We start from the raw sequence: 112,822 nt of genomic DNA, 5'->3' as shown, positions 1-112,822 counted from the left end.
CTGGCGCGGTCGGCGGCACACACGGTGCTGGTGGCCGGGCGCGAGGACGGTTTCCGTTCCGCCGCGATGGCGAGCCGGATGAGCCAGCTACTGATCGTCGACGCTCTCTACATCGGAGTCCTGCAACGCACACCTTCGGCCGCGATCGCGCTGCGCCGAACCTACGACGCCGTGGCGGATCGCCGGATCTCGCGCGGCACCAGAAAGGCGCCATGACTGCCCCACTCGTTCGACCGGCACTGCCGTATGACCCAGGAGGCGATATGAGCGAGCTCAGCACTTTGACCACCGAAGAGGCGAATCCGCGGACATCCGCGCTCGACTCCATGTCGGTCGAAGAGTTGTTGCGCACCATGAACTCCGAGGACGCGGGCATAGCTTCCGCTGTCGGACAGGCGATTCCGGAGATCACCAGGGCGGTCGACCTGATCGTCGCCGCGCGCAGGCACGGCGGCCGGTTGATCTATGTCGGCGCGGGGACCAGCGGCAGGCTCGGCGTGCTCGACGCGGTCGAGTGCCCGCCCACCTTCGGCACCGCGCCCGATGAGGTCATCGGGCTCATCGCGGGCGGCTCGGTCGCGTTCGCGCACGCGGTCGAGGGCGCCGAGGACGATCCGGCGCGGGCCGTCGACGACCTGTCCGATATCGACCTGACCGCCGACGACGTGATCGTGGCGCTGGCGGCGAGCGGCCGCACCCCGTACGCGATCGGCGCATTGCGGCACGGCCGCGCCATCGGCGCCGCCACCGTGGGCGTCTCCTGCAATCGCGGCGCAGAGCTGACCGCGTACGCCGACGTCGGCATCGAAATCGAAACGGGCCCCGAGGTTTTGACCGGTTCCACCCGGCTCAAGGCGGGCACGGCGCAGAAGATGGTGTGCAACATGCTGTCGACCGCGACCATGGTGCAGTCCGGCAAGGTCTACGGCAACCTCATGGTCGACCTGAAGCCGACCAACGCCAAGCTCGTCGACCGGTCCCGCCGCATCATCGCCGACGCCACCGGCGTAGACCTCGACACCGCGGCCGCGCTGCTCGATGCGGCCGACGGGCACCCGAAGACCGCGATCGTCATGCAGCTGGCCGGCGCCGACGTGGCGACGGCCCGGCGGCTGCTCGCGGGGGCCGGTGGATTCGTCCGGACCGCCGTCGGCAACGACGGGTAGGCGCGCCAGCGGCTCCGGCGCCGCGCCCGGCGGTACCGTGCAGCTATGCCCTTCGTGATCGATGGTCCGATGACGTGCTACCTGATGCCCGACGACCACGCGGAAGCCGAGCAACGGTTCCTCGAACTGGTCGCCGGGCCCGGCGAAACCTGGCTCATCGCCTACGGTTTCACGCTGACCGGCGCCGCCGACAACCTGATCGCCGCCCACCAGAAGGGCGTGCCGCTGCACCTGTATCTCGACTACACCCAATCCTCGGGCCACACCCAGCAGCCGATCGTGCAGCGGCTCGTCGACGCGGGCGTCGAGGTCACCATCGGCACCAGCACCAGCGGCCGCAAATACATCTGCCACACCAAGGGGCTGGTGGTGGACGCGCCGAGCGGCCCGCAGTGCTGGGAGGGCTCGGTCAACTTCAGCACCAGCGGCTGGTTGCAGGTCAACACCGCGATGAACTTCGGCGCGCAGACCTGGCGCGACCATTTCGTCGCCCAGTTCAACACCCTGCGCCACTACGCCTGGACCGAGGAACGCGAACTACAACTCATGAAGGCACCGCCGGTCGACTTCGGCGACGACTCCATCCCGATGCTCCCGCTCTCCGTCTGAGCGCGACGCGGCTGAGCCGATCGCACCGATAGGAAGGGGTACCCGCGATGGGTATCAAAACCGCAGCGCGCCTGGCACTTTCCGCGCTGGCCGCGGTCGCGTTCTGCGCCGGATGCAGTTCCGGCAAGACACCCGACAACACCGAGCCCATCGCGTGGGGCCCCTGCCCATCGGAGTACGGCACCGCCGTCCAGTGTGCGACCGTCGATGTGCCGCTCGACTGGAACAGCCCGGGCGGCAAGAAGATTCAGGTCGGCGTCAACCGGCTCCCCGCGACCGACCCGGCGCGGAAGATCGGGGATCTGGTGTTCAACCCGGGCGGGCCCGGCGGCGCGGGCACCGAGCTCGTGGCCGCCGAAGGTGCCCGACCCGGCCTCTTCCCGGCGAGCATCCGGCAGCGCTTCGACCTGATCGGATTCGATCCGCGCGGAGTCGGCACCAGTCAGCCCGCCATTCATTGCGATCCGGACCTCGCCAACCGGCCGCCGAACCAATTCCCCAGCAGCCAGCAGGAATTCGACAGTCTGGTGGCCGCGAATCGCGCGTTCGGCGAGTCCTGCCAGCGCCTGACCGGCGATCTGCTCGACCATGTCGACACGGTGAACGTCGCCCGCGATCTGGAGGTGCTGCGCCAACGCCTCGGCGGCGCGCCGTTGAACTACCTCGGCCTGTCCTACGGCACCGAGATCGGCGCGGAGTACGCCCGCCTCTTCCCCGACAAGAGCCGCACCCTGGCGCTCGACGGTGCCCTCGTCCACTCGCAACCGGCCGGCACCATGAGCTACTACGAATCCATCGCCTTCGAAGACAGCTGGAACCGCTTCACTCAGTGGTGCCGTTCCGGCACCGAATGTGTGCTGCGCGACCAGGATCCGTCCAAGGTCTTGGCTGATCTGGTCGCCCGGTCCGGGCAACAGCCGCTACCCGCTCCAGGCTGCCAGACCTCCGGCGCTTGCCGCAACGGCGTCGGCACCTTCGACCTGCTGACCAGCATCCAGGCGCAGCTGATCTTCAAGGACCCCATCCCGAACATCGGCACCCCGGGCTGGCCCGGCCTCGCCGCCGCGCTCGACCAGGCCCGCAACGGTGATGCGAGCGGGTTGGCCCCGCAGGTGCAGACCGCCGAGAGCAACCACGGCGACCTCGCCGTCGGCTGCGCCGATTTCCAGGCCGACTTCCACACCTACCCGGCATTGCAAGCCCAGCAGACACTGCTCAGCACCGTCGCGCCGCACACTCGCGGCGTCAGCCAGTCCTACGGCTACGTCGCGCAGTGCCAGGGCTGGCCTGCCGAATTCTCCAATCCGCCAAGGGAATTCAGCGCCAAGCCGACCATCGCCGCGCTGATCGTCAACGCCACCCACGACCCGTCGACGTCCTACGGCTGGGCGCAGCTGATGCTGACCCAGATTCAAGGTGCCGTCCTGGTGACCCGGGATGGCGACGGACACACGTCCTTCCTCCACCCGGGCCGCACCCAGGACACCATCGCCCGCTATCTCATCGACGGCACCGCACCCGCCACGGGCCTCCTGTTGCCCGACTAGCCGTCAGTCCTTCGGCCAGTGCCGATCCAGGAAGTCGGCGATCAGCGGCGCGATATCGGGGAGCTTCTCCTCCAGGGCGAAGTGGCCGGTGTCGAACAGGTGCAGTTCGGCGTCGGGCACGTCATAGAGGTATGCGTGCGCGCCGGGTTCCGGGAAGAACGGATCGTTGCGGCCCCAGATGATCAGGGTCGGCGGGGTCGCGGTGCGCAGCCAGTCCTGCCACTGCGGATACTGCGCGACGTTGGCGTGGTAGTCGAAGGCAAGGGCCACTTGGGCTTCCTTACGTCCGGGCAAGTCGAGGAAGTGCTGGTCGAGAGTCCAGCCGTCCGGCGCGAGCAGGTCGGGATCGAAGACGCCGTGTTCGTACTGGCCGCGGGTGCCGGGCAGGGTGAGCAGGTCGCGGATCGCGGGCTCGGCCTCGGGCTGGTCCGGGCGCAATGCGACGAAATCGCGGGCCCCGTCGGAAAGGCCTTCCTCGTAAGCGTTCCCGTTCTGCACCACCAGACCGGCGACCCATTCGGGGTGCCTGGTCGCGATGCGGAAGCCGACCGGCGCACCGAAATCGAAGGCGTACAAGAAGAATCGGGTCAGTTCCAGCTGCTCCAGGAAGCCTTCGACGATGTCGGCCAGCCGCTCGAACGAGTAGGTGAACGACTCGGGTGCCTCCGTGTGCCCGAAGCCAGGATAGTCGGGCGCGATGAGCCGGTAGCTGCCACCGAGCGCGTCGATCAGCCGACGGAATTGGTGCGAGGCCGACGGGAAACCGTGCAGCAGCAACAGCACCGGCGCGTCGTCGGGCCCGGCCTGCCGGTAGAACACCCGAACCCCATCGACCTCGACGAACCTGTGCTCGACCCGAGGTAAATCATTAACCGGCATCGCTGATCCTTCTCCTGATAGCCCAATCCCGGCGCCGCAGCGCCGGGCCTTGTGAAACCACCGGGAGTACGCGGGCATTCCCCGCGGCCCCAGCCGCTCGTGGCCGGGGCCGGATCCACTACTGCGACACCGAACCCATCGCGACCCGGTTCAGGGTGAAAGTGCCCAGATCGATCTTCTTGTGATCGGTGGTCGTGTTGACCACGTCGGCGGTAAAACTGATCGGCTTGTTGTTCGCATCGCACATCACCGTCGACACGAGGGCGTCGACCGTACTGCCGTCACCGATAAGCTGCGTTCCGCTCCATTTTGTCAGCACATTCTTTGCGTCCACCGTGAATTGGCCGAGCCAGACCACCGGCTCCGACCCCGCTTTGGTGTACTTCGTCTCCCCGAAGCCGATCATGCCATTGAATCCGGTGACCAGCGTATTGTGCTCGCCCCCTTTCCATCCCCCGTCATAGGCGTTGCGATCCGACACAGCCGCACAGGTAGCCGCATGTGCGGCCGGCGCAACCCCGACCAGCATTCCCACCCCGAACACACCAGCCAACACCAGTACGAAGCCCTTCACGGACCTCAGGATATTTCCAGGTAGCACGTTTTCGAGTCCCTTCCATTTCCGGTAGCCGACATAACCGACCAGCCAGTATTGCAAGAGAATTCACGCGCACCGGCGCGGGCACGCGGAGGAATTAATCCGGCATTCCGTTTCAGGACTCCAGTTGCGGATTTTCGCGGCGGGCGCGGGCGCGGCGTTTGCCCTCGTGCATTGCCTGGACGCGCGCGACGGGAATGGTGTGCCCTTCCGCGACGAGATCGGCGGGCAGCGTTTGTGGTTCGGGCATTTCGTCGGCCCAGGGATCGCGGTCACCGAGTTGGGTCGGCGCGCTACGGACGGTGAAATCGCGGGGCGCGATGTTGTCCAGGTCGGACCAGCCGACGGGGAACGACACCGTGGTGCCCGGCCGAATCCGCGGACTGTAGGCGGCGACCACGGTCGCGCCGCCCGCGCGGGTGGAGTCGAGGAAGACGCGGCCGCCGCGGTCCTCGACGATGAAGGCGGTGGTCGCGAGGTCCGGATCGAGGCGCTCGGCGCGGGCCGCGACCGCACGCGTCGCCGCGGCGACGTCATCGATGGCGAGGCCGGGTACCAGCGGCACGAACACGTGCACGCCCTTGGCGCCGCTGGTTTTCACCGCACCGGCGAGTCCGTCGTTGGCGAGCGCCTCGCGGATCAGCTTCGCGGCGAGCACGGCCTGACGGAACGGCTGATCCGGCGGCGGGTCGAGATCGAGGATCATGTGCGTGGGGCCCTGGCTGCGATCGGCGAGCAGCAGGGTCGGGTGGTACTCGACCGCGCGCTGATTGCCGAACCACAACAGCGTGCGCACGTCGTTGCCGAGGGCGTAAGTCACCTCGCGGTGCGAACTCTCGGCCCACACCGTCACCCTGGGCAACCAGTCGGGCGTGTATTTGGGCAGGTTCTTCTGCATGAACGGTTCCTGCCCCGGCCGGACCCGTTTCACCGACAGCGGGCGGTCCCGCAGCTGCCGCACGAGCCGCTCGCCGACGGCCTCGAGATAGTCGACCAGATCGCGCTTGGTCGCCTCGGCACCGTCGAACAGTGGCTTGTCGAGATTGGTCAGCGTTACTCCGTCGCGGACCTCTTCACTGCCCATCGGCTCACCTTGCCCGCCGTGGCGGACGCGGTCAACCCGGGTGTTTTACCGGCGGCAACGCAGCGAGCGCATCGACGACCGTGCGGTGGCGCCCGTCGGCGTCGCGGCCGAGCTGCGGCCAGCCCGTGCCGTCGGGACCGCACAGCTGCGTCCAGATCGCGCGGGTTCGGTCGAGCAGTTCGCGTTGTTCGTCGTCGCCGAGCGCCCCGAGGAAGTCGTCCGGAAAGCAGGCCTCACCCAGCCAGGCCATCGGATCAATCTTGGCGCCGGGGTCGTACCCGTGCGGCATGACGCTCAGATGCAGGTGCGGGCCGGTCGATCCGCCGTTGTTGCCCACGTAGGCGATCAGTTGCCCCGCCTCGACGCGGTCACCCGCCGACAGCCCGGTCGCGCCCGCATCCCACATGTGTCCGTATTCGCTCACCCCGCCACCGTCCGCGGCCGGATGGTCGATCACGATCCACTCGCCATATCCCGCCGCGGCCCCGAGATACAGCACGGTGCCGCCCGCGCATGCGTAGATCGGGGTGCCGTCGGGTGCGGGAAAATCCTGCCCGCTGTGAAACCCGTCGTCGCGCGGGCCGAACGGCGAACCGATGGTGAGTGTTTCTCGGGCGATGGGCCAGTATCGGGTCATGGGTGCCCTCCTCTCCGATCCGGATATCGGGAGGAGGGCACTGAACGTGCGGGTCGGGTCCGCTCAGCGGGCCGTGATGGTGGTGGGCAGGGCGGCGAAGCCGCGGTTGTTGGACGCGTGGATACGGCGCACGCCGTCGGGATCGATCTCGTAGTCGGCGACCTTGGCGACGATCTCCTGGAGCGCGACGCGCAATTCCAGCTGGGCGAGATTCATGCCGAGGCAGTGGTGGCGGCCGCTGCCGAAGACCAGCGACGCGCTGGTGTCGCGGTCCAGGTCGAACGTGTCGGGATCGGTGAACACGTCGGGGTCGCGGTTGGCGGAGCCGATCAGCAGCAGCATCCGCGCGCCCGCCGGAACCGTCACCCCGTGCAGCTCGAACTCCTCGGTGGCCGTGCGCAGCGAGGTCTGGCTGGACGGTTCGTAGCGCATCGATTCGGCGATCCAGGCGTCGATCTGCCCGTCGAACGCCTTGCGGCGCTGGTCCGGGTGCAGCCACGCGGTGTGCCAGAGGTTGCCGAGGGTCAGCATGGCGGTCTCGATGCCCGCGCCGATCAGCAGGATCAGCACGCTGACGATCTCCTCCGGCGTGAGCCGGTCGTCGCCGTCGGCCGCGTCGAGCAGCCCGGAGAGCAGGTCGTCGCGCCGATCCTGGCTGCGTTCGATGGTCAGCTCGGTGTAGTAGCCGATGATCGCGCCGATCGCCTGGATCGCCTCGGGGCGCAGGTCGGTGGACTCCTCGTCGTTGTACATGATTTCCATGCCGAGCTTGCGCAGCATGTCGCGGTCGCGCTCGGGCACGCCGACCAGTTCGGCGATCACCTCGGTCGGGAACGGACCGGCGAAATCGGTCATGAAATCGAAGCTGCCGCGCGCGACCAGGGGGTCCAGCAGCCGGCGAGCGATCTCCCGCAACCGGGGTTCCAGGCCCTGTACCCGGTGCTGGGTGAAGGCCCGGGTGACCAGCCCACGCAGCCGGGTGTGTCGCGGCGGGTCCATCGCGACGAAGGAGAACATCTGTTCGGCCTGCGGCCCCCAGAACGCCGGTTCCATCCGGATGGCACCGTTCGCACTCGAGAATCGATCCGAATCGCGCAGTGCGGCAAGCACATCCGCGTGGCGGGAGAGCGCCCAGAAGTCGTCGGTATCGTTACGGTAGACCGGCGCCTCGACACGCAGCCTGGCGTAGTACGGATATGGGTCGCGGTGTACGTCAAAATCATATGGGCTGTACTGCAGTGGCATGGCGGAGCCTTCCGGGAGGTGCGACATCACCATCGCTACCGGTTCGCAACTCGAGCTGACATGATGACAATAGTCGAGAAGAATTGAGGGCGTTGTGGACTCGGAACCGGTAGCCGCGAAGATCGATGTGTCGAAACCGCATCCGGCGCGCCGGTACGACTACTGGCTGGGCGGCAAGGACAATTTCCCGGCCGATCGCGAGTCCGCCGACGTGGTGGCCGAGGCCTTCCCCACCGTTCGCCTCGCCGCGCTGGAGAATCGCAGCTTCCTGCGGCGCGCGGTGGCCTATCTGGCCGACGAGGGCGTCCGGCAGTTCCTCGATATCGGGGCGGGCCTGCCCACCGCGGGCAACGTGCACGAGATCGCGCAGAACATCGCCCCCGAGTCGCGCGTCGTCTACGTGGACAACGACCCGATCGTGCTGGTGCACGCCCGCGAGCTGCTCAACAGCTCACCCGAGGGCGCGACCGCCTATCTCGACGCGGATATCCGCGATCCCGACCGCATCCTCAACCACCCTGACCTCACCAGGGTGCTGGACCTGAACCAGCCGGTGGCGCTGATGCTGGTGGCGATCATGCACTTCATGACCGACGACGACGGCCCGTACGAATTGGTGCGCAAGCTGTGCGACGCGCTGCCCTCGGGCAGCTACCTGGTGATGACCCACGCCACCAGCGACCATCTGTCCGCCGAAGAACTCGCCGAGACGAACGCGGCCAACCTGCGCAGCGGGGTCCCGTTCCGATTACGCACCACCGAGGAATTCACCCGCTTCTTCACCGACTTCGACGTCGTCTCGCCGGGCATCGGCTCGGTGATGACATGGCGGCCGGGCGAATGGCGACCGCACCCCAGGCCGGAGGCCGTCTCCATGCTCGGCGCGGTCGCCCGCATCCCCTGATCAGCCGCGGTCGCGCCGGCCGACGCGGGTCGTCGTCACGGCCGATCCTCCTGCCTGGGCCGGGTATCGGCCGGATTGATCCGAATCGGGCGGCGCGACGACCGCCGAACGACCACGCGGGACTTCTCGGCGCGGCGCAGCGCGGTCCGCAGGCCGTTGCGGCCCAGCGGCCTACCGGCCTCGGGTGCGTCGAATACTGTGTCGCCGTTGAACTTTCGTTCCGAGGCGGTTTCCGGGGCGTCGTCGGACGTCGCGGTGAGGAAGCTGTCCGGCAGCGCCAGTTTGTGAATGGTGCGCAGGGTCAGCAGATATTGGTGCAGCAGTGACCCGCTGGTGTAAGGCAGGTCGTACTTTTCGCAGAGCGCCCGCACCCGCAGCGCGATCTCGGCGTACCGGTTGCTCGGCAGGTCCGGGAACAGATGGTGTTCGATCTGGTAGCAGAGGTTGCCGCTGAGGAAGGCCAGCATCGGGCCCGCGTCGAAATTCGCGGTGCCGAGCATCTGCCGGAGATACCACTCCCCCTTGGTCTCGTCCGCCACCACGGTCGGCTCGAATTTCTCTGCGCCGTCAGGGAAGTGGCCGCAGAAGATCACCACGTAGGCCCACAGGTTGCGCAGCACATTCGCGCTCGCGTCCGCGGCCAGCGTGCGCCGCCAGCGTCGCCCGCTCATCGCGGGGAAGAGCAGATAGTCCTTGCCCGCCTGCCTGGCGATCTTCCCGAGGAACGCCTTGGTCTGCGCGGCCTTCTCCGCCGCGCCCTCGGACCGGTCGCGTTCGGAATACAGGCCGTGCAGCGCGATGCCCCATTCGAAGGCGGCCGCTAGCAACAGGTTTCGCAGCGGCTGCAGCAGATGGCCCGGCTTCCACCGTTCGTCGCGGGTCACCCGCATGACACCGAACCCGATGTCCTCGTCCATGCCGAGCACGTTCGTATAGATGTGGTGGCGATAGTTGTGCGAATAGCGCCACTGCGCCGATACCCCGGCCATGTCCCACTCCCAGGTACTGGAGTGGATCTCCGGGTCGTTCATCCAGTCCCACTGGCCGTGGCAGACGTTGTGGCCGATCTCCATGTTCTCGATGCTCTTCGCCAGGGCCAGCCCGACGGTCCCGGCGAGCCAGCCGGTGCGGCCGCGACTGAGCCCGATGGTCAGCCTGGCCGCGGCATCGAGGGCCCGCTGGAAGGCGATGGTGCGACGGATGTAGCGCGCGTCGCGAGCACCACGCTGCTCCTGAATGTCGCGGCGGATCGCATCTAGTTCCGACCCGAGCGCCTCGACATCCGCCGCGCTCAAGTGCGCGTAGGCAGTGACTTCAGTAATTGCCATTCTTGATGTCCTCGAGTTCCGTCACAGCGTGTGTCTACAGCGTAGGCTTACGTCGTTGACAACGCACCCGAGCCGCCGAAATGATTGCCGCGCAACAACATTAAGATTCCGAGGGTGGGGCCGTCAGCCTGGACCGGGCAGGGTGGCGGCAAGCCCGTTGAGCAGGATGTCGAGCCCGCGTTCGAGTTCGACGGCGCCGTCATAGGCGGCCAGCACCGGCGCGAGCTCACGCAGCAGCGGGAACTCCCCGATCGGCAGCCGATGCAGCCCGAGCCGCAGCACCTCGTCGGTTTCCTCGGGGCGTTCGACGATTTCCTGCAACTCGTTGAGCACATGGCCGTACAGGAACCCGAACAGCGCGCGATAGATATGCAGCGCATCGGCTCCCGCGAAACCGGCGCGGGTGAGCAGGGCGAGCAGGTCTTCGAGCGGCCGGACCACCGACGTCGGGCGCAACCCGAGCGGCGTCGCCAGCGGGCGAGTCACCAACAGCGGCACCACCTTTGGATGCGCCAGCGCCAGTCCGCGGAAATCACGGGCGACCGTGCGCAATTGGGCGGCCCAGTCCGGGTCGGTGGCATCGACCGACAACTGCGCGACCACGATCTCGGCGACACCGTCGAGCACGGCGGCCTTGTTCGGCAGATGCCGGTAGATCACCATCGGATCCCGGCCGACGGCGTCGGCCAGTCGCCGCATGGACAGCCCGTCCACACCGTCGCTGTCGATGATCGCCAGCGCCGCGTCCAAGACCGCGGCCCTGGTGACCGGACTCTCGCCCCGGCCCGGCGTCGCGCCGTCGTTGCGCGCGTTTCCCGATCGAGAATTGCCGCGTTTCGCGGGAGGTTCGGTCATCTGCGCAGGCCTCATTCCCTCGGCGCTTTCAGTAGGTCTGACATGTAGACCTACGCTGTTGACACTACGCCACATCCGGTGCTTTCCGAGGCGACCCACCTCGGATTGCCGCCGCTCGGGGCCTGATCGCCGCCACGATGCGAAACGCCGGTAGCGTCCTCGGTTATGACTCCGCCACCGTCCGGACAGCAGTTCTCGATCAGCAGCGGCGACCAGCGGGCGGTGATCGTCGAGGTCGGCGGCGGCATCCGGGAGTTCCGGGTGGGTGGCCGAGACGTGCTGGAGCCCTACGACGTGCAGGCGATGGCCGACGGTGGCCGCGGTGGCGCGCTGATTCCGTGGCCGAATCGGTTGGCGGACGGCAAGTATCGCTTCGACGGCATCGACCAGCAGCTGCCGCTGACCGAACCGGCGAAGCGCACCGCGATCCACGGGCTGCTGCGCTGGCGGCCGTGGCAGGCGACCGATGCGCAGGAGAACGAGGTCACCATGCGGACCACGCTGCACCCGCGCAAGGGTTATCCGTTCTATCTCGACGTTGCCATCCGCTACGAGCTGTCCGACGACGGCCTCACCGTCACCACCACCGCATCCAACCTCGGCGATACCGCGGCACCGTACGGCTGCGGTCACCACCCGTATCTCTCGCCCGGGGAAGGCGGGATCGATACCGCGATCCTGCATTTCGACGCCGCGACCAGGATCGTGACCGACCCCGACCGGCAACTTCCGGTCGGCACCGAAGCCGTCGGCGGCACCCCGTTCGACTTCACCACACCGAAGCCGCTGGGCGCGTTGACGATCGATCATCCGTTCACCGACCTGGCCCGCAATGACGACGGGCGGGCCTGGGTTCGGTTGCGGGGCAACGACGGCGCGGTAGCCGAGCTCTGGGCGGACGACTCTTATTCGGTGATCCAGTTGTTCACCGCCGACACGCTCGCCCCGTCGCATCGCCGGACCGGACTGGCCGCCGAGCCGATGACGTGCCCGCCCAACGCTTTTCAGAGCGGCGACGGACTGATCCGGCTGACACCGGGCGCCACCGCGCAGTCCAGGTGGGGCGCACGGCTCACTCGTCCATGACGCGAGTCAGGCCGTGATCGTTCCGCGCTGGAACTGCTGCGCCACCCGGCCGTCGGCGAGGGGGTATTGGTCGCCGATCGGGTACCCGTAGGAGCCGCTCTCGTATCCGGCCTTGCTCCAGATGTCGTAGATGGTGCCCGCAACCGGGTGCGCGCCTTTGCCTTCGGTCCAATAGATCACCCCGTGCTCGAACTTGCTCCACAGGCCCGGGGTGTCGCCGAAGTAGCCGATCAACGGTACGGCGAAACCTCCGGTGGACAGCTGGTACGCATTGCTGGTCGGATATCCGAGGGGCCCCCGCTCCCAGCCGAGCTCGCCCCATTTCGCGAGGATCGGCCCGTTCACGGCATAGGCCTTGCCGCCGTTGATGTTCGGCTCGGTGTAGAAGACGCCACGTTCGAACCGCTGGAACTGTCCGCCGGCGGTGGGGCGCGCGTCGTCGAGCGGCACACCCCACGCGGCCTGCCCGCCTGTTTCGAGGAAAGCCTGCTCGATCGGCCCGGCGATCGTGAACCTACCGACGGCGGTCTCGGCGCCGGCGGGCACGGCCAGCACCGCGCCCCCCGCGGCCGCGCCGAGGGCGAGCACCGCCAGCACCCGAATCGCATTGTCCCGCATAGCCGTACCTCTCAGAGCTGCCATTGATCGGCCTCGATGTTGCGCCGGACGTTCAGGTAATTCGGGTCGCTCGGCAGCTGCCAGTCCGGACCGGCGAAGAACCGACTCGCCACCGGATCCCGCATGCCCGCGGTGAGCAGCCAGGCCAGCGCAAGGCTGTGCTCGCCGTTCAGCGCGAGAATCGCGTTCTCGACATCGTTGTGCGTCACCGCTTTACGAGTGGCCACGTAGGCGGGCGCCTCGCGTAGCCCCGGGTACTGATACCAGTCCACCCACCATCCGGCGGGTACCACCGAATCCCTGGCGTTCTGGATGATCAAGGTGGGCGTCGGCACGAAGTTGGTGGGCGCCAACGGACCTGGCTCGAGCGCCAGCGATCCGACCACCCGGAAAGTGGGGTCGAGCGCTCGGAATCGCGGCGCGATATTCGAGGCGAGCAACGCGCTGCCGCCGCCTGCGGACTGACCCGCCAACAGGATTCGACCGAAATCGACCTTCCCGGCCAGCGGCGACGCCGGATCGAGGTCGCGCTCCTTCAGCCCGCCGCGGCCGAGGAACTGCGTCTCCGACAGGGTGTTGAGGTAGTCGAAGGACACGGCGACGATGAATCCGTAGCTGGCCCACTGCGTCAGCATCGCGTCGTAGAACCCGGGTTCGGCGAAGATACCGGGGGTGAAGACGACCGCCGGTGCCTTGCCCACCCGGTCGATGTCGGCGGGATAGTAGTACTGGACCCCGATCGGCGATCCGGAGCCGTACGGGAAGGTGCCCTGGCAGCGGCGGGGAACGATCATGTTCTCACCGCTGAGCGCCCCTGGCCCCGCACAGGGCACCGTCGCGGCGGTCTGCACCACTTGGTGCGGCCCCATCCCACCGAACAGCGTGTCCAGATCTTGCCTATCGGGGTCGGCGTGCGCGACGTTCACCGCCAACACCGAAATGACGGAAACCACCACTCCCAGAACGAATCCGGACAGACGCGGCAGTGCAGCGAGTCGAACATCCGTCGTGCTGATACCTCGTCCGAGAAAGAAGATTTGGACCGCCACGCTATGGCCACAATTCAAGACACGTCAACATTGGGAGGGTCGTTCGCCCGGTAATAGTTGTCACAAGACAGCACCCTGCCAACCACCTCCCATTAACCACCCGGACACCCCGCTGCGCGGGCGGCCCGCGGATGCGCGCTGTTATCGTCGGTATTGCCCGCGCCGGGCGGAGGGACCGCGCGAAGCACACCCCCCGCCGACGAGGATGGTCTCTTGAAATACGTGCCGCGTGTTGCCCTTTTCCTGGCGATCCCCGCCATCTTGTTCCTGGTCCCCTGGTGGACCTTGGTCGGCGCGCCCACCGAGGGCACCGGCCCGCTGTTCTGGCTAGGTACCGCGGTGTTCGCGCTGACCTTCGTCGGCCTGCCCGCAGCGATGTTCCTCGGGCACGGACCCGCGCAATCGGACGCCGCGTCCATCGTCGGCGACACGTTGCTCGGTATCGCGTGGGTGGTGTTCAGCTGGTCGGTGATCGGCAACGTCGCCGGACTAGCGCTGGCCGTCGGCGGTGTGCACGATCCGGCCCGCTCGCGCATCGTGGCAGTAGGTGTACTCGCGGTGTCGGTCACCCTGGTGGTCTGGGGAATCATCGAGGCGCGCCGGGTGCCACGGGTGCGCACGGTCGATGTGTCGATCCCCGGCCTCGGCCGCGGCCTCGACGGACTGCGCCTGGTGGTCGTCACCGATACCCACTTCGCCGCACTCGATCGGCTTCGGTGGTCGGAGAAGGTGGTCACGGTCGTCAACGATCAGCGACCCGATATCGCCTGTCACGCAGGCGATCTCGCGGACGGATCGGTCGCGAAGCGGCACCCGCAGGTCGACCCGCTCGGCAAGGTCGACGCGGCACTCGGCCGCTTCTACATCACCGGCAACCACGAGTACTTCGGCGACGCCCAGGGCTGGATCGACCACATGGCCTCGATCGGCTGGCAGCCACTGCACAACCAGCACCAGACGGTGACCCGCGACGGCGACAGTCTGGTGATCGCGGGCATCGACGACCCCACCGGCGTCGGCCTGCCCGGCCACGGCCCCGACCTGCCCACCGCGCTCGCCGGTGCCGACCCGCAACTGCCGGTGGTGCTGCTCGCCCACCAGCCCAAGCAGATCACCGCCGCCGCCGAGGCGGGCGTCGCGCTGCAGATCTCCGGCCACACCCACGGCGGCCAGATCTGGCCGTTCCACTACCTGGTCCGCCTGGACCAACCCGTCGTCGCGGGCCTGAGCCGCCACGGCGAGCACACCCAGCTCTACACCAGCCGCGGCACCGGCTTCTGGGGTCCCCAACTGCGGGTTTTCGCTCCCAGCGAGGTCACCGTGCTGATCCTGCGCTCAGCCCCCGCACGCGACTAGCCCGCCGGAACCCGATAGCGGAGATGACGCGGAAACCGAGCCAAGATCGGTTCCGCGTCTTAAACTCCCACCACTACCGCACTCGCCCAGCAGGTTCGGTGAGTTGGGTTGCGGGGTATCGCGTTTCAGGAGGCAATTATGGGTAGGTGGCTGCACACCCTCACCGCTGCCGGTGTTCTGGTGCTGACCGTCGGCGCGTGCGGTAGTCCGCCGGCCGAGCAGAGCAAGGGCGGCGAGGCGGGCACCAAGGACTTCAAGGCCTGCATGGTGTCGGACTCCGGCAAGTTCGACGACAAGTCGTTCAACCAGACCTCGCTCAAGGGCGTCACCGACGCGGTCGCCGCCCTCGGCATCGCGAAGGCGCAGCTGGAGTCGAAGTCGGACAACGACTATCCGACCAACATCAACACGATGGTCCGGCAGAAATGCAACATCATCGTGACGATCGGTTTCAAGCAGGGCGATGCCACCTACGCCGCGGCGAAGGCCAACCCGGACATCAACTTCGCGATCGTCGACTACGCCTACACCGACACCAAGCAGAACCCGCCGCTGCCGAACCTGCAGGGGCTGACCTTCAATTCCGCCCAGCCGTCGTTCCTGGCCGGTTATCTTGCCGCGGCCCAGACGAAGACCGGCAAGGTCGGCACCTTCGGCGGGATCAACATCCCCACCGTCGCCATCTTCATGGACGGTTTCGCCGAGGGCGTCGCCTTTTACAACAAGGCGAAGGGCAAGCAGGTCCAGCTGCTCGGCTGGGACGAGGCCACCCAGCAGGGCGTGATCACCAATGACTTCCAGGACAAGAACATCGGCAAGACCAAGGCCAACGATCTGATCAGCCAGGGCGCCGACATCATTCTCCCGGTGGCGGGTCCGGCGGGCCTCGGCGCGCTGGAGGCCGCGCACTCCTCCGGCGGCAAGGTCACCGCGATCTGGGTGGACACCGACGGCTGTGTGAGCGCCGCCGAATACTGTTCGTCGCTGCTGTCCAGCGTGGAGAAGGCGATGGATGTCGCGGTGACGAAGACGATCACCGACGCCTACAACAAGCAGTTCAGCAATCAGGCCTACGTCGGCACCATCGCGAACAAGGGTGTCAGCCTGGCCCCCTACCACGACTTCGATGCCACCATCCCGGCTGAGCTGAAGGGCGAGATCACCGCGCTGACAGCCGATCTCGCGAGCGGCAAGATCACCCTCACGTCGAAGGCCCAGCCCGCAGCCAAGTGAGCCGCGGCCGTCACCGGGAGCGATATGCGGCTCGAACTACGCGGTCTCACCAAACGATTCGGCACTCTGCTGGCCAACGACCACATCGACCTGGTGGTCGAACCGGGCGAAATCCACTGCCTGCTCGGCGAAAACGGCGCGGGCAAGAGCACGCTGATGAACATGCTCTACGGGCTGCTGCAGCCCGACGACGGCGCGATCCTGCTGGACGGCACGCCGGTCACCTGCCTGTCGCCGAGCGATGCGATCGCTGCGGGCATCGGCATGGTGCATCAGCACTTCATGCTGGTGCCGGTGTTCACCGTCGCGGAGAACATCATCCTCGGCCGGGAACCCACCAAGGGATTCGCCGTGCTCGATCGCGCGGCGGCACGCAAGCAGGTGCGCGAGCTGTCGCAGCGCTACGGGTTTCCGGTGGACCCCGACGCGCTGGTGGCGAACCTGTCGGTGGGTGAGCAGCAGCGGGTGGAGATCCTGAAGGCGTTGGCCAACAACGTCGAGGTGCTGATCCTGGACGAGCCGACCGCCGTGCTCACCCCGCAGGAGATCGACGAACTGATCGGCGTGCTGCGCGCCATCGCCGCGAACGGCACCTCGATCATCTTCATCACGCACAAGCTGAAGGAAGTCACCAGGATCGCCGACCGGATCACCGTCATCCGGCGCGGCGCCGTGGTCGGCACCGTCGAACCGAGCACGCCCGAGGCCGAACTCGCGGAGCTGATGGTCGGCCGGTCGGTCGAGCTCGTGGTTGCCAAGACACCGGCCGAGCCCACCGGACCCACCCTGGTCGTCACCGATCTGACCGTGGTGGACGCGGCCGGAACCGTAGTGGTCGACGAGGTGTCCTTCCGCGTCGACGGCGGCGAGATCGTCGGCATCGCGGGCGTGGTCGGCAACGGGCAGTCGGAACTGGTCAGCGCGCTGCTCGGGCTGCGGACGCCGGTGGCGGGCACCGTCACGGTGGGCGGGTGGGAGGTGGTCGGCCGATCGCCGCGCCAGCACCTGGACGCGGGCATCGGCTATGTGCCCGAGGATCGTTCGCACGACGGCTGCATCGGCACGTTCAGCGTCGCCGAGAACCTCGTGCTCGATCTGATCGACCGCCCGGAGTTCTCCCGGCACGGCGTGCTGTCCCCCGCCGCGGTGAAACGCAATGCCGCGCAACGGGTCGAGGAGTTCGACATCCGCGTCCGGTCCACCGCCGATCCGGTCAGCACCCTGTCCGGCGGCAACCAGCAGAAGGTCGTCCTCGCGCGGGAGCTGTCCCGGCCGCTGGAGGTGCTGATCGCCGGTCAACCCACCCGCGGCCTGGACGTCGGGTCGATCGAGTTCGTGCACAAACGCATTGTCCGCGAACGGGATCAGGGCACCGCGGTGCTGATCGTCTCGACCGAACTCGACGAGATCTACGCGCTGTCGGACCGGATCATCGTGATGTATCGCGGGCAGATCGTCGGCATCGTCGGCCCGGACACCCCGCGTGATCAGCTCGGCCTGATGATGGCGGGCGCGGCGCCGGGGAGTGATCGATGACGGGGACATCGGATAGCGGTCCCGGCCGGGTGGCCGGTCGGCTCGACCGGCCCTGGGTGCGCGAACTGATCGTCAGCTCGCTGGCGGTACTGCTCGCGCTCGTGGTCGGCGCGCTGCTCATCATCGTCAGCGATCCGCAGGTGACAGGCGCGTTCGGCTATTTCTTCGCGCGGCCGATGGATACGGTGTCGGCGGCGTACAACGCGGTGGCGGACACATACAAAGCCCTGTTCCTGGGCGCGTTCGGCGGCAAACATCAGATCGCCGAAACATTGGTGGCGGCAACGCCGTTGATCTGCACGGGCCTGGCGGTCACGCTCGCGTTCCGCACCGGTTTGTTCAATATCGGCGCGCAGGGTCAGCTCATCGCCGGTGCGCTGTTCGCGGGCTGGGTCGGTTTCTCGGTGCATCTGCCGCCGGTGCTGCACGTGGTGGTCGCCCTGGTGGCCGGAATCGTCGGTGGCGCACTGTGGGGCGGGATCGTCGGACTGCTGAAGGCGCGCACCGGCGCGCACGAGGTGATCTCCACGATCATGGGCAACTACGTCGCGCTGTACGCGCTCACCTGGCTGCTCACCACCTCATGGTTGCAGCGGCCGGGCCGCAACGAACCGATCAGCCCGGTGGTCGACAACACCGCGCAACTGCCCCGATTCGGCGACACCCGACTGCATCTCGGGCTGCTGGTCGCCGTCGGCGCGGCGGTGTTCGTGTGGTGGCTGCTGTCCCGATCGACGCTGGGTTTCCAGCTGCGCGCGGTCGGCGCCAACCCGGACGCGGCGCGCACGGCGGGCATGAATGTCGGGCGCGCGTACGTGCTGGCGATGCTCATCGCGGGCGGCCTCGCCGGGCTCGGCGGCGCTCAGCAGGTGCTCGGCACCGATCTGCCGCTGACCAACGGAATCGCCGGATCGTTCGGCTTCGACGGCATCACCGTGGCACTGCTCGGCCGGGGCAGTCCGATCGGCACGGTCTACGCGGCGCTGCTGTTCGGTGCGTTGAACGCGGGCGGCAACGAGATGCAGGCGGCGACCGGCACCCCGCTCACCCTGGTGACCGTGCTGCAAGCGGTGATCGTCGTGTTGGTCGCGGCGCCGGCCTTGGTGCGCACCGTCTTCCGGATCCGGGCCGAGCGCGCGGACGCGGTACTCGCGAAAGGGTGGAACTGATGGTGACGACCACGACCGGTGCCACCCGGGGGCTCGAGTCACCGGAGAAGCATCAGCAGCGGCTGCGCCTCGGGATCTTGCTGTTGATCCTCGCGGTCACCGCGGTCGCTCTCGCGGTGTTCACCAAGTCGGGCGACGTCGACTTCCGTTTGGCCGCACCGGACGCCGCAGGACCGTCCGATATCAACGTGCCCGCCAAACCGGCGGCGCTGCTGCTGTCGGTGGTCGCCCTCGCGATCGCGATCGCGCACCTGGGGCGTGGGCTGACCGGGCGGTGGGCCGCGGCGCTGTTCACCGTCTTCGGTATCGCGTTCGTGGTGACGTTCGTGTGCTGGGCGGCGTCCGGCAAAATCTTCCCGCTCACCAACCAGATTCAGGGCACCCTCGCCCTGTCGACGCCGCTGATTCTCGGCGCGCTGGCGGGCGTGCTGTGCGAACGGGCCGGTGTCATCAACATCGCCATCGAGGGACAGTTGCTGGCCGGTGCGTTCGCGGCCGCGATCATCGCCACGGTGAGCGGCAGCTTCCTCGTCGGAGCGCTGGCCGCGGTGGTCGCGGGCGTGTTCATCGCCTGGCTGCTCGCGGTGTTCTCGATCCGCTATCTGGTGAATCAGATCGTGCTCGGCGTGGTGCTCGTGGTGTTCGCGACCGGCATCACCGGCTTCCTGTTCGATCAGCTCACCGGCCTGACCGACGGCCCGGCCCGGTTCAACAACCCGGGAACTATGCAGCCGCTGGCCATTCCGGTGCTGTCCTCGATCCCGATCATCGGCCCAACGGTGTTCGATCAGACCGCGCTGGTGTACGCGATGGTCGTCGCGGTCGCCGTGCTCGGCTTCGTGCTGTATCGGACGCGCTGGGGACTGCGCGTACGGGCGGTCGGCGAGCATCCGCGCGCCGCGGCCACCGTCGGCATCAAGGTGCTGCGCGTCCGCTATCAAGCCGTGCTGCTCGCGGGCGCGATAGCCGGACTCGGCGGCGCCTACTTCACCATCGGATCGACCGGCGGTTTCACCAAGGAGATGACGGCGGGCAACGGCTTCATCGCGCTGGCCGCGGTGATCATGGGCCGCTGGCACCCGCTCGGCGCGACCTGTGCCGCACTGTTTTTCGGCTTCACCAAGGCACTGCAGGGCCAGCTGCAAGTATTGGCGACGCCCATCCCGACAGAGGTACTGCAGATGACCCCCTACCTGCTCACGGTGATCGCCGTGGCCGGCGCGGTCGGGCAGGTGCGGCCACCGAAGGCCGACGGCGAACCCTACGTCCCTGGTTGATCACCCCGCGGCGTGCCAGGTGCGCGCCCGGACCCGGCTTCTCGTTTATCGACAGGATGAGCGGCGTGGCTGCCCCTAAAATGTGTCTGATCCCGGTTTTTCGATCTTGACCGCGCGCTCGGCGAAGATCGGCGCGCGAAAACCGGGACGCTCCCGCACTTCTCGTCGATAGTCGATCCGAGGCAGGGCACATGACACTCAGCGGTTCCCGAATGCTCGACGTGGTAGGTAGTCGCCGGATGGCGGTCGCGGTGCTGGCGGCGATCACCGGCTTCTACTACCTGTTCGTCGCGATCACCAATTGCACCGACACCGTCACCAACCGGCGCGGGGTGGCCGCCGTGCTGTCCATGCGCTCCACCATCCACAACTCCGGCACCGACTGGCGGGCCATCACCAGCGGCAACATCGCCCTCGTCGCCTACATCCTGATCGTGATCTGGGAGTTCCTGATCGCCTTCGTGCTGCTGGCCGCCGCGGTGGCCTGGCTGCGCGAACTGAGCGGGTGGCCGCGCCGCCTTCGGGTCGGTCCCGGCGTGGCCGCGAAACTGTCGAGCCTCGGCTGGAGCATGGTGCTGCTGCTGTTCCTCGGCGGATTCTTGACCGTGGCCGGGGAATGGTTCCGGATGTGGGCGAACAAAGAGGTCAATGCGTCGTCCGCGGCGCTGCAGAACTTCCTGATCGCCGCGGTCGGGCTGATTCTTGTGCACTTGCCCGAGCGGGACCTGTCGCGACCGGTGGAACAGGCCGTCTCCGATAGCAAGTAACCAGCATCCAAAATTCGGACAAAAGGGACAAAACGCATAAGTCGGGGCAAATGGAAATTATGTACTGACACATCATGGACAAGGCCCCTGACGGACTTTGCTAAGTTGCCACCGATTCACCACCTTAGTGGCTATACTCCTCGCACGCAGAACCCGGCTCCACCGACCGCTTCGACAACGATTCCGTGGATGACAGACTTTTCCCACGTCAGCCCGTTTCTAAATGGTTCTGCGGCACTTCTGGAATGGCGCCGCGCATGCGCCGAGAACGGTTCGCAACAGTAACCAGATGATGTCTGTAGTCAATATCAAGATCCAGTCAAGAAAGATCAAAAACCTTGCCACGCAGGGTGGTTGGCATGTGTATGCTATCGATTCATCACGTCCCCCACTATGAGGTGGGGGTATGGGCGAGGGCGGTGTCGGTGTGGACGTGAATAGGATCCAGATACGTCGCGCGGCTATTGCCGCGATCGCTCTGGGTGTGCTGGCCCTGGGGATAACGGGCCTGATAGACCGACTGTTGCTCGGTACCTTCATCTGCGCGGGACTCGCGGTCGGTTGGTTGAATGCCCAACTCACGTTGTGGGCCATCACCCGAATTGCCAGTTCCGAAGCGCCGAGCAAGCAGCGTTTGGTAGGTTCCTCCGCGCTGCGCCTGCTCGGCATTACCGCCGTCGCCATCCTGGTGGCTTTCTTCGCCCGCCCCAATGGCGTCGGCATCTTCTTCGGCTTGGCGCTCTTTCAAGTCGCCCTGGTCCTCAACACTGTCCTGCCTGAATTGAAAGGGCTTCGCCAGACGCCATGACGATCCCAGCCGTTTCATTTGCCCAGCTGGCCCCGAGCGTCACGCTGCTCGCGCAAGAGGCGCCCGCCCCCGCCGACGAACCGAAGATCAAGGTCGGCCACCACGCGGTCGCGCACGCCTTCGGTATGGCCTTCAATGTCGACACCATCGTGTCCACCTCGGTCGCCGCGCTCATCGTGCTCGGCCTGGCCTTCTTCCTGCGGCTCAAGATCACCTCCGGGGTACCGAACGGCGTGCAGCTGTTCTTCGAGACCGTGACGACCCAGGCGCGCGCCCAGGTGGAAAGCGCGATCGGCATGAAGGTCGCGCCGTTCGCGCTGCCGCTCGCGGTCACCCTGTTCGTCTATATCCTGCTGTCGAACTGGCTGTCCGTGCTGCCGGTACAGATCGGCGACGGTGAGTTGCTCGCGCCGCCCGCCTCGGACGTCAACTTCGTCTACGCGCTCGCGTTGTTCGTGTTCATCGCCTACCAGTCCGCAGGCATCGCGCGGCGCGGTCCCTTCGGCCACCTGAAGGCGACACTGAAGGGACACACCGGCTGGGGCCCGATGGTGTTCATCAATGTCATCGAAGAAATCGCCAAGCCGCTGTCGCTGTCCCTGCGATTGTTCGGAAACATGTTCGCCGGCGGCGTGATGCTCTCCGTGATCACATTGTTCCCCTTCTGGATCAGCTGGGGTCCCAATGCCATCTGGAAAATGTTCGACTTGTTCGTCGGCGCCATTCAAGCTTTCATCTTCGCGCTGCTGACACTGCTGTACTTCAGTCAGTCGATGTCGTTGGAAGACGAACACCACTGATCGGCGAATTGCCCGATCGAGCCAACATCCGAGAATAGGAAGTAGAAAATGGCAGACCCAACCACCGCGTCCATCATCCAGGGCGCCCTCATCGGCGGCGGCATCATCATGGCCGGCGGCGCCATCGGCGCGGGCATCGGCGACGGCCTGGCCGGCGCGGCGCTGATCAATGGTGTCACCCGGCAGCCCGAGGCCGAGAGCCGGTTGCGCGGCATCTTCTTCCTGACCGTCGGTCTGGTCGAGGCGGCCTACTTCATCAACCTAGCCTTCATGGCGCTTTTCGTATTCGCGACTCCCGGCAAGTAACCGGGCATGTCTCCGAGAACCGATGTAGTTGCCGCGGAGAACTTCCTTATCCCCAACGGCACCTTCTTCGTCGAGTTGCTGATCTTCCTGATCGTGCTCGGCGTCATCTGGTTCTTCGTCGTTCCACCGATCCGCAAGGTGCTGGAGGAACGCGAAGAGCGGGCCGCAGAGACCATGGCGACGACCAAAGAGGCGAGGCAGTTGTTCGCCGAGGCCGAAGCCAAGCATCAAGCGGCACTGGAGAAGGCGCGGTCGGAAGCGGCCGCGATCCGGAGCAAGGCGCGCGCCGAGGGCCGGGAAATTCTCGAGGAAATGCGCGGGCAGGCGCAGCAGGAGGCCAACGGCATTGTCGCGGAGGCCGAGGCGCAATTGCGGGCGCAAGCGGATCAGATCGCCGCGGAGTTGCGTGAGACGGTCGAGCCACTCGCTCGGTCGCTGGCCGACCGCGTGGTCGGTGTCGATGATGAGCGGCGGGCCCAAACAAGCCGAGGCCAGCAGACAGGACGGGCGTCGTCATGACTCCTAGCAGCGACATCCTTGCCGCAGGTATCTACCAGATCCATTTCGAGTGGCAGGTGTTCTTCAGCCAGCTGTTCGGCTTCGCGGTCATTATCTGGGTCTTCGGCAAATATCTTGTGCCGATTGTCAAAAGGATGATGGCCAAGGCGCAGGGCGACATTCGGAAACAGATCGAGGAGAACGAGCAGGCGGCGGTCCGGCTCAGCAAGGCCAAGCAGGTGTACGACGAGGGCCTGGCCGAGGCGAAAGCCGAACTCGCCCAACTGCTCGAGGACGCGCACGCCGACGCCGACGCCATCGTGGTGAAGATGCGGGAGACCGCCGCCGCCGAGGTCGAACGGGTCGGCAAGCAGGGCCGCGACCAGATCGAGCTGATGCGCAGGCAGCTGATCCGCGACCTCAAGGCCGATTTCACCAAGCAGGTCATGACGCACACCACCGAGAGTGTGCGCGAACAGGTCCAATCGCCGCAGATCAAGTCCGACGCCGTCGAACGGTTCCTGGACGACCTGCAGGCGATGGCGAACACCGGCTCGTCCGGCCGGACGCACACGCAGTCCCAGTGGAACTGACAACCCATCTCTGACGGACCCGAGCCCCACTCGCCGCACTCGAGCGGGGCCCTCCGGCAAGAAAATCGCTCGGCTTCTCGCGGCTGCGGTCATTATGCTGGCGCTTGTTCGAATACTGCCATGCCGTTATGGATCGGAGTTCACTAATGACGGAGGCAACGCCCACCCTTTACGAATGGGCCGGTGGCACAGCGGCTTTCGAGGCGCTCACCGAGGTTTTCTACCGCGAGGTCCTGAAGGACGAGCTGGTCGGCCCGCTGTTCGCCGGCATGGATCCGGGACATCCGAAATACGTCGCGATGTGGCTGGCCGAAGTCTTTCGCGGCCCCGAGACCTACAGCACCGAGCGCGGCGGCTACGCGCACATGGTCCGCCAGCACCTCGGCAAGGCGATCACCGAACCGCAACGCCGCCGGTGGGTGAACCTGCTCATGGACGCCGCCGACGAGGTGGGCATGCCCGACGACCCGGAGTTCCGCTCCGCCTTCTTCGCCTACATCGAGTGGGGCACCCGCCTCGCCCATTCGAACTCCCAGCCCGATGCCAAGCCACCCCTGAAAGCGCCGATGCCGCATTGGGGTTGGGGCGAGGCGCCGCCCTACCGGCCCTGAGTCAGCTGAAGTAATCCTTGAACAGGATCTCGCTGACCTTGGTGACCGTCTCCTTGCCGACCTGATAGCCGTCGGCGACCACCTGGGTGTTGTTCATGATGGCGACGGTGAATTGCTCACGCGGCCCGACGAATCCGACCGAGTTCATCAGCCACGAGCCGTCGTCGTTGTCGTCGGACCAGCCGTTCTTGTTCCCCGGCGCCGCCTTGGCGCCCGCGCCCCAGACACCCCACTGCTGGTTGGTGTCGAGCGAGTCGCCGCCGTCCACCGAACGCATCTCGCCGACGAGGTAGTCGCGGTGCCGCGCGGGCACCTTCTCCAGGATGAAGTCGATGAGTTGCTCGAGGTCGTTGGCGGTGGCCTGGATCCAGCCCCAGGTATCCGGGTGCCCGTCGGCGAACTTGATGCCCGCCATGCCGAACGACCGGAACCGCGGCGCGAACGACTTCTCGCCGCCGTAGCGCTCCCACAGAGTTGTCGCGGCATCGTTGTCGCTGGCGTGCAGCATCTGGTGCATCAGCTCGCGGTCCTCGGCGCCCAGCGTGATCGAGCCGAGGTCGTCGCGCAGCAGCAGGTCCACCGCCATCGCCAGCTTCGGCGTGGAGCAGGCCCAGATCGGGGTCGCCGCATTCGCATTGCGCCACACCGCACCGGTGCGGCGGTCGCGCACCACGATGCCGGTGAACCCGGGACGGCTTTTCACGTAGGCCTCGGCCTGGGTGATCCGCGATTTGAACGCGGCATCGAAACCGCGCGATGATCCGCTCTCCTCGCGCGCCGGACCCGTCGGCGCCGGCGCCGCGTGCTCGGCGCCGCGCGGCTCGTACATCAGCGCGGCCGCGACCAGTGACCCGGCGACCAGCAGACCGGATAGCACTAGGGGCACCCTCGATTTCCGCATGAACGTCCATCCCTCGCTGGGTCGCTAGACGGGCTGTGTCGCTAGACAGAAGATGCAGGTCACCGGTATTTCTCAACGCTCTGCATCTTTTCCCAGCAGACCACGCCGGAGCAACCCGACACTCAGGGCGGCGGCAAATCGCAACTGGCGTGTCGGTGCCCCCGACACTGGGGGCACTAGGTTTACTCCGCCTCGAATTAAGTGAAACTCAGTAACACACACCGAAATTGACCCGATGACTAATTAGTCGACGCAGGTTCGTGGATGGAGGACCGCGATCGTGTTTCGGGCGACCGGGGCAGTTGCGAAGACGCCGCACTACGGAGAACTACAGACTGACCACACCGATTCCGGGGGTTCAATGAACGTCAAGTCATGGGCTTTTGCCGCACTGGCCGCCAGCGTCGTCCTCGGCGCGAGCGGCTGCGGTTCCAGCAGCCCAGAGCCGCAGGCGACCAGGACGCCGATTCCGTCGGCCGCACCCGCATCGCCCGGCACGCCGGGTAACGCGCCAGGTCCGGCGCAGCCGGGCAACACCGATCAGCCGACCAATCCGCCGCAGGCGCAACCGAATGCACCCGAGACGAACGAGGCGCCACCGTCGGCGAGCGTGCCGGTCGATCAGAAGGAACCCGCACCCGCCCCGCCGCCGGCCTCGAACCAAGGGCCCTACGGCAGCGGACACGGGTTGTGCTTCGACCTGAACTCCGAACTCGCCCACAACGCGGTAGGCCGGTTGGCGCCGAACGCCGGCGGCTACCCGTGGACCATCGTGGAAGCGAGCACCGATCCGATCTCTGCCGGCTGCTCCGGCTTGCTGTCCTACCTGGTGGTGAACTGGGACGGCAGCCATCCCGGATACCACGTCCTGTACTTCACCGACGGCAAGTACCTGGGGACGGCGACATCCAAGTACTACAGCTACACCACGGTGCTCGGTAAGACCAGGAACACCGTTTCGCTGCAGTACCGTTGGGCCAAGCCCGAGGACGCGCTGTGCTGCCCGTCCGGCGGACCGACCAACGTGACGTTCACCTTGAACGGCACCACCGTCACGGCACAGGGACAGTTCCCGCCGAACCCGGACAAGTAACCACAACCGCACCAAGCTTCGCCTGACGTCTGGTTTGTCGTCGTAGTTCGTGGATGGAGGACCACGTTCGTACGTTGGCAGACCGGTCAGTGGCGAGGACATCGCAATACCGATCCAGCTACCGACCACACCGATTCCGGGGGTTCGAATGAACATCAAATCATGGGCTTTCGCCGCACTGGCCGCCAGCGTCGTCCTCGGCGCGACCGGCTGCGGTACCAACTCGACACCGCAGGCCAGGACGCCGATCCCGTCGGCCGCAGCGCCGGGCCAGTCCGCCGATTCAGCACCAGCCACCATCGCGCCGCCACCGGCGAGCGTGCCGGTCGACCAGAAGGAGCCCGCGACTTCCCCGCAGAACGCCGACCAGGGCCCCAACGGCAGCGGTCACGGCTTGTGCTTCGACGTGAATTCGGAGCTGGCCCACAACGCAATCCAGCGGCTGGCACCGCCCCCGGTGGGCAGCCACGCGGAATGGGAGGTCGTCGGCAGCGGCACCGAACCCATCTCCAGCGGCTGCTCCGGCGTCCTGTCCTACCTGACGGTCGAATGGCAGGGCATCCACCCCGCCACCCACATCCTGTTCTTCGCCAACGGAACCTGGCTCGGCACCGCCACCTCGAAGCCCTACAGCTACACCCAGGTCCAGGACCGAACCAGAAGCACCCTCAACGTGCAGTACCGATGGGCCACCCCCCAGGACGCCCTCTGCTGCCCCTCAGGCGGACCAAGCACCGTCACCTACACCCTGAACGGAACCACAGTCCAGGCCCATGGCCAGTTCCCACCCGACAACTGACCCCACGATCCTGACCGCCCCACCGGCGGTCAGGACATCCACCCACCAGCTCTTATCCAAAGCGCTTGGGACACAACCACAACCCGATGCTGTTCCCCGGAACGCGACTCAACGCACCTGCCCCGCCGCACGCCCACAGTGACAGCCCCACACCCCCGGCACCGGGCACCGGGCACCGGGCACCGGGCACCGGGCACTGGGTGTGAGGTGACACAACGGGTGTACGCCGGTAGCTCGACTACCGCCGGATCCCACGCAGGCCCGACCACCGCCCACTCGCCCTTGTCCAAAGCGCTTGGGACGCAACCACGGCCAGATCACCACGCGAGAACCCGTTCCGTACACCCACTGTGTCAGCCGAACACCGCCTGTACTGGGTGTGAGGCTGACACAGCGGGGGCGCGACAGTAGCTTCACCACCCCCGGGAACCGAGATTCGCTGGTTTTCGAGCTCTCGAAACGCCACCACAGCCAGGTGACCACCTCGGGAACGTGACATCGCGCACCTGACGCACACCTAAAGCCGGGTACGGCACACGACGTGCCCAGCACTACTCACAAGAAAACATGGGATCAGGTCTTCAGCTCACTGGACAGGTCATCGCCTGGAGTCCCTAAGAAGCACTTGCCCGGATAAGTGCACCTTTCCGAGGGGCTGTTTGTGTAGTGGTCCGGGTTGGTATACGCACAGAGAACTCCGGTGGTGTGCTGGCTCAGAGGTTGTCGACTGGTTCATCAGATGACCGGAGTAGTGCTGGGCACGTCAGGTGGGGTACCCGACCTGCTCTTCCGCGGCTTGTGATGGGCAACGCTTGTGTTCCAGCGTGAGGACTGGCTGTGGTCCGGTTGAAAGATGCTCGGGAAAAGCGAGGCGAGTCACGTGGGCGCTGGCGTCATCGAGCAGAGTCAAATGGTCGTTGGGCGTGATCGAGCAGAGTCATATGGTTGCTGGTGAAGATCGTTTAGCGACCATATGACTCTCGACTCGATGGTTAGCCGGTGTTCCTGATGTACAGACACTCCGTACGCCTCACAGCAACGGACGTATAGCGGGTGTGAGGCGTATGGAAAGTCTGTACGGCTGACGGAGGGGTCTGCGGATGCACGGTCAACGGGACCCGGGGTGTGCCGGCGGCGAAATCTGCACTCTGACTTGGGATCTGCACTCGGAATAGGGCCCTATTGCGAGTGCAGGTCCCGAGTGCGAGTGCAGATTTCGAGGGAGCTTGCGGATTTCGGGGGCGGGTTAGGGGCGCTCTGCGGCGGAGCGTAGTAGGGCGAGGTCTCGGCGGAAGGTGTGGGTGAATAGTGGTGCGAGTAGGCGCATTCCGGCTGCACCCGCTAGGCCGAGTGGGGGTTGTAGGCGCTCGGTCCAGTCGAGGCGAGTGCGTCCGTCGGGGCGGGTAGTCAGGTGGATGTCGCCGCGGCCTTTGACCCAACCCAGGTGCAGGATTCCGAGGTGGGCGGGGGTTGATTCGTTCGGCGGATCCCAGATGTCGACGCGGATCTGGTCGCGGGTGGGGATGCCGGCTATTCGGACGGTGGTCGCTACCGTTACGTCGAGGCCGGAACGGTGGGGGGAGGTCACTTCGAAGTCGGAGGCTTCGCGCATCCAGTCGCCCGGTTCTCCCAGTCGGTGAGTAGGTCCCAAAGGCGTTGTGGGGCAGCTGAAATGTCGGTGCTGACGGTGACTACTACGGGGCGCATGGGGATTACCGGCCGATCAAGGCTGCGACGGCTTTGGGGGCGGCTAGCCATTCGCGGATGTTGTTGCGTATCACTGTTGTTCGACGGCAGTCGCAGTAGGCGGTGACTCCGTCGGCGTCGATGCCTTCGGCGCGGCACAGCGCGACGGCTCGTGGCACGTGGCGGTATTGGGTGACGATGATTGCGCGATCGATGCCGAACAGTCGCTTGGCGCGTTCGCAGGTGGCGCGGGTCGATAGACCTTCGCCGTCGGATCGCACGAAGGCCGGATCGATTCCGTGGTCGACGAGATACTTTGTCATCGAGGCGATTTCGTCGCCCGAGGTGCCGGCCGCGTCACCGGATACCAGGATCTCGCGCGCCTTGCCTGCCGCCAGCAGCTCGATCGCGACGTCGAGCCGTCCACGCAGATACGCCATCGGTGCGCCATCCGGGCCGACCTTGGCTCCGGGCACGATCACGACCGGAACCATCGGCGCGGCGCCGAGGCCGAACCGATGACCCGACGACACCATCCACAGCCGGACATTCGAGCCGACCACGACCAGCACCAGTCCCGTCGCCACGACCGCGGTCACCCCGAGCAACCTGCGTGTCCCCGAACCACTCAGCAGCTTCCGATCCCCTACCACAGCAACCTCTTTCCGATCGGTCCAACACAGTGCACGCGTCGACGCGCTATCGCTTGTCCAGGATGGGAACAGGCAGCGGCCGTCGTGGCACCGGCTCGGATACGACGATAGAAGTGGTCGTCTGCCCGAACATGAGGAACCCGTCGAGCACCTCCTCGAGCTCGCCGATTGACGGCCCGTGCACCTTGAGCAGGAAGCAGTCCTCGCCGGTGATGCGGAAGCACTCGACCACCTGCGGCGTGTCCCGTGCCGCCGCAACGACTTTGGGAAGTTGGCCGGGTCCCGGCCGGATGCGCACCAGCGCGGTCACCGGCATGCCGAGGGCGGCCGGGTCGACCTCCATCCGGAAGCCGGTGATCACGCCGAGCCGCTCCAGGCGCTGCACCCGCTCGGTGACCGCGGGCGCCGACATGCCGACGCGGCGGGCGAGTTCGGACATGGACAGTCGCGGATCGTCGTGCAGCTCGTTGAGCAACCGCACATTCACCTCATCTAGCAGGCGCGATCGCTCGGTTAAGGAATCTTGGCCATTTGGCCTTGATTTTCCAGACAACTCACGCCAACTTCCTGGATAGTGCCATTCCGGTCGCGGGTATTTCTTTGGAAGATACTCCGCATGACAAAACCGTCCGGGATCGCGGCAGGGCGACCGGTGCCGCGGGTGCCCGCCTCGGCCTATTTCGGTGTCAGCGCGATCTTTCACTATCTCGGGCCGGCCTTGGCCGTGCTGCTGTTCGCCAGGGTGGACGTGGTCGGTGTGGCCTGGCTCCGGATCGCCAGCGCCGCAGTGGTATTCGCGGTGTGGCGGCGGCCGTGGCGGCTGGTCGGGCGCCTCACCCCGGAGCAGCGGCGGGTGCTGCTCGGCCTCGGCGTGCTGCTCGCGGCCATGAACGCGGCGTTCTACCTGGCCCTCGCGCGGCTGCCACTGGCCACCGTCGGCGCGATCGAATTCTCCGGCATCATCGTGCTGGCCGCGATCGGAATGCGCAACGGCCGCAACGTGATCGCGCTCGTGCTCGCCGTTGCCGGGGTGGTCGCGTTGACCAGCATCCAGTTCGCCGGTCAGGCGCTCGGATTCGCTTTCGCGGTGGTCGACTGCGCACTGTTCATGCTCTACGTGGTCCTCGGCCACCGGATCGCCAATACCGGCCCCGGGATCTCCGGAATCGACCAGATCGGCGTCGCGATGCTGATCGGCGCGATGGCCTCGACGCCGTTCTGCTTCGGCGCCGCCGTTCCGGCTTTCACCAGCCCGGCGTCGCTGCTGGCCGGAGTGGGCGTCGGCATCTGCTCGTCCGTCATCCCCTACGTGACCGACCAACTCGCCATGGCCCGGCTACGCCGGAGCACCTTCGCGCTGATGCTGAGCATCCTGCCCGCCGTCGCCACGGTGATCGGCGTAGTCGTGCTCACCCAGATCCCCACCCTGCGGGAATTGACCGGCATCGCGCTGATCGCCTGCGGCGTCTCGATTCATCAAGAACCACAACACAACAAGGAGAAATGATGGAATACCTCCGCTTGGGCGCCTCCGGCCTCGTCGTGTCCCGGCTCTGCCTCGGCATGATGAGCTACGGCAGTCCCGTCTCGCGAGATTGGATACTCGGCGAGGACGCTGCGGCACCGATCGTCCAGCAGGCCGTCGAGTCGGGAGTGACGTTCTTCGACACCGCGGACATGTACTCCGACGGAGTCAGCGAGCTGGCCACCGGGCGGTTGCTCGCCAAGCTGTTCCCCAGCCGCGACGACTACGTGCTGGCCACCAAGGTCTACTTCCCGATGGGCGCGGGCCCGAACGACAAGGGCTTGTCCCGCAAGCACATCATGGCCGCCATCGACGCCTCGCTCGACCGGCTCGGCGTCGACCACGTCGACCTGTACCAGATCCACCGCTGGGACTACGGAACTCCGATCGAGGAGACCATGAACGCGCTCAACGACGTGGTCGCGGCCGGAAAGGTCAGATACATCGGCGCGTCGAGCATGTACGCCTGGCAGTTCGCCAAGGCACAGCAGGTCGCCGAGGCACACGGCTGGACGAGGTTCGTCTCGATGCAGAATCACTACAACCTCGTCTATCGCGAGGAGGAACGAGAAATGATCCCACTGTGCCGCGACCAGGGCGTCGGCGTCATCCCGTGGAGCCCACTGGCCCGCGGACTGCTGGCCGGCTCGCGCGAGCGCGGCGGCGCGGCGACCACCGTGCGATCCGGCGCCGACCCGATCGCGGACGACATGTACGTCGACGACGACTTCGACGTGGTCGACGCGGTACGCACCGTCGCCGCCGACCGAGGTCTGCCGCCCGCGCAGATCGCCCTGGCCTGGCTACTCGGCCGGCCCGGGGTCACCGCGCCGATCATCGGGGCGACCGACCGGAAGCACCTGGCGGACGCGATCGCCGCGGCGCGGATTCAGCTGAGCGAGGACGAGGTGGCCACGCTGCAGGCGCCGTATCGGCCGCACGCCGTGCTCGGCCACCACTGATCCCGAACGCCGGTGTGGTTATCCGGTCTGAGTCGAGACCTCTTGTGTCACTGCGTCTTCGGGCCCGGTCGGCTTGTCCGCCCGTGACCTGGTGATCGCCACACCGGACAGGCACAGCAGACCGCCGAGCACGGCGAGCGGCCCGGGTACCTCATCGAGCGCGAGCCACGCCATCACAATCACCAAGGCGGGGACGGCATAGGTGGTCACACCCATCTTCCCCGCCGTGGTGCGGGACAGCGCGTAAGCCCAGGTGGTGAACGCCAGGGCGGTGGGGAACACACCCAGGTACACCACGCTCGAGGTCGCGGACAACGGTGCGTCGGCGACCTCGCTGAACAGCTGACCCGCGAACGGCAAGCAGGCGACGGTACCGATGACGCAGCCACCGGTCGTCACCTGCAACGCCGATGCGTGGGCCAGCGCGGGCTTCTGCGCGACAACCGCGACCGCCCAGGCCAGCGCCGCGGTCAAGCACAGGACAACACCCAGCACCGCGGCACTTCCGCCACTCGAATTCGACAGCCCGACCACGACCGCTCCGGCGAACGCCACCGCGATACCAGCGATCAGCCGCGCCGGAAATCCTTCCTTCAGCACCAGCCCGCTCAGCACCGCGATCAAGATGGGACCGATGTTGATCACCATCGCCGCGGTGCCCGCGTCGACATGCTGCTCACCCCAGTTCAACGCCACCATGTACACCCCGAACCACAGCACCCCGGACACCAGGATCCCGGGCCACGCGGCCCGGGCAGGCATGCCCTCACCCCGGATGATCAGGATCAGCACCAGCGCGATGGCCCCGGTCAGCAGCCGCCCCAACGCCAGCGCGCCCGGCGAAAAGTGCTCTCCCGCAGCACGAATGAACACGAAGGCCGAGGCCCACAGCACCACGGTGACCGCGGCCGCGACAACGGCCTTCCGATCGCCCGAGCGAACAACTTGCTCCATCTAGCGAACGCTAGATGACCTACGCCGCGAACTCACGCGGTTTTCGGACACCTCGACTGTCGTGGTCGTCACTTACGGGACCGCGATCGAATAGGCCTGTTCGGCTAGCTTGGAGCGTTGACCGTTCTTGCTGAAATAGACGTCGTAGAACCCGGCGCTGCCCGGCTTGGCGAGCTCGATGGTCGCTCCCGCCGAGGTCTGTGCACGGTCGGCGATCGGCGGATCGAGTGGTGACCAGGTGCGTTGCCTGCTCTGCCAGCGTGTTGTCTGCGCGTCGGTAGGCTTGGTGAAGGCAGGCCAGCGATCGACGGCCAGGGTTGGCCCGTCGAGTGTGTCCCAGCGGAGTTTCAGTGCGCTGGAACAGTTCTCGGGTGACGGGACGGTGGACTGCAGATCGCCCGACGACAGGTCGAGGAAGTAGACGACCGCCACGCTGCACGCCATGTCCCGCAGATAGCTGCTGGGCACCGCGTACTGGGACAGCGCGGCCGACTTGCCGTCGGGACTGAAGACCGCGCTGTAGAAGTACGCCTTCAAGTCGGACAGTGGTCCGTGCGGATGCGTGGTGCCATCGGCATCGATCGTGAAAAGCTGGCATTTGATCGAGTCGTACTGCTGCTCTATCTGATAGCGGTTCAGCAGCAGCCGATCCTCGTGAACGGCCAAGAGATCGATGTGCTCCTGGGTCTGTGGCGCGGGCGTGATCGTGCGCCATGCCGTCGGCTTCGGCTGTGCGGCACCGAGATCCATGCGCATCACGGTGCCCGGCGCTTGCAGCCACACGAGGGTGCTTCCGGTGAGCGGGAGCACCTGACGGCAACCACAGGCGACCCGGACAGGCTCCGTGTGTGCTCCGGTGGCCACCGCCGCGACGAAGGACTCGTCACCGGTGCGCGAATCCTCCTTCCAGAAGGCGAATTTCGCGTCCTTGGTGACGCCGACGTCACGCGTTGTGTCGAAAGATCCTGGCGTTCGGGACAGGGTCGTGGTGCCGTCCGCGACGACCAGTTCGGTGCTTGTCGCGTAAGCGAATACGTCCGTGCGGGGGACGGGTTCGGTCGTGCTCGTCGGCGTGCCCGCGCAACCGGTGGCAACGAGCAGCACCAGCGCCGCGAACGCGACCAGTCGATGTCCGGTCATCTCTGCCTCCTCCGACGGCGGCACAGCCCGACATACGGTCCAGATCAGGGCGCAAGGCCGTCAGACAAAGTCTGTCCGATCACCACGCATCATGGTGGTCGATTCACAGCCAAGGCACGCCCGCACGAAGCAGCACGTTGGCATACGGCCGCGCCTCACCGGTGCGAACGACGAAGCGGCACTGGCCGATCCGCCGTTTGAACTCGTCGTGGTCGAGCAACTCGGCATTCAACCTCGTCAAGATGTCGGCTGCCTCCGAGTTCGCGGCGACTACGTCCGCGCTCCCCCACGCGGCTTCGACGGCGACTTCATCGAGGATCAGCTCCAGCACCGGCGCGAATCGCGGCATGCCGTAACTGATTCCGAGATCGATCACCGGCACACCGGGCGGCACCGGCAGACCCGAGTCGCTGACGGCGAAGGTGTCGGTGTGGCGGAGGGCGACGAGGGCCGACATCAGTTCGGCGTGAATCAATCCACCGGTGCGCAAGGTGCTTCCAATCTGCTTGTGCGGAAAGTCGAGTCGGCGGGCGGCAGCGCGGTGAGCGCCGCGACCACCCGCTCCCGATTGGGATAGGCGGCGTGGGTACCTGACGACTGGACCGACAGCGACGCGGCAGCCGTGGCAAAGGCCACCGCCGCGCTCAGGTCGGCCCCGTCGGCCAGAGCGGTGGACAACGCGCCGACGTAGGCGTCGCCCGCCCCGGTCGAATCCACCGAGTCCACCTGCGGCGCAGGCTGATACGTGACGTCGACGGACTCCGCCGAGCGTCGGGCCAGGATCGACCCGGCGGCACCCAACGTGACCACCACCGACGGCGCGCCCCGCAAACACAGCGACCGCGCGGCGCGACCCGCTTGCTCCCTGGTCGCGGTCGGTGCCCCGCTGATCGTGGCCAACTCGTACTCGTTCACCACGAGCGGATCACACCGGCGCAGCAGTCCATCGTCGAGCTCCACCGCCGGAGCGGCATTGAGGACAAAACGGCGGGCAAGTCCCGCCGCCCAAGTGACCACCGCGAGGGGTATTTCGAGCTGTGCGACAACTACATCCGCCGACGCGAGCAGCTCCGCCTCGGCCAGCACCGCCAGTTCGGCATCGGACTCCCAAACGAAGTTGGCACCGGGATCAACGACGATCTGGTTCTCCCCGGCGGCGACCGTGACGTAGGCCCGACCGGTTCGCACGCCCGGAACCTCCCGCAGCCCACCAGTTTTCACCCCTGCCTCGGCCATCGAATCCAAAAGTCTGACCGCAGCCGAATCACTACCGACCCGCCCGACGAACTGCACCCTCCCGCCCGCCTTCGCCGCAGCGACCGCCTGATTGGCCCCCTTGCCACCCGGATTCGTCCGCGACCCGAGCGCCAGCACGGTCTCCCCCGGTCCGGGCAGCCTGGCCACCTCGCACACCACATCTTGGTTCATCGATCCGATGACCGTGATCCGCCCGGTCACGAGACCTGTTGTTCCACAGCGGGCTTCGCCTCCAGGTTGCCCGGCGCGGCCCCGGTGATCAGCGCGACCAACCGGTCACCGTCGATCTCGCCTACCCGATGCGCCGCCACCGAGCGCCCGCGCCGCAGCACCACCACGTTGTCGCAGATGCGCATCACCTGCGCCAGATCATGACTGATGATCAGCACGGTCACCCCGCGGTCACGCAGACCGCGCACCAGCTTCTCCACCGCCGCGGTCTCCCGCACTCCCAGCGCGGCGGTCGGCTCGTCCATGATCACCATCGACTTGCCCCAGGCGACCGCGCGGGCGATGGCGATACTCTGCCGCTGACCGCCACTCATCCGGCGCACCGTGGTGCGCACCGAGGGCACATCCACGTCGAGGTCCCGCAGGATCTCGCCACTCCTGCTGATCATCGCCTTCCGATTGACGATCTTGATCGGCCACGACGGATAGACGAGTTCCCGGTTCAGGAAAAGGTTCTGCCACACGGTCAGATCGTCGATGAGCGCGAGATCCTGATACACGGTCTCGATGCCCATCTTCCTGGCATCCTCCGGCGAGCCGAGCCGCACCGGCGCGCCGCCGAACAGGATCTCCCCGGAATCGGGTGGGTGCACGCCGGTCAGGCAGCGCACCAGGGTGGACTTGCCCGCCCCGTTGTCACCGACGAGCGCGGTGACCTCCCCTTCCGGAATGGTCAGCGAGACATCGTCGAGCGCACGGACGGAGTCGAACGACTTCGTCAGCCCGCGCGCCTCCAGCATCGGCTTGGTCATGTCATGCCCTACTTCCGGAATCGCGAAATAGCCGCTGCGAGAAGCAATACCGCGCCCACCGCGATCGGCTGGTAGTACTGCGAGATGCCAAGGATGGTGAACCCGTTGATCAGCGAGGTGAACAGGATCGCGCCACATACGGTGCCGAGCACCGACGCCTTGCCGCCGCTCAGCGACGAACCGCCGAGCACCACCGCCGCGATCGAACTCAACAGGTAGGTGGTCTGCAGGGACGGGTCGGCACCGCCGTTGCGGGCGACCAGCATCACCCCGGCGATACCGCACAGCAGCCCGCAGGCGCTGTAGGCGAGCAACCGGATCCGGCGCACCGGAATGCCGGTCTCCCTGGCCGAGTCGATATTGCCGCCGGTGGCGAGCAGGTGCGTGCCGACCCTGGTCCGGAACAGAATGCCCGCCACACCGAGCGCCGCGACCAGGGCGAGCAGCCAGAACCAGCGCAGCGGTCCGGCACCGTCGAGCGCAAGACTCTGCAGGAACGGCGAATTCACCGCCACACTGTTGCCGCTCGTGAGCAGCAGGGTGCAGCCGCTGAGCACGCTCAACGAGCCGAGCGTGACGACGAAGTCGGTCATCTGGAAATGCCCGATCAGCACACCGTTGATCACCCCGACCAGCAGGCCGCCCAGAATCGCCACCACGATGCCGGTCGTCACCGGATACCCGTGACTCGTGAAATAGCCGAGCAGCGCCGCCGACCACGGCAGCGTCGCACCGACCGACAGGTCGATGCCGCCCACCACCACGGCGAACTGCTGACCGAGCGCGAGCACCGTCAGGATCGTGGACGCGACGAGCAAGTCGTCGATGTTGCTGGCAGTCAAGAAGTTCGGCGTCGCGATGAAGAAACCGAGCCACACGATCACCAGCGCGATCGGGGCCGCGTAATCCGCCAGCTTGGCCGGAATACGCCGCTCACCGAGCCGCCCGGGTGCGGCGCGCGCGACCTCGGCGATGCTGATCATTTGTGCACCAGCCCGGCCAGCGGATTGTCGAACGTGGCGATGGGCTGGGGAAACGCGCTGATCTGCTGGTCGACGTTGTCCTGCCCGATGAACGCGATCGGCGCGACCACCCGATCCGGAATGCTCTTGCCCTGATGCTTCGCCAGGCAGGCCTGGACCGCGAGTTGGCCCTCGGCGTACGGGTATTGGGTCACGGTGCCGTAGACGGTGCCCGCCTTCACCGCGGCCAGTGCCGCCTGGATGCCGTCGACCGAGATCACTTTGATCTGTCCGGTCCGGCCCGCGTTCTTGATCGCCTGTGCTGCGCCGAGCCCCATGGTGTCGTTGGCGGCGAAGATGCCGGTGATGTCGGGGTGCGCCTTCAGGATCGCCTCGGTAACCGTGAGCCCCTTGTCCTGCTCGTAGTCGGCGGGCGCACGCTGCACAATCTCCAGCTTGCCCGCGACGGTGTCGGTGAATCCCTTGTCCCGGTTGATGCCGTTCTGCTCACCCGCGATGCCTTGCAGCACAATCACTTTGCCGCTGCCGCCGAGCGCGTCGAGCATCTTCTCGCCGGCGATCTTGCCCGCCGCGAGATTGTCGGAGCCGATGAAGCTCGCGTAGTCGACCCCGGCCTGCTTCGAGGCGTTCACGTCGATCTGGGTGTCCAGGTTGAGGATCGGAATGTTCTTGCGCGCCACCGGAACCAGCGGCGTGATCACGTTGGTCGCGTTCACCGGCACCACGCCGAAGCAGTCGTAGCCCTGCGCGGCCAGGGTGGAGATCTGGGCGTTCTCGCCGTCCGCGTCGGTCTCGGACTGCCCCGCCTGCACTGCGACGTCGACCCCGAGCCGCTTGCCCTCCGCCAGCGCGCCGTCGCGCAGCGCCGCCCAGTACGGGTTGGTGAAGTTGCGGGTGACTACAGCGATCTTGAAGTCGGACGAGGCGTCGCCGCCGCGGCCGCATCCGGCGGTGAGGGCCGCCGCGCTGACGAGGGCCAGGGCCACAAGCCCGATCCGGTATCGAGTGCTCATCTGGTTTTCGACCTATCCTGTACGAGTTCAACTCGTGTTGACAACACGAGTTGATGTGTAGTGTGTGACCCGCATCACGAGACTGTCAAGGGTTCTTCGACAGCTCGCACGAATTGCCAGCACGACAGGAGTGACCCGATGGCAGTCACCCGAGCCGACGTGGCCCGGCTCGCAGGCACCTCCCCCGCCCTGGTCAGCTACGTCCTCAACGACGGCCCGCGCAGCGTCGCGCCGGCGACCAGGGCCCGCATCGAAGCCGCCATCGAGCAGCTCGGCTACCGCCCCAACATGTCCGCGCGCAGCCTGCGGATGAATCGAGGGCATGCGCTCGGGATGGTCATCCCCGATGGCGCCAACCCGTTCTTCGCCGAGCTGTCCGCGGTCGTCGAAGCGGCCGCGTTCGCGCGCGGCTTCCCGCTGATCGTCGGGAATGCCGCGGGCGACGAGGCGCGGGAGCGCGCGTACGTGAGTGCGTTCATCGATCGCCGGGTCGAAGGGCTGCTTGCGATTTCGTCGTCCTGGGAGTCGGGTATCGCCGACGCCTGCGCGGCTGCCGACATGGCTTTGGTCGCAGTGGACCGGATCATCGATCCGGCGCGCTGCGCGCACGTGATGTGTGATTCCCTCGCCGGGGCGCGAATCGCGGTGGAGCATTTGATATCTCACGGCCATCGCGAGATCGCCTGCCTCAGTGGGCCGCACGTGTCGACCGCGGACGAACGGGTCGCGGGCTATCGGCAGGCCCTGGAAGCCGCCGGATTGCCCGAAAGTGTCGTCGTACGTGCCGAATTCGGCGGTGCCGCGGGCTATCGCGCGCTCGGCGAGCTGATGAGCGGAACGACCACGCCCACTGCGGTATTCGTGACCAGCGACCTGCAGGCAATGGGCATGCTGCGGGCGGCCTACGACGCGAACCTGCGCGTCCCTGACGACCTCGCGATCGTCGGGTTCGACGGTATCGAGTACGCCCGCTACACCAGGCCGGGTTTGACGACCATGGTCCAGCCGACCCGAAAGATGGGCGAACTCGCAGTCGAGCTGTTGTTGAAGCAGATCGACACCGGAGCAGCCGAGCCAGGAGTGGTCAGCCTCGGCGCGGAATTGAAGACCCGGGGTTCCTGCGGCTGCGCAGATGAGTTCTGAGCTATATCGCTGGAGCGCAAGGCATTACGCGATTCGAGCACTGTTGCTCAGGTCACCGTCGAGCAGCGCGCTGCCGAGCGTCGTCACCTCGTGGCGCATGGCGTTGCGATGCCGCCAGCTGTCGATCAGCCCGGCCTCGCGCAGGATCGACGCGTGCTCGCTCGCCGTGGCGGGTGAAACACTCAGTCGGCGCGCGAGTTCGGTGGTGCTGCAACCTTCCGCGATCACCTGTAGCGCGGCGGCACGGGTCCGGCCGAGCAGGGCGGTCAGCGCCTCGTTGGTCGCGCGCGGCCCCCACGCGGCGGCGAAATCACTGATATCGCGCATCACCGGAACGACCAGCATCATCGGCGCTTCCTTGTCCGCCAAGGACATCAGGGTCAGCGGTTCGGGCCAGGCGAAGAAGGAGGGCACGATGACCAAGCCACGGCCGCCGAGATTCTCGTTGTGACAGTGCAACATCCGGTGCACCTGGAGCATCGGCGCGCGCCAGGTCACATAGGGCGCCAGTCCGGCGAACAGTTGCTCGACACCTTCGGTGGCGACCGTTCGAGCCATCCGCTCGGCAGCCATTTCGAGATGGGACTGGATATGCGCCCAGCGCCCGGCGAACGCCACCGAGTGGAAGGCCTCCACGGCCACCGCGACATTGTGGCGCGCGGCGCCGTCGCGCTCCGACAGCTCCCGCGTCCACGACGGCAACGGCGGCTGTCCGACCTCCGCGCGGCGGCGGCCGACGCTGTCCAGCTCCATCCGGAGTTCGTCGCGGGACGCCAGATGCAGCGCCTCGATGCCCGCGGGCATCGAGCGGGCGCCGAGGGTGGGCGTGATCAGGTCCAGGAACGCGTCGTCGGCGGGCAGGATGTCGGCGAGCACGCCGAAGTTGTCCGGAATCGCGGGGCGCACCTGGCTCCGCCAGCCCGCGAAACCCGCGATGTTCCGGCGTTGAATCACGCGCGTGGCCAGCATGGTCTCCGCGATGGCGCCGAGCGGGGGGCCGATCCGGACGCGCATCAAATCTTCTGGCGTGCAGAGGATCTGCTTCATCCGCGGCTACCCCGCCTTCGCCCCGATGGACCGGCTACGCCCGGTCCCCCGCCCATTCGATACCGCAAGACGGCACCTCCGATCACCAAGAACCTCGCCACCGTACCGCGATGAGCGGGTCCAGCTCCATCACAAGGTCGTCGACATGCGCCGGAGTCGGCGACTCCCGCGCCGCCAGCTCGTCGCGCCGCGACCACATCGGTGCCAACCGCTGCCGCCCCCGTTTCCATTCCGCCACCACACTGTCGGCCAGTCGAACCAACGTCATCGCGGCACCGCTATGCGTGGGTGCCACTACGTTTTCCATCATCTTCCAACTCCTCGTTGTCACTGTTCAGAGCCTATGAAGGAGCGGGGTGCGCGGTCACCCTCATTCGGTTCAGGCCGAAACACCGAGCATCCGGTGCGGCCCTGGCCAAGATCTCGGTGGTGAACCGGCCCGTAATCAGCCGGTGTCGGCAACACTCGGATTCGTGACGATCGATTGCTCCACCCGGGTGCGAGCCTGGCTCGAACCCCGCGCCGATGAGATGGCCGACCTGCTGACCGCGCTGGTCGCGCACGAGACGGAGAATCCGCCCGGTCGCGGGCTGCGTGATTGCGCGCGTGCGTTGAGCGCGGCCATGGCCGGGCTCGGTCTCGACGGCGAGATCATCGGGGTGCCCGCGGTGGACGCGCAGGAGGATCCGTGCATCGTCCGCGCGACGGTCGGTGACGGCGCGAAAACCCTGTATTTCCATGGACATTTCGATGTCGTGCCGGTGCAGGATCGCGGGCAGTTCGCCGCCCGGCGGGCCGACGGCAAGATCATCGGGCGTGGCGCCGCCGACATGAAGGGCGGGATCGTCAGCATGCTGTACGGCGCCGCGGCGGCGAAGGAACTCGGGCTGCTCGGCGACGGCAAGATCGTGATCCACCTGGTGTGCGACGAGGAGACCGGCAGCGTCGCGGGGTCGGGCTTTCTGCGGCAGCACGGTCTGATCGATCCGGCGGCGGTTGCCATGGTCACCGCGGAGCCGAGCGCGGGCAAGATCTGGCACGCCGCGCGCGGGGCGGTCAGTCTGCGCGTCACCGTGCACGGGCGTGAGGCGCACGTCGGGCAGGCGAACTTCGGCATCAACTCGTTCCAGCACATGGCGCGGATCGCGGTGCCGCTGGAGAAGTACGTCCGCACAATGCTGGACCGGCACACCGCGTTCGCGATGGACGGCAAGGACGCACGCGGGTCGATGGTCGTCGTCGGCGGGCTGTCCGGCGGTGGGTCGAACTTCAATGTGGTCCCCGGCACCACCTGGTTCACCATCGACAGCCGGTTCAATCCCGAGGAAGACCTCGAGGTCGAACTGAAGAACCTGACCACGATCATCGAGAACGCCGCCGACGCCATCGGCGCCGAGGTGACGGTGGAGCTGACCCAATTCCAGCCCTCGGCGAGCACCGATCAGCACCATCCCGCCGGACAGTCTCTCGCCCAATGCATCTCGCACGTGACAGGCGCGCAACCATCCTTCGAGATGTGCGCGGGCATCCTGGACACCCGCTGGTACGCCCAACTCGACATCCCCGCCTTCGCCTATGGCGCCGGACGGCTCGATGTCTCACATGGGCCGCACGAGTACGTCGACGAGCATGAGATGCGTTCGGCCGCAGTCGTTTATGCCCTCTACGCGCGGGAACTGTTGCAGTGACACCGCATCGATCGGCCCTTTTCTGCCGAGAGCCGACACCTGGACGGTAGCGCGCCTTGTTCATCGCCGGCGGTTTCGCCGAGCTCGCCGCGACCACAGGCCGGCCTCCCGTGCGCTCGTTCCCGGAATGCCCACCCGCGACTCGGAATTTCCGCCAGTCGTTGACCTGGTCGGTGGGCGGGTAGGGCCATAGTGGACTCATGGGTAACAAGACGACGGTCGCGGCGGTGTTCGAACCTTTGGCACGGGCCGCGCTCGGGGCGCATCCGTCGGTGCGGTTCGAGTTCTGGGACGGCAGCTCGATCGAACCCGAGGGCGCGAGCGCGGGGACGATCCGGATCAACTCCAAGGACGCGCTGAGCCACATGGTCTGGGCGCCAGGCGAACTCGGCATCGGGCGGGCGTTCGTGTCCGGTCTGGTCGACCTGGACGGGGACATCTTCACGATCCTGCGATCGCTGGCCTCGACGGCGCCCGGTGATGCCAAACTCGGCCTCCCGGCGGCGTGGCAGGCCATCGGTGCGGCCAAGCAGCTCGGCGCGCTCAAGCGCCGTCCGGAGTTACCGCCGGAAGAGGCGCGGCCCCAGCGCGGGCCGCTGCACACCAAACGGCGGGACGCAGCCGCGATCAGTCATCACTACGACGTCGGGAACGACTTCTATCGGCTGGTGCTCGGCGAGAGCATGACGTACTCGTGTGCGCGGTTCGTCGCGGACAGCGACGACGGGCAGGTCGGCGCGAACGGCAGTGTGTCCCTGGTGGATGCGCAGCGGGCCAAGCACGATCTGATCTGCCGCAAGCTCGACCTGCGGCCGGGGATGCGGCTGCTCGATGTCGGGTGCGGCTGGGGATCGATGGCGATACACGCCGCCGCGACCTACGGCGTGCAGGTGGTCGGCGTGACGATCAGCAATGCGCAGGTCGAGCTGGCCCGCAAGCGGGTCGCCGACGCGGGACTGTCCGAGACCGTCGAGATCCGGCTGACCGACTATCGCGATCTGCGCGGCGAGCAGTTCGACGCGATCTCCTCGATCGGCATGTTCGAGCATGTCGGCACCAAGCGGGCGGCGGCGTACTTCGAGACCCTACGTGCGTTGCTCCGGCCCGAGGGACGACTACTCAACCACGCGATCTCCTCCGCGGGCGGGTCCGTGATGGGCAGTCGCTCGTTCGTCGGCCGCTACGTCTTTCCGGACGGCGAGCTGGTCGATGTCGGCGAGGTCGCATTGGCGATGCAGCGGGCCGGGTTCGAGGTGCGCGATGTCGAGGCGTTGCGCGAGCACTACGCGCTGACGCTGCGCGCATGGGTCGCCAATCTGGAAAGTGCCTGGGATCAAGCGGTTTCGCTCGCCAGCGAGGGACGAGCGCGGATCTGGCGGCTGTACATGGCGGCCTCGGCGCTGGGTTTCGAGGACGGTGGGCTCGGGCTGCACCAGGTACTCGGCGTAGTACCGGATCCGCAGGGGCACACCGGAATGCCCGGAACCCGGCGCGCATGGATGTGAGCGCCGGGCGCCGCGAGTTCAGGAGCGGGCGCGCACCGGTTCGCCGCGATAGCGGGACTTGCCGCCGTTGATCCGCAGCAACCGCCACGTCAGCTTCGCGGCCGGGTTCATCAGTCCGATATCGGACGCGAGCATCCGGGCCTCGCCGAAGAAGTCGCGGCGACGGGCGCGCGCTTCGGCGCTGCGCCAGAACAACTCCCGGCGAATGCGCAGCGGAATGTCGAACTCGCGGAACAGCGAACGCGGCGGCTTCACGATCAGGTCGCAGGCGATGAACATGATGATCGGGTAGGCCAGCGACAGCGTGCCGCGTTGCACGCGACCGAGTTTCGGCACCCGGTGGCGCAGGTACTCGTGCGCGAAGGCGATGTGGCGCGCCTCCTCGGCGATGTGGATTCGCATTACGTCGCGCATGATCGGGTGCACGTTCTCCCCCGCGCGCAGCACCGACTTCTGCACATGGTCGATCGGCTCCTCGCCCGCGAGCACGGCGACGAAGAAGGTGGTCGGGAAGAACCGGCCGAGCAGCGGCACCAGCGGTCCGGCCACCTTCATGAACCGGCTCATGCCCGGCACGTCCGCGCCGATCCGGTTCACCATCTCCTGGAACATCAGGGTGTGGTTGATCTCCTCGGCGACCTCGTGATTGAGGTACCGGAATTCGCCGGATCCGTTGGGCACCACGGCGAACAGATAGTTCATCACGCCGCCGATCAGCACCTCTTCGAACTGCAGTCCCACCTTCGCGACGTTGGCCTGCCGCCACATCCCGATCTCGATCTTGCGCGCCTCCGGCAGCGCCAGATACCAGGGATGCGCGCCGAGCGGATCACTGTCCGCAGGCAGAATCCACCGCGGGTCGTTCGGCACCACCGCCCACTCCGGCGCATCCCAATCGATCTCGGTATACGGATCGAAGTGCTTGTTCACCGACCCTTCGGAGAGCGTCGTCAGGATCCCCGCATACGCGCTCCGCGCCGCGGTCCCAGACGGCGCCATTGCCGACTTTGTAGCCATGACGTCTACCTCATATCCAGTCGAGGTTAATGTGACACACGTTTACAGTAACACCCTGTCTCACTCATATCCAGACCTCGACGTGGAACAGATCAGGTAGCTCGGGTGTTGCTTTTGCGGGGGTCGAGACGAGATTTGAGGGATGACGTGCGGGTCGAGATTTGGACCGATATCAACTGTCCGTTCTGCTACCTGGGGAAGGAGCGGTTCGGGCAGGCGTTGGCCGGGTTCGCGCATGCGGGCGAGGTCGAGGTGGTGCATCGGTCGTTCGAGTTGGATCCGACCCTTGCCGCCGACGAGTCGGGGCCGGTGATCACGAAGATCGCGCAGAAGTATGGGATCAGCGAGGCGCAGGCCGCGGCGAACGAGCGGGGCATCGGGGCGCAGGCTGCGGAGATCGGGCTGCCGTATGTGACCGAGGGGCGGGACTACGGGAGCTCGTTCGATATGCATCGGCTGCTGCACTTCGCGCTGGCGCAGGGTCGGCAGGAGGAGCTGCTGGACGCGCTCTACCGCGGGAACTTCGCCGAGGAGGAGTCGCTGTTCGGCGATCATGAGCGGCTGGTTCGGCTCGCGGTCGAAGCGGGACTCGACGAGTCGGGTGTGCGGGCGGTGCTCGCCGATCCGGAGGCCTATGCCGACGCAGTGCGGGCGGATGAAAAGGAAGCGGCGCAGCTCGGGGCTACCGGCGTTCCGTTTTTCGTGATCGACCGCAAGTACGGTGTGTCCGGCGCGCAGCCGGTTGCGGTGTTCGCCCAGGCCCTCGATCAAGCGTGGGGCGAGCGCGTGCCCGTTATCCAGACGATCGGCGGCGCGGACGCGTGCGGTCCGGACGGATGCGAACTGCCAGCACGCGATTGACCTGCCGGACAAGCACATCGATGACAGCACAATGCCCCTGACCGGTAGCGCTGACTACCGGTCAGGGGCAGATGTCTGACTAGGCGCAGTTACTCGGCGCAGGCTTGCCGCTGTATCGGCCGTCGAGCCAGTTCAGCATCGAGGGGAAGCCGATGACAGCGGTGGTCAGATGGTCGGGCGAGGGGAAGAGTTCGGATTCCACCCGCACGCCCGCACGGCAGTAACGGTTGACGGTGTTCGCGATGGCGTCCAGCGGGATCAGGTTGTCCTGCGGGGAATGCCATTCGAAGATCGGCGCGTCGGGCACACCGCCGTAGAGCTCGACGCTGTTCTCGTCCGCCACCGCCCAGGCCTTCGGATCATGCGCCATCACATTGTCTTTCGCGTAATCGTCGAAGCTGTGCCCGACACCGCGCGCGATCAGGTCATTGGTGCAGCTGTTGGCGATCTCCCTGGCCGCGGCGAGTCCGCGCTCGCTCAAGGCATCGGTGATCGGCAGCCGGTCCGGGTATTCCCGCTCCAGGCCGAGTACGGCGGCGAAGCCGAGGCCGAACGCCGGGTGCTGGTTGTGCCCGATGGCCCAGCCCATCGTCTGCAGGTTCATCGGGACACCGCCCTCGGCGGCGCCGACGATGTTCAGCTCCGGCGCGTACTTCGGCGCCAGCGCGGCGGCCCAAGCGGTCGCCATGCCGCCACCGGAGTAACCGGCCAACGCCACCGGGCTCTTCCCGAGGGCGAGCTGCGACAGCCGCTGCGCGGCCCGGACACCGTCGAGGGTGATCTGGCCGCCCAATTTCGCTGCGCCGTAAGCACTGTTCGGGCCGAGGTGATCGGGCAGGGCGACGGACCAGCCGCGCAGCAGCGCGACGTTCAGCGCCGGCGCGAACGGGACGATGAAGTTCGTGTCGTTGGCGTAGAGCCCGTGCGAGATCGCGCACTGGGTGCCGAGCCCGTTGATGATGTGCTGGAACGACAGCAGCGGCGCGTCCGCGCGGTGGCCGTTCGGCGTCAGCACCGTGGTGGTCGCCGCGATCGGCTTGCCCTGCGAGTTGGTCGAGCGGAACTTGATCAGGGTGACCGAGGCATTGGGGAAGTAGAACAGCGGCGGCATCGGGCGGCTGGCCAGCACGTCACCGTTGGCCTTGCTGCCGATGTCGGCGGGCGCGGCGTAGAACGGGTCCGGGTCCGGGTTCGGCCAGATCGGCTGGGCGTTTGCGGTAGCCGCGCCCGAGGTGACCATGACCGCACTGATCGTCAGCGCGCCGACCGCCGCGAGGATCGATCTCGGTTTGGTGCCACCGGTTGCCAACCGAAAAAGTCGTCTACCCACTGGGCTATACCTCCACTGCATCGCGAGAATTTCAGGTGATCCGGTGAACTGCATTTCACGTGCGCGAAACGACAATAGTCATCGACCCGCCACTTGTCGTGGGCGTGCCGGTGCGAAAGTGTCGCAGATTACATGCCGGTCTTTATACGAATTAAAGTTGCGCTTAAAACGCATGCTCAGCTGGTTGCCTGAACACGCAACAAGCTTGCTGGCCAGGGGTTTTCGTCTTCGTAACGACTACCCACGACCACGGCGAGAAAGGATTCATCGGCACTGTTTAGACCGACTTGAATCGTCTGTAGTTTTCCTTAAGAGATTTTCCTGGGATTATCGGTAATTATCCGACCGTGGCGTACTCCCGAGTTGGCTGTCCCGTTGCTGTTGTGCGGTCAGCGTAATGGCGAGGGCAGCGGCGGTCTATCCGAGTAAGTACGGATACAAAGAATTCATGTTGCTCTAACGAGGCGCTCCGGCGAAATTCACTGCGCGTGGGTCACCAACACGCTGAACGAGCCTCATCACTGACTGATAGCCGACCCCACACCCCGGTGTGGCACGCCACCCGAAGCGGGAATAATCAACACCAACCGCACGATTGGACCCGAACATGACCAGCGCTGACTTGTTGATCGACGCCTTCGGCCGGGTGCAGGAGAACGTGCACGGCGCCGTGGCCGACCTGACTACCGACGAACTGGCCGTCCAGCTGGATCCGGGCGCCAACTCCATCGCCTGGCTGATCTGGCATCTGACCCGAGTGCAGGACGACCACGTCGCCGACGTCGCGGACATCGACCAGGTATGGACGGCGGCGGGCTGGGCCGAGCGCTTCGGCCTGCCGTTCGACGACACCGCGATCGGCTACGGCGACACCCCGGACGAGGTGGCCCAACTCGGCGCGGTATCGGCGGACCTACTCCTCGGCTACTACGACGCGGTACACGCGCAGACGATCAAATACGTCTCCGGCCTCACCGACGCCGACCTCCCCCGCGTCGTCGACACCCGCTGGAATCCGCCCGTCACCCTCGCGGTCCGGCTGATCAGCGTCGTCGACGACGACATCCAGCACTCCGGCCAGGCCGCCTTCATTCGCGGAGTTCTGCTGCGCCGCAGGTAAACCCGCCCCCGATCAGGCCGGTGGCCAGTTTTTGAGGACAGCGTCCAGGGCGTCCAGCGCCCTGGACCAGGAGTCCTCCGCTTTGCGCGGGTGGCTGTCGTAGCGGCCGGTTGTCTCCAGCGTCACGTATCCGTAGAAGGTGCCGTGTAGCAGGCGGATCGCGTCGGTCTGGTCGGGCTCGGGCAGGTCGTAGCCGCGCAGGATCGCGCGGGTCATCTCCGCGTGCCGCATCGCCGCGCTCGTGGCGGCGGTCGCCGGGTCGAGGTCGAGTTGTGTTGCGGCGTAGCGGCCCGGGTGCTTCTTCGCGTAGTCGCGGTAGGCGTTGGCGAAGGCGACGAGTGCGTCCTTGCCCGCGCGGCCCGCCAGTGCGTCCGCGACTTTGTCGGCGAGTTCGGCCAGGGCCAGGACCGCCACCTTCACCCGCAGGTCACGGGCGTTCTCCAGGCGTGAGTACAGGCTCGCGTCCTTGACACCGAGCTTGCGGGCCAGTGCCGAGACGGTCACGTTGTCGAAGCCGACCTCGTCGGCCAGCTCTGCCGCCGCCTGGATCAAGCTCTCGTCAGTCATCCTCGCGCGTGCCATGCCGCCTCCTCATTGCCTACACCGCTAACTCATTTGCCTAATATCTCTAGGTAGTTTAGCGTACGTACTTGTTCAATGAGCCAGTAGGTACGACTAAGGGGAGACCCCACCATGAACGCATCGGTTTCCCATGCCGCGCGCCCGACCGAGTTCGGCCGGATCTTTCCGCCCGACGAGAGCTGGCTGGCGGGTCAGGCGCCGGAGCAGATCCTGCTGCCCGAGCTGCCGATCATCGATCCGCACCATCACCTCTGGTACCACCCTGGATTCCGTTATCTCCTAGCGGAATTCGCGGCGGACACCGGCAGTGGGCACAACGTGATCGCGACGGTGTATGCCGAGGCGATGTCGGCCTACCGCACCGACGGGCCGACGGAACTGCGGCCGGTCGGCGAGACGGAGTTCGTCGCGAAGCTGGCTGCGATCGGCGATGAGGCCGGTGGCCCGACCAAGGTGGCCGCCGGAATTATCGGGCGAGCGGACTTCGGGCTCGGCGCCGATATCGTCGACAACGTCATCGAGCACCACATCGCCGCCGGTCAGGGTCGTTTCCGAGGCCTCAGGTTCGGCGCGAGCTGGGATGCGAGCGAGGAGATCAAGCTCGGCCATCCCGGCAATCGTCCGCACATGCTCGCCGAACCCGGCATCCGGGAGTGCGCGCGGGTCGTCGCCGAGCGCGACCTGACGCTCGACCTGTGGATCCTGTCCCCGCAGCTCGCCGACGCCGCCGAGTTGGCCGACGCGATTCCCGAGCTACGGCTGGTGCTCAACCACTGCGGTGCGCCACTCGGCTTCGGGCCGTACGCCACCGACCGGGCCGAGCACTTCGCGACCTGGGCCCGTGGCATCCGTGCGGTCGCCGAGCGGCCGAACGTCGTCTGCAAGCTCGGTGGCATTGTCGCCACCGCCGCCGCCTTCGACTATCGGACCGCACCGACTCCGCCGACCTCGGAAGAGCTTGCCGCCCTGTGGTTTCCATGGTTCGACACGTGCATCGACGCGTTCGGACCGCAGCGATGCATGTTCGAGAGCAACTTCCCGGTGGACAAAATGGGAACTCGATACGCGACGCTGTGGAACACCTTCAAGCGGCTCGCCACCGGTGCGTCGAAAACCGAACTGGCCTCGATGTTTTCGGAAACCGCCCGCCGAACATATCGCCTGTGAATTTTGTGAACTTTTAAGGAAGACGTCATGACCAACTGGATCACCACCCCGATCGACTCCGCCATCCTGCGTGGCGCACTCGACCTCGAGCGCACCGCGAATGGCATACTGCCGCACCGCCTTCCCGCATGGGCGCGCAAGCAGTTCCCGGACGAGTATCTGGCGATGGTCGAAGCCCAGCCCACCGGCGTCCGGCTGTCCTTCCGGACCAGCGCGACCGCCATCGAGCTGGACGTGCTGCCGACGCGGACCGTCTACCAGGGCGCACCGCAGCCGCCGGACGGCGTGTACGAACTGCTCGTCGACGGCAGGCCGGCGGGCCGGGCCAGCATGCCAGGCGGCACCAGGCACGTCGTAGACATGGCCACCCAGTCCAGGGTCACCGAGCAGGGCGGGGTCGGCACCGTCCGATTCGCCGACCTGTCGGCCGAGCCGAAGGACATCGAGATCTGGCTGCCACACACCGAAATCACCGAACTCGTCGTCCTGCGCACCGACGCGCCGGTCGAGGTGACGCCGGATCGTGGCCGCAAATCGTGGGTGCACCATGGCAGTTCGATCAGCCACGGCGCCAACGCCGACGTTCCGACGGCAACCTGGCCCGCGGTGGCCGCCGCGCGCGGCGGTGTGCAGCTGACGAACCTCAGTCTGCGCGGCAACAGCCTGCTCGATCCGTTCGTCGCACGCACCATCCGCGACACCCCGGCGGATCTGATCAGCCTCAAGATCGGCATCAACATCGTCAACGCCGACGTGCTGCGGCTACGCGCCTTCGGCCCCGCCGTGCACGGCTTCCTCGACACCATCAGGGAAGGACACCCCACCACACCGCTACTCGTCGTCTCCCCCATTCTCTGCCCGATCCACGAGGACACCCCCGGCCCCGCCGCCCTCGAATTCGACGGCACCAGAGTGACTTTCCGCGCCACCGGCGATCCGGCCGAGCGCGCGGCCGGACGACTCACCCTCAACATCATCCGCGACGAACTGGCCCGCATCACCAAACAGCGCGCCGCCGATGATGCCAACCTGCACTACCTCGACGGCCGTTCGCTCTACGGCGAAAAGGATTTCGTCGAATTGCCGCTGCCTGACCAACTCCACCCCGACCCCGCCACCCACCGCCGCATCGGAGAACGCTTCGCCGACTTGGCCTTCGGCGAAGCGGGCCTGTTCAACGCCTGAGCACCCGCTGCAGGTTCCTCGTTGGCAATGCTGTCCGGTCGACAGCATTGCCAACGAGCCCGGGCGGAGCGGACCGTGCGTTCGGGCATACTGACCCTCGAAGTGCTCAAATATGTTGTGCCGCTTAAGCGAATTAAGTTGCGGTGATATTTGTTGTGCGGCGGTGACAAAGACAACAGGATGTCAACCGAGGTGTGTTGTCGTGGTCACTTCGCGGACAGATAGTGGGTCTGGACTAATTCGCAGAAAGGGGTCCAGTTATGCGCCGCAAGCCTGTTGTCTGGATGGCCGTTGCCGCGATTGTCGCTGGAGCCATGGCCGCACCCTCCGCTGCGGGTGTGCCGGGCGACTCGCGATCTCAGCTCCCCGTCTCCTACCTGTTCAACGATGCGGTGGACGCCGAGGCGGACAATCCTGGCGCGCCGCCGATCGGCACCAACGACTGGACGTGCAAACCCACTGAGGCACACCCGAATCCGATCGTGCTGGTACACGGCGGGCCGGAGACGGTGCGGCTGGACTGGGGTGCGCTCGCGCCGTTGCTGGCGAACAACGGGTACTGCGTGTACGCCCTGACCTACGGTTCACTCCCCGGCATGCCCGCACCGCTCGGCGCGCTCGGCGGACTGTTGCCGATCGAGCAGAGCGCGCAGCAGTTGCGCGACTTCATCATCAAGGTGCGGGCGGCGACCGGTGCGCACAGCGTCGATATCGTCGCGCATTCGGAAGGCAGCCTGGTCACCGATTATTACGCCAAGTTCCTCGGTGGTGCGAACAAGATCGATCGTTTCATCTCGATCGGTCCGGGCTGGAACGGCACCAACTCGCTCGGGTTCGCGGCCCTGTTCACCGCGCTGGCCGCCAGATTGAAGTTGACGCCCGCGCTGGGGGCGGTCGTCGACCCGATCTGCTCGGCCTGCTTACAGTTTCAGACCGGCTCGGACTTCCTGCGCAAGCTCGGCGCCAGCGGTCCGACAGTTCCCGGCGTCACCTACACCAACATCGTCACCAGTCACGACGAGTTCGTGGTGCCATACACCAGTGGGATCGTGCAGAGTCCGAGCGTCACCAACCATGTCGTCCAGGATTATTGCCCAGGCGATCTCACCGACCACCTGCTGATGCCCTACGACAAGGTAGTGGCCCAGCTCGTGCTCAACGCACTGGATCCGAGCGACACCGCGCATCCCACCTGCACGAGCACCCCGCCGAACAGCTGACTTGGTCGAACCACCTACCACGACAACATAACTCATCGCCCGCCGTACCAAATCTCTTGGTGCGGCAGGCTTTGTGCTCGATGCGAGAGTCGATCAGCACAACTGACGAAAGTCACCACAGACACAACAAATCCGCCGACCGCTGGCCACGGTCGGCGGACAAAAAGGCACCGCCGGACGCGTCGTTGAGTCCGGCGGCACCGCTAGTGAGGCGACTTACCAGCCACCCTTGCCCGCGAGTTGCCCGAGCAGGTCGTCGAATTCCTGACCCCACGCGCCCCACGGCGAATCGCCGCCGTTGCTCGAAGGCTTGTCGAAGCCATTGCTCCACGGGTCCCACGCCGTGTCGCCGTTGCCCGGCTTGGCGTTATCCCACGGATTCCAGCCACCCCACGGATCCGAGGAGTCGCCGCCATTGTTGCCATCGCCCCACGGATCCCACGGCGAATTGTCGCCGTTGTCCGAATCGCCGTCGCCCCACGGATCGCCGCCATTGTCCGAGCCATCGCCCCACGGGTTCCACGGATCCCACGGCGAACCGCCGCCGGGCTTGCCGGGCTTATTGTCGCCACCGGGCTTGCCGGGCTTATCGCCGCCGTCGCCGGGCTTGCCCGGCTTATTGTCGCCGCCATCCGTCGGCTTGCCGGGCTTACCGGGCTCGGCGGGCTTCTCGTCGCCCGACCTATTGGAGGTGCCGAAGTCCTGCGTCCAGTAGGCCGTGCCGTTGCCCGCCTTGGCGTAGCCGACACCGATGTCCTTGAGCCCGCAGTTCAGGATGTTCGCGCGGTGGCCCGCGCTGTTCATCCACGAGTTGACCACCTCGGACGCACTGCGCTGACCGGCGGCGATATTCTCCGCCCAGGTCTGCGCGTGATAGCCCGCGGCGCTGATCCGGTCGCCCGGATCGCCCTTCGAAGAGTTGTGATCCATGAAGCCGCCGGCGGCCATATCCTCCGAATGGCCTTGCGCGGCTTGGGTAAGATGGCTTTCCGCTTTCAGCGGTGCACAGCCCGCCTTGGCGCGTTCATTGTTGGTGAGGCTGACCACCTCATCGGCGGCAGACTGGGATTGCGGCGCCGCGAGGGCCGCTGGGGCCCCGGCGACGGTGCAGAGGGCAAAAGCCGAGATGCCGACTGCGGTGGAAAAGGACAGCATTGTAGCGGGAGAGAAACGCACTATTTCCTTCGAGAGTTGTCGAACTTATAGAAACCAAATACAGCTCAGCCCGCGGTACTCGGGCCGAGCGAGAGCGGGAGCCAGACAGCGTCGTCGCCGGGAACGCCGGGGTCTACGGTGTCGGCACTGTCGGCGGGGTCGCCGGCGGCACCGTAGTTGGCGACGTCGCCGGCGGCACCGAAGTTGGCGGTGTCGTCGTCGGTGGCTTCGGAGTCGTCGTCACCGAAGTCGGCCGTGTCATCGTCGGCAGCACCGGAATCATCACCGGCGGCACCGAAGTTCGCGGTGTCGTCGGCAGCGCCGGAGTCGGTCGCATCGTCCGCGGCGTCGAAGCCAGCGTCGTCAGCGGCACCGCTGTCGGCGTCGCCCTCGTCGTCGGCCACACTCGCGGCAGGCGCGGCAGGCGCGGGTGCCGCGTGCCGAGCCTTCGGGCTCGGCGGGTTGCCGTTGGCGATCAGCTCGATCAAGCCTTTCGCCAGTACCGGACCGACCTGTTTGACCAGGTCCTCCAGCACGGCGCGCAGCGGCGCGGGCAACGCCGCGCTGCCGCTGGCGAGCGCGTCGACGACGGCGGCCAGCGGTGCCCCGGTGCCGGGCTTGGCCGCGCCGCCGGGCTGAGCGCCCATGCCCGGCTTCGCATTTCCGTCCGGCCGAGCAGCCGGTCGATCAGCGCGATGCGCAGGCCGCCTGGTCGCGACGGGCGCGATGCGTTCCGGACGACTCTGCTGTTGGTAGGTGGCGGGCGCAGCCGTGAGCACCGGCTTCGGCGGCGCGACCCACACGCCGTCACCCGAGGTGGTGGTGGAGTTCGTGTCATCGGCGATGGCTTGCCCCGCAGCACCGTTGGCCGAGACCGCCAGGCCGATCAGCGTCGCCGTCGAGAGCATCGCCAATCGGGCGGGGACGACGTTATTTCGCGGCGCGCTGTGCTTGCCCATGAGTGCCTTCCTTCGAAATGACCGATCGCTGGCGAAGCCGACAGCCCACCGCTTGGTACGACCTGGTTCGAACTTGCCGGTCGGGAGCCGTTCGACCGCCGCTCTGCGGTCAAGTACGCGGCAATTCGAGCTGCCGGCTTCCATCTGGAAGCGTAGAACTCGGCGGTGTGACGAACAAGCAGAACGGACATTCTTACATCGAATCAAGATGCGATTAACTGTCGTCTGGACAACTAATCACAGCCAGATCACACGCACTACCCCAGCAGATCACCACAGCATCACAGCACGGACATGAACGGTTCAGTTCGACCGCACACACCGAATCGATGAGAATACCGATATCACAGGTCGCGAATGGTGTCGACACCCTGTTGTTAGGGCAGCTAAAGTCATGTCAGATTTCCCTTGAATCGGCACCTCGGCAAGGCCATTTGTGGTCAAAATGGTTGCGTGACGCCCATCCTGCGACCCCGAAGGAAGGTCATGCGCCCTCACTTCGCGAGTGACCGTTCTCCAATGCCGATCCCCAGGTCGGGGCCTCGGCGAGTTATTCAGTTGAAGTTACAAGGTGATCTGGGCAACAGTAAGGTTTAGCTCGGCGTAACGTTTGACGTAACGATCAACGCAGTAGATACTGCTTGCACACAATCCCGCGTAACACCCCGAAGGCAGTCCTTCAGACTCTCGCCACAATTCGCGGATGAACGCACAGTTAACGAAAGAATGTGATGTGTTTGCCGGTCCACGCCGACCGGCAGGTGCCAGGACTCGGTGACGGAATGCTCACTTAATTTTCAGTGATGGACCGAAGGTGCTGCAGATGAGCCGACGGCTCGATACAAAGGTTGCCGATGTCTGATTATCCCTTGCTAACTTCCAATACGATCACGCTCCGCCAGTTCGATTACTTTGTGAACGCGGTACAACTCGGCTCACTCTCGGCCGCCGCCAGGCGGTTCGGAATAACGCCGTCCGCGATGTCGCAACAGATCGACGCGCTGGAGACCTCGCTCGGCCGGAAGGTGTTCGATCCGCGCTCGCGCAGGTCGAGACTCACCAAGTTCGGCCGCGAGTTCTTCACCCAGGCTTCGGATGTCGTCGAGTCCGCTCGGCAGGCGATGGCCATGGGGCAGACGTTCGGTGACGGCGTGATGACGGTCGGCACCACGCCGACCATCGCGCAGAAGCTGTTGCCGCCGCTCATCTATCGGATGCGGCACGAACGAAATATCGACAGCATCGAGGTCAGGGCGTTCACCGACATCCGCGAGCTCAACGCGACGCTGGAAGAGGGCACCCTCGATGTCGCCGTCGGACCGCTGGAACAGTCCAGCTCGCGGGTGGTGCATTGCTTCGGCGAGGAAGAACTCGTCGTCGTCTGCCATCCCAGCCAGCGCAACAGCTTCGACGGATCGTGGAAACAGCTGGTCGAGGCGCCGTGGATCCGCTGCGGCGCGAATTCCGATCTCACCGATACCGTTTCGCGCGAGGCGGGCCGAGCGGGCGTGCATGTCCGATTCGCCGTCCGCGCCCCCGACGTGACCACCGCGCTGAGCCTGGTGGAGCACGGCGTCGGTGTCGCGCTGGTGCCGAAGATGGCACTGCACGGATCGGCCAGGCTGCTGTCCATCATTCGGCTGTCGCGTCCGATTCGCCGGGAATTGACGGTGCACGCGCGCGACAAGTCGCTGCACGTGGAGAAATTCCTCGAGGTCATCAGCGACTCGGAGCTGGTCCGAAAGTTCGGGGCCGCCGGCCTGCTGGAGGTCCGGCGACCGGAATCCGAAGTGGCGCAACGCACACCGGTGCCAGTTGGACCATTGCCCAGTTGATCCCTGCTGCGGCAGGTGAATTCAGGAAACGCCCGGTAAGCGCCGCGCGATAGCGGCGCTTACCGGCGACTCGGGCAGCTACGCGGCCATCTGCATTTGCATCTGCAGCAGTTCTTCGACGTGATAGATCTCGGTGATCCGACCGTCGACCACCCGGACGATGTCGGTTCCGGTGAACGACACCGGACGCCCGTTCGCGGGCAAGCCGAAAGCCTCGCCGGTGTGCACGGCCGTCATCCGCCAATGGTTCACCACCCAGCCACCCGGCAGTTCCTCTTGAAACACGATCTCGTGCCGCGTATCGGTGAACCCAGCACGCACCTCGCCGATCAGCAGGCGCATGCCGTCGATCCCCGATGTCGCACCGGGAACCGGGTTGTGATCGATCAGGTCGGGCGCGAACACCTCGTCGACGCCGGCGACATCTCCGGTGTCGTACAGCAGGTAGTTGCGCGTGGCGACCGCGAGAGCCTGGCTGATGGTCGTGGTCATGTCTTTCTCCCTTGGTTGGCGTCGTAGCTGGTACACGCCTATAGTTCCTTTAAGGAATCAGTTACCTCAAGGGAACTAATGGAGAAATGATGAGTGAGCTGCCTCACCCGCTACCGGAATGCCCGATCGCGCGGTTCCTCGTCGTCCTCGACGGCCCATGGGCAACCCTGATCGTGCGCGAACTACTCGACGGCCCCAAACGCTTCACCGCACTGCGCACCGCACTCCCCGGCATCAGCCCCAAAACCCTGACCGCACGACTGCAGCGATTCGAACTCACCGGCCTGGTCACCCGAACCGCCTACGCCGAGGTCCCGCCACGGGTCGAATATCAACTGACCCCCGCCGGCCAACGCCTCGAGTCGGTCCTCGCCAGCATGGCCCACTGGGCCGAACACGACCTCCCCCAAGCGAACTCGCCCACTCCAACGCCAGTATGAAACCGTACAAATAGGTCAGGCCCCGCCGAAAGCGGGGCCTGATTGCTATATCGAAACGGTATTACTTGGCCGGCGGGTTAAACGGCTGGTTGATTGTGGTGAAGTACTGGATTGCCGCGCCGATGGCGACGGGGGCGGTGATGAGGATCTGGCCTGCGACGGTGCCTAGGGCGCCGATGGCGATGATGCCGCCGAGGCAGCCGACTGCTGCGGCGGGGATGAACGGGCCGAACATGCCGATGATGGTGGCCGACGCGGCGACGGCGCCGACGATGCCGCCGAGGACGCAACCGACGGCCGCGCCGCCGATGCCGCCGACCAGGGTCGCGATGCTGGCACCGAGGCCGATCGTGCCGGTCATCCGGGACCAGGCGGCCTGCTCACGGTCGTACTCGGACTTCCATGGCGCCTTGTCCTCGAAGGGCAGGGCGACCGGGGTGTAGACGGCCTTGCTCATGTCGAGCTGCGGGGTCAGCGTCGCGGTGTGGCCCGCGATGTCCGCGACGATGGGGAAGGTGAAGTCATCGAGCCGGAACTGCAGCGGGGTGCCCGCGACGACATTTCCGTTGGCGGCCTTGATCTTCAGTGTGCCGTCCTCGGCGACGATGGAGCCCGAGTCGATGGAGACGATGGACTGCGAGTCGGTGGACTCGGCCGTGAAATTGATCGGGGCCTCGGTCTCGGCGGCCGGGGCCGCGTTGACCGTGCCTGCCGCGACGCCGAGCGCGGCGATCAGCAGCGTGGCCGTCGCGGCAAAGTTCCTCATCAACATTCAGATCCTTCTTAGGTGTGGTCGGGATGAGGGCAGCTTAGGGTAGCCACACCTAATCCTGTCAAGCGGTACGTTTTTGCCCCGGCGGCTAGTTCCGGACGCGCTTCTCGCCCCGGACACCTTGGCAGACAACGGTTTACGCGATTCGCCGCCGATCGGCGAGCAGCCGAGCCGAGTCCACTCGGCGCTATCTCACACCCCGAACGCCTTTACTCCCCCTAGACATGTACTTAGCCTAACCTTAATTCTCGATAGAAGTAAATCGGGGCCGTTTCGGTAAGAAGGAGCTCGACAGTGCCGTCTCAACCCGACCTAACCCCTTGGCCCGCAACAGAAGTCGAGAAATATCGAGCGTTGGGGTACTGGACCGGCGAGACCTTGGGCCAGCTGCTCAGCGCCCGCGCCACGGCGACGCCGGACGCGATTGCCGTGGTAGACGACCGACATAGTTGGACCTACGCGGAATTGGAGACGCGCGCCAGATCGCTGGCCACCGGGTTCCTCGAGCTCGGCGTGCGGCCGGGCGATCGGGTGCTGGTGCAGCTGCCCAACATCGCCGAATTCGTCGAGGTGATCTTCGGACTCTGCTACGCGGGCGCGCTACCGGTCCTCTGCCTGCCCACCCACCGGCGGTCCGAGCTGGAGCCGATCGCGCAGGTCAGCGGCGCGGTGGCGATCGTCGCCCGCCATCACCACCAGCGGTTCAACCACGCCACGCTCGGCGCGATCCTGCGGGAGCACGCCCCGGCGCTGCGGCACCTCATCATCGTTCCGGACCAGCCGGGCGCCGCGCTCCCCGGCGGCACCCGCGCCCTCGACGAGTTGCGTGCCGCACCACGGGAATTACCGCAGGTAGACGCCTCCGACATCGCGTTCCTGCAGCTGTCCGACGACAGCATCCCGAGACTCATCCCGCGCACGCACGACGACTACCTCTACAGCGTGCGCCGCAGTGCCGAACTGTGCGAACTCGACAACACCAGCGTCTACCTCGCGGCTCTGCCGGTGGCACACAACTTCGCGATGGGCTCGCCGGGCATTCTGGGCGCGCTGTTCGCGGGCGGCACGGTGGCGCTGGCCATCGATCCCTCCCCTACCACCGCGTTCAGCGCGATCGAGCGGTTCTCCGTCACCATCACTGCACTGGAGCCGCCACTGGCCAAGCGCTGGGTCGAACGCGCGGAAGCCAGTACCAAGTACGACCTTTCGAGCCTGCGCGTGCTGCTCCTCGGCGGCGCCACCTGCCCTGACGAGTTGGCCCGCCGTATCCGTTCCGCCCTCGGTGCAACCCTGCAGCAGGTGTTCGGCCTGGCCGAGGGCCTGGTCTGCCGGACCCGGCTCGACGATCCGGCGGAGGTGGTGCCGGCCACCCAGGGTCGGCCGATGTCCGCGCACGATCAGGTCGCAGTGGTCGACGAGGCGGGCCACCATGTCCCGCCCGGCACCGACGGCCTGCTGATCACCAAGGGGCCGTACACAATTCGCGGGTATTACCGCAATCCCGAGGCCAACGCGTCGTCGTTCACCGAGGACGGCTGGTACCGCACCGGCGAGGTCGTCAACCTGCGCGCGGACGGCAACCTGGTGGTCAAGGGCAGGCGCGGCGATCGGGATGGCGAGAAGATCTCGATCGAGGCGATCGAGGCGCATCTGCTGGAAGCGGCCGCAACCCGAACTGCCATCGTCACGTAGTCAGGCTCAGGCGCTGTCTCGCGTAAAGCTGAGCGGGCTAGGATCCACGATCATCGGATCATGCCCTTATCGCCTGTTGACGTGCACGTATCGTCTGTTGACGTGCACGTCATGACGAGCGAAACCGGTCAGAACGCAGGCCGCGGCGAAGACGCTTCGCCGCGGGCGCTGTTCGCGGCCAGGTTTGCGGAACTCTGGGAGGCCGCAGGTAATCCGACGCTGCAGCGGGTGGCGGCGGCGACCGAGGAACGGATGAAGGGCGCGCGCACACCGGCACAGAACCAGCGCTCATCTATGCAGCGCATCAGCGATTGGCGCAGCGGACGCAATGTGCCGTCTCGTTTCGAATCGTTGGATCCGGTACTGGTCACGTTGATCGCGTTGGCCAGGCAAACACCTGGTCCGGTTCCGTCGGTCTTGTCGAACCGGTCGGGGTGGCGACGTTTATGGAAAGCGGCAAGCACTCAACCCGTGCGCCCCACGGTGCTGACCTCTCTGCGACGCGATATCCCCACGCTCGTCGGCCGCGACCGCGAAGTGCAGCGAATCCTGGATGCCGCCGGACCGGGGCGGGTGGTGTCCATCCACACCATCGACGGCATGCCAGGCGTCGGGAAAACCGCGCTGGTCACCCGCGCGGCACATCTGCTCTCGGACCGGTTCCCCGACGGCAGATTCTTCATCGAATTGAATTCGCACACCCCAGGACAAACGCCCGCGGATCCCACCGGGGTGCTGGCCACCCTGCTCACCGGGCTCGGCATCGCACCGAGCCACATCCCGGACTCCCTCGACGCACGACGTGACCTATGGCGCGACCGCATCTCCAGCAAGCGGGTACTGCTGATACTCGACGATGCCCGCGACCACAACCAGATCGAACCCCTGCTACCCACCGGCCCCGAATGTCTCACGCTGATCACCAGCCGCCGCCGACTCATCGCCCTCGACAGCGCCCTCCCACTGCCACTGGACACCCTCGACCCCGACAGCGCCATCGACCTGTTCTGCCAACTCGCACAACGAGACCCACACCGCGACGACATCGAGGCAGTCGCCGAGATCGTCCGATTATGCGGACACCTACCACTTGCGATCGTGCTGCTCGCCGGCCGGCTCGCCCACCACCCCGCCTGGACACTCACCGGCCTCGCCGAAGAATTCCGCACCGCCCAAGACCGACTCGGCGAACTCGACGCCGGACAACGCGCGGTCCGCGCCGCGTTCACCGCCTCCTACGACAATCTGCCACTCGACAGACAACAACTGTTCCGCACGCTGGGCCTACACCCCGGCACCGACTTCGACGCCTATGCAGTGGCCGCACTCAACGACATACCGCTCACCGCGGCACGCACTGAACTCGACGCGCTCTACACCGACAACCTCATCCAAGAGACCACGCTCGGTAGATTCTGCCTGCACGACCTGGTACGCGAATACACGCGCGCCCTCGCCGCGGCGTCGTTCAGCGACGGAGCCGGCGCGCTACCGCGGCTGCTGGACTATTACCAGCGCACCGCCGCGGCGGCGGACCGCTGGCTGACGCGAAAACAGCGCCCCGCCAACGGCAACCACACCGCCGCCAGGACCGATGCCCTGGTGCGGGAATTCGACGACGCGGTGCACGCGCTGGCCTGGATGCGTACCGAACGAACCAACCTGCTCGCCTGCGTCGAATACACCACCGACCACGATCCGGCGCGAATGGTCGAGCTGACCGAGGCGCTGGCGGAATTGCTGGAACGCGAAGGACCATGGCCCGCAGCCCTGCGGCTGCACCAGCGCGCCGCCACGGCCGCGGACCGTCTCGGCAACCACCTCGGCCAGGCCAACGCCCTCACCAACCTCGGCGTCCTGCAGTGGCAGACCGGAAACTACGACCGAGCCATCGACCTGCTCTGGCAGGCACGCGCCTGGTACCGGGAAACCGGCTACCCCCTCGGCGAAGCCGACACCCTGGCCAACCTGGGCGGCTTCTACCGATACGCCGGTGACAACGGGCAGGCCGCCGACTTGCTCCGACAAGCGCGCACCCTGTATCAGGCGGCCGGCTACCCCGTCGGTGAGGCCGGCGCATTGACGAGACTCGGCGGCGTACTCCGGGACAACGGGGACTATCGGCAAGCCGCGGACCTGATCCAGCAGGCCGTGATCCTGTTCCAGGACACCGACTCTCCCCTCGGTACCGCCGACGCCCTCGGCTTCCTCGGCAGCGTGCGCCGCGAAACCGGGGACTTCGAGCAGGCCGCCGACTTGTTTGTGCGCGCCACGACTGCGTTCCAGAAGATCGGCCATCGCAGAAGCGAAGCCCGCTGGATCGGCAACCTCGGCCTGGTGCGCCGGGATACCGGCGACTATCGGCAGGCCGCCGACCTGATCCAGCAGGCGTTGGCCATGTTTCAGGACATGGGCTACCGCCTCGGCGAAGCCATCAACCTCAACAACCTTGCCACCGTCTACCAGGCGACTCGGGACTACGAGCAGGCTGCCGATCTCTCCCGCCAAGCCCTGACCATGTTCCGCGAGGTCGGTTACCGCATCGGCGAGGCCGAAGCACTCGCCAACCTGGGTGCCGTGTGCCGGGAAACCGGGAAACACGCGAAGGGCGCCGACTTCTCCAGGCAAGCCCTGGCCTTGTACCGCGAGATCGGTTATCGCATAGGCGAAGCCGACGCGCTGAACGACACCGCGAAGGTCCTGCTGGCGACCGGCAGTCCCGGCAAGGCGTTAACGACGTTCACCAACGTACTGAACATAGCCCTCGATACCGACAGCCGAATCCAGCAGGCCCGTGCCTCGGAAGGCCTCGCGCGCTGCCACGCCGCCCTCGGCGACAGCGCCACCGCGGTCACCCACCTGCGCCACGCCATCGACCTCTACGGCCACCTCGGCGCCGCCGAAACCGATACCGCGACAACATATCTCGCCACGCTCGAACCCCCACCGCACCGCGTGTGAGGGGTGTCTGCGGTACGGCACAAGGCGGCCTGCTGCGGCATTGCTCGTCGGCCGTCCGACTGAGCGATTACTACCGAACAAGTTAGCACGCTAGGCTAGGCAAACCTAAATTCAAACCTTACTCGAGGATTGTGTCCCCGCCCGGCGGCACCTTCGCCGAAGGCCTTGTTACAGCTCGGAAGTCGTGGAGAAATAACCAGATGGAAGGTACGCGCGCAGGGGCCAGACGCTGGCCGGGGTGGCTGCTGGCCGCTGCCGTCCTGATGGCTGTCTGTTTACTCAGCCTCATGGTCGGCACCAAGGCCATTCCGATCGGGCAGGTGTGGGATGCGCTGTCCGGTACCGACGGGTCGGCGGACGCGCTGGTCATCACCGAGTATCGGGTGCCGCGCACACTTCTCGGACTGCTCGCCGGACTCGCGCTCGGCGTGGCGGGCTCCCTCATGCAGGGGCTGACGCGCAATCCGCTGGCCGATCCCGGGCTGCTCGGCATCAATGCCGGAGCGGCCTTCGTCATCGCGATGGCGGTCGCTTTCCTGGGCGTCACCGAGATCACGTCGTACGTGTGGTTCGGATTCATCGGTGCCGCGGTGGCCTCGGTGGTGGTGTATCGGCTGGGCACCGCGGGCAGGCAGGGGGCCGATCCGGTCCGGCTGACGCTGGCCGGCGTCGCGATCACGGCCGTGCTGTCCGGACTCACCAAGGGGTTGATTCTGCTGAACCCCAAGGCCTTCGACCAGATGCGGAACTGGGATGCCGGCGCGTTGACCGGGCGCGGGCACGACGTCATCGCCGGCGCCACGCCGTTCATTCTCATCGGCCTGGTGGCGGCGGTGATCGCCGCGCGCTCGCTCAACGCCGTCGCCCTGGGTGACGACCTCGCGCACGCGCTCGGGGTGCACATCAGGCGAACCCGGCTGCTCACCGTCGCGGCGCTGACCCTGCTGTGCGGCACCGCGACCGCCGCGGTGGGGCCGATCACCTTCGTCGGCTTGGCGGTGCCGCATATCGCGCGCTGGATCGTCGGACCCGACCAGCGCTGGATCGTCGCCTACTCCCTGCTGCTCGCGCCGATTTTGGTGCTCGGCGCGGACATATTGGGGCGGATAATCATTCGGCCCGATGAGGTGGCGGCGGGATTGGTGACCGCCTTCCTCGGTGCACCCGTCCTGATCTGGCTGGCGCGGCGGCCTCGGGTGAGTACGCAATGACCGCCATCGATTTCGGCCGTGCGGTGCTGGTGGTCCGAACCCGCCGCGTCGCCGCCCGCGTGGGTGTGCGCACCGTGGTGGTGTGCGCGATCCTCGTCATCGCGGCATTGGCCGTGGCCGTATTGTCGCTCGGTACCGGCGATTACCCGATTCCACCGGATCGGGTGCTGCGCGCGCTGTTCGTCGGGGATCAGCGTTTCGACCGACTCGTGGTGTGGGACTGGCGCTTTCCGCGCGTGGTGCTCGCGCTGGCGCTGGGCGCGGCACTCGGCCTGAGCGGCGCGATCCTGCAGTCGGTGACCCGTAATCCACTCGGCAGTCCGGATCTGGTCGGCTTCACCACCGGCGCTTACACCGGTGCGCTCGTCGTCATGCTGGTGCTGGGCGGCGGCGGATTCCAGACCTCGGCGGGGGCGTTCGTCGGCGGATCGGCTGCGGCCGTTGCCATTCAGCTGCTGGCCTTCCGGCACAACGTCACCGGCTTCCGGCTCATCATCGTCGGCATCGGCGTCAGCGCCATGCTCGCCTCGGTCAATACCTGGCTCATCCTGCGCGCCGATCTCACCACCGCCATGTCGGCGGCCGCCTGGGGCGCGGGGTCGCTGAGCAAGGTCACCTCGGCACAGGTCGCGCCCGCGCTCATCCTGCTCGCGGTGCTGGGCGTGGCCGCGGTCGCCGCCGCGCCCCGCCTGCGGATCCTGGAATTGGGCGATGATCTGGCGCAGGCGTTCGGCATCCGGGTCGGCCGTGACCGCCTGCTGCTGATCGGGCTGAGCGTCGCGTTCTGCTCCGTCGCCACGGCCGTCGCCGGCCCCATCGCCTTCCTCGCCTTGGCCGCACCACAATTGGGCCGCCGCCTGGCCCGCACGGCCTCCACCGCCTTGGCTCCGGCCGCCGCTATGGGTGCGCTGTTGCTGGTGACCTGCGACTGGATCTCGCAGCGGATATTCGCACCGACCACGCTGCCGGTCGGCGTCGTCACCGTATCGGCGGGTGGGTTGTATCTGGCGTATGTGCTGGTCGCCGAGGCGCGACGGAACTAGGGGGGACCGACGATGACCGAGAACCACAGCGCCGGAAGCGAATTGGCTACCGACAGCGCCGATCCTGCACTGACAGAAACGGATCGGTCCAGCACACCGGCGGCACCGATCCGATTGCGCGCCGACCGGGTGCGCCTCGGCTATCGCGGCCGAATCGTGAGTGAGCAACTCTCGGTGGATATTCCGGACGGGGCCTGCACGGTGATCATCGGCCCCAATGCCTGCGGGAAATCCACCCTGCTGCGGGCGCTGGCGCGGTTGCTCGCCCCGGAGGACGGTGCCGTGCTGCTCGACGGCAAGGCCATCACCGCCTATCCGGCCAAGGAGGTGGCCCGCCGCATCGGTCTGCTCCCGCAGTCCGCCACCGCCCCGGACGGCATCCGGGTTGCGGATCTGGTTGCGCGCGGCCGATATCCGCACCAGACCCTGCTCCGCCAGTGGTCGCAGGCGGACGAGGCCGCGGTCGCCGCGGCCATGGCGGCCACCGGCGTCACCGACCTGTCGGCCCGCTCGGTGGACGAGCTGTCCGGCGGGCAGCGCCAACGGGTCTGGATCGCGATGGTGCTGGCGCAGGAGACGCCGATCGTGCTGCTCGACGAGCCGACCACCTACCTGGACATCGCGCATCAGATCCAGCTGCTGGATCTGTGCCGCACGCTGAACCGGGAATCCGGCCGGACCGTGGTCGCCGTCCTGCACGACCTGAACCACGCCTTCCGCTACGCCGATCACCTCATCGCCATGCGCGACGGCCAGGTGATCGCCGCCGGTGCGCCGCGCGAGATCGTGACCGCCGAGTTGGTGCGGGAGGTCTTCGCCCTCGGCTGCCGGATCATCGATGACCCGGAAACCGGTGCGCCACTGGTGATTCCGCTCGCCGAGAATGCGGCGGGCGTGCTCTGACGCCGTATCGGGGAGCGGCCGATGCGGTGGTGCGGGATATCTATTTCCCATTGGAATCGAAATTAGGTTAGCCTATGTTTCCCTCCACTCCCGGTGACTCGCATCGAGCCCCGGGGGACCGAGGGTGGGGTCGCAACACGGTGATTGTGAATGGGTTGGGGTGGGACTGGTGGAAGTGGTCGACGCGCGCGCAGGTCATCCCGGCTTGCCGCGCACCGGAACGCAACTCGACAGCTGGCACGCCCAGCACTTCGACCCCGCATCGCTCAGTTACCCGCAGGTCTGCCCGGCAAGACAGAAAGAACACCCAGCCATGTCGCTTCACCGCATGACGGCACGCGTCCGTGCCGCCGCCGCCCTGCTCGTCCTCGCGCTGGTCGCGCTGCTGGCAGGCTGCGGAAGCTCGGCCTCCGACGAGTCGAGCACGTCCGACACCCGCCAGGTGCAGACCGCCAAAGGCGCGGTCACCGTGCCCGCCGATCCGCAGCGGATCGTGGTCGTCAACGGCGGGCTCGCCGGATTCCTCTTCGACCTGGGCGCGAAGGTCAAGGCGGCGGATCCGCGCATCCTCGGCGTCACATTGAAGCCCGGCGAGTTCCCCACCGCCTGGGCCGCGGACGCCAAGCAGCAGGGCACCGTGACGGTGCCGTCCGGTGACAGCATCAATATGGAGTTCATCGCCGCCCAGCAGCCGGACCTGATCATCGGTGGCGGGCCGGGCTTCCCTGGCCAGCAGTCGATCAACGACTACGACAAGCTCACCGCGATCGCCCCAACCGCACTGGTGCCGTCCAACTTCAGTAATTGGCAGGACCAGCTGAAGTCGGTGGCCGACATCGTGAATCGGTCCGCCAAGGTGGACGACCTGATCGGCGCGTACAACGACAAGGTCGCGAAGGTCAAGGCCGGGCTGAAGGCGCCGAAGGGCGCGGCCTCGGTGTTCCAGTCGCGCGGCGACCTCAAACCGTCCGTCATCGCCCCCACCACGCCGCTCGCCACCCTGCTGACCACGGTCGGTATCACCGTCGACGACAAGGTCGAGGCGAAGGCAGGCAACCCGAGCCGCCCCGCGGCCGCCGACTGGGTGTCCTTCAGCCCCGAACTGCTGAGCACCGTCGTCGACGCCCCCGTGCTGTTCGTCGTGCGGCTCGACGGCGGCCGGACCATCGCCCAACTGAAGGACGATCCGATGCTTGCCAAGCTGCCCGCGTTCCAGGCAGGCCAGGTCTACGAACTGCCCGCGACCAGCCAGCGTCCCGACTACCGCAACGCCATGGCCACCCTCGACCTACTGGCCGAGCGCTTCAAGTGACAGCCGTGGGGGGCCTGCTCATCGATACCTCACCGCTGCGCGCCAGCCGGGAGTTCCGGAATGCGTTCGCGGCCAGGCACAAGGTCATTCCGGCCGCCTTACTGACCGGCACCACCGCCATGATGGTGAGCGGTCCACTGGTATTGCTGCCCGCCTTGGCCGAGAACGAACTCGGCGTGGGCGATACCGCGCTCGGGCTGCTCTACGCCGCACCTGGTGCCGGTGCGGTACTCGGCTCGCTCACCAGCGGATGGATCGGCCGCAGTCACCGTCCGGGCCGCGCACTGCTGATCTCGTTGGCGCTCATGCCGATCGGCGTCATCGTCGCCGGTGTCGTCGGCCAATTCTTCACGCCCGCAACTGCTCTCGTGGTCTACGGACTGGCCACACTGATACTTGTCGCAGTGACGTCGCTGGCCTGCGCGTCGCTGTTGGGAAAGGAAAAGCCTTGATGGATCGTGCCGCCTACGCCGAACGCATCGCGGAGGTGCTCTCGGCTGAACGCGGAGCCAAAGTCGGATATCCGATCGGATTGTGCGAGGTGGTGGTGCTCCGCACCGAAAGGCTCGGGGCCGGCCTGCTGCGCATCACCTTCGGCGGCGCGGACCTGGCCGGATTCCACAGTTATGTTCCGGATGAGCATGTGCGCCTGATTTTTCCGGACGAACAGGGTGTGCTGCTGTTGCCCCGCAAGGACGGGCTCTCCCTCGAATGGGGCTCGCCGCGACCGATATCGCGCGAATACACGGTGCGCCGCTTCACCGCCGAGGACCGTGAACTCGATATCGACTTCGCCATCCACCCCGGCGGCCTCGCCTCAGACTGGGCGGTAAAGGTGCAGCCGGGCACCAGGATTCACATCGCGGGTCCGCCCGGCGGTGTCGTGGTGCCGAAGACCTACGACAAGTATCTGCTCGTCGGTGACATCACCGCCCTGCCCGCCATCGCCCGCTGGCTGGAATGGTTGCCGCGCACGGCATCCGGGTGGGCGATCATCGAGGTACACGGACCGGAGGAGGAGATTCCCCTCGATCCGCCTGCCGCCATCGACGTGCGCTGGGTGCATCGCGGCGACGCCGAGCCCGGCACCGGGGACGCCTTCGAAAAGGCCGTCCGCAGTATCGAAGTGCCCGCCGGAGAACGGGTTTACGCGTGGCTGGCAGGCGAGTCCGGCGTGCTGAAACCACTGCGCCGCTGGGTGCGCAACGACCTCGGCATCGATCCGAAGGACTACCTGATCGCCGGGTACTGGAAACGCGGCGTCGCCGACTACGACCGCGACGAATGAGTAACGTCGACAACGAGATCGGCCTCGGGAGTTCGTTGAAGTCCGCCTGCCCCGCCTTCCAGTAGGAGGACACCTCCGCGTCGCCGGACTCGGCCCGGAGGACCCTACGCACCCAGCAAGGCGGCCGTGCTCAGCGAGCCGGTTGGTACCGGTTCTTCAGGAAGTGGTCGACGACCGTGCGGCCGAGGGTGTAGCCGTTGTCGAGGGACAGCCGGAAACCTGCGGACTGCTGCTCGAGGTGGTCGAGCACGCTCTGGCCGGGATAGGGCTGGTCGAAGTTGCTTACCGTGCGCAGCGACAGATAGCGGTCGAGGTAGCCGTGGCGGTCCAGGACGGCGGCGGTGGCGTTGTCCTCCATCTGCGTCGTGCAGTAGTTGCCCTGGCCGCTGGTGCGCACGCCCATGATGTGGCGCGCGGTGTCGGAGAGTTCCTTGCCGGAGTACCAGTCGTCGCCGGTCATGCTGTCGCACTTGACAACCGACGGTTTGCGGTCGCCCTGCCCGAACTGGGCGCGTTCGGCGGCGGCCGCGGGGCTGTCGGCCAGGGTGGCGTGTTCGGTCAGGCCGAACGCGGTGTCCACCAGCTGCTCGTTCAGGTGGTAGGCGGCGGTGTTGTAGTTCTCGACCGGGCGGTAGCCGTGCGGCAGGCTCGGCGCCTCGGCCGGGACGAGGTGGTTGCCGAGGTCGAAGTCGACGATCCAGCGGGCCCAGGTCGCGGAGCCGAGGGTGGCCTGGTCCGGCGGTGCGCCCGCGGTGCCGACGGTGAGGAAGTGGGCGTTGCTGAAGTCGAGTTTCGGGCTGTCGAGCACGGCCATCATGGTGGCCGCGGCGTTGGTCTTGCCCTGCCCGGTCTCCGCGACGCACAGTCCGTCGGCGTTGCAGTGCACCGACTTGTACGAGGTGGGCACGTCTACGGTGATCGGCAGCGATTCACGCTGCAACCACGGCTCGACCTCCGGATCGAACATCGTGATGACCAGCACACCGACCTTGACCGGTGCCGCGCTCGACTCGCCCCCGCCGCCGCAACCGGCCGCCATGGCGACCGTCGTGAACACCGTCAGTGCGACTATCCAGCGACGTAGAGGCATCGGATGATCCTATGACAAGCCCCCTTACCACCGTCTAGCGGACCACGACCTGGACGAACGCCCGGTCGCGCCAACCGAGGCCGACCCGACAGACGCGAAACACCACCCATGTAGGTTGGACGGCAGGTTCTCTTGCGGCACAAGCGGAACCATCGGACCGTCGCCACCTGCGGTTTCGGTGGGCTCGCTTGATCGAGCGGTCAGCTGCACGCTCGTATGTCGAACAGTCGGTGGAGCGCGGCGAGGTCCGCGCCGAGTGAAAGGCCCATCAGCATGACGTCATCGGCGGGATCGAACGCACGCGCCCACATCGGGGTCACCGGCCTCGCAGTGATGGGGAGCAATATCGCGCGCAACTTCGCCCGGCACGGACACACTGTCGCGCTGCACAATCGCAGCATCGCCAAGACCGACGCGCTGCTCGCGGCGCACGGCGACGAGGGTGACTTCGTCCGCACCGAGACGATCGAGGAGTTCGTCGGCGCGCTGCAGAAGCCGCGCCGGGTGCTGATCATGGTCAAGGCCGGCGACCCGACCGACGCCGTGATCGAGGAACTCGCCGCCGCGATGGACGAGGGCGACATCATCATCGACGGCGGCAACGCGCTGTTCACCGACACCATCCGCCGGGAGAAGTCGCTGCGCGAGCGCGGCCTGCACTTCGTCGGCGCGGGCATCTCCGGTGGTGAGGAGGGCGCGCTCAACGGTCCGGCCATCATGCCGGGCGGGCCCAAGGAGTCCTATGAGGTGCTCGGTCCGCTGCTCGAGTCGATCGCCGCGCAGGTCGACGGCACCCCGTGCTGCACGCACATCGGGCCGGACGGCTCGGGCCACTTCGTGAAGATGGTGCACAACGGCATCGAGTACGCCGACATGCAGCTCATCGGCGAGGCCTACCACCTGTTGCGCGACGCACTCGGCTTCGACGCCAAGCAGATCGCCGACGTGTTCACCGGCTGGAACCAGGGCGAGCTGGAAAGCTACCTGGTCGAGATCACCGCCGAGGTGCTCAACCAGACCGACGCCAAGACCGGCAAGCCGCTGGTCGACGTCATCCTCGACGCCGCCGAGCAGAAGGGCACCGGCCGCTGGACCGTCAAGGCGGCGCTCGATCTCGGTGTCCCGGTGACCGGCATCGCCGAGGCCGTGTTCGCCCGCGCGTTGTCCGGCGCCACCGACCAGCGTCGCGCCGCCGCCGGCCTCGCCTCGGGACAGCTCGCCGAAAAGCCCACCGACGCCGAGCAATTCACCAAGGACATCGAGCGCGCGCTGTACGCGTCCAAGGTGGTCGCCTACGCCCAGGGCTTCGACCAGATCGCCGCCGCCAGCACCGAATACGACTGGGACCTGCACCCCGGCGACCTCGCCACCATTTGGCGCGGCGGCTGCATCATCCGCGCCCAGTTCCTCAACCGCATCAAAGACGCCTACGACACCAACGCCCAGCTGCCGAGCCTCATCCTCGACCCCTTCTTCCAGGAGGCCATCGAGAACGCCATCGACAGCTGGCGCCGCGTCGTAGCCGCCGCCGTCCAACTCGGCATCCCCGTCCCCGCCTTCGCCTCCTCTCTCGCCTACTACGACGGCCTGCGCGCCAAGCGCCTCCCCGCCGCCCTCACCCAGGCCCAACGCGACTACTTCGGCGCCCACACCTACGAGCGCATCGACCTCCCCGGCAAATACCACACCCTCTGGAGCGGCGACCGCACCGAAATCCAAGCCGACTGACCAAGCCCGAACCGAGTGCCCGGCCAACCCACCGGCCGGGCACTCGTCATTTCTCGTCCAAGGCTCACGCCGCGCACAACTTCGTCTGCCGCATTCGATTTAGCCACTGATTTCGCGCGCGGCCCGAAAAACTTGCGCGACAGCGAGTCTCGACTATGCGTCGATGGTGGCGCAGTGCGCGGCCACGGTATCGACGAGCCGCGCACGCAATGCCGCCAATAGGGGATCACTGCTGCTGCGATCGGCTTCTGCCAGTGCCCCGGGCAACCCGGCGGCGATCTCGCGAGTCCGTGCGACGAGTCGATCAGGATCGGTCCCCGCCTTCTGCGCGAACTTCTCGATGTGATGCAAGGTGACTTCGCCGAACTTCGACCGACCACCGATCGGCATCGCCACTCGACCCAGATCCGATCCGCGTTCTGGATCGTAGGGCAGCGAACTCGCTACGTCGTAGATAGGCGCGAGGGTGATGTCGAGACCGTTGAGGATCACCGAGTAGTTCTTGGCATGGGCATCCGGTGCGCCCAGCAAGTATTGGGCGACAACGATATCGGTGAATCGGTCGACATCGCGCTGACCGGCCTCACCGGCAAGTAGTCCCGCGATCGCAGTGGCCGACGGCCCACCTTCGGAGGCATATTTGCGCTCGGGCGGCACCGACAGCGCTTGGCACATGTCCTCCTGATGCAGCCGGAGCACCTGGCCGTCAGCACCGCGTAGCCGGTCGTATCGCTCGACAACAATCGCCGCGACGCCATCGAATTCGATGAATTCAGATGCCGCAGCGACGATCCCGAGCGCCTCCAGTGCGCGCAGGCACAGATGCTCATTGAACGCTTGCCCCGCAAAGCGTTCGATTCCCGGCTTGATGATGTGCGTGCTGGCCGCGTTGCCATGCGCATATCCCCACCCGCCTGCGGTGCGCACGGCAGCGAACTTGGACTGTGCTCCCGCCAAACTCCAGCGCTCATCGGAGCGGGTCCACTGCGCCGGCGCACTCCGCAGACCACGCAACCGCGCACCGATCTGCACGTCGGTGACTTCTTCCACGCTGCCCGGCCGAGTCAGCACATCCTCGACGTCCTCGGGTGCCGCCAATTGCACAGCGCCGGCACAGTCGCGACCGATGTGTTCGAGCAGCGCGGTCGCACTGCGCGATGGCACATCGAACTCGCGAGCCAACCGCTCGCGCACATTGGCATCATCGGGCAGCAGGTTCATCAGCCACGGCGCGGTCACGCGATGGTCGTAGGTGCGTCCCACCGCCGGTGGCATCGACAGCGACAACGGGGTGGCGTCGAGGTCGACAGCGTAGTCGTCGGCATAGGTGAAGCGGGGCCGCCCGCCGGCATGCGTGACGGCCCCGACCACCATTCCGTTGAGGATCACCACCAGATCACTCATGAGGCTCCGGCGCTTGCGGGCTCGGCTGCGCCGCACCCTGCTGGATCCGCGCGAATACATCCTGAATCGCCTGTTGATCACGTGATGTCGTCGTGCGGGGCGACGTGGGCACAGTGACCAATTGCAGACCTAATGCACTGGCGATGTCGACGACACGACCGATTTCTCCGCGCGGGCTACCGGTCTCTACCCGACTCACCAGTTGGCGGGAGACCCCCGCCAACTCCCCCAGCTGATCTTGAGTCAATCCCGCGTCAACGCGTGCCTTGCGCAACGCCGCGCCGAGCTGGACCAGCTGGCGTCGCGTCCGAGGTTGCGTCATGACGTTACAGTACCATCACATGCGTTGCATGTTGTGGATCCATAACATTGCACACGGTCGAATAGTCGGTTGACGAGCCAATTGTTTCGGCTCCATTACACAGCATCCATGTTATGGATCCATAACAACAGTGCTCAGAATGCCATCGGTCGCCAACCGACTCTCACGATCGCGAAGTGGGCTGGAGGGTCAGTTGGCTTGGTATTCGGCGCTGCATTCGCCGTTGGTGTAGTTCGGGCCTTCGCCGTGGTTGAAGACGCCTAGGTTCAGCAGGATTCGGCCGGGCTTGGTGGGGAGGCCGGTGAGGGTGAGGGTGTTGTCGGGGCCCTTTACCTGGGCGGAGGTGTCGGCGACGCCGCTTTTGCCGGTGGTGAGGTTTGCCCAGTTGACGGTGAATTTTTGGTCGTAGGCGAAATCTGTGCCTGCGTTGGTGTGTAGTTTCAGGTCGACGATGCCGTTGCTGGAGGTGGCGAAGGCGTCGCTGACGGCCGGGGTTTGGAAGGGTTCCACGGGGACCGGGTAGTTCATTGTGCATATCGGCGCCGAGGGATCGTTCGGGGCGGCGAAGGCGGCGGGTGCGCCTGCGGCGGTTACGGCGAGGGCTGCGATCGCGGCGATCCGCAATAGGCCAGAGCGGGTTCCTGATTTCATCGGACCGTCCCATCAATCATCGAGATGTACTGGATGAACGTGGTTGCCGCGCTGTGGAATAAAGGTCGGCAACGTCGGCAACCGACACAAGCCTAGCGAGCACAACCGCGGGCTGGCAATGTCTTGGAAATCGAAACATGCTCTAGCAAAAGGGATCTCGACTAGCAAGACGTCAATATATTTGGGGCACAGTAATTCTGGCGATGACCTGCGGAGACAATGTCAACATTCGTACCGCACGATGCGCTTCTCACGAACCGATCACCGTTGCCCGGCTAGTCCGGATCGGTATTCGGCAAACCCGGCCGGGCCGCCCGAGTGTGATCCACGACACGATCGGCGGAGAAATTGCTGGCAGCTTGCAGTTGTCCGGGTCGCCGTTGCGCATCGAGGTGGCGGCACTTTGCACGTCAGGCGCGAATTTTGCCGAACGGCGCGGCATCATGGCAGATATGCGCGTACTTATTCAGCTTCGTCCGTCCGTCGATCTGATTACCGCAGTGGCCGACCGTGCGGTTCCGGTCGCCTCCGCCGATGTTGCCGGGCATCTGCCCGGGATCGTGTTGGATCACTCCTATGTGCCGGTCGCGGTGCCGAAATCCGTTCCCCGGGTGTCCGATACCGGCCCGCTGAGCTATTCGCTCGACCCGGCGGACGCCTCGGTGCTGGTACGCGGCGAGATCGACGATGACGGCATCGCCGACAGCGTGTCGCAATTGACGGCAGCGCGCGGCGTCACCGGAGTTTTCGGCGATCCAGTTATCCAGACCAACCTCACGTGTGGCAGCACCCCCGCGGTCGGCAACTGGCACGATGTCGAAACCCTGTTGCACCACGGCGATCTGGCGGCCGCGGGCTTGGACGGTACGTCGGTGGCGTTGGCCATCGTCGACACCGGCATCAACGCCGCGAAGGTCAAGCAGGTGCGCGGCGGGCTGGTGACCATCGACAAGGCGCGCAGCTGGAATCCGGCCGGGGTCACCGGCACGGCGGGCGAGTTCCCGGTGGACCACGGCTCGATGTGCGCGTTCGACGCACTCATCGCCGCCCCGAAGGCGACGCTGCTCGACCTCCCGGTGCTGCAGAGCAGGCGGCAGGGCGGCACCGTGATGGAGGGCCTGCTGTCGGACGCGCTGGCCGGGTACGCCCACCTGCGCACGGTGCTCACCGATCAGCCTGCCGCGTCGCGGGCCTTGGTGATCAGCAACAGCTGGGGATCGTTCTCGCCCAGTTGGGATTTCCCCGTCGGCCAGCCCGGCAACTACTCGGACAATCCGTCCCATCCGTTCAACGTGATCGTCGGCTCGCTCGAGGCCGCGGGCGCCGACATCCTCTTCGCCGCCGGCAATTGCGGACGCGAATGCCCGGACGGCCGGTGCGCGTACACCGACAAGCCGATCGGCGGGGCCAACTCGCATCCGAGCGTCCTGTCCATCGCCGGCGTCGACACCAAGGGCCAGCGGGTCGGCTACTCCTCGCAGGGCCCCGGTCGATTGACCGACCGCAAGCCGGATATCTGCTCCTACACCCACTTCCTCGGGTCGACGGTCTTCGGCGCCACCGAACCGGACACCGGCACCTCGGCGGCCACGCCGGTCGCGGCGGGCCTGGTCACGGCCATCCGCACCCGATGGTCGGCCACCGAGCTGCCGCCCGCGCAGCTGCGAGCGTTGTTGCAGCGCACCGCGATCGCGCAGCCCGGTGGTTACAACTACGACTACGGATACGGTGTCGCCGACGCCGCCGCGATCCTCGCGGAGCTGAATCGAACGGCGGCCCGCGCGTAACGTAGAGGCCATGCCGTTGCTCACCATTCGGCTCCCGCAGGAGGCGACACTGGAGGCCGCCCTGCGGGAGCTGAAGCTCACCGCTGACGACGTCGATACCGCCTACGGCCTGGTCCCCGTGGATCCCGCGAACGGCCTGTACGCGCTGCGGGTGACCGACGCGGCCGCCGCACGGATGACCGACGCCGGGCCCGGCGTCGTAGTCTTCGCCGACCCGCGCATCGAACCGGGCAACGGATCGGCCTGCGATCCGAAACCCCGCGCGTAAGAATCAGTTCCGAAAAAGCAGAATCCCGGCGCTACCGATCGGTGCCGCCGGGACTCGGACTGCTATCGGGCGATCGAGTCCGCCCATTCGATGACGGCCGCCCGATACTCGGCGGTATTGGGTGCGAGATTCACCGAATGCCCGGAACCGGGCAGGACAAAGGTGCGCAACTTCGCGTCGGGACCGAAGTACGGCGCCTCGGCGGCCTGCAGGGTCGCGCTATCGGTGCAAATCGAGAAACCCGGCCCGCAGGACAGGATGTCCTTGCTGCCGTTGACCACCATGGTGGGTGCGGTGATGAAGCTGGACATGCCGGGCAGGGTGGACAGCAGCCCGTCGGGATATTCGGTGAGCGAGAAGGTTTCCTTGGTCGCCTCGTCGGCCGCGACCACCTGCGGATCGAAATTGTCGGGTCCGTAGAAATCGGCTCGGCGAGCACCCGGCCGCGACACCAGATACCCGGGGTCGTATCCGCGACCGGCGAATGCCGGATCCTGGACGGCCGGGTAATACGTGCCGATCACGCCGAGCACCCCGGGCACGTACAGGGTGTGTGAGTATCCGGTGAGCAGCACACCGTCGACATCGTGATACTTGGTGGCCTCCATGACGGAGGTGCCCGAGCTCAGCGAATGCCCACCGGTGATGACCTTGCCGAACGGCCGTGCGCCACCGAGACCCTGCCGCAGCTGCTGCACGATGAGATGCAACGCTTCCGCGGTCGCCGTAGCGGTCAGCGTCATACTCGGCGGCCGAGTGCTCGCACCGTTGCCGAGCCGGTCGACCACGAGCGTCGCATAGCCCGCGCTGTTCATCGCGCGCCGGAAGTTGTAAGTGTCCGGCTGATACTGGAAATCCCAGTACGAGCCGTTGTAATTGGAACCCGCCATCAACACCATGACGGCGTCCGTCGGCTTGTCCGTCGCCTGGCACAGCGTCCCGGCCAAGGTTCCTTGCGGCACCGGGAAGGTGATCTCCCGGCATTGATCCGGCGGCGAAACTTGATCGGCCAGGGCGACACCCGGCGTCAGACAGAGAATTGTTGACATGACAAAAGCCCGTATTGAGGCCCGCACGCGCCGCGCTCCCCTCGGAGGTACACGAGGATAACCACTTTGGCATCCTTGTTGAGTCATCAACCGGGAGGCTAATCCGCCCCTGGTTGATGCGCAATACCTATCGCGAAGATGCGGCTACCTCGACGGCGAGCCGCCGGCGCCGCAGATGTGTTGCCGCACTTGGCAAACCGGCACTATCGGCCAGACAATGGGGAGGACTTCACTTTTCGGGCAAGCCGGACGGCAACCGCCTGAGGGCGGTAGCCGCACCGGCTCCCGCCCTCAGGTCAGTGGATTATCGTCAGAACGTCGAGGCCAGCCAATCCCGCACTGCGGCTTGATAAGCCGCGGTGTTCAGGGCCAGATTCACCGAATGCCCGCTGCCGGGCAAGACAAAGGTGCGCAGCCTCGCAGCGGGAGCGAAATACGGTGCCTCTTCGGCCGCCAACGTCGCGGTACTCGCGCACGCGTTCAGGCACAACCGATCCAGACTGCCGTTGACAACCATCACCGGGACATTGATGAGATTGGTCGCGGGCGGCAGGGTGGACGTCAGACCATCGGGATACTCCGTCAGCGAGAAGACTTCCTTCGTGGCCTCATCGGTCGCGAGTACCGCGGGGTCGTAGTCACCGGCACCGTAGAAATCCGCCGCCCTGGTACCGGGTCGAGTGGTCAGATAGCCGGGATCGTAGCCCTGGCCTGCGAAATGCGGATCTCCGGCCGCCGGATAATAGGTGGCGACCACGCCGAGCGTGCCGACCAGGTCGAGGCTGTGCGAAAACCCGGTGAGCAGAACACCATCCACATCGTGGTGGGTGCTCGCCTCGATGACCGCGACGCCGGAACTCAGCGAATGGCCGCCGGTAATGATCTTGCTGAACGGCTGCACACCGGGCAGCCCCTGTCGTACCGCGCCGACGAGCTGATGCAGGGCGATGACCGAGCCGGTCGCCGTCAGCAAAGCGCTCGGCGGCCTGGTGCTCGCACCGTCGCCGAACCTATCGACCACCAGCGTCGCATAACCCGCCGCGTTCATCGCGCGCCGAAAGTTATATGTCTCCGGCGCATACGGGAAATCCCAATAGGTGTGGTTGTAATTGGAACCCGGCATCAACACCAGGATGGTATCCGTCGGTGTCGCCGGCATGCAGAGAGTTGCGGCCAACGTACCCGTCGGCGGCACCGGAAAGGAAACCGCCGTACAGGTATTCGGTGGGGGGTTGTTGTCGGCGTGGGCAACCCCAGGCACCAGACACAGAATTGTTGACACGACAAATGCTTTTAAGAAGGCCCGCACGAGACGCGCTCCCCTCGGTGTTACACGAGGATAACCATGGTGGCACCCTACTTCAGTGATAAACCGGAGGCTAGCTCGCAAACTGGTTGATGCGCAACACCTATCGCAAATATCTACACACATTCGTGACTGTCGGAACCGCCGACGGAGAGACTTTGCGACACTTGCAAATACCGCATCAACCAGTTGGACAATTGCTCAGTTATTGATCGGCGGAATGATTTTCGCGAACCCGACCTCGGGGGCGTCCGGATTCATCGCACCGGCGACGACCTCGAACGCCCGCGCGTCCAGCGCCGTGCAGCCCAACTCGGCGAGGCTTGCGAACCGAAACTCGCGCACCGTGATGGCCATCGCATGCGGGATGGTGCCGTGTTGCATGAACGGGACTGCGGTAGCCATGATTTCGTCATGATCGAGCCGCCGCCCGGGTGCGGGCCGAGCGCGCTTCGAGCCATCATTCGGCGAATAATGCTACTCCCCAGCATGATTCACGACAGCAGGATGGTAAGGCAGGTCGAGCGCGCGGCCCCCCGTCCGCGAGAGGTAACAGTACGACAACGAGTCGTACCGCACAGCCCGCACGATCGCGCGCAGCAAACCGTCGGTCTAGTATCCGACCCATGGGTACGCGAGCGGTGCACTTCGTGGGAAGTTTTCCAGCCGAGAGCACTGACGCAGCGATGAGAGCGATGCTGGACAGCGCCGGGCCACAGCTACGGACACTGCCCACGGGCGAGACGGCCCGCTACGAGTTCTACATCCGCCCCATCATCGAGGATCTGGTGAAGCAGGGCGCGCTGGAATCGAAGCGACCCGGCCAGTGGCGCACGAGCCGGGAACGGACCATTTATCAAGGCGCGGGCGGGAAGAAGCTCACCGGCGACATGATGGATCTCGGATATTTCCGCGAGGCCGAGGAAGCGCTGCCGGTATTCAACGCCCTGCGCGCCGAGCGGGATTTGTCCGGTATCACCCTCCAGCTCGGGATGCCCACCGATTTCACCATGGCGTTCATTACGATGGGCGCCGCCGGTCTGCTGCGAAACAAAAAGGCCTTCACCGACGCCACGGTGCGCGACATCGCCGCGATTCGTGAATTGGCCGGGGACAACGTCGTCATCCAGTTCGAAGCGACCGCGGAACTGGTATTGATGGCGAAGACGCAGCCGCTCCACAAACTTGCCGACCGGGTGTTCGGATTGGGCAAGGGCATCGCCGAACTGGCCGCGGCCAGCCCGCCGGGTACCCGCTTCGGCGTGCACCTGTGCTTGGGCAGCATGAACAACAAGGCCCGGGCAACGTTGCGGAATGTGCGGCCGTTCGTGGATCTCGCCAATTCGATAGTCCGGCATTGGCCCGCGGATCGCATCCTGACCTTCGTGCACGCACCGTTCGCGGCCGGCGACATCCCGCCGTCCGAGCAGCTCAAATTCTATGCGCCCCTTAAGAATCTGTCGCTGAACGAAGGCACCGACTTCTACGCGGGCATGGTGCACGACACTCCCACCGAGGCCGAGCAGCTGCACACGTTGCAGGTCATCGAGCAGGCGCTGGGCCGGCCGGTCGATGGGGTGGCCACCGCATGCGGTCTCGGCCGCCGCCCACGTCCGGTGGCCGACACGCTGATGGCGCGAGCGAATACACTTGCCGCGAAAGGGTGATTCGGTAACTGAGCGTCGGCGCGTATGCGCCACTGTGGCATAGCACAACATCCAGCCGGGAAGATCGCTACGATTGTGGTCGAGGATCGGGAGGACACCTTGTCGGACGTAGACCGAGCGCCAGGACTCAATCCGAACGTGCCGAGCTCGGCCCGGATCTATGACTACATGCTCGGCGGCAAAGACAATTACGACATAGACCGCGAAATCGCGCACCGCATGCTAGCCATCGCCCCGGACACCAAGACCTTGGCGTGGTTCATCCGCCAGTTCCTGGTGAAGGCGGTCGAGCTGGCCGCCGACGCGGGTGTCCGGCAGTTCATCGATCTGGGTGCGGGCATCCCCACCTCGCCGAACGTGCACGAGACGGCGCGCAAGATCGAACCGTCGTCCAACGTGGTCTATATCGACAACGATCCAATCGTGCACGCGCACTGCGACGCGCTGCTGGCGCATTCGCCCGGCGTGACCGCCCTGAAGGCCGACATCCGGCAGCCGGACGACATCATCGATCGGCTGAAAACCGGCTCGCTCATCGATTTCAACGAACCGGTCGCCCTGTTGATCATCGGCGTGCTGCATTACGTGATGGACGACGAAGACCCGTACGGGATCGTCGCCAAGTTCCGCGATGTGATGGCACCGGGCAGCTATCTCGCACTCACGCACGGCTCCAACGACACTCACCCCGACTTCATCAGCCAGTCGCAGGACGACACCAACGACAGTCCGTCTCAGGTCTGGTACAGATCGAAGGAACAGACGGAGGCGTTCTTCGACGGCTTCGACATGCTCGCTCCCGGTGTGGTGCCTGCCCAGGAATGGCTCGATGACGACCTGCCCGCCACCCGGCTGGTGATCTACGGCGGTATCGGCCAGAAACTCGCCTGACCCGTCAGCTTCGGCGACGACGGCCGTCCGGCTGGTCCATCGGCGGCAGCCGGAAACCGATCCGCGCGCCGGGACCGTGCTCGGCGAACACCGTGCCGTGGTGTGCGGTGATGATGTCCCCGACGATGGCGAGACCGAGCCCGGAACCCGGTGTGCCCTGGGTGTTCGCGGCGCGATAGAACCGATCGAAGATCGCGGCGGTGTCCTCGGCGGCGATGCCGGGTCCCTGGTCGCGCACCGTCAATTCGGTGCGGTGAATGTGCACGTCGACGGGGGTGTCCGGCGGGCTGAACTTGATCGCGTTGCTGAGCAGATTGTCGATGCACCGCGCGAGGGCCCGCGGCCTGGCCAGCACAGGTCCGGGATGGTCCGCGGTGACGGTGATGGTGCGTCCGCTGCGATGGCGGAAGCGTTGTGCGCAGTCCTCGGCCAGCGTCGGCAGGTCGAGTTCGGTGGGTTCCTCGGCGGTGTGCTGGTCGGTGGCCAGTTCGACGAGTTCGGCGACCAGGTCGTCGAGTGCGGCGGACTCCTGCACGAGGGTGTTGAGGACCTGGGTCTCGTCTTCCGGTCCGAGTCGGCCACGAGCGCGCTGCAGGAGTTCGGCGCTGCCGCGGATGGAGGTCAGCGGGGTGCGCAGCTCGTGGCTGGCGTCCTGAACGAGCCGGTGCTGCTGTGCGCGGGAGCGGCGCAGGGCGGTCAGCATGGTGTCGAAACTGCCGGTGAGCCTGCCGATTTCGTCGCGGCCGGTGGGCGGCAGCGGCACCGACAGGTCCTGGGTGGAGCTGATGTGTTCGGTGGCGGCGAGCAAGCGGCGGACCGGTCGCAGGATGCGGCCGATGGCCAGCCAGCTCAGCAAGGCCGACAGCGCCACCGCGATCGCGGTGATACCGCCGGTGCGCCACAGGAATTCGTTGTCGATCCGTTCCGGCTCGTGGTAGCGCTGCGCCACCATCACCGCACCGCCGCCGGGGCGCGGCTTGGTGAGGATCCCGTAGGGCTCGCCGTCCAGGTCGAGGTTGTATTCGGCGGTGCCGCTGCCGGTTCGGGCCACGACGCGATCGGCCTCGGCCACCGGCAGCGGCATCCGATCCGGTGCCAGCGGGTGGGCTGTACCGTCGGCCGACAGCAGCTGCTCGATGGTGTCGGACCGCTCGGGCAACACCGCGGGCAGCACGGCGACCACGGCGTCGACCCGGTCGTTGAGGCTGCGGTCGATCTGATTACCGACCAGCTCGCTGACCCCGCGATACGACGTCGCGAGCGTGACGACGATCGCCGCCACCACGGCGACGATGACCACGAGGGTGATCCTGGCGCGCAGCATCACGCGGGACGAACGGCGTAACCGACATTGCGGACGGTGTGAATCAACCGGGATTCGCCCTCCTGCTCGGTCTTGCGGCGCAGGTAACCGATGTACACGTCGAGCGAACGGGAATCGGTGTCGAAGTCGAATCCCCAGATGTGTTCGTAGATCCGGCTGCGGGTCAACACGATTCGCGCGTTGCGCAGCAGCAGCTCGAGCACGTCGAACTCGGTCTTGGTGAGCTCGATCGCCCGATCACCGCGATGCACCTCGCGGGTCGCCGGGTTGAGCGTCAGGTCCGCGACCGACAGCACCTCGGTGTCCTCGTCCGGGGCGCTGCGCCGCAGCAGCGCGCGCAGCCGGGCGAGCAACTCATCAGTGGCGAACGGTTTGGGCAGATAATCGTCGGCGCCCGCGTCCAGCCCGGCGACCCGATCGCCGATCTGCTGGCGCGCGGTGAGCACCAGGATCGGCAGCCGATCGCCGCGGCGCCGCAGCAGCCGGCACAGCGACAGCCCGTCCATGCGCGGCATGACCACGTCCACCACGGCCATGTCCGGCTGGATCTCCGCCAGCATTTCGAGCGCCTGCTGCCCGTCCGCGGCCAGGTGCACGGTGTAGCCCTCGAAGCGAAGCAGCTGGTCAAGGGTGCTGCGCACGTGCGGATCGTCCTCGACGACGAGCACCGATGCGGCGGGTGCTGACGAGCTGGGTGTGGTCACGCAGTCATTGTTGCTGGTGGGTAGCGAGTTTGTGGGTATCGGCCTGTTCACTTCGTGACCGCCGTCACCGCGACGACGCCGATAGTGGCCGGGCAGGTTCTCGCACGCATTGCCCAACCCTTGCCGACCTGCGGCAAGGCAGCACGAAACTTGCGCAAGAAGTGGGTAAGAATCCGGTTCGGACTCGGACATATGGATTCTTACCTGATTCTTCCGTAGCCCTCGCAGACCATTGACCTCGACCGCCCAGGATTTCTCTCAACGCTCCGCTGAATGTGGGAGTCGAACCGAGGGAAAGGATTTCGAGGATGCGCAAAGGAATGCGGGCAGTCGCATGTCTGGTAGCAGCGCTCGCCGCCACGACTCTGGTCACGGCATGCGGCGAGACCAAGCCGGCCGGTCCCGACTGGTGCCCGACCGTGCCGGGACATCAGGTCGAGTGCGGCGTGCAGTCCCGGCCGCTGGTCACGGATAAGCCCGAATTGGGCACCGTCGCAGTGAGTTACGCGCTCATCAAGCGCAGCAAGCTCGACGCACCGGCCGCGGGCACTATCGCCCCGAACCCGGGCGGCCCCGGCGTCCCGCTGATCGACCACGCCGCGCAGGCCACGCAACTGTCCGCGCACCTCCTCGACGATCACGACCTGCTGCTCATCGACCCGCGCGGCACCGGCCTGTCCAGCCCGTTGGACTGTGGCGCGGACGAGGCGGGCTACGAGGTCGGCACCCGCGAATACCAGCGGCAGACGGTGGCCCGCTGCGCCGAACAGCTCGGCCCGCGCGCCGCCGGCTACACCTCGGCGGCCACCGCCGACGACTTCGACGCGATCCGCGCGCGGCTCGGCATCCCCAAGCTGGTGCTCTACGGCATCTCCTACGGCACCTACCTGATGCCGATCTACGCCGAACGCCACCCCGACACCGTGCAGTCCATCGTGCTCTCCGGTGCCTACCCGCCCGAGTTCGACCTGCTGTCGCGGCCCAATGCCGAAGCGGTATCGCTTGCGCTGCAACGGATCTGCGATCGCAGCAAGGCTTGTGACGGCGCGACCGCCGTTGCCGACCTGCGCACCGTGGCCCAGCGGTTGGCCGTGCAGCCGCTGGCCGTCACCGGCCGGAATCCGTTGCAGCTCAGCGAGAGCAAGCTCGCAACCCTCGTCTTCGAGGTGGCCAGCACCAATGTCGGCGCCGATCCGACAGCGCCGACGCTGATGGGCGCGCTCCCCGCCGCGCTGCACGGCGCCGCCAACGGCGACGACACCGGGCTGCGGCAGTGGGCCGAGCAGGCAGGCAGTGAGCCGACCGCCGAGAACATCGACCTCTTCATCACCGTCGCCTGCAACGACTACCCCACCCTCTGGCAGCGTCAGTCGTCGCAGGCCGAGCGGGTGCAGCAGTACCGGGACGGGCTCGCCACGGCCGGACCCGACGGCGTCGGCGCCTTCAGCGCCGAGGGATTCAGCGCGGGCATGCGCGACGGCGGCGACGCCTGCATCCAGTGGCCCGCGTTCACCAGCGCATACCCCGGCCGCCCGGTCGCCGCGCTGCCGAACGTCCCGGTGCTGGTCATGTCCGGCGACCTCGACGCCATCACCCCGGACGCGAACGGCAAGCGGGTAGCCGCCGGCTTCCCGAACGCGACCTTCCTGTCCGTCCCGAACACCGGCCACGTCCCCGATCTGGAGCCGAGCGGCTGCGTCACCGACTTGGTGGCCCGCTTCATCCGTACCGGCAACACCGGACCGACCGCCTGCGTGGATTCGATCCCGGCCATCGCGGTCACCCCGGTCCCCCGCTGATCCAACCCGCACGACGCCCAGCCCCGACACAGCGCGCGCTGATCGAAAGCCGAACAGCCGCAATGCCGTTCCCGTGAAAGCGGGGAGCCAGACGCTGTCGTCGGGGCTGGGCGTTTCCGCATGTGCACAGCCTCAAAACTCGCGTGTCCCCAGTCACTCCCGACCTCTTGCGTGACCACCATCACTTCGCTATCTTGTGCAATGTCACACGTCACATGACATCTGGATCGACCGCTGATCCGGACAATCGCGCAGATGGAGGCTTCACATGCCCGAACCGATCACCTCAGCCGTGACCAAGCCCTGGCACGGGATCCTGGTCGCGACGACGCTGCCGTTCGCTGCGGACTACTCGGTCGACTACGACGCCTACGCTCAGCACGTGCAGTGGCTGGCCGCGAACGGCTGCCACGGGGTGAGCCCGAACGGGTCGCTCGGCGAATACCAGACCCTTGACGACGAGGAGCGGGCCAGGGTGGTGACGACGGCCATCGCGGCCGCACCGGACGGCTTCACCGTGATGCCGGGCATCGCGGCATACGGAGCGTTGCAGGCGCGCAAGTGGGCCGCGCAGGCCGCCGAGGCCGGGGCGCAGGCCGTGATGCTGTTGCCGCCGAACACCTATCGCGGCGGCCGCGACTCGATCCTCGATCACTACCGCACGGTGGCCGAGGTCGGCCTGCCGATCGTGGCCTACAACAACCCGTTCGATACGCGCATCGACCTGACCCCCGACATCCTGGCCGAACTGTACGGCGAGGGCTTGATCGTCGGGGTCAAGGAGTTCACCGGCGACGTGCGGCGCTTCTACGAGATCAAGGAACTGGCACCCGAACTCGACGTCCTGGTCGGCTCGGACGACGTGGTCCTGGAACTCGGCATCGCGGGCGCGGTCGGCTGGGTGTCCGGGTACCCGAACGCGATTCCGCGTTCGACGGTCGAGCTGTACAACGCCTCGGTGAACCGGGATCTGGACAAGGCGCTGCCGCTGTACCGCGAGCTGCACAAGCTGCTGCGCTGGGACTCGAAGCCGCAGTTCGTGCACGCCATCAAGCTGTCCATGGATCTGGCGGGCCGACCGGGCGGCAAGTGCCGCCCACCGCGGGTTCCGCTGGCGCCGGAGCTGGTCGCGAAGATCACCGAGGACACCCGCGACGTGCTCGCCAAGGGCTACCGGTAGGCAGTTCGTAGCCGGTGCACACGAAAGATTGAGGAGCACGCAATGACCGAGAGCACGGTCGAATCCGTTCGCGACACCACCGCGGCGGAGGTCGATGCCATCGCTGCGGCGGCCGCCGCGGCCGCGGGACCTTGGGCGGCAATGGCGCTGACCGAGCGCGCCAGGGTGCTACGCGATATCGCCGATCGGCTCGACGCGCATGCCGCCGAGCTGATCCCGTTGGCGATGCGGGAGACGCGCCTGTCCGAGCCGCGGCTGGTCGGCGAGCTGAAGCGCACCAGTTTTCAGTTGCGGCTGTTCGCGCAGGTCGTGCTCGACGGTGATTTCCTCGACGTGCGCATCGACACCGCGGACGCCGAGTGGCCGATGGGTGCGCCGCGGCCGGACCTGCGGCGGATGAACATCGCGCTCGGCCCGGTGGTCAACTTCGCCGCGAGCAACTTTCCGTTCGCCTTCTCGGTCGCGGGTGGCGATACCGCCGCAGCGCTCGCGGCGGGATGCCCGGTGATCGTCAAAGCGAGCCCCGGGCATCCCGCGCTCTCCCAGGTGGTTGGGCAGCTGATAGCTCAGACGCTTGCCGAATGTGGTGCGCCGAGTGGGACTTTCGGGCTCGTCTTCGGCCGCGACGCCGGAGTGCGGGCGCTCACCCACCCTGCCGTCGCCGCCGCGGCGTTCACCGGCTCCACCGCGGGCGGGCGGGCGCTGTACGACCTGGCGTCTCGTCGTCCGGTGCCCATCCCGTTCTACGGTGAACTCGGTTCCATCAACCCGGTATTCGTCACCGACCAGGCCGCGCGGACCCGAACGGCGGAGATCGCGGCGGGGCTACTGACCGCGGTCAGCGCGAGTGCGGGTCAGCTGTGCACCAAGCCGGGCTTGGTCGCGATACCCGAGGAATCAGCGGTTTTCAGCGAGCTGGCCGCGCTGATCCGGAACCGGCCGGTGCCGACCGGGGACCTGCTCAACGCGGAGATCGCCGCCGGATTCGCTCGCTCCGTCGAGCAGGTACGCGCGCACCCGAACGTGGAACTGCTCGCGGGCGGCGGGCCGGGCGAGGCGCTGCTGCTAGCCACGACGGCGCGCACGGTGCTGTCCGATCGCGACGCGCTGATGCACGAGATGTTCGGTCCGGCAACGCTTCTGGTCAGCTACCGAGATACTGACGAATTGCTCGAGCTGGCTCGATCCGTGGGCGGTCAACTGACGGTCTCCCTCTTCGGTGACCACGTCGACGACACCGTCCGCGCGCTGACCGCCGCCGCGGTGGGCGCGGCCGGACGAGTGCTGTGGAACAGCTGGCCCACCGGACTCTCGGTGACCTTCGCCCAACAGCACGGCGGCCCCTACCCGGCGACAACGGCTCCGACGGCGACCTCCGTTGGTACCGCGGCGATTTCGCGGTTCCTGCGCCCGGTGACGTACCAGTCGGTGCCCGAGGACCTGTTGCCGCTCGAATTGCGCACGGACAACCCGGTTTCCGTGCCGCGCTCGGTGAACGGGGCACGCACACAATGACCAAAACCTCGCCCCGCGCCACCTCCCTGCGGGGAACCGACGTCCTGATCATCGGTGGCGGCATGATCGGGTGCGCACTCGCGGATCGGCTGGCACTGGACGGTGCCTCGGTCCGCGTCTGCGAGCGGGGCGGGGTCGCCTCAGGCACCACTGCGCATGGTGAAGGCAATGTGCTCGTCTCGGACAAAGGGCCGGGACCCGAGTTGGCGCTCGCCCAATTGTCCCGGCGACTGTGGCCCACCGTCCTCGAACGGCTGTCTTCCAGCGCGGCAGTCGAATGGGAACCCAAGGGCGGCATAGTCGTTGCCACCACCGACGCCGGTGCCACGGCATTGACCGTGTTCGCGGACGGTCAGCGTGCCGCCGGGGTTCGCTGCGAGCACCTCGATGCGGATCAGTTGGCCGCGGCCGAGCCCGCACTCACCCGCGACGTGTGCGCGGCCGTGTACTACGCCGAGGACGCCCAGGTTCAACCGGCCGGTGCCGCGACCGCGCTCCTCGAATCGGCCATCGCGGCAGGCGCGGTCGTCGAAACCCGCTGCGAGGTCACCGCGCCGCTGATCCACGGCGGCCGACTGATCGGCGTGCAGACCACCCGCGGACCACGGCACGCCGACGTCGTGATCAATGCGGCGGGCCCGTGGTCGGGCGCGGTGTCGGACCTACTCGGCGCGCCGATCGCGATCAAACCTCGACGCGGGGACGTACTCATCACCGCACCTATGCCACCGACGGTGTTCCACAAGGTCTACGACGCCGATTACGTTGGTGCCGTTGGCAGTTCGGACGCGGCTTTGCAATCGTCAGCGGTGGTCGAATCGACCAGGGGCGGCCCACTGCTGCTCGGCTCATCACGCCGCCAGTGCGGCTTCGATGATCGGATACGCCCGGACAGCCTGGCCGCCATCGCCCGAAAGGCGTTACGGCTGTACCCGATCCTCGCCGACGTCACGATCATGCGGGCCTACGGCGGTTTCCGCCCCTACGTAGACGACCACCTCCCGGTCATCGGCCCCGACCCAAGACTCCCCGGCCTCTGGCACGCGACCGGCCACGAGGGCGCAGGCATCGGCCTGTCAATCGGTACCGCCCAACTGATTTCGTCAGCACTAACCGGACAACCACACGAGATCGACATCGCCCCCTTCGCCATCGACCGCCCCGCCGTCCTCACCAGCCCCACCACCGCAAAGGCATCCCGATGACCGAACCCGCCCTCCCCCACCTCGACCGAAGGGCCCCTTCAGTCGTCCAGACCGGCCGAAAGCGCCCTTCGGCCGGTGGCGGATGTTCGACCGGGGGCGACCTTTGGTCGGCTGTACGGGGTGAAGGTCGCCTTCGGTCGGAACGGGGGGTGATGGTGTGAGTCCGCGTCTGATTCGTGCGGATGTTGATCCGGTTGGGCGCTGCGATCGGGCGCTGACGGTGAGTGTCGATGGCACGCCGGTTTCTGGGGTGCACGGTCAGAGCCTCGCGACGGTGCTGCTCGCCGACGGTCGGTCGCACTGGCGCACCGCGCCCAACGGTGGCCCTCGCGGCGTCTTCTGTGGCATCGGTGTGTGTTTCGACTGCGTCGCTACGGTCAACGGCGTTCGGGATGTTCGGCTGTGCCGACGACCGGCTCGGGACGGCGACAGCGTCACCACGCAGACCCGGCTGACGGGAGAGACGCAATGAGCCGACATGTAGTGGTGATCGGTGGTGGCCCGGCAGGCACCGCAGCCGCCGAATCCGCGCTGCGACATGGTGCGACGGTGACGCTGATCGACTCGAACGAGGCGCTCGGGGGGCAGTACAACCGGCGCATCCCGGCCGCGTATGGCGTCCGTCAGCCGCTCACCATCGGACACGGATATGCCGCGGCCGCACGTCGTGCCCGGCTGCTGATCGAGCATCCACGGTGTGAGTACCTGGCATGGGCGGCGGTCTATCAGATCGAGCGTCACCTCGAAGGTGGTTGCCCCGCAGTGCGTTTGCTGATCGGTGCCGAGGGTGACCGGCGGGAGCATCGCGTGGTGCAAGGTGACGCGCTGGTGCTGGCCACCGGCGCCTACGACCGGGTGTGTCCTTTTCCCGGGTGGGATCTGCCCGGCGTCTATACCGCCGGTGCCGCACAGACTCTCGCGAAGACGCAGCGGCTGCTGGTCGGCCGGTCCGTATTGCTTTCCGGCACCGGCCCGTTCCTCCTTCCGGTCGCACAATCGCTGGCCGAGAACGGAGCTCAGGTACGGGCGGTGCTCGAGGCCAACCCTGGTCGCCGCATCGCCAGGCACTGGGCCGCCAGGCCGTGGGAACTCCGGCACAGTGTGGGTAAAGCCCTCGAGCTGGTCGAATATGTGGCATCCGGTGTGCGGCACCGGATTCCGTTACGCACCGCGCACGCGGTGGTCGCGGTCGCGGGTGACGGCCGAGTGGAAGAAGCCACCGTCGCCCGGCTCGACGAGAACTGGACCCCGATCCCCGGCAGCCACACCACGGTGCCGGTGGACGCGGTCGCGGTCTCGCACGGCTTCACCCCGCAGCACGAACTCGCCGTCGCCGCCGGGGCGAAGCTCACCGCGAGCGGCTTCGTGCAGGTCGACGACAGCCAGCTGACCAGCGCCGAATGTGTGTGGGCGGCAGGCGAAATCACCGGCATCGGTGGCGCCCAGGTCGCCGCCGTCGAAGGGACCGTCGCCGGCCTGGCCGCGGCAGGCGCCACCCCGGACCGGGCGCTGCGGGCACACCACCGCACGGCCGAACAGTTCGTGGCCCGCCTCGCGGCCGCGCATCCGATTCGGCCCGGCGTGCTCGCCTGGTCCCGGCCGGACACCGTCATCTGCCGCTGCGAGGGCACCACCTGCGGCGAGCTGACCACCGCCTGGTCCAGCGCCGCGGGTGACGGCTACCGCTCCGCCAAACTGGCCACCCGCGCCGGACTCGGCCCGTGCCAAGGCCGGATGTGCGCGGCGAATATCGAGGCGTTGCGCGGCAAGCCATCCGCCGACCAGGCCACCGCGACAACGGGTCTCGCCGCAGCCAGTCCCGCTTGGCGTCCGCTGGCGGCTCCGGTGCGCTTGCGCGAACTCGCCGAAATCGACAGTGACGCGGTACGCGTGGCAGGCCCGGCGGCTTGCGTGAACTCGCCCAATTCGACAGTGAAGGAAAGTCCTGATGCGTAGCAACACCATCATTTCCGCGATCGACACCCACACCGAGGGCATGCCGACCCGGGTGATCACCGGCGGCATCGGCACCATCCCCGGCGATACCATGGCGGCCAAGCGAATCCACTTCATCGAGCACCTCGACGGATTGCGCAAGCTGCTGGTCAACGAGCCGCGCGGGCACGCGTCGATGAGCGGTGCCATCCTGCAGCAGGCGACCACTGACGACGGCCACTACGGGGTGCTGTTCATCGAGGTCAGCGGCCTACTGCCGATGTGCGGACACGGCACCATCGGCGTGGCGACCGCCTTGGTCGAGGCGGGCATGGTGCCGGTCACCGAACCGGTCACCGAGATCCGCCTCGACACCCCCGCCGGACGCGTCGTCGCCTCGGTCGCGGTGCGCGGCGGCCACGCGGAGTCGGTCACCCTGCGCAACGTGCCCGCCTACTGCGACAGCCTGGACAACGAAGTCGAGGTCCCAGGTCTCGGCACGGTCCGCTACGACATGGCCTACGGCGGCAACTTCTACGCCATCGTCGATCTCGGCAAGCTCGGAATGCCGTTCGACCGGGCACACAAGGACCGCATCCTCGACGCGGGTCTACGAATCATGGCCTCCATCAACGAGTTCCGCCGCCCGGTGCACCTCGGGGACGAGCACATCGCCGGATGCAAACACGTACTGTTCCTCGACCCCGCGTCCGAACCGGCCCACACCCGCCACGCCATGGCCATCCACCCCGGCTGGTTCGACCGCTCCCCGTGCGGCACCGGCACCTCCGCCCTGCTCGCCCGCCAGCACGCCCGCGGCTTCCTCACCGAAGACCAAGTGCTGCAGAACGATTCGTTCATCGGCACCACCTTCTACGCACGAGCCGTCGAAACCACCACCGTCGGCGACCGCCCCGCGATCGTGCCGACCATCACCGGCCGCGCCTGGCTCACCGGCACCGCCAACTACCTCCTCGACCCCACCGATCCCTTCCCCGAGGGCTTCGTCTTTTAACCATCACCACCCGCTCCACAGCTCCTCGAAAGGCCGTCAATGAAGACAGTCACCAAACCCGTCCGCCCGCCGCTCACCAAGAGCGGGGTCATGCGCCGAATGCCGGTAATCGTCGCCGACACAGGCGATTTCAAGAAGAGCATGGGGCTGTGGCAACTGGTCGCGCTGAGCCTCGGCGGACTGGTCGGCGCGGGGGTGTTCTCGCTGGCCGGTGTGGTGGCCAATGAGGTCGCGGGTCCGGCGGTGCTGGTCTCGTTCGCCATCGCGATCATCGCGTCCGGTGCGGCCGGGCTCTGCTACGCCGAATTCGCGGGCATGGTTCCGCGTGCTGGTTCGGCTTACACCTACTCCTATGTGGCGCTCGGCGAGATCATCGGCTTCATGATCGGCTGGGATCTGTTGCTGGAGTACACCGCCATCGTCTCGGTCGTCGCGATCGCGGTGTCCGGGTATCTGAACTACATCACCCACTACATCGGATTCGATCTGCCCACTTGGGCGCTCGGCGCGCCGGGCACCGGATCCGGGCACAAGGTCGACCTGTTCGCCGTGCTGCTCTGCCTGCTCCTGGCGTTCCTGCTGTCGCGGGGCACCCGCGAATCCGCCCGCGTGCAAACGGGACTCGTCGCGTTGAAGATGGTGATCGTCGCGATCGTGGTGGTGGCGGGCGCATTTCATATCAAGTCGGGCAACTATCAGCCGTTCTTCCCGTTCGGTGTCGGCGGCGCGGTTTCCGGTGCGGCGCTGGCCTTCTTCGCGGTCTACGGCTATGACGCGATGAGCGCCGCGGCAGAGGAGTCCAAGGACGGCAAGAAGCTGATGCCCAAGGCGATCATGATCAGCCTCGGCATCGCGTCGGTGGTCTACCTGCTGGTCTGTCTCGTCATCGTCGGCATGGTCAACTACACCGATATCAATGTCTCCTCGCCGTTTTCCAGCGCGTTCGATTCGATCGGCATGGGCGTCCTCGGCCTGATCATCGCGGTCGGCGCGGTCGTCGGCGTCACCACGTCGGCGTTCGCGAACATGCTCGCGGTGACCAGGGTCGGCTTCGCGATGAGCCGCGACGGCCTGCTGCCCTCCTACTTCGCCAAGTCCAGCCCGGTGCGCAAGGTGCCGTCGCGGGTGATCTGGCCGGTCGGCGTCGTGTCGGCGCTCATCGCGGGCTTCCTGCCGATCCGGGAGGCCGCCGAGCTCACCAATGTCGGCATCCTGATGGCGTTCATCGTGGTGGCGCTCGGCGTCGTGCGGCTGCGCCGCACCCGCCCCGAGGTCGAGCGCGCTTTCCGCACGCCGTGGGTGCCGGTGGTGCCGCTGATCGGCATCGTCTTCTCCATCTGGCTGATCAGCCACCTCACCTGGGTCACCTGGCTGCGGTTCGTCGTCTGGCTGCTGATCGGCCTCGGCGTGTACGTAGCCTTCAGCTACCGGCACTCGAAACTGAATGACGTGGAAAGTTAACTAGTCTGATAGAAGTCGTGCTCGCACACAGGAGAAACCCGGAGCGCATTCATGATCGAACGGTTGGATATACCCAAGCGGCCAACGCTGCGCGATCACGTCTCCGATGCGCTGCGGGCGGCGATCATCTCCGGTGAGCTCGAGCCCGGGGTGCTGTATTCGGCGCCATGGTTGTCGGAGCGCTTCGGGGTCTCGCCGACGCCGGTGCGCGAGGCGATGCTGGATCTGGTCAAGCAGGGGCTGGTGATCTCGGTGCCGAACAAGGGTTTCCGGGTCACCGAGATCTCCGATGCGGACCTCGATTCGATCGCCAAGATCCGGATGCTGCTGGAGCCGCCGAGTGTCCGCTCGATCGTCGGCGATATCCCCGAGTCCGATATTCCGGGACTGCGGAATCAGGCCGACAAGATCGTCGATGCGGCCAAGCGCGGCGATCTGGTCGAATACGTCGACGCCGACCGGCAGTTCCACCTGATGCTGCTGGACTACTGCCACAACCCGCGGCTGTCGCAGATCGTCGGCGACCTGCGCGCGCAGACCCGGCTGTTCGGCCTCGCCGCGCTCGTCGAGCGCGGCGAGCTGGACAAGTCAGCGCAGGAGCACCACACGATCATCGACCTGATCGAGGAGCGCCACGACGAGCAGCTAGAGCTGTTCCTGCGCAAGCACATCGGGCACGTTCGCGGCATCTGGGCGGCCGGGAACGCACCGGACCAAGACGTCCCGTAGTCGCTATCGGCTGCGCATCTTTCGCGTCTCGAGGTCGCTGGTCACATTCGACTCCAGCAGGTAATCGGCGGTCCGCTTCGCCAGCGCGTCGGCCCACCAGAACGCGCTGCTGATCTGGAGGAACCCGCGCACGTCGTAATTGATCGCCATGAACGACACCCGCGTGCCCTTGCCCGCGGCATAGAACAGCGTATGGATGTGCAGGTCATCGCCCGCGTCGATCAGCATCGCCATCGCGGGCTCGTGCTCGGTCAGCAGCCTGCGGGCGTCGCCGGGATTCAGCGCGCGCACCGTCCAGAACTCGCCGATCCCCGGGGTCTTGAAGTACCGCAGCCTGCGTTCGGTGAACGACGGCTTCTTCGTGGCCGCCATGTGCACCGCGGCGGCGACCGTGGTGATCGGTGCCGCGGCGGTGAGCACAACGCCGACCTTCGCGGGAGCGATCAGACCTGACATGCGGTTCCTAAAGTAAGCCATGTCTGGCCAACGTTAGGTGTCGTAGCGGCCGGTCTGTATCCGTCGTTCGACCGACTACGCCAATCGTCCCGGCTTGCGCCCGAACACCATTGACGTGGGCCCGATCAGATGCTGCTTCTTGATGTGCACGAAGCCCGCCTCCCGCAGCCAGCCCGCGCACTGGGTGGTGGTGGCCTCGAAGCCCTCGCGCATCTCCAACATGATGTTCAGGCTGGACAGGGAGCTGATGAGGTTGTTCTTGCGATTCGGGTCGGTCATCGCGTCGTAGACGAGCAGTGCGCCGCCGGGCGGGACGGCCTCGTAGGCCTTGGCGATCAATTCGCGCCGGACGGTTTCGCTGTAGCCGTGCAGCACGTGGCCGAAGCTGATCACGTCCGCGCTGGGCAGCGGACCGCCGAACATGTCACCGGACACGAATCGGATCCGGTCGGCGAGTCCGAACGATGCGACGTATTCCTCGAAGATCGGCTGTACCGCGGGCAGGTCGTAGCTGACCCCGCTGATGTGGGAGTGGGTGAGCGCGATCCGGACCGGCAGTGCCCCTTGGGCCGCACCGACATCCAAGAAGGTCTGGAACCGCCGCCACGGAAAGCGCGCGGCGATGAGCATCGCCTCGCCGGTCGAGATTCCGGTCATGCCCGCCAGGAACTTTCGCAGCGCGACCTGATCGCCGTAGAGCGAGGAAAAGAATTCGCTCTCCCCCTGTTCCTCTTCGGCTCCGGGCTTGCCGGTCCGGAGCAGATCGCCCAGCCCGGACCACAGGTCGTAGAGTCGCGTGCTCGACAGCTCCATCAGCCCGCCGATGTAGCTCGGCTTGGCGCGGTCCAGGAACAGCGCGGCCTGCCGCGAATTCGTATATATCCCAGCGCGATCGCGCCGCAGCAGACCGAGGTCGACCAGCGCGCTGAGGAACGGGCCCGCCGCACGTGGCTGCCAGTCCAGCCGGTCCATCAGCTCCCGCTGCGACAGCGGGCGCACCGCCAACTCGGTGAACACGCCGCACTCGACCGCGGTGAGCACGACCCGGGAGGGCCAGAACCCCATCCCGGTCTCCAGGATCTGCTGTGGATCGGCGAAGAGTCGCAGCAGCGGGCCACCGATCCGGCTCTGAAATGCCCGCATCAGCAACTGCTCGCGGCGCAGATCGCCCTTACGCGAGTCGGGGGCCGGGTCGAGCACGGCCGGAATCGCCGGATTCGGCACCGGTGCGCGGTCCTCGGTCGGGCTCTTGGGATGTGCCATCGTGCAACTCCTCAGATGTACTGACCTCGGGTCACTTGCTGCTCATCGGGCAATGACGTAGCCGTCTTCCGGCCGGTGGTCGCGGGAACGGCGGAGGTCGGCCACGGCGAACGTGCGTTGTACCCATCGGTCCGCGCCGTCGTAGCGGGGTTGGAAGGCGGTGCGGCCGTGCACGGTGACTCGATTGTCCACGATGACGAGGTCGCCGGGGGTGAGTCGGGTGATGTGCGCGACCGTGTTGCAGGCCTGGCCGAATTCGGTCAGTGCCGCTTCGGCGCGCGGAGTAAGTGGGGTGGTCGCGATGGTGGCCATGCGGATGTCCGGGTCTTCGATGGCACCGGACAGCAGGGGTTTCGGTGCGCGGGCTGCGCTGTCCGACGGGAAGGACGGCGGTGGCGCGGTGATGAACTCCGGGGCGAACAGTGTTTCGCGGCTCGCGGGTGTCAGCAGTGGCAGCACTTCTCGAAGGCAGGCGGTGCGCAGGCCGGCGATCCGGTCGTGGTCGGCGCGCAGGCACAACAGCAGCACGTAGTCGGGTTCGTGCTGATGGAAGGCGTTCTCGTTGTGGAAGGTCAGCAGCACCGAACCCGCGTTACCCGAGAAGGTTTCCTTGCCGCGCACCGGCACGACGTCCTGCACGAGGGCGCCGGACTTCTCGGCGAGATAGGCGGCGGGATCGCCGAGCCCGCAGGCCAGCATGATGAGCACCGCGGCGGAAACGGTGGCTGCGCGCTGCACCGAATCCGGTGTCGACGGCGTGGCGGGCAGCAACGCCTCGTCGACCGGCAAGCCCTTGATCACCAGCGTGCCGCGCAAGCCGGAGTGGCGACGGAACTCGCGCACGCCGCGACGCAGCGGGTGAGGCAGTGCATCCCAGGAATGTCTTGCGCGAGCGACCCATTCGGGATCGTCCACGCGATCCTCAGCACCACAGAAAGTGCGGGCCAGCTGGTCGATCTCGGCCGTATCGCCAGGCGCCAATTCCACATCGACGACGGCGGTTTCGGTGATCTCGTACGTCAACGCTCGCTCCTGGATCGGAAATATAAAGGCGGCGAACCACTCTCGACTGTTCAGCGTTGCCTTCGGAGGGAGATGGCGTCGGCGAGATAGTGGTCGCCGAAGCGGATCAGCGGGGCGTATTGGGCGGCCCGGCGGTGCCGCATCAGCCGGAGTTCGCCGACGGCGTTGTCCGGGCCGGTGGGCAACTGCGCGATGGAGCGGCGCAACCGCACCATCGAATAGGCAAGCGTGACATGGCGTTCGCTGTCCACCAGGTCGGCTTCGAGCAGCGCGTCCCTGGCTTCGGCGAGCTCCGGGTCGCGGGCGTGCAGCTCGGCGAAAGTGTCCGGGACCACGGTGAGCAGGTCTTTCATCGCGCCGCGGAAGGTCTTGTAGCCGCGATGTTGGCGGCCGCTCAACGGCATCGAGACATCCGGCGGCTGCATGGTCGGGCGAACCGAGGCCATGTAGTACTCCACCGGGATGGTGCTGGCGTGCGTCATCGCCGCGGGGAAGCCGCGCACGTAGGTGGTCGCGTGTTCGAGCCTGGTCAATGCGGCGTCGGTCGCGCCGTCGCGAAGATGTTGTGCGGCATCGGTTACCGCGACCGCCGCGCAGATGTTGAACAGGACGTGCACCTGGTGTCCGACGAGCCAGCGCGCGGTCCACTCACGCTCCAGCGAGATGCCGTCGGTTGCCGATGAGTCGGGCAGGGCCTCGACGGGCAGCCCGTCGGATTCAGCGGTACCGGTGAGGTCGAGCGCGGCCTGCCGCATCCCCGCGACCTCCACCGCCAAGTCGGCACCGGACAGCGGCGCTCGACAGAGGTCACGCAGACCGCGGTGGACAACCAGGACTCCGTGCAGGGCGGCCTGCTGGTCGGTCAGGTCTACCTCGCGGACCCGAAAGAACGACTGGCTCACCGACTCTGCGGGCAGCTTCTCACCGACGATGGCCCCCGCCTCCGCTGCCAGCGCGTTGACCAGCTCACCTGCGGCGGCCGCCGCTCGCTGCAGGGCAGCGGTGCGTTCACTCGGACCGGCGTGCGTCGGCACTTCGGTCAGCGTGCGCGCCGTTCGCTGTGCTTCTGATCGAACATGAGAGTTCAACTGCGGGACGGTTCCTCCGTCCTTCAGTCCCCGGAATACAGCAACGGGCGGATGCGGGTCTGCCACCGAGGTACCCATGTGATGAGGATATCCGGAACAAGGTCGTCCCGCTGGGTTGCCGCATTGGTCGATCCCACGAATTCCGTTGTCTGGTCAGCTATCTCGAGCGCGGCTCCGTCGACCGGGTGCTGGGCGGTCTGCCTGCGGCGCGGTTCGGGCGATCGCGTGTGGCGGGTAGCCGCCGGTCTGCCCGGTCTTCGTTCCCAGGCTCTCACAAAATGGATGCGGCGGTACTTTTTCGGTCATGCAATAAGAGCTCCATTCAGCAATAATAGATCTTGCTAGTAAAACCGTTCAGAAGGCATCCAGATGCCTGTCAGGACCGCGAAATACCCTGCAAGGCCGAGGTTCTCGCGGAGCAGGCTTTTTGACCCATTTTACGCCGATTCTCCTGCCTGTGACATTTCAGCAGAAGTTAATCATTTCGATGTAACCCGACGTCTCAGCTATTGATGTCACGTAGTTATGGCCGGTAACTTTTTAATCGACAGCACGTTCAATTCGCTGCCACGTTGTTCATTCGATTCACTGTCTTTGCTCAAAAGGAGTGTGTAATGCTCAGCAATCTATTCTTCGCACGGGTGGCGCTCGCCGCGGTGAGTTGCACAGCGGCCGCGGTGGCCCTCGGTGCCGGTCCGGCCCAGGCCGCGGCCTCGACCACGGTCGGCCCGGCCGGCGCCGCCGTCTCGGCCGTCAATGTCGGAGCCGTGACGGCCACGGCAGGCCCGGTGACGGTCACCTGCAACACCGTCACCGCGACCGGATCGGTGCCGGCGGCACCGAACAATCAGAACCCGGGCGGCCCGGTGACCGTGCAGATCGGGGCACCGAGCATCAGCGACTGCTCGACCAACCTGCCCGGCCTCACCGCCACCGTCACCACCAGCGGCACCTGGTCGGTCTCGGTGCAGAACGGGTCGCCGATCGTCGGCAGCCTGACGATTCCCCAGGGCGGAATGACGGTCCACAACAGCGGGTTGGCCACCTGCACCACCGTTGTCGCGCCGAACGGGCCCGCGACGGTGGCAGGCACCTTCACCAACGGCAACCCGTCGAAGGTGACCAGCAATGGTTCGGCACCGGTCAAGATCACCGGCGGTTTCCTGTGTCCGACGAATTCGACCTCGGGATCGGTCTCGGCCACCTTGGCATTGACGAACACCACCAACCCGTCGCAGCCGATCACAGTCGGCCCGTAACTCCGCTCGAATCCTGCCGCGGGGCCCGCATACAGAACGTTGTATGCGGGCCTTGCGTTTTCGTCATTTCGAAATGCGCGCCTCTGGGTAGAATCCCCACTTGCCCAACGCCGCGCCGGCATCGATCAGCTGGCGAATGTGACGTCGGCGGCGTTGACTACTGCGGCAGTGCGGCCCGGTGCTGTCTGGTAATGCCAGTAGAGGTTCGTGTGTGCGATGACCTGCTCCGGCGGCGGGGCGCCCCACTGGCTCTTGTCGAAGGTGGTGTGCGCGTCACCGACGAGGGTGACGTCGTAGCCGCGGGCGAACGCGCCGTGGATGGTGGATCGGACGCAGGCATCGGTCTCCGCGCCGGTCACCACCAGGCGGCCGATGCCCGCCTTCGCCAGCACCGCCTCCAGGTCGGTGTCCTCGAAGGAGTCGCCGAACATCTTGTGCACCAACGGTTCCGAGTCCAACCGAACCAGCTCCGGGACGTACTCCCAGTCCGCACTCCCCCGCACCAGCTCCTCGGAGTTATGCTGAATCCAGACGACCGGCGTGCCTTGCTCACGCGCCTTGCCGACGACCGCGGCGATGGTGGCGACGACGGCGTCCCGCTGATGCGCCTCGGCCACGACGCCGTTCTGCACGTCGATCACCAGCAAAGCGGTGTTGGGTCGATCCGACAGCACGGTCATAATTGGTCTCCTCTGCTGGCCTGACAACGCGGATGACGGTAGACCAGGACACCGACAATTACCGTCGACCCGGGATGTCCGGCAAACGAATTCACTGACGCTCGGCGAGTTCGGCCAGTCGGTCGAGCGAGGCCCGCAGCTTGTCCGCGGTGGTGGCGCGGGCCCGGACCTGACGCTTCTCGTCGGTCAATTGCGACCAGTCATAGGTGTGGGTGACTCTGGTGTGCGTCTCGTCGATGGGCTCGACTTCCCAGCGCCACAGGTGCCCCGGCGGCTGCTCGCCCGGCACGGACGGCAGCCAGGCGATGCGACGACCCTCTTCGAACTCGACGATGCGGTTGTCGCGGTCGGCGCCGGTAGTAAGCGTCATGGTGAACACGTCACCCACCGCGCGGATCCGTTGCTCCGTCACGGCTTTCGCCAGATTTTCGTTGCCGTCCCACAGCGGCTGCTGTACCGGGTCGGCGATCAGTTCGAAGACCTGTTCCGGCGTGGCCGCGATGTCGCGGCCGGCGGTCACGGTGCGCGAAGGCTCGATGTTGTCCGTCATGCTCCTGATCGAAGCATCCCGCAGCCGGGTCGCGCCAGGTGTGCGGCCGCGATCACCTAGCCCGTGTCGCCGGGCCGCGCATCGGACCGGGGCTGTCCGCAACCTCCTGTTTGCCCGAATGAGGCGGATTCGTCCCATGTTCACCGCGCGCAGTTCGTTCAGCCCAGTTAAACGTTGTCACTTCAATCCACCGGACAGGGGAGACTGTAAGTGAACGATCGTTATACCCAGCTGTGTATTTCCAGGCGCGGACTGCTGGTCGGCGCGACCGTCCTCGCCGGGAGCCTGGCGCTACCCGGTATCGCCAACGCGGACAGCAAGTTTCCGATGCCGACAGGCCCGGACATCACCGTGCTGATCACCGGCGACGCGGGCACCGGCGAGGCCGGGCAGCGCGCGGTGGCCACGGCGGCGAAGCGGGCCTGCCAGGCCGAAGGGGTGTCGCTGGCGGTGGGGCTCGGCGACAACATCTACGAGGACGGCGCGGAAACCGATGACGACGACGAGTTCTCGACGAAGTTCGAGCAACCCAACGCGGGCATCGACGTGCCGTGGTTGATGGTGCTCGGCAATCACGACTGCAGCGGGACCTTCCCTGGCAGCGGCGGAAATCCGAGCAAGGGCGATCACGAGGTCGCCTACCATCGGCGCTCCGCCCGCTGGTACATGCCGTCGCGGTACTACCAGGTGGCGCTGCCCGCCTCGGGTGAACCGCTGGTCGAATTCTTCGCGCTGGACACCGTTCCCGTCTCCTCGACGGTGCTGCAGACCGATCCGAACTACCAGTGGAACGGTCCCTACATGCGCCAGCAACGCCAGTGGCTGGATCGCGCGCTGACCGCGTCCCGCGCGACGTGGAAGATCGTGCTGACCCATCATCCGTATCGCAACAACGGAAAGCACGGCAACGCAGGCGCTTACGACGGAGTCACCGTCGGCGACTACATGAGTGGCAGGCACCTGAAAGAACTCTTCGAAGAGGTCGTCTGCGGCAGAGCCGATTACATCCTCTCCGGCCACGACCACACGCTGCAGATCCTCGACACCGCCGGCGCGGCCCGTGGCACCCAGCAGATCATCTGCGGCGCCTCCGCCAAGCAGAACGACGGCTCGTCCGCGATCACTAATCAGTCTTTCTGGCAAGACTTTTCGAGCCTCGGCTTCATGATCGCGAAGATCCGCCGCGGCGCGGTCACCCTCGACGCCTACACCGTCGATCCGGCGAACGGCACGGCGCGACCGGCCTATACCCACGTCCGTCAACGCTGATTTTCCCCAGTTCGCAGCCCAGCAGGTGAAGTCAAACTTGTTGGGCCACTTTGTGCTACCTCGCACAATCCCGAGAATCGGCCCGGCCCAGGATGATTCGTCCAGTTTGCCATCGATCCGACGTCCGATAGCGGACGGATGATCATGAAAACGTCACGAACGCGTCATCGGCGCCTGGTCGGATCACCTTCTGCCCGAACCGGAATCTAAGAGATTCGAGGAAGTGCCATGCCGCTACCAAAGCCCACCCGGCTCAGCATCATCGCCGCACTCGCCACCACCCTCATGGTGGGTGCCCCGCAGGCCTCCGCAGCACCCGCGTCGACCCCTGAGCTCAGGGTGCTGACGTACAACACCTTCCTGATGAGCAAGAACCTGTACCCCAACTGGGGCCAGGACCACCGGGCCGCGGAGATCCCGAAGACCGACTTCTTCAAGGGCAACGACGTTGTCGTGCTGCAGGAGATGTTCGACAACGAGGCCTCCGACGCACTGAAGGCGAAAGCCAAGGCCGAATACCCGAATCAGACGCCGGTCGTCGGCCGCTCGAAGGACGGCTGGGACGCCACCGGCGGCAAGTACAGTGCCGCGACACCGGAGGACGGTGGCGTCACCATCCTCAGCAAGTGGCCGATCATCCGCAAGGAGCAGTTCATCTTCGCCGATGCCTGCGGCGCCGACTGGTGGGCCAACAAGGGCATCGCGTATGTGGTGCTGTCGGTCAACGGCAGCAAGGTGCACGTAGTCGGCACGCACAGCCAGTCCACCGACTCCGGCTGTGGCGCCGGTGAGGCCGCGCGCGATAGGTCGTCGCAGTTCAAGGAGATCGACGCCTTCCTCGCCGCGAAGAACATCCCCGCGAGCGAACAGGTGCTGCTGGCAGGCGATCTGAACGTCGACTCGCACAGTGCCGAATACGGTTCGATGCTCGCCGACGCCCGCCTGGAGCCCGCCACCGCCCGCACCGGCCACCCGTACTCCTTCGACACCAAGGAGAACTCGATCGCGAACTACCGCTACCCCGGCGACCCCCGCGAAGACCTCGACTACGTCCTGCACCGCAAGGGCCACGCCAAGCCCGCCAGCTGGCAGAACCGTGTCGTCAAGGAATCCTGCGCCGCCTGGACCGTAACCAGCATGGGCAAGGACTACACCTACACCAACCTGTCCGACCACTACCCGGTAACCGCGGGCGTCTGATCCGCTGAATAGACCGGCCCGCCCCGCAGCCAGGGGCGGGCCCGGTTTCCGCTGGTGGGTTCCGGGATTCGGGGCGCTGATTTCGGCGCGGTGGTCGGCAGTGAAAGTTGTTGCCACGGCACCGGGTCGCGCGTCCTATGATCGCCACACAGTGAGAGTGGAGATGCCCGTATGACCGCAGTTACCGACGCCGGTGCCACCGGATATGCCCGCGTTATCGCGCCGCCGGGGTGGAGCCGCTGGCTGGTTCCGCCTGCTGCGCTGTCGATTCACCTTGCGATCGGGCAGGCGTACGCCTGGAGTGTGTTCAAACCGCCGTTGGAGAAGGCGATGGACATCTCGGGGACCGGGAGTGCGCTGCCGTTCCAGATCGCGATCGTGATGCTCGGGTTGTCGGCGGCCTTCGGCGGAACGCTGGTGGAGCGGCGGGGGCCGCGGTGGGCGATGACCGTCTCGCTGGTGTGTTTCTCGTCCGGATTGCTGATCTCGGCGGTGGGCGCGTACGCGAATGCGTACTGGCTCATCGTGTTCGGGTACGGGTTCGTCGGCGGGATCGGGCTCGGCATCGGTTATATCTCCCCGGTCTCCACGTTGATCCGCTGGTTTCCGGATCGGCCCGGCATGGCAACGGGTTTCGCGATCATGGGCTTCGGTGGTGGTGCGTTGATCGCGTCGCCGTGGACGACTCAGCTGCTCTCGACCTTCGGCAAGGACAACGTGGGTATCGCCGAGACCTTCCTGGTCATGGGCTTGGTCTACGCGGTGTTCATGTCGGTCGGCGTCTTGCTGGTGCGGGTGCCGCCGCCGGGGTGGCGGCCGGCCGGCTGGGTGCCGCAGGCGAAAACGACGAAGCTGGTCAGCGAACACGATGTCGCGGCCAACGACGCGATCCGGACGCCGCAGTTCTGGCTGCTGTGGATCGTGTTGTGTTTCAACGTGACCGCGGGCATCGGCATCCTGGAGAAGGCGGCGCCGATGGTGGTCGACTTCTTCAAGCAGACCTCGACACCGGTGACAGCGGCTGCGGCGGCGGGCTTCGTCGCGGTACTGTCCGCGGCCAATATGGCCGGGCGGATCGGCTGGTCGTCGCTGTCGGATGTGATCGGCCGCAAGAACATGTACCGGATCTACCTCGGCGTCGGCGCGATCGCCTACGCGGTGGTGTGGTCGGTCGGGCAGACCAACAAGCCGCTGTTCATCCTCGGCGCGATGGTGATCCTGTCGTTCTACGGCGGTGGCTTCGCCACGGTTCCGGCGTATCTCAAGGATCTCTTCGGGACCTACCAGGTCGGCGCGATCCACGGCCGGCTGCTCACGGCGTGGTCGGTGGCGGGCGTCGCCGGGCCGCTGATCGTCAACGCCATCGCGGATTCCGGTGCGCGGCACGGTAAGACGGGGCCGGAACTGTACGGGCCCTCGTTCGCCATCATGATCGCCCTGCTCTGCGTCGGCTTCGTCGCCAACGAACTGATTCGCCCGGTGGCGGCGAAACACCATCGGAAGGTCCCCACGGAGGCCGTTCGCACGGAGGGAAGCCCGGCATGACCGAACTCGACAACGCCGAAACGGCTGCGCCGCGGCGCATTCCGCTGTTGATCTTCGCCTGGCTCTGGGTCGCCGCGCCCTTCGCCTACGGGCTGGATCGCTTGATCGTGAACTTGCTCAAACTGTTCCAGTAGGTCAGGTGGTCGTGTGACCGGTGTAGATATGCAGCGGGTGTAGTCCCCACGACCTGGCGACCTTCTTGGCATGGTCGGCTAGTTCAGCTGCGGTGTGCGCCATCTCGGGCTTGAGGCTTTCCAGCGCCCAGTGGATCTTGCCGCCGGATTCCGACAGCCAGGTCGCCAGCGCGACCGGCTGCCTGGCGGTGCGCGGTGCGTCGAGACCCTGGACCACGGCGCGCTTCATGTGCAGCGACGGCTCGAACCGACCGAGTTGCGGCGCGATGTACGAGTCGAGCACGCCCATGTTGGAACACATTCCGACGGTGATCGGCACCGTCTCCAGCAGTCGGTGCACGACACCGTCGGGCAGCACGTCGAGCAGATCGGGCGGCATCTGGCGCGGCTGCGAGAGCACGCCGGAACCGACCGTCGCGACCGCCTCGAACGCCGCCTTGCTCACCGCGCGCAGTGCGGTCAGGTCGTGGCTGTCCAGCCATTCGCGCTGCACCACCACCGGCACCCTGGTGAACGAATTCGCGTCCTGCTGATCGTGTTCGCGCAGGATCCGCACTGCGGGCGTCAGGACCGGCGGGATGTTGTCGATCAGCGGGCAGCGGCGCAGCAGGTCGGCGGTCAGCGCGAGATACAGCGTGTTCGTCGTGCCACCGTCGCGTTCGGCCGCCGACTTCCATTGCGCCGCATCGAAGGTGACGACCGCCGACTGCTCGCGCCAACCCTGTGGGTCCGGCTCGGGTTCCGGCACGTGCGAGAACAGTGCCGCGCGCACGGCCGCGCGATGCCGTGGATCGCGAGCAGCACGCCGCATCTCCGTAACTGCCTGTCGCGCAACGGTGATGCCGCGGTGCGCACCGTCGGCGAGTTCGTCCCACATGCCGACCCTGGCATCGAGGCCGCCGCTCGTGGCGAGTTCCGGGTCGACCAGACCGGCTTCGGCCAGCAATCCCGCGTGGCCGTCGGCGACCGCGTGCGACTTGGTCAGGCAGACGACCATGCCACCGGAATGCGTTGGCACCGCCGACAATCGCCACCCGTATCCCCCATCGGGATCGAGGCGATACTGCGCCTGCTCGTTCGCCCACGTCAACGCGTCGGCCTCGTCGATCGGGTCCGGCGCGATAGACAGCGGAAGCGCGGTGTCGGCATGCACCCAGCGCGCCCGCGCGAACGGCACCGCCGAGCGGTGCACCCGCCGGGTCAACGGCCCGGATTTCAGCAGTGCGTACATCGCGTTCAGCTGCTCGTCGCTCGGCCGACGCCCCAGCACGGTCAGCGTCTGCGTGACAACCGGCATGCCGTATCCGTGGTGCAGCCGCAGGAACGCCTTGTCGGTGAGATTGACATACACCGGCGCAGCCGACAAGGCCTCCCGGTGGCGACTGATGTTGTCCGGCCGGAAGCCGCGAGTGATGGTTGCCATGAACGCTCCTGTACATCAGGCCGCGCGATCGATCACATCTTTCGCCCGCAGCCGACACCGACCCGCTAGCCGGTATCAAGAATTCCGGGCAATACGCCCAATCAGCGGATTCCGGTTATTCGCACCGAATAGTCACGCATCCGACACAGGTTGTCTCCCCGCCGGATTGGAAAGCAATACGCTCCCACCGAATACGAGTACTCATTCGCTGACCCAGCGTAACCACCAATCAGGAGCAGCGGCGATTACCTCTATATAAATAACCCGTAAGTTTTAGTTCTCCGGCCTGACCGGCGCCGCCCAATCAGGAAGGGGTTCGCACCGGTCCAACCAGTCCGCGGGGACTGCGGCCAGGCCGAGACCCGCTGCGAGGATGCCGCCAACGATGGCGCAGGTGGTATCCGCGTCGCCACCGACGTCAGCGGTGATCCAGCAGGCCTCGGCGAAGTCGTCCGGGTATTCGGCGACGATCCACAGACAGAACGGGACGGTGTCGGGAGCGGATATCTCGCTGCCATTGCCCAACGCCTCGGCGGCGCTGTGCGGATCTCGCAGGGCCTGCGCGGCGTCGATTCCGTCGCGCACTCGGCTACGTGGGGTGCGCTCGGCGACCGCGTCGAGGAACGCGCCGCCGCGCAGTTGCGGCGCCGAAAATGCCAGTGCCGCGGCGACAGCGACGGCGATCGCACCGGCGACCCCTTCGGGATGGGCGTGTGTGACCTCGGCCGATGCGGCGGCCTCCCGCACCACACGGTCCATATCGTCGGCGAAGAAGGCGCCGAGCGGGGCAACCCGCATGGCCGCACCGTTGCCCCACGATCCGAGCCCGCCACGGGCCTGCCTGGCGAGGTCGCGCCAATCGCCACCCTTGTTTCGGATCAGCCGCAGTATGCGGTTCGTCCCCGGGCCATAGTCGCGGTAGAGATCATGATGCTCGGCAAACGATGCGGCGAGGGCGTCCTGCTCGATCCGGCCGAAGCGGTCCAGCACCTGGACAATCGAGCACGCCATCTCGGTGTCGTCGGTCCACCGCCACGGGCCGAGCAGCAACGAACGGGATTGCAGCGCGGGACGATTGGCGGGGATAGCGAAACAGGAGCCGAACGCGTCACCAACGGCCAACCCCCGTAGTGAGGCATCGGCCCGGGCGTACGGGCCAGTGATCACGAAACCGATTCTGCCAGAAAGTAAGTGACATCCATTGTCACGTGGCGCTACACGGCCTCTGCGGTGTTTCGATCCCGCGTCGCCGGGTATCTGCCGGACGTTCGGTTCGACGGAGATGAGGGCGTCTGATGAGTGGGTTGTCGGCTGGGACGGAGCGGGCTCGCGGCCAGGGGGGCGGGGGTGGAAAGTCGTCCGCTGCGGGGCGGATCGCGCAGAACGGGGTGTTCGAGAGGTTTGCGCGGGGTGGGTTCGTCATGACGGGGATCGTGCATTTGATCGTCGGGTACATCGCGATTCGGATTGCGCTCGGTGGGTCGGGTGGGAATGCCGATCAGTCGGGGGCCATGGCGGAGTTGGTCAGCAAGCCCGGTGGCGTTCTCGTCATGTGGATCGGTGTTTTCGCGTTTCTGCTGATGGGGTTGTGGCGGATCGCGGAGGCGGTGTTCGGTAGTGCGTCGAAACCCGAAGCCGACAGTAAGAAGAAAGAGGCGTTTCATCGGGTCAAGGCTTTGGCGCTGGCGGTGATCTATTTCTCGTTCGCCTTGTCCGCGTTCGGATTCGCGCGCGGCAGTGGCAAATCCAGCAGCCAGCAGAGTGCCGGAACCACCGGGCGGTTGATGCAGAATACGGCGGGCAAGGTGGCACTCGTCGTCGCCGGACTGATCATCATCGGGGTTGGTGGATACCACGTGTACAAGGGGATCAGCCGGAAGTTCCTCAAAGACCTCGAGGGCAACACCGGTGATCTGGTGCGGCGGCTCGGTATGGCCGGGTATGTCGCGAAGGGGCTTGCCGTTGCCGCTATCGGGTTGCTGGTGATCCTCGCCGTGGGCCAAGCGCAGCCGGACAAGGCCGCCGGGCTCGACGGGGCGCTGAAAACCCTTGGGGCGCAGCCTTATGGCGTGATCCTGCTGATCGTGGCCGGTCTCGGCATCATCACCTACGGTCTCTACAGCTTTGTCATGGCGCGGTACGCCAAGATGTGACGATCGGCGGTGGGGCAAGATCGAGGCATGGGCCCTACCACCGGACCGCCGATACCCGAGACCGTGGACGAATTCCGCGATCTCGCGCGCACCCGGCTACGCGAATTCCCGCACACCGAAGTTCCTGACGCCCCGGGTATTCGTCGCGCGGCCGTGCTGCTGTGTGTCGTCGGCGAAAGCGACGGCGCACCGTCGGTAGTCGTCATCAGGCGGGCCTACCGTGGACGCAATGCCGGGCAGTGGGGATTGCCCGGCGGTCGACTGGATGCGGGTGAGACCGCCGAGCAGGCCGTATTGCGTGAGCTGCACGAGGAACTCGGCTTGACCGCCACCCCGGCAGACCTGCTCGGCAGGCTCGACGACTTCCCGGCGGCCTCGGGATTCGTGATCACTCCTTTCGTCGCGGCGTTGTCCGACACCACCGATTTGAAGCCGAGCCCGGACGAGGTCCATTCCGTGCACCTGGTTCGGCTGGCTCGGCTGGCCGCCGAGGATGTGCCGCACTGGGTCGCTCGGCACGAGGCTGTGCCGCAATCCGAACTGCGCCGCGAGGCTGCGTCCGTCCCGGAAAACGTTGGCCTGCTACAGATGCGACTCGGCGAGGGCATGACCATTCATGCCCCCACCGGCGCGCTGCTCTGGCAGTTCCGTGCGGTCGTGCTACTCGGGCGCGATCACGCCAACGCCCGAGTAGCACACTTCACCCAACCCGACTGGACTCAGCACTGACGCCGAGTTCAGCTGGTGCGGCGGGCCATTGCGTGCACGGTGCCGTCCGTGCTGAGCACGAACAACCAGTCACCCGTCACCGACATCGCCGAGGCCACCGACCCACCTAAGTCGTACTGGCTCAACATTTTTCCGGTCTTCCGGTCGAGCACAACCAGTCGCCCGTCCCAGGTGCCGACGTAAACCACGGTCTCGGTGGTCAGCGCGTGCATCGCCGGTGCGTTCGGCGCGGCCGTGCACCCCGCCGCCACCCGCGCGAGATCATCGAGCGGACCGGTGCCCGGCAGGTAGCCGATTCCGGTCTGCCACAAGGGTTCAGCCGGTTTGCCCGCCGAGGTGTCAAAGGCGCGAACTGTGCCATCGATGGCCGCGACATAGACCAGCTGCCCGCGTACGGCGGGACTGGTCACCGGCGGCGGCCCCGGTTCGCAAGCGCTGCCCGGGATGTCGGCGTGCCACAGTGCGTGCCCGTCGCGCGGGTCATGGCCGCTGAGTCCCCCACCGGTCATGGTTACCAGCTGGCGATCTCCTTCGGTGAACGCCGGAGACGAGTGGCTGAACAGTCCGCCCGCGGTATCGACGGAGTAGCGGCGGCCGCAGGTGGCCAGGTCCATCGCGATGAGCGTCTGGCTCGAACCCGACTGCAGGTAAGCGGTTTTCGCGTCCGCCCCGCGCACGGCGGTGCTGTGGAACTCGCCCCAACCCGCGGGTGCGGCGAAGCCACCGTCGAGCCGCTTCCCGGTCCCGGCATCCCGGCAGACGATCTGGTCGTATGCCTGGTAGACCGCGACCGCGCGATGCTGCTCGGGCAGGTCGAAGACGCTCACCGGACCGCCGGCCCGCCCATACCGTCGCACGGTCTTTCCGGTGCGGTTCTCGTCGTCGATGGTCTGCCATTCGACGGCACCGGTGCGCGAGTTGAGCGCGTAGACCCGGCCGACGGCGGTGCTGAGATACACCCGGCCGCCCTGCACGGTCGGGAAGGACTCGGCGTCACCGTCCAGATAGGTCCGCCACAGCTCCCTGCCGGTGTCGCGGTGGTAGGCCAGCACCTGGTTGTAGGGCGAGGCGAAGGCCTGGGCGGTCGCGATCACGAGATCGCCAGCTACGGCCGCACCGTTGAGGCCGAAGTGCTCGCCGGTGTTGGCCGACCACCGCTGATCCAGCACCGCACCCGGATCGGATGCCGCGGTGGAGCCACCGGATTCGGTACCGCCCTGGCGCAGCCAGTCGGCACCGGCCGCCGGTGGCGCGCCGACGGGTAGCACGCGGAACGTGCCCTGCATCGCAGGCCATTTCCCGCCCGCGGTATCGGTCGCGGTCGCCTCGGCGCGGTAGGTCCCCGGCTGCAGAAACGGAATGCTGCCATGCGCGGTCGCCCAATTGGCTCGGATGGCCGGGCACGATTCGGCCCGCCCACCCGGCGGGGTGTAACAGTTCACCCAGCCGGGCGGTGCCTGCGTGCTGCCGAAGCGCAGGTCCGCGCGCCACACCTCGCCGCCGCGTTCGTCACGCACCAGGACCTGGGCACCGGCCGGAGTCCGACCGGCGTCCTCGACATACAGGTCGACCGGGATGGCGGCGCCTGCCCGGTGCGCGCTGTCCGGTGCGGGACTGACCAGCGCCGTCCGGTCGCGCACGAAGAACTGCCGGTGCGTGCCGGAGACGTAACCGGTGTCCTCGTTCCCCGGCGTCGCCGGATCATCGGTGATACCGGCGAAGTCCAGCACCTTGTAGCCGGGCCGCGCACCGTCGATGCCGTAGGTGGCGCCCATGTTGTTCACCTCCACCGAGCGCGGGAACGCGCCGCGGCGGAACTCGGTCTGCTGATTGTGGCCCGCGGCGAACATCCGCACGTCGTAGCGGGCGAGTTCGTCGACGATCGGCTGAATGGCCTGTCCCGCGCCCCATTTGGTGAACAGTGAACGGTGCGCGAAGACGAACACCTGTTTGCCGGTGGCATGGCGGCGCAGATCCTCACGCAGCCATTGCAGTTGCGGGCCGAGACCGGAGGTGTCGTAGTTGTCCTCCAGCACCACGAGGTGACGGCCGTTGCGGTCGAAGCTGTACCACTCCGGTCCCATGTTGCGCCGATAGATCTCCATGCTCGCGGCGTATCCGTTGGTCTTTCCGGTCCCGCCCGCGTCGTGGTTGCCCATCACCGGATAGAACGGGCGACCGAAGCGGCCCTTGGTCAGGCCGGTGCGCAGGATGTCGTAGCTGCCCTGGCGGCGCTCGGGCGCGGTGTAGTCGGTGACGGTGAGGTCGCCGGTCGCGATGGCGACGGTAGCTTCCCGGTTCCGCGCCATTGCCTCGACCTGGCCGGTCCACTGGGCCAGCGTGTTCGCGGCGGAGGCGTCGCTGCGATTGTCGGTTTCGCTGTCGGACACCATCAACCACGGCTCGCGCGGATCCGCCGCGCGCTTGTCGGGGACGAGGGCGAAGTCGATGTTGTCCTGCCGGGGCTTGCCCTCGTCGACCGCGCGAAAATAACGCGGGACCGAATCCTCCCGCAGCACGGGGGTGTACCCATCCGGTGAGACGATGGTGATCAGATCGGTTTCCCGCCGACCCGGATCGATCCGCAGCCGGTAGCCGCCGTCTTTCTCGGTCGTCGTCCAGACCGCTCCGTCGGTGACAGAGACGCCCGCCAGTCCTTGCTCGCCACTGTCACGAATTCCGTTGCCGTTCAGGTCGATGAATACCGTGCCCCGCGCCTCGACCGAGGCATCCGCCGCGTACGCCGGACCAGGTGCGGTAATCATGGTCAGGATAACGAAAAGACCTATCAAACATTTCCACACGGAAATAATTCTATTGGCAATAACCCGCCGCGGTACCCGCACTCGCTACAGTTCGCCCGCCGTACCGCAGATGTTCAGGCCCCGCGTCGAAAATTCCTAACCCTCAACAAAAGTCACCGCATTCCGCCGTCGGCGATCCACCGTCACCGTGAATACGTCGGGGCGGGAGTAGTGCCCGGTCGGGTCGAAATTCTGTCGTTCCCTTGCGACTTCGGCCGGTTCGATATCGGCGATCACGAGCCTTTCTTCGCCGATCACGGGTTCGACCAACCAGCTGCCGTCCGGGCCCGCGATGGCGGATCCACCGTCGTAGCCCGCCGACTGGTCGAGCGCGAGCAGTTCGTCGCGGAACGGGAAATCGGCGGGCACGTCGGCATAGTCGAGCACGGCACCGACCGCGAGCGAGTACACCCGGCCTTCCATGGCGACGAAACGCGTGATGTCCCTGGTGTTCCGGACCGAGCCCGGCCAGGTGGAGACGTGCAGGGTCGCGCCGTCGGCATACAGTGCGTGCCGAGCCTGCGGCATCCAGTTCTCCCAGCAGGACAGTCCGCTTACCCGGAACTCGCCGACGTCGTGCGCGCGCAGCCCGTGCCCGTCGCCGATCCCCCAGACCATCCGTTCCTCGTGCGTCGGCATCAGCTTCCGATGCGCGCTGACCACGCCACGGGCCGGATCGATGGCGACCAAGGTGCAGTACACCGTGCCGCGAACGCGCTCGGTGATGCCGAGATAGCAGAACACGCCGAGGTCCGCGACCGCCTCGCGCACCGTGGCGAGGTGCGGGCCATCGAGCGTGACCGCCGCATCCAAATAGTAAGCGTAGGCGGCCTTTTGGGCCGGATTGTTGAATCGCGCACCGCCGGTTCGCGCCAGCCATATCGGGTAGCCGGACAAGAAGGTCTCCGGGAAGGCGACGAGTTCGACCCCGGCCGCCGCCGCCTTGGTCAAGTAGTCGACAACGATCTTCGTTCCGGCCGTTGGGTCGAGCCAGGCAGGCCGTGCCTGCGCCGCAGCAATTCGCATGACCCGACACTAACCAAATCGCCGGATGCACAACGGCTCAGCCGAATTCAATTGCCGTCACCGATCTGCCCGTTCATCCAGTCGCCGAGCCACTGGATGGCGTTGCGGCCCGAGTCGTCGACGACGAGCGCTCCGTAATTGATGTGTGCGTTCGAGGCGAAAAAGCTTGCCGCACTGAAGCCGTCGCGAATGAGGGCAAGCAGGTTGATGCCCCGCGTCGGCGGCGCGGTCTTGGCGAGCGCGCCGCTCAAGTCGTCGAGGTCCAGGTGCTGGGAATTGTTGCTGGTGAGCAGGCCCGTCGCGACCGAGGCCAGCTCTAGACCGACCGGCAGCAGGCCGGACAGCACGGCGGCGGCACCGGCCGGGTCGGCCGCGTGCCCGGGCGGCGGAGCCAGTTTCTCCAGCACCGACCACGCGATTTCCTGGATCTGACCGACGAGGGTCGCCATCCGGATGACATCGACGTTGGACAGGATCGCGGTCATCGACGTCGCGATCTGGACGTAGCCCTGCGGGTTCGGCACCGTCGACAGCACCTGCGCGACCGACTTCAGGTCGGCGCTGGCGACCAGGTCGACCAATGGTTTGAACTGGTTGTTCAGCGCACCGGCGACCTGATGGGCGCCCTGGGCGTCCATCGCCGCCACCTTCTGCGGCAGCAGCGCGAGATTGTCCATGATCGCACGGAAGTCGAGCGCGGTGACGTTGGCGACGACATCGAGCGTCTGGTCAACCAGCACAGTGGGTTTCAGCA

General features: G+C 66.5%; 110 protein-coding genes (2 of these 110 cut by a window edge). 61 read left to right on the top strand and 49 right to left on the bottom strand.

The features are described from left to right. The 4 genes in view from ACFWF1_RS14480 to ACFWF1_RS14465 are tightly spaced (at most 47 nt apart) and all read left to right on the top strand, a layout consistent with a single transcriptional unit that may run on beyond the window. On the top strand, window positions 1–216 hold the 3' end of the coding sequence (locus ACFWF1_RS14480) for a MurR/RpiR family transcriptional regulator (RefSeq protein ID WP_379288154.1). It extends 660 nt beyond the left edge of the window; only the last 216 of its 876 coding nucleotides appear in the window; the start codon falls outside the window, past its left edge; the stop codon is at window positions 214–216. A 47-nt stretch (window positions 217–263) separates the two neighbouring features. Beyond that, window positions 264–1,166, top strand: coding sequence for an N-acetylmuramic acid 6-phosphate etherase (murQ, locus tag ACFWF1_RS14475; protein WP_379288156.1), 903 nt, complete (start codon window positions 264–266; stop codon window positions 1,164–1,166). A 45-nt stretch (window positions 1,167–1,211) separates the two neighbouring features. Further along, window positions 1,212–1,775: a phospholipase D-like domain-containing protein gene (locus ACFWF1_RS14470; protein WP_379288158.1), complete on the top strand. Its 564-nt coding sequence runs from the start codon at window positions 1,212–1,214 to the stop codon at window positions 1,773–1,775. 47 nt (window positions 1,776–1,822) lie between these two features. Then, window positions 1,823–3,322 carry an alpha/beta hydrolase gene (locus ACFWF1_RS14465; RefSeq protein WP_379288159.1) on the top strand — a complete coding sequence of 500 codons (1,500 nt, stop codon included), beginning with the start codon at window positions 1,823–1,825 and terminating at the stop codon, window positions 3,320–3,322. Window positions 3,323–3,325: 3 nt separating this feature from the next. On the opposite strand, the gene ACFWF1_RS14460 is transcribed toward ACFWF1_RS14465, so the two are convergent. The 5 genes from ACFWF1_RS14460 to ACFWF1_RS14440 all read right to left on the bottom strand — a co-directional run bounded on the left by ACFWF1_RS14460 (window position 3,326) and on the right by ACFWF1_RS14440 (window position 7,765). Then, window positions 3,326–4,201 (bottom strand): alpha/beta fold hydrolase, encoded by an 876-nt coding sequence (locus tag ACFWF1_RS14460; RefSeq protein ID WP_379288161.1) that lies wholly within the window; start codon window positions 4,199–4,201, stop codon window positions 3,326–3,328. A 118-nt stretch (window positions 4,202–4,319) separates the two neighbouring features. Next, entirely contained in the window at window positions 4,320–4,775 is a 456-nt protein-coding gene (locus ACFWF1_RS14455) for a hypothetical protein (protein ID WP_379288163.1), read from the bottom strand. Window positions 4,776–4,914: 139 nt separating this feature from the next. Beyond that, window positions 4,915–5,883 carry a DNA polymerase domain-containing protein gene (locus ACFWF1_RS14450; protein ID WP_379288165.1) on the bottom strand — a complete coding sequence of 323 codons (969 nt, stop codon included), beginning with the start codon at window positions 5,881–5,883 and terminating at the stop codon, window positions 4,915–4,917. Window positions 5,884–5,914: 31 nt separating this feature from the next. Further along, the gene (locus ACFWF1_RS14445; RefSeq protein ID WP_379288167.1) at window positions 5,915–6,520 is read right to left on the bottom strand and encodes a M23 family metallopeptidase; all 606 of its coding nucleotides are present in this window, start codon (window positions 6,518–6,520) and stop codon (window positions 5,915–5,917) included. Between the two features lie 63 nt (window positions 6,521–6,583). Then, the gene (locus tag ACFWF1_RS14440; protein WP_379288168.1) at window positions 6,584–7,765 is read right to left on the bottom strand and encodes a cytochrome P450; all 1,182 of its coding nucleotides are present in this window, start codon (window positions 7,763–7,765) and stop codon (window positions 6,584–6,586) included. Between the two features lie 94 nt (window positions 7,766–7,859). Here ACFWF1_RS14440 and ACFWF1_RS14435 point away from each other — a divergent pair, with 94 nt between their 5' ends. Further along, window positions 7,860–8,669 (top strand): SAM-dependent methyltransferase, encoded by an 810-nt coding sequence (locus ACFWF1_RS14435; RefSeq protein WP_379288169.1) that lies wholly within the window; start codon window positions 7,860–7,862, stop codon window positions 8,667–8,669. A 35-nt stretch (window positions 8,670–8,704) separates the two neighbouring features. Here the strand turns inward: ACFWF1_RS14435 and ACFWF1_RS14430 are convergent, their stop codons facing one another. Together ACFWF1_RS14430 and ACFWF1_RS14425 are read right to left on the bottom strand one after the other, a co-directional pair. Continuing rightward, window positions 8,705–9,997, bottom strand: coding sequence for a fatty acid desaturase family protein (locus ACFWF1_RS14430; protein WP_379288171.1), 1,293 nt, complete (start codon window positions 9,995–9,997; stop codon window positions 8,705–8,707). A 123-nt stretch (window positions 9,998–10,120) separates the two neighbouring features. Continuing rightward, window positions 10,121–10,852, bottom strand: a complete 732-nt coding sequence (locus tag ACFWF1_RS14425; protein WP_379288173.1) for a TetR/AcrR family transcriptional regulator C-terminal domain-containing protein — start codon at window positions 10,850–10,852, stop codon at window positions 10,121–10,123. A 165-nt stretch (window positions 10,853–11,017) separates the two neighbouring features. Between ACFWF1_RS14425 and ACFWF1_RS14420 the strand changes: the two genes are divergently transcribed. Then, window positions 11,018–11,938, top strand: a complete 921-nt coding sequence (locus ACFWF1_RS14420; RefSeq protein ID WP_379288175.1) for an aldose 1-epimerase family protein — start codon at window positions 11,018–11,020, stop codon at window positions 11,936–11,938. Between the two features lie 6 nt (window positions 11,939–11,944). On the opposite strand, the gene ACFWF1_RS14415 is transcribed toward ACFWF1_RS14420, so the two are convergent. Continuing rightward, window positions 11,945–12,556 (bottom strand): LGFP repeat-containing protein, encoded by a 612-nt coding sequence (locus ACFWF1_RS14415; RefSeq protein ID WP_379288176.1) that lies wholly within the window; start codon window positions 12,554–12,556, stop codon window positions 11,945–11,947. A gap of 11 nt (window positions 12,557–12,567) precedes the next feature. After that, window positions 12,568–13,512 (bottom strand): hypothetical protein, encoded by a 945-nt coding sequence (locus ACFWF1_RS14410; RefSeq protein WP_379288177.1) that lies wholly within the window; start codon window positions 13,510–13,512, stop codon window positions 12,568–12,570. Between the two features lie 306 nt (window positions 13,513–13,818). Between ACFWF1_RS14410 and ACFWF1_RS14405 the strand changes: the two genes are divergently transcribed. From ACFWF1_RS14405 to ACFWF1_RS14350, 12 genes are all read left to right on the top strand, one after another. Continuing rightward, on the top strand, window positions 13,819–14,961 hold the full coding sequence (locus tag ACFWF1_RS14405) for a metallophosphoesterase (RefSeq protein ID WP_379288179.1): 1,143 nt from the start codon (window positions 13,819–13,821) through the stop codon (window positions 14,959–14,961). A gap of 138 nt (window positions 14,962–15,099) precedes the next feature. Beyond that, window positions 15,100–16,194, top strand: a complete 1,095-nt coding sequence (locus ACFWF1_RS14400; protein ID WP_379288180.1) for a BMP family protein — start codon at window positions 15,100–15,102, stop codon at window positions 16,192–16,194. A 24-nt stretch (window positions 16,195–16,218) separates the two neighbouring features. Beyond that, entirely contained in the window at window positions 16,219–17,730 is a 1,512-nt protein-coding gene (locus ACFWF1_RS14395; protein WP_379288182.1) for an ABC transporter ATP-binding protein, read from the top strand. Further along, window positions 17,727–18,899 carry an ABC transporter permease gene (locus tag ACFWF1_RS14390; RefSeq protein WP_379288184.1) on the top strand — a complete coding sequence of 391 codons (1,173 nt, stop codon included), beginning with the start codon at window positions 17,727–17,729 and terminating at the stop codon, window positions 18,897–18,899. The genes ACFWF1_RS14395 and ACFWF1_RS14390 overlap by 4 nt, the downstream gene beginning before the upstream one ends. Beyond that, a complete protein-coding gene (locus tag ACFWF1_RS14385) occupies window positions 18,899–20,176 on the top strand; it encodes an ABC transporter permease (RefSeq protein ID WP_379288185.1) in 1,278 nt (425 codons plus the stop codon). Before ACFWF1_RS14390 ends, ACFWF1_RS14385 begins: the two co-directional genes overlap by 1 nt. Window positions 20,177–20,367: 191 nt before the next feature. Continuing rightward, window positions 20,368–20,943, top strand: a complete 576-nt coding sequence (locus ACFWF1_RS14380; protein ID WP_379288187.1) for a DUF2165 domain-containing protein — start codon at window positions 20,368–20,370, stop codon at window positions 20,941–20,943. A gap of 406 nt (window positions 20,944–21,349) precedes the next feature. Beyond that, on the top strand, window positions 21,350–21,751 hold the full coding sequence (locus ACFWF1_RS14375) for a hypothetical protein (RefSeq protein WP_379288189.1): 402 nt from the start codon (window positions 21,350–21,352) through the stop codon (window positions 21,749–21,751). Continuing rightward, a complete protein-coding gene (atpB, locus tag ACFWF1_RS14370; protein WP_379288190.1) occupies window positions 21,748–22,551 on the top strand; it encodes a F0F1 ATP synthase subunit A in 804 nt (267 codons plus the stop codon). Before ACFWF1_RS14375 ends, atpB begins: the two co-directional genes overlap by 4 nt. Before the next feature lie 48 nt (window positions 22,552–22,599). Then, a complete protein-coding gene (locus ACFWF1_RS14365) occupies window positions 22,600–22,857 on the top strand; it encodes a F0F1 ATP synthase subunit C (RefSeq protein WP_379288191.1) in 258 nt (85 codons plus the stop codon). Window positions 22,858–22,863: 6 nt separating this feature from the next. Next, a complete protein-coding gene (locus ACFWF1_RS14360) occupies window positions 22,864–23,376 on the top strand; it encodes a F0F1 ATP synthase subunit B (RefSeq protein WP_379288193.1) in 513 nt (170 codons plus the stop codon). Beyond that, window positions 23,373–23,948, top strand: coding sequence for a hypothetical protein (locus tag ACFWF1_RS14355; protein ID WP_379288195.1), 576 nt, complete (start codon window positions 23,373–23,375; stop codon window positions 23,946–23,948). The genes ACFWF1_RS14360 and ACFWF1_RS14355 overlap by 4 nt, the downstream gene beginning before the upstream one ends. 146 nt (window positions 23,949–24,094) lie before the next feature. After that, window positions 24,095–24,559, top strand: coding sequence for a group II truncated hemoglobin (locus tag ACFWF1_RS14350; protein ID WP_379288197.1), 465 nt, complete (start codon window positions 24,095–24,097; stop codon window positions 24,557–24,559). A gap of 1 nt (window position 24,560) precedes the next feature. Here the strand turns inward: ACFWF1_RS14350 and ACFWF1_RS14345 are convergent, their stop codons facing one another. Beyond that, window positions 24,561–25,460, bottom strand: coding sequence for a serine hydrolase (locus ACFWF1_RS14345; protein WP_379288198.1), 900 nt, complete (start codon window positions 25,458–25,460; stop codon window positions 24,561–24,563). Between the two features lie 361 nt (window positions 25,461–25,821). Here ACFWF1_RS14345 and ACFWF1_RS14340 point away from each other — a divergent pair, with 361 nt between their 5' ends. After that, complete coding sequence (locus ACFWF1_RS14340) at window positions 25,822–26,553, top strand: LppP/LprE family lipoprotein (RefSeq protein WP_379288200.1); 732 nt, start codon at window positions 25,822–25,824, stop codon at window positions 26,551–26,553. A 148-nt stretch (window positions 26,554–26,701) separates the two neighbouring features. Next, window positions 26,702–27,352 (top strand): LppP/LprE family lipoprotein, encoded by a 651-nt coding sequence (locus tag ACFWF1_RS14335; RefSeq protein ID WP_379288202.1) that lies wholly within the window; start codon window positions 26,702–26,704, stop codon window positions 27,350–27,352. 1,246 nt (window positions 27,353–28,598) lie between these two features. Here ACFWF1_RS14335 and ACFWF1_RS14330 read toward each other — a convergent pair. From ACFWF1_RS14330 to ACFWF1_RS14320, 3 genes are all read right to left on the bottom strand, one after another. Further along, window positions 28,599–28,964 (bottom strand): hypothetical protein, encoded by a 366-nt coding sequence (locus tag ACFWF1_RS14330; RefSeq protein WP_379290257.1) that lies wholly within the window; start codon window positions 28,962–28,964, stop codon window positions 28,599–28,601. A gap of 100 nt (window positions 28,965–29,064) precedes the next feature. After that, window positions 29,065–29,691, bottom strand: coding sequence for a vancomycin high temperature exclusion protein (locus ACFWF1_RS14325; protein WP_379290255.1), 627 nt, complete (start codon window positions 29,689–29,691; stop codon window positions 29,065–29,067). Window positions 29,692–29,737: 46 nt separating this feature from the next. Then, complete coding sequence (locus tag ACFWF1_RS14320; protein ID WP_379290253.1) at window positions 29,738–30,178, bottom strand: Lrp/AsnC family transcriptional regulator; 441 nt, start codon at window positions 30,176–30,178, stop codon at window positions 29,738–29,740. Between the two features lie 129 nt (window positions 30,179–30,307). Here ACFWF1_RS14320 and ACFWF1_RS14315 point away from each other — a divergent pair, with 129 nt between their 5' ends. Together ACFWF1_RS14315 and ACFWF1_RS14310 are read left to right on the top strand one after the other, a co-directional pair. Continuing rightward, entirely contained in the window at window positions 30,308–31,198 is an 891-nt protein-coding gene (locus ACFWF1_RS14315; protein WP_379290251.1) for a DMT family transporter, read from the top strand. Continuing rightward, window positions 31,198–32,178: an aldo/keto reductase gene (locus tag ACFWF1_RS14310; protein WP_379290249.1), complete on the top strand. Its 981-nt coding sequence runs from the start codon at window positions 31,198–31,200 to the stop codon at window positions 32,176–32,178. Before ACFWF1_RS14315 ends, ACFWF1_RS14310 begins: the two co-directional genes overlap by 1 nt. Window positions 32,179–32,196: 18 nt before the next feature. On the opposite strand, the gene ACFWF1_RS14305 is transcribed toward ACFWF1_RS14310, so the two are convergent. The 7 genes from ACFWF1_RS14305 to ACFWF1_RS14275 all read right to left on the bottom strand — a co-directional run bounded on the left by ACFWF1_RS14305 (window position 32,197) and on the right by ACFWF1_RS14275 (window position 38,508). Then, window positions 32,197–33,132, bottom strand: a complete 936-nt coding sequence (locus tag ACFWF1_RS14305) for a DMT family transporter (protein ID WP_379290248.1) — start codon at window positions 33,130–33,132, stop codon at window positions 32,197–32,199. Between the two features lie 72 nt (window positions 33,133–33,204). After that, complete coding sequence (locus tag ACFWF1_RS14300; protein ID WP_379290247.1) at window positions 33,205–34,272, bottom strand: hypothetical protein; 1,068 nt, start codon at window positions 34,270–34,272, stop codon at window positions 33,205–33,207. 103 nt (window positions 34,273–34,375) lie between these two features. Beyond that, entirely contained in the window at window positions 34,376–34,762 is a 387-nt protein-coding gene (rbsD, locus tag ACFWF1_RS14295; protein ID WP_379290245.1) for a D-ribose pyranase, read from the bottom strand. Then, window positions 34,744–35,730, bottom strand: a complete 987-nt coding sequence (locus tag ACFWF1_RS14290) for a ribokinase (protein ID WP_379290243.1) — start codon at window positions 35,728–35,730, stop codon at window positions 34,744–34,746. The genes rbsD and ACFWF1_RS14290 overlap by 19 nt, the downstream gene beginning before the upstream one ends. Beyond that, window positions 35,727–36,512 (bottom strand): ATP-binding cassette domain-containing protein, encoded by a 786-nt coding sequence (locus ACFWF1_RS14285; protein ID WP_379290241.1) that lies wholly within the window; start codon window positions 36,510–36,512, stop codon window positions 35,727–35,729. The genes ACFWF1_RS14290 and ACFWF1_RS14285 overlap by 4 nt, the downstream gene beginning before the upstream one ends. Window positions 36,513–36,520: 8 nt before the next feature. Then, window positions 36,521–37,495: an ABC transporter permease gene (locus ACFWF1_RS14280; protein ID WP_379290239.1), complete on the bottom strand. Its 975-nt coding sequence runs from the start codon at window positions 37,493–37,495 to the stop codon at window positions 36,521–36,523. Further along, window positions 37,492–38,508 (bottom strand): substrate-binding domain-containing protein, encoded by a 1,017-nt coding sequence (locus tag ACFWF1_RS14275; protein ID WP_379290237.1) that lies wholly within the window; start codon window positions 38,506–38,508, stop codon window positions 37,492–37,494. The genes ACFWF1_RS14280 and ACFWF1_RS14275 overlap by 4 nt, the downstream gene beginning before the upstream one ends. 138 nt (window positions 38,509–38,646) lie before the next feature. Between ACFWF1_RS14275 and ACFWF1_RS14270 the strand changes: the two genes are divergently transcribed. Further along, window positions 38,647–39,651 (top strand): LacI family DNA-binding transcriptional regulator, encoded by a 1,005-nt coding sequence (locus ACFWF1_RS14270; RefSeq protein WP_379290235.1) that lies wholly within the window; start codon window positions 38,647–38,649, stop codon window positions 39,649–39,651. A 24-nt stretch (window positions 39,652–39,675) separates the two neighbouring features. Here the strand turns inward: ACFWF1_RS14270 and ACFWF1_RS14265 are convergent, their stop codons facing one another. Both ACFWF1_RS14265 and ACFWF1_RS14260 read right to left on the bottom strand, forming a co-directional pair. Beyond that, window positions 39,676–40,698, bottom strand: a complete 1,023-nt coding sequence (locus tag ACFWF1_RS14265) for a winged helix-turn-helix domain-containing protein (protein WP_379290234.1) — start codon at window positions 40,696–40,698, stop codon at window positions 39,676–39,678. Between the two features lie 82 nt (window positions 40,699–40,780). Further along, entirely contained in the window at window positions 40,781–41,008 is a 228-nt protein-coding gene (locus tag ACFWF1_RS14260; RefSeq protein ID WP_379290233.1) for a hypothetical protein, read from the bottom strand. A 163-nt stretch (window positions 41,009–41,171) separates the two neighbouring features. Here ACFWF1_RS14260 and ACFWF1_RS14255 point away from each other — a divergent pair, with 163 nt between their 5' ends. Beyond that, the gene (locus ACFWF1_RS14255; protein ID WP_379290231.1) at window positions 41,172–42,386 is read left to right on the top strand and encodes a M20/M25/M40 family metallo-hydrolase; all 1,215 of its coding nucleotides are present in this window, start codon (window positions 41,172–41,174) and stop codon (window positions 42,384–42,386) included. Window positions 42,387–42,586: 200 nt separating this feature from the next. Then, on the top strand, window positions 42,587–43,891 hold the full coding sequence (locus ACFWF1_RS14250) for a class I SAM-dependent methyltransferase (RefSeq protein WP_379290230.1): 1,305 nt from the start codon (window positions 42,587–42,589) through the stop codon (window positions 43,889–43,891). A gap of 18 nt (window positions 43,892–43,909) precedes the next feature. On the opposite strand, the gene ACFWF1_RS14245 is transcribed toward ACFWF1_RS14250, so the two are convergent. Further along, entirely contained in the window at window positions 43,910–44,908 is a 999-nt protein-coding gene (locus ACFWF1_RS14245) for a diiron oxygenase (RefSeq protein WP_379290228.1), read from the bottom strand. A gap of 147 nt (window positions 44,909–45,055) precedes the next feature. Between ACFWF1_RS14245 and ACFWF1_RS14240 the strand changes: the two genes are divergently transcribed. Continuing rightward, the gene (locus tag ACFWF1_RS14240; RefSeq protein WP_379290226.1) at window positions 45,056–45,769 is read left to right on the top strand and encodes a DsbA family oxidoreductase; all 714 of its coding nucleotides are present in this window, start codon (window positions 45,056–45,058) and stop codon (window positions 45,767–45,769) included. 79 nt (window positions 45,770–45,848) lie between these two features. Here ACFWF1_RS14240 and ACFWF1_RS14235 read toward each other — a convergent pair whose 3' ends face one another. Beyond that, window positions 45,849–47,009 carry a lipase family protein gene (locus tag ACFWF1_RS14235; RefSeq protein ID WP_379290263.1) on the bottom strand — a complete coding sequence of 387 codons (1,161 nt, stop codon included), beginning with the start codon at window positions 47,007–47,009 and terminating at the stop codon, window positions 45,849–45,851. Between the two features lie 697 nt (window positions 47,010–47,706). Here ACFWF1_RS14235 and ACFWF1_RS14230 point away from each other — a divergent pair. Beyond that, a complete protein-coding gene (locus tag ACFWF1_RS14230) occupies window positions 47,707–48,219 on the top strand; it encodes a DinB family protein (protein WP_379290224.1) in 513 nt (170 codons plus the stop codon). A gap of 12 nt (window positions 48,220–48,231) precedes the next feature. On the opposite strand, the gene ACFWF1_RS14225 is transcribed toward ACFWF1_RS14230, so the two are convergent. Further along, the gene (locus tag ACFWF1_RS14225; protein ID WP_379290222.1) at window positions 48,232–48,801 is read right to left on the bottom strand and encodes a TetR/AcrR family transcriptional regulator; all 570 of its coding nucleotides are present in this window, start codon (window positions 48,799–48,801) and stop codon (window positions 48,232–48,234) included. Between the two features lie 111 nt (window positions 48,802–48,912). On the opposite strand from ACFWF1_RS14225, the gene ACFWF1_RS14220 reads away from it, so the two are divergent. The 3 genes from ACFWF1_RS14220 (at window position 48,913) to ACFWF1_RS14210 (ending at window position 52,373) form a co-directional block, all read left to right on the top strand. Continuing rightward, a complete protein-coding gene (locus ACFWF1_RS14220; protein WP_379290220.1) occupies window positions 48,913–49,968 on the top strand; it encodes an amidohydrolase family protein in 1,056 nt (351 codons plus the stop codon). Window positions 49,969–49,995: 27 nt separating this feature from the next. Beyond that, window positions 49,996–51,153, top strand: a complete 1,158-nt coding sequence (locus ACFWF1_RS14215; RefSeq protein ID WP_379290219.1) for a GDSL-type esterase/lipase family protein — start codon at window positions 49,996–49,998, stop codon at window positions 51,151–51,153. A gap of 260 nt (window positions 51,154–51,413) precedes the next feature. After that, on the top strand, window positions 51,414–52,373 hold the full coding sequence (locus ACFWF1_RS14210; protein WP_379290218.1) for a lipase family alpha/beta hydrolase: 960 nt from the start codon (window positions 51,414–51,416) through the stop codon (window positions 52,371–52,373). Between the two features lie 216 nt (window positions 52,374–52,589). On the opposite strand, the gene ACFWF1_RS14205 is transcribed toward ACFWF1_RS14210, so the two are convergent. Next, window positions 52,590–53,528: a CAP domain-containing protein gene (locus ACFWF1_RS14205; protein ID WP_379290216.1), complete on the bottom strand. Its 939-nt coding sequence runs from the start codon at window positions 53,526–53,528 to the stop codon at window positions 52,590–52,592. A 65-nt stretch (window positions 53,529–53,593) separates the two neighbouring features. Then, complete coding sequence (locus tag ACFWF1_RS14200) at window positions 53,594–54,487, bottom strand: hypothetical protein (protein ID WP_379290214.1); 894 nt, start codon at window positions 54,485–54,487, stop codon at window positions 53,594–53,596. Between the two features lie 854 nt (window positions 54,488–55,341). Here ACFWF1_RS14200 and ACFWF1_RS14195 point away from each other — a divergent pair. Next, window positions 55,342–56,322 (top strand): LysR family transcriptional regulator, encoded by a 981-nt coding sequence (locus ACFWF1_RS14195; RefSeq protein WP_379290212.1) that lies wholly within the window; start codon window positions 55,342–55,344, stop codon window positions 56,320–56,322. Between the two features lie 78 nt (window positions 56,323–56,400). On the opposite strand, the gene ACFWF1_RS14190 is transcribed toward ACFWF1_RS14195, so the two are convergent. Beyond that, the gene (locus ACFWF1_RS14190) at window positions 56,401–56,814 is read right to left on the bottom strand and encodes an ester cyclase (protein WP_379290210.1); all 414 of its coding nucleotides are present in this window, start codon (window positions 56,812–56,814) and stop codon (window positions 56,401–56,403) included. Between the two features lie 89 nt (window positions 56,815–56,903). On the opposite strand from ACFWF1_RS14190, the gene ACFWF1_RS14185 reads away from it, so the two are divergent. Further along, window positions 56,904–57,254: a winged helix-turn-helix transcriptional regulator gene (locus tag ACFWF1_RS14185; RefSeq protein WP_379290208.1), complete on the top strand. Its 351-nt coding sequence runs from the start codon at window positions 56,904–56,906 to the stop codon at window positions 57,252–57,254. Window positions 57,255–57,315: 61 nt separating this feature from the next. Here the strand turns inward: ACFWF1_RS14185 and ACFWF1_RS14180 are convergent, their stop codons facing one another. Next, on the bottom strand, window positions 57,316–58,026 hold the full coding sequence (locus tag ACFWF1_RS14180; RefSeq protein ID WP_379290206.1) for a hypothetical protein: 711 nt from the start codon (window positions 58,024–58,026) through the stop codon (window positions 57,316–57,318). 294 nt (window positions 58,027–58,320) lie between these two features. On the opposite strand from ACFWF1_RS14180, the gene ACFWF1_RS14175 reads away from it, so the two are divergent. The 8 genes from ACFWF1_RS14175 to ACFWF1_RS14140 all read left to right on the top strand — a co-directional run bounded on the left by ACFWF1_RS14175 (window position 58,321) and on the right by ACFWF1_RS14140 (window position 68,436). Further along, a complete protein-coding gene (locus tag ACFWF1_RS14175) occupies window positions 58,321–59,718 on the top strand; it encodes a (2,3-dihydroxybenzoyl)adenylate synthase (protein ID WP_379290204.1) in 1,398 nt (465 codons plus the stop codon). A gap of 111 nt (window positions 59,719–59,829) precedes the next feature. Continuing rightward, on the top strand, window positions 59,830–62,679 hold the full coding sequence (locus ACFWF1_RS14170; RefSeq protein WP_379290203.1) for a tetratricopeptide repeat protein: 2,850 nt from the start codon (window positions 59,830–59,832) through the stop codon (window positions 62,677–62,679). 200 nt (window positions 62,680–62,879) lie between these two features. Further along, the gene (locus tag ACFWF1_RS14165; RefSeq protein WP_379290201.1) at window positions 62,880–63,890 is read left to right on the top strand and encodes an iron chelate uptake ABC transporter family permease subunit; all 1,011 of its coding nucleotides are present in this window, start codon (window positions 62,880–62,882) and stop codon (window positions 63,888–63,890) included. Continuing rightward, window positions 63,887–64,933: a FecCD family ABC transporter permease gene (locus ACFWF1_RS14160; protein WP_379290199.1), complete on the top strand. Its 1,047-nt coding sequence runs from the start codon at window positions 63,887–63,889 to the stop codon at window positions 64,931–64,933. Before ACFWF1_RS14165 ends, ACFWF1_RS14160 begins: the two co-directional genes overlap by 4 nt. 12 nt (window positions 64,934–64,945) lie before the next feature. Further along, the gene (locus ACFWF1_RS14155) at window positions 64,946–65,836 is read left to right on the top strand and encodes an ABC transporter ATP-binding protein (protein WP_379290197.1); all 891 of its coding nucleotides are present in this window, start codon (window positions 64,946–64,948) and stop codon (window positions 65,834–65,836) included. Between the two features lie 328 nt (window positions 65,837–66,164). Then, complete coding sequence (locus ACFWF1_RS14150; RefSeq protein ID WP_379290195.1) at window positions 66,165–67,148, top strand: ABC transporter substrate-binding protein; 984 nt, start codon at window positions 66,165–66,167, stop codon at window positions 67,146–67,148. Further along, complete coding sequence (locus ACFWF1_RS14145; RefSeq protein WP_379290193.1) at window positions 67,145–67,600, top strand: hypothetical protein; 456 nt, start codon at window positions 67,145–67,147, stop codon at window positions 67,598–67,600. Before ACFWF1_RS14150 ends, ACFWF1_RS14145 begins: the two co-directional genes overlap by 4 nt. Then, complete coding sequence (locus tag ACFWF1_RS14140) at window positions 67,600–68,436, top strand: siderophore-interacting protein (protein ID WP_379290191.1); 837 nt, start codon at window positions 67,600–67,602, stop codon at window positions 68,434–68,436. Before ACFWF1_RS14145 ends, ACFWF1_RS14140 begins: the two co-directional genes overlap by 1 nt. Before the next feature lie 130 nt (window positions 68,437–68,566). Here the strand turns inward: ACFWF1_RS14140 and ACFWF1_RS14135 are convergent, their stop codons facing one another. Then, complete coding sequence (locus tag ACFWF1_RS14135; protein WP_379290190.1) at window positions 68,567–69,526, bottom strand: purine-nucleoside phosphorylase; 960 nt, start codon at window positions 69,524–69,526, stop codon at window positions 68,567–68,569. A gap of 273 nt (window positions 69,527–69,799) precedes the next feature. Between ACFWF1_RS14135 and gndA the strand changes: the two genes are divergently transcribed. Further along, window positions 69,800–71,254: an NADP-dependent phosphogluconate dehydrogenase gene (gene gndA / locus ACFWF1_RS14130; protein ID WP_379290189.1), complete on the top strand. Its 1,455-nt coding sequence runs from the start codon at window positions 69,800–69,802 to the stop codon at window positions 71,252–71,254. Between the two features lie 153 nt (window positions 71,255–71,407). Here gndA and ACFWF1_RS14125 read toward each other — a convergent pair whose 3' ends face one another. The 3 genes from ACFWF1_RS14125 to ACFWF1_RS14115 form a co-directional block, all read right to left on the bottom strand. Next, window positions 71,408–72,658: a type II toxin-antitoxin system HipA family toxin gene (locus ACFWF1_RS14125; protein ID WP_379290188.1), complete on the bottom strand. Its 1,251-nt coding sequence runs from the start codon at window positions 72,656–72,658 to the stop codon at window positions 71,408–71,410. After that, on the bottom strand, window positions 72,651–72,980 hold the full coding sequence (locus tag ACFWF1_RS14120) for a helix-turn-helix transcriptional regulator (RefSeq protein WP_379290186.1): 330 nt from the start codon (window positions 72,978–72,980) through the stop codon (window positions 72,651–72,653). Before ACFWF1_RS14120 ends, ACFWF1_RS14125 begins: the two co-directional genes overlap by 8 nt. Before the next feature lie 189 nt (window positions 72,981–73,169). Next, window positions 73,170–73,631 carry a hypothetical protein gene (locus tag ACFWF1_RS14115; RefSeq protein ID WP_379290184.1) on the bottom strand — a complete coding sequence of 154 codons (462 nt, stop codon included), beginning with the start codon at window positions 73,629–73,631 and terminating at the stop codon, window positions 73,170–73,172. Between the two features lie 452 nt (window positions 73,632–74,083). Between ACFWF1_RS14115 and ACFWF1_RS14110 the strand changes: the two genes are divergently transcribed. Continuing rightward, window positions 74,084–75,418: a S8 family serine peptidase gene (locus ACFWF1_RS14110; RefSeq protein ID WP_379290183.1), complete on the top strand. Its 1,335-nt coding sequence runs from the start codon at window positions 74,084–74,086 to the stop codon at window positions 75,416–75,418. Window positions 75,419–75,428: 10 nt separating this feature from the next. Further along, entirely contained in the window at window positions 75,429–75,686 is a 258-nt protein-coding gene (locus tag ACFWF1_RS14105; protein WP_379290182.1) for a hypothetical protein, read from the top strand. Window positions 75,687–75,748: 62 nt separating this feature from the next. Here ACFWF1_RS14105 and ACFWF1_RS14100 read toward each other — a convergent pair whose 3' ends face one another. From ACFWF1_RS14100 to ACFWF1_RS14090, 3 genes are all read right to left on the bottom strand, one after another. Next, a complete protein-coding gene (locus ACFWF1_RS14100) occupies window positions 75,749–76,735 on the bottom strand; it encodes an alpha/beta hydrolase (RefSeq protein WP_379290180.1) in 987 nt (328 codons plus the stop codon). A gap of 310 nt (window positions 76,736–77,045) precedes the next feature. Continuing rightward, window positions 77,046–77,858, bottom strand: a complete 813-nt coding sequence (locus tag ACFWF1_RS14095) for an alpha/beta fold hydrolase (RefSeq protein ID WP_379290178.1) — start codon at window positions 77,856–77,858, stop codon at window positions 77,046–77,048. A gap of 384 nt (window positions 77,859–78,242) precedes the next feature. Next, a complete protein-coding gene (locus tag ACFWF1_RS14090) occupies window positions 78,243–78,446 on the bottom strand; it encodes a hypothetical protein (protein ID WP_379290176.1) in 204 nt (67 codons plus the stop codon). A gap of 281 nt (window positions 78,447–78,727) precedes the next feature. On the opposite strand from ACFWF1_RS14090, the gene ACFWF1_RS14085 reads away from it, so the two are divergent. Then, window positions 78,728–79,708 carry a hypothetical protein gene (locus tag ACFWF1_RS14085; protein WP_379290175.1) on the top strand — a complete coding sequence of 327 codons (981 nt, stop codon included), beginning with the start codon at window positions 78,728–78,730 and terminating at the stop codon, window positions 79,706–79,708. A gap of 99 nt (window positions 79,709–79,807) precedes the next feature. Next, entirely contained in the window at window positions 79,808–80,599 is a 792-nt protein-coding gene (locus ACFWF1_RS14080; RefSeq protein ID WP_379290173.1) for an SAM-dependent methyltransferase, read from the top strand. A gap of 4 nt (window positions 80,600–80,603) precedes the next feature. Here the strand turns inward: ACFWF1_RS14080 and ACFWF1_RS14075 are convergent, their stop codons facing one another. After that, window positions 80,604–81,899: an ATP-binding protein gene (locus ACFWF1_RS14075; protein WP_379290171.1), complete on the bottom strand. Its 1,296-nt coding sequence runs from the start codon at window positions 81,897–81,899 to the stop codon at window positions 80,604–80,606. 23 nt (window positions 81,900–81,922) lie between these two features. After that, complete coding sequence (locus ACFWF1_RS14070) at window positions 81,923–82,591, bottom strand: response regulator transcription factor (RefSeq protein WP_379290261.1); 669 nt, start codon at window positions 82,589–82,591, stop codon at window positions 81,923–81,925. 344 nt (window positions 82,592–82,935) lie between these two features. Here ACFWF1_RS14070 and ACFWF1_RS14065 point away from each other — a divergent pair, with 344 nt between their 5' ends. From ACFWF1_RS14065 to ACFWF1_RS14025, 9 genes are all read left to right on the top strand, one after another. Then, on the top strand, window positions 82,936–84,426 hold the full coding sequence (locus ACFWF1_RS14065) for an alpha/beta fold hydrolase (protein WP_379290169.1): 1,491 nt from the start codon (window positions 82,936–82,938) through the stop codon (window positions 84,424–84,426). A gap of 268 nt (window positions 84,427–84,694) precedes the next feature. After that, window positions 84,695–85,606, top strand: coding sequence for a dihydrodipicolinate synthase family protein (locus tag ACFWF1_RS14060; RefSeq protein WP_379290167.1), 912 nt, complete (start codon window positions 84,695–84,697; stop codon window positions 85,604–85,606). Window positions 85,607–85,648: 42 nt separating this feature from the next. Further along, a complete protein-coding gene (locus ACFWF1_RS14055) occupies window positions 85,649–87,121 on the top strand; it encodes an aldehyde dehydrogenase (NADP(+)) (protein ID WP_379290165.1) in 1,473 nt (490 codons plus the stop codon). Next, window positions 87,118–88,326: an NAD(P)/FAD-dependent oxidoreductase gene (locus tag ACFWF1_RS14050; protein WP_379290164.1), complete on the top strand. Its 1,209-nt coding sequence runs from the start codon at window positions 87,118–87,120 to the stop codon at window positions 88,324–88,326. Before ACFWF1_RS14055 ends, ACFWF1_RS14050 begins: the two co-directional genes overlap by 4 nt. A gap of 157 nt (window positions 88,327–88,483) precedes the next feature. Beyond that, window positions 88,484–88,798 (top strand): (2Fe-2S)-binding protein, encoded by a 315-nt coding sequence (locus tag ACFWF1_RS14045; RefSeq protein WP_379290162.1) that lies wholly within the window; start codon window positions 88,484–88,486, stop codon window positions 88,796–88,798. Next, on the top strand, window positions 88,795–90,282 hold the full coding sequence (locus ACFWF1_RS14040) for an FAD-dependent oxidoreductase (protein WP_379290161.1): 1,488 nt from the start codon (window positions 88,795–88,797) through the stop codon (window positions 90,280–90,282). The genes ACFWF1_RS14045 and ACFWF1_RS14040 overlap by 4 nt, the downstream gene beginning before the upstream one ends. Next, the gene (locus tag ACFWF1_RS14035) at window positions 90,275–91,276 is read left to right on the top strand and encodes a proline racemase family protein (RefSeq protein ID WP_379290159.1); all 1,002 of its coding nucleotides are present in this window, start codon (window positions 90,275–90,277) and stop codon (window positions 91,274–91,276) included. The genes ACFWF1_RS14040 and ACFWF1_RS14035 overlap by 8 nt, the downstream gene beginning before the upstream one ends. Window positions 91,277–91,315: 39 nt before the next feature. Beyond that, window positions 91,316–92,737: an amino acid permease gene (locus ACFWF1_RS14030; RefSeq protein ID WP_379290158.1), complete on the top strand. Its 1,422-nt coding sequence runs from the start codon at window positions 91,316–91,318 to the stop codon at window positions 92,735–92,737. Window positions 92,738–92,788: 51 nt separating this feature from the next. Continuing rightward, window positions 92,789–93,466, top strand: coding sequence for a GntR family transcriptional regulator (locus ACFWF1_RS14025; RefSeq protein ID WP_379290156.1), 678 nt, complete (start codon window positions 92,789–92,791; stop codon window positions 93,464–93,466). Between the two features lie 3 nt (window positions 93,467–93,469). On the opposite strand, the gene ACFWF1_RS14020 is transcribed toward ACFWF1_RS14025, so the two are convergent. The 4 genes from ACFWF1_RS14020 to ACFWF1_RS14005 all read right to left on the bottom strand — a co-directional run bounded on the left by ACFWF1_RS14020 (window position 93,470) and on the right by ACFWF1_RS14005 (window position 97,374). Next, entirely contained in the window at window positions 93,470–93,922 is a 453-nt protein-coding gene (locus tag ACFWF1_RS14020) for a hypothetical protein (RefSeq protein ID WP_379290155.1), read from the bottom strand. Between the two features lie 75 nt (window positions 93,923–93,997). Continuing rightward, on the bottom strand, window positions 93,998–95,185 hold the full coding sequence (locus tag ACFWF1_RS14015) for a methyltransferase (RefSeq protein ID WP_379290154.1): 1,188 nt from the start codon (window positions 95,183–95,185) through the stop codon (window positions 93,998–94,000). 42 nt (window positions 95,186–95,227) lie between these two features. Then, window positions 95,228–96,208: a TauD/TfdA family dioxygenase gene (locus tag ACFWF1_RS14010; protein ID WP_379290153.1), complete on the bottom strand. Its 981-nt coding sequence runs from the start codon at window positions 96,206–96,208 to the stop codon at window positions 95,228–95,230. Window positions 96,209–96,258: 50 nt separating this feature from the next. Then, complete coding sequence (locus ACFWF1_RS14005; protein ID WP_379290152.1) at window positions 96,259–97,374, bottom strand: hypothetical protein; 1,116 nt, start codon at window positions 97,372–97,374, stop codon at window positions 96,259–96,261. A 536-nt stretch (window positions 97,375–97,910) separates the two neighbouring features. Between ACFWF1_RS14005 and ACFWF1_RS14000 the strand changes: the two genes are divergently transcribed. Further along, window positions 97,911–98,555: a hypothetical protein gene (locus ACFWF1_RS14000; protein WP_379290150.1), complete on the top strand. Its 645-nt coding sequence runs from the start codon at window positions 97,911–97,913 to the stop codon at window positions 98,553–98,555. 125 nt (window positions 98,556–98,680) lie between these two features. Here the strand turns inward: ACFWF1_RS14000 and ACFWF1_RS13995 are convergent, their stop codons facing one another. Together ACFWF1_RS13995 and ACFWF1_RS13990 are read right to left on the bottom strand one after the other, a co-directional pair. Then, window positions 98,681–99,235, bottom strand: coding sequence for an isochorismatase family protein (locus tag ACFWF1_RS13995; RefSeq protein WP_379290149.1), 555 nt, complete (start codon window positions 99,233–99,235; stop codon window positions 98,681–98,683). 91 nt (window positions 99,236–99,326) lie between these two features. Then, on the bottom strand, window positions 99,327–99,785 hold the full coding sequence (locus ACFWF1_RS13990) for an SRPBCC family protein (protein ID WP_379290148.1): 459 nt from the start codon (window positions 99,783–99,785) through the stop codon (window positions 99,327–99,329). A 210-nt stretch (window positions 99,786–99,995) separates the two neighbouring features. On the opposite strand from ACFWF1_RS13990, the gene ACFWF1_RS13985 reads away from it, so the two are divergent. The 4 genes from ACFWF1_RS13985 (at window position 99,996) to ACFWF1_RS13970 (ending at window position 103,933) form a co-directional block, all read left to right on the top strand. Further along, window positions 99,996–101,054, top strand: coding sequence for a metallophosphoesterase (locus ACFWF1_RS13985; protein WP_379290146.1), 1,059 nt, complete (start codon window positions 99,996–99,998; stop codon window positions 101,052–101,054). A gap of 228 nt (window positions 101,055–101,282) precedes the next feature. Continuing rightward, the gene (gene sph, locus ACFWF1_RS13980) at window positions 101,283–102,254 is read left to right on the top strand and encodes a sphingomyelin phosphodiesterase (protein ID WP_379290144.1); all 972 of its coding nucleotides are present in this window, start codon (window positions 101,283–101,285) and stop codon (window positions 102,252–102,254) included. A gap of 171 nt (window positions 102,255–102,425) precedes the next feature. Next, window positions 102,426–103,799, top strand: a complete 1,374-nt coding sequence (locus ACFWF1_RS13975; protein WP_379290142.1) for an OFA family MFS transporter — start codon at window positions 102,426–102,428, stop codon at window positions 103,797–103,799. Further along, the gene (locus tag ACFWF1_RS13970) at window positions 103,796–103,933 is read left to right on the top strand and encodes a hypothetical protein (RefSeq protein WP_357377532.1); all 138 of its coding nucleotides are present in this window, start codon (window positions 103,796–103,798) and stop codon (window positions 103,931–103,933) included. Before ACFWF1_RS13975 ends, ACFWF1_RS13970 begins: the two co-directional genes overlap by 4 nt. Before the next feature lies 1 nt (window position 103,934). On the opposite strand, the gene ACFWF1_RS13965 is transcribed toward ACFWF1_RS13970, so the two are convergent. Both ACFWF1_RS13965 and ACFWF1_RS13960 read right to left on the bottom strand, forming a co-directional pair. After that, window positions 103,935–105,356 carry a hypothetical protein gene (locus ACFWF1_RS13965; RefSeq protein ID WP_379290141.1) on the bottom strand — a complete coding sequence of 474 codons (1,422 nt, stop codon included), beginning with the start codon at window positions 105,354–105,356 and terminating at the stop codon, window positions 103,935–103,937. 273 nt (window positions 105,357–105,629) lie between these two features. Then, window positions 105,630–106,523 carry an ADP-ribosylglycohydrolase family protein gene (locus ACFWF1_RS13960; RefSeq protein ID WP_379290139.1) on the bottom strand — a complete coding sequence of 298 codons (894 nt, stop codon included), beginning with the start codon at window positions 106,521–106,523 and terminating at the stop codon, window positions 105,630–105,632. 254 nt (window positions 106,524–106,777) lie between these two features. Between ACFWF1_RS13960 and ACFWF1_RS13955 the strand changes: the two genes are divergently transcribed. After that, window positions 106,778–107,509, top strand: a complete 732-nt coding sequence (locus ACFWF1_RS13955; RefSeq protein WP_379290138.1) for a DUF1206 domain-containing protein — start codon at window positions 106,778–106,780, stop codon at window positions 107,507–107,509. Window positions 107,510–107,536: 27 nt separating this feature from the next. Then, window positions 107,537–108,238, top strand: a complete 702-nt coding sequence (locus tag ACFWF1_RS13950; RefSeq protein WP_379290137.1) for an NUDIX hydrolase — start codon at window positions 107,537–107,539, stop codon at window positions 108,236–108,238. An 8-nt stretch (window positions 108,239–108,246) separates the two neighbouring features. On the opposite strand, the gene ACFWF1_RS13945 is transcribed toward ACFWF1_RS13950, so the two are convergent. From ACFWF1_RS13945 to ACFWF1_RS13935, 3 genes are all read right to left on the bottom strand, one after another. Next, window positions 108,247–111,003, bottom strand: coding sequence for a PQQ-binding-like beta-propeller repeat protein (locus tag ACFWF1_RS13945; protein ID WP_379290135.1), 2,757 nt, complete (start codon window positions 111,001–111,003; stop codon window positions 108,247–108,249). 135 nt (window positions 111,004–111,138) lie between these two features. Further along, entirely contained in the window at window positions 111,139–112,068 is a 930-nt protein-coding gene (locus ACFWF1_RS13940; protein WP_379290133.1) for a carbon-nitrogen hydrolase family protein, read from the bottom strand. Between the two features lie 47 nt (window positions 112,069–112,115). Next, window positions 112,116–112,822: the end of a cutinase family protein gene (locus ACFWF1_RS13935; protein WP_379290131.1), read on the bottom strand. Its footprint extends 1,174 nt past the window's final position; the window shows 707 of its 1,881 coding nt (coding positions 1,175–1,881); its start codon lies beyond the right edge, outside the window; its stop codon occupies window positions 112,116–112,118.

The sequence above is a fragment of the Nocardia sp. NPDC060255 genome (assembly GCF_042727395.1).
In the GTDB taxonomy this organism is placed as follows: Bacteria; Actinomycetota; Actinomycetes; order Mycobacteriales; family Mycobacteriaceae; genus Nocardia.
Note: the sequence above shows the minus strand (reverse complement) of the source record. Positions and strands in the feature narration are given on the sequence as shown.

Coding starts and splice junctions, on each gene's coding strand:
- ACFWF1_RS14020 (WP_379290155.1), bottom strand. CDS start 93,922: ATGTCAGGTCTGATCGCTCCCGCGAAGGTCGGCGTTGTGCTCACCGCC.
- ACFWF1_RS14025 (WP_379290156.1), top strand. CDS start 92,789: ATGATCGAACGGTTGGATATACCCAAGCGGCCAACGCTGCGCGATCAC.
- ACFWF1_RS14000 (WP_379290150.1), top strand. CDS start 97,911: ATGCTCAGCAATCTATTCTTCGCACGGGTGGCGCTCGCCGCGGTGAGT.
- ACFWF1_RS14015 (WP_379290154.1), bottom strand. CDS start 95,185: ATGGCACATCCCAAGAGCCCGACCGAGGACCGCGCACCGGTGCCGAAT.
- ACFWF1_RS14440 (WP_379288168.1), bottom strand. CDS start 7,765: ATGCCACTGCAGTACAGCCCATATGATTTTGACGTACACCGCGACCCA.
- ACFWF1_RS14415 (WP_379288176.1), bottom strand. CDS start 12,556: ATGCGGGACAATGCGATTCGGGTGCTGGCGGTGCTCGCCCTCGGCGCG.
- ACFWF1_RS14350 (WP_379288197.1), top strand. CDS start 24,095: ATGACGGAGGCAACGCCCACCCTTTACGAATGGGCCGGTGGCACAGCG.
- ACFWF1_RS13975 (WP_379290142.1), top strand. CDS start 102,426: ATGACCGCAGTTACCGACGCCGGTGCCACCGGATATGCCCGCGTTATC.
- ACFWF1_RS14040 (WP_379290161.1), top strand. CDS start 88,795: ATGAGCCGACATGTAGTGGTGATCGGTGGTGGCCCGGCAGGCACCGCA.
- ACFWF1_RS13965 (WP_379290141.1), bottom strand. CDS start 105,356: ATGGCAACCATCACTCGCGGCTTCCGGCCGGACAACATCAGTCGCCAC.
- ACFWF1_RS13940 (WP_379290133.1), bottom strand. CDS start 112,068: ATGCGAATTGCTGCGGCGCAGGCACGGCCTGCCTGGCTCGACCCAACG.
- ACFWF1_RS14400 (WP_379288180.1), top strand. CDS start 15,100: ATGGGTAGGTGGCTGCACACCCTCACCGCTGCCGGTGTTCTGGTGCTG.
- ACFWF1_RS14005 (WP_379290152.1), bottom strand. CDS start 97,374: ATGGGTACCTCGGTGGCAGACCCGCATCCGCCCGTTGCTGTATTCCGG.
- ACFWF1_RS14285 (WP_379290241.1), bottom strand. CDS start 36,512: ATGACCAAGCCGATGCTGGAGGCGCGCGGGCTGACGAAGTCGTTCGAC.
- ACFWF1_RS14165 (WP_379290201.1), top strand. CDS start 62,880: ATGGAAGGTACGCGCGCAGGGGCCAGACGCTGGCCGGGGTGGCTGCTG.
- ACFWF1_RS14125 (WP_379290188.1), bottom strand. CDS start 72,658: ATGAGTGATCTGGTGGTGATCCTCAACGGAATGGTGGTCGGGGCCGTC.
- ACFWF1_RS14050 (WP_379290164.1), top strand. CDS start 87,118: ATGACCAAAACCTCGCCCCGCGCCACCTCCCTGCGGGGAACCGACGTC.
- ACFWF1_RS14260 (WP_379290233.1), bottom strand. CDS start 41,008: ATGATGGAAAACGTAGTGGCACCCACGCATAGCGGTGCCGCGATGACG.
- ACFWF1_RS13945 (WP_379290135.1), bottom strand. CDS start 111,003: ATGATTACCGCACCTGGTCCGGCGTACGCGGCGGATGCCTCGGTCGAG.
- ACFWF1_RS14035 (WP_379290159.1), top strand. CDS start 90,275: ATGCGTAGCAACACCATCATTTCCGCGATCGACACCCACACCGAGGGC.
- ACFWF1_RS14430 (WP_379288171.1), bottom strand. CDS start 9,997: ATGGCAATTACTGAAGTCACTGCCTACGCGCACTTGAGCGCGGCGGAT.
- ACFWF1_RS13970 (WP_357377532.1), top strand. CDS start 103,796: ATGACCGAACTCGACAACGCCGAAACGGCTGCGCCGCGGCGCATTCCG.
- ACFWF1_RS13995 (WP_379290149.1), bottom strand. CDS start 99,235: ATGACCGTGCTGTCGGATCGACCCAACACCGCTTTGCTGGTGATCGAC.
- ACFWF1_RS14355 (WP_379288195.1), top strand. CDS start 23,373: ATGACTCCTAGCAGCGACATCCTTGCCGCAGGTATCTACCAGATCCAT.
- ACFWF1_RS14250 (WP_379290230.1), top strand. CDS start 42,587: ATGGGTAACAAGACGACGGTCGCGGCGGTGTTCGAACCTTTGGCACGG.
- ACFWF1_RS14055 (WP_379290165.1), top strand. CDS start 85,649: ATGACCGAGAGCACGGTCGAATCCGTTCGCGACACCACCGCGGCGGAG.
- murQ (WP_379288156.1), top strand. CDS start 264: ATGAGCGAGCTCAGCACTTTGACCACCGAAGAGGCGAATCCGCGGACA.
- ACFWF1_RS14060 (WP_379290167.1), top strand. CDS start 84,695: ATGCCCGAACCGATCACCTCAGCCGTGACCAAGCCCTGGCACGGGATC.
- ACFWF1_RS14225 (WP_379290222.1), bottom strand. CDS start 48,801: ATGGCACGCGCGAGGATGACTGACGAGAGCTTGATCCAGGCGGCGGCA.
- ACFWF1_RS14360 (WP_379288193.1), top strand. CDS start 22,864: ATGTCTCCGAGAACCGATGTAGTTGCCGCGGAGAACTTCCTTATCCCC.
- ACFWF1_RS14095 (WP_379290178.1), bottom strand. CDS start 77,858: ATGCCGGGTTCCAATTACAACCACACCTATTGGGATTTCCCGTATGCG.
- ACFWF1_RS14345 (WP_379288198.1), bottom strand. CDS start 25,460: ATGCGGAAATCGAGGGTGCCCCTAGTGCTATCCGGTCTGCTGGTCGCC.
- ACFWF1_RS14200 (WP_379290214.1), bottom strand. CDS start 54,487: ATGGGCAAGCACAGCGCGCCGCGAAATAACGTCGTCCCCGCCCGATTG.
- sph (WP_379290144.1), top strand. CDS start 101,283: ATGCCGCTACCAAAGCCCACCCGGCTCAGCATCATCGCCGCACTCGCC.
- ACFWF1_RS14180 (WP_379290206.1), bottom strand. CDS start 58,026: ATGTTGATGAGGAACTTTGCCGCGACGGCCACGCTGCTGATCGCCGCG.
- ACFWF1_RS14160 (WP_379290199.1), top strand. CDS start 63,887: ATGACCGCCATCGATTTCGGCCGTGCGGTGCTGGTGGTCCGAACCCGC.
- ACFWF1_RS14330 (WP_379290257.1), bottom strand. CDS start 28,964: ATGCGCGAAGCCTCCGACTTCGAAGTGACCTCCCCCCACCGTTCCGGC.
- ACFWF1_RS14335 (WP_379288202.1), top strand. CDS start 26,702: ATGAACATCAAATCATGGGCTTTCGCCGCACTGGCCGCCAGCGTCGTC.
- ACFWF1_RS14265 (WP_379290234.1), bottom strand. CDS start 40,698: ATGAAGCAGATCCTCTGCACGCCAGAAGATTTGATGCGCGTCCGGATC.
- gndA (WP_379290189.1), top strand. CDS start 69,800: ATGACGTCATCGGCGGGATCGAACGCACGCGCCCACATCGGGGTCACC.
- ACFWF1_RS14300 (WP_379290247.1), bottom strand. CDS start 34,272: ATGACCGGACATCGACTGGTCGCGTTCGCGGCGCTGGTGCTGCTCGTT.
- ACFWF1_RS14135 (WP_379290190.1), bottom strand. CDS start 69,526: ATGCCTCTACGTCGCTGGATAGTCGCACTGACGGTGTTCACGACGGTC.
- ACFWF1_RS14205 (WP_379290216.1), bottom strand. CDS start 53,528: ATGCTGTCCTTTTCCACCGCAGTCGGCATCTCGGCTTTTGCCCTCTGC.
- ACFWF1_RS14190 (WP_379290210.1), bottom strand. CDS start 56,814: ATGACCACGACCATCAGCCAGGCTCTCGCGGTCGCCACGCGCAACTAC.
- ACFWF1_RS14100 (WP_379290180.1), bottom strand. CDS start 76,735: ATGTCAACAATTCTCTGTCTGACGCCGGGTGTCGCCCTGGCCGATCAA.
- ACFWF1_RS14305 (WP_379290248.1), bottom strand. CDS start 33,132: ATGGAGCAAGTTGTTCGCTCGGGCGATCGGAAGGCCGTTGTCGCGGCC.
- ACFWF1_RS14450 (WP_379288165.1), bottom strand. CDS start 5,883: ATGGGCAGTGAAGAGGTCCGCGACGGAGTAACGCTGACCAATCTCGAC.
- ACFWF1_RS14340 (WP_379288200.1), top strand. CDS start 25,822: ATGAACGTCAAGTCATGGGCTTTTGCCGCACTGGCCGCCAGCGTCGTC.
- ACFWF1_RS14085 (WP_379290175.1), top strand. CDS start 78,728: ATGAGAGCGATGCTGGACAGCGCCGGGCCACAGCTACGGACACTGCCC.
- ACFWF1_RS14140 (WP_379290191.1), top strand. CDS start 67,600: ATGGATCGTGCCGCCTACGCCGAACGCATCGCGGAGGTGCTCTCGGCT.
- atpB (WP_379288190.1), top strand. CDS start 21,748: ATGACGATCCCAGCCGTTTCATTTGCCCAGCTGGCCCCGAGCGTCACG.
- ACFWF1_RS14210 (WP_379290218.1), top strand. CDS start 51,414: ATGCGCCGCAAGCCTGTTGTCTGGATGGCCGTTGCCGCGATTGTCGCT.
- ACFWF1_RS13955 (WP_379290138.1), top strand. CDS start 106,778: ATGACGGGGATCGTGCATTTGATCGTCGGGTACATCGCGATTCGGATT.
- ACFWF1_RS14460 (WP_379288161.1), bottom strand. CDS start 4,201: ATGCCGGTTAATGATTTACCTCGGGTCGAGCACAGGTTCGTCGAGGTC.
- ACFWF1_RS14170 (WP_379290203.1), top strand. CDS start 59,830: ATGACGAGCGAAACCGGTCAGAACGCAGGCCGCGGCGAAGACGCTTCG.
- ACFWF1_RS14245 (WP_379290228.1), bottom strand. CDS start 44,908: ATGGCTACAAAGTCGGCAATGGCGCCGTCTGGGACCGCGGCGCGGAGC.
- ACFWF1_RS14110 (WP_379290183.1), top strand. CDS start 74,084: ATGCGCGTACTTATTCAGCTTCGTCCGTCCGTCGATCTGATTACCGCA.
- ACFWF1_RS14235 (WP_379290263.1), bottom strand. CDS start 47,009: ATGGTCACCTCGGGCGCGGCTACCGCAAACGCCCAGCCGATCTGGCCG.
- ACFWF1_RS14105 (WP_379290182.1), top strand. CDS start 75,429: ATGCCGTTGCTCACCATTCGGCTCCCGCAGGAGGCGACACTGGAGGCC.
- ACFWF1_RS14280 (WP_379290239.1), bottom strand. CDS start 37,495: ATGATCAGCATCGCCGAGGTCGCGCGCGCCGCACCCGGGCGGCTCGGT.
- ACFWF1_RS14390 (WP_379288184.1), top strand. CDS start 17,727: ATGACGGGGACATCGGATAGCGGTCCCGGCCGGGTGGCCGGTCGGCTC.
- ACFWF1_RS14395 (WP_379288182.1), top strand. CDS start 16,219: ATGCGGCTCGAACTACGCGGTCTCACCAAACGATTCGGCACTCTGCTG.
- ACFWF1_RS14195 (WP_379290212.1), top strand. CDS start 55,342: ATGTCTGATTATCCCTTGCTAACTTCCAATACGATCACGCTCCGCCAG.
- ACFWF1_RS14375 (WP_379288189.1), top strand. CDS start 21,350: ATGGGCGAGGGCGGTGTCGGTGTGGACGTGAATAGGATCCAGATACGT.
- ACFWF1_RS14220 (WP_379290220.1), top strand. CDS start 48,913: ATGAACGCATCGGTTTCCCATGCCGCGCGCCCGACCGAGTTCGGCCGG.
- ACFWF1_RS14065 (WP_379290169.1), top strand. CDS start 82,936: ATGCGCAAAGGAATGCGGGCAGTCGCATGTCTGGTAGCAGCGCTCGCC.
- ACFWF1_RS14465 (WP_379288159.1), top strand. CDS start 1,823: ATGGGTATCAAAACCGCAGCGCGCCTGGCACTTTCCGCGCTGGCCGCG.
- ACFWF1_RS14420 (WP_379288175.1), top strand. CDS start 11,018: ATGACTCCGCCACCGTCCGGACAGCAGTTCTCGATCAGCAGCGGCGAC.
- ACFWF1_RS14270 (WP_379290235.1), top strand. CDS start 38,647: ATGGCAGTCACCCGAGCCGACGTGGCCCGGCTCGCAGGCACCTCCCCC.
- ACFWF1_RS14315 (WP_379290251.1), top strand. CDS start 30,308: ATGACAAAACCGTCCGGGATCGCGGCAGGGCGACCGGTGCCGCGGGTG.
- ACFWF1_RS14385 (WP_379288185.1), top strand. CDS start 18,899: ATGGTGACGACCACGACCGGTGCCACCCGGGGGCTCGAGTCACCGGAG.
- ACFWF1_RS14215 (WP_379290219.1), top strand. CDS start 49,996: ATGACCAACTGGATCACCACCCCGATCGACTCCGCCATCCTGCGTGGC.
- ACFWF1_RS14115 (WP_379290184.1), bottom strand. CDS start 73,631: ATGAAATCAGGAACCCGCTCTGGCCTATTGCGGATCGCCGCGATCGCA.
- ACFWF1_RS14380 (WP_379288187.1), top strand. CDS start 20,368: ATGACACTCAGCGGTTCCCGAATGCTCGACGTGGTAGGTAGTCGCCGG.
- ACFWF1_RS14120 (WP_379290186.1), bottom strand. CDS start 72,980: ATGACGCAACCTCGGACGCGACGCCAGCTGGTCCAGCTCGGCGCGGCG.
- ACFWF1_RS14030 (WP_379290158.1), top strand. CDS start 91,316: ATGAAGACAGTCACCAAACCCGTCCGCCCGCCGCTCACCAAGAGCGGG.
- ACFWF1_RS14445 (WP_379288167.1), bottom strand. CDS start 6,520: ATGACCCGATACTGGCCCATCGCCCGAGAAACACTCACCATCGGTTCG.
- ACFWF1_RS14275 (WP_379290237.1), bottom strand. CDS start 38,508: ATGAGCACTCGATACCGGATCGGGCTTGTGGCCCTGGCCCTCGTCAGC.
- ACFWF1_RS14090 (WP_379290176.1), bottom strand. CDS start 78,446: ATGGCTACCGCAGTCCCGTTCATGCAACACGGCACCATCCCGCATGCG.
- ACFWF1_RS14425 (WP_379288173.1), bottom strand. CDS start 10,852: ATGACCGAACCTCCCGCGAAACGCGGCAATTCTCGATCGGGAAACGCG.
- ACFWF1_RS14365 (WP_379288191.1), top strand. CDS start 22,600: ATGGCAGACCCAACCACCGCGTCCATCATCCAGGGCGCCCTCATCGGC.
- ACFWF1_RS13990 (WP_379290148.1), bottom strand. CDS start 99,785: ATGACGGACAACATCGAGCCTTCGCGCACCGTGACCGCCGGCCGCGAC.
- ACFWF1_RS14185 (WP_379290208.1), top strand. CDS start 56,904: ATGAGTGAGCTGCCTCACCCGCTACCGGAATGCCCGATCGCGCGGTTC.
- ACFWF1_RS14230 (WP_379290224.1), top strand. CDS start 47,707: ATGACCAGCGCTGACTTGTTGATCGACGCCTTCGGCCGGGTGCAGGAG.
- ACFWF1_RS14310 (WP_379290249.1), top strand. CDS start 31,198: ATGGAATACCTCCGCTTGGGCGCCTCCGGCCTCGTCGTGTCCCGGCTC.
- ACFWF1_RS14470 (WP_379288158.1), top strand. CDS start 1,212: ATGCCCTTCGTGATCGATGGTCCGATGACGTGCTACCTGATGCCCGAC.
- ACFWF1_RS14155 (WP_379290197.1), top strand. CDS start 64,946: ATGACCGAGAACCACAGCGCCGGAAGCGAATTGGCTACCGACAGCGCC.
- ACFWF1_RS13950 (WP_379290137.1), top strand. CDS start 107,537: ATGGGCCCTACCACCGGACCGCCGATACCCGAGACCGTGGACGAATTC.
- ACFWF1_RS14150 (WP_379290195.1), top strand. CDS start 66,165: ATGACGGCACGCGTCCGTGCCGCCGCCGCCCTGCTCGTCCTCGCGCTG.